This is a genomic window from Spiroplasma endosymbiont of Nebria brevicollis (assembly GCF_964030895.1).
Classification (GTDB): Bacteria; Bacillota_I; Bacilli_A; order Mycoplasmatales; family VBWQ01; genus Spiroplasma_E.
This window is the reverse complement of the sequence record NZ_OZ034986.1, coordinates 461371-576713: the sequence shown is the minus strand read 5'-3', so window position 1 is coordinate 576713 and position 115343 is coordinate 461371. Positions and strand designations below refer to the sequence as shown.

The 115343-nt window shown below is 27.7% G+C and carries 141 protein-coding genes, 1 rRNA gene and 1 riboswitch (2 of these 143 only partly in view); of the genes, 40 read left to right on the top strand and 102 right to left on the bottom strand.

The window, feature by feature from the left end; all coding sequences use genetic code 4:
• The 6 genes from AAHM98_RS03360 to AAHM98_RS03335 all read right to left on the bottom strand — a co-directional run.
• Positions 1–1358 (bottom strand): 16S ribosomal RNA (locus AAHM98_RS03360); it reaches 167 nt to the left of the window's first position.
• Positions 1359–1657: 299 nt separating this feature from the next.
• Positions 1658–4681: a DEAD/DEAH box helicase family protein gene (locus AAHM98_RS03355; RefSeq protein WP_342277066.1), complete on the bottom strand. Its 3024-nt coding sequence runs from the start codon at positions 4679–4681 to the stop codon at positions 1658–1660.
• A gap of 224 nt (positions 4682–4905) precedes the next feature.
• Positions 4906–5118, bottom strand: a complete 213-nt coding sequence (gene rpmF, locus AAHM98_RS03350) for a 50S ribosomal protein L32 (protein ID WP_342277065.1) — start codon at positions 5116–5118, stop codon at positions 4906–4908.
• 342 nt (positions 5119–5460) lie between these two features.
• A complete protein-coding gene (locus AAHM98_RS03345) occupies positions 5461–6045 on the bottom strand; it encodes a hypothetical protein (protein ID WP_342277064.1) in 585 nt (194 codons plus the stop codon).
• A gap of 616 nt (positions 6046–6661) precedes the next feature.
• The gene (locus AAHM98_RS03340) at positions 6662–7117 is read right to left on the bottom strand and encodes a Pr6Pr family membrane protein (RefSeq protein ID WP_342277063.1); all 456 of its coding nucleotides are present in this window, start codon (positions 7115–7117) and stop codon (positions 6662–6664) included.
• A 437-nt stretch (positions 7118–7554) separates the two neighbouring features.
• Positions 7555–8019 (bottom strand): hypothetical protein, encoded by a 465-nt coding sequence (locus AAHM98_RS03335; protein WP_342277062.1) that lies wholly within the window; start codon positions 8017–8019, stop codon positions 7555–7557.
• Between the two features lie 166 nt (positions 8020–8185).
• Between AAHM98_RS03335 and AAHM98_RS03330 the strand changes: the two genes are divergently transcribed.
• A complete protein-coding gene (locus AAHM98_RS03330) occupies positions 8186–8755 on the top strand; it encodes an IS1595 family transposase (RefSeq protein WP_342277061.1) in 570 nt (189 codons plus the stop codon).
• 66 nt (positions 8756–8821) lie between these two features.
• Here AAHM98_RS03330 and AAHM98_RS03325 read toward each other — a convergent pair whose 3' ends face one another.
• The 5 genes from AAHM98_RS03325 to AAHM98_RS03305 form a co-directional block, all read right to left on the bottom strand.
• The gene (locus AAHM98_RS03325) at positions 8822–9433 is read right to left on the bottom strand and encodes a hypothetical protein (RefSeq protein ID WP_342277060.1); all 612 of its coding nucleotides are present in this window, start codon (positions 9431–9433) and stop codon (positions 8822–8824) included.
• A gap of 675 nt (positions 9434–10108) precedes the next feature.
• Positions 10109–11461, bottom strand: coding sequence for a flavin monoamine oxidase family protein (locus AAHM98_RS03320; RefSeq protein ID WP_342277059.1), 1353 nt, complete (start codon positions 11459–11461; stop codon positions 10109–10111).
• 48 nt (positions 11462–11509) lie between these two features.
• Positions 11510–12178 carry a deoxyribose-phosphate aldolase gene (deoC, locus tag AAHM98_RS03315; RefSeq protein WP_425289604.1) on the bottom strand — a complete coding sequence of 223 codons (669 nt, stop codon included), beginning with the start codon at positions 12176–12178 and terminating at the stop codon, positions 11510–11512.
• 11 nt (positions 12179–12189) lie between these two features.
• Positions 12190–13164, bottom strand: coding sequence for a Gfo/Idh/MocA family oxidoreductase (locus AAHM98_RS03310; protein WP_342277057.1), 975 nt, complete (start codon positions 13162–13164; stop codon positions 12190–12192).
• A complete protein-coding gene (locus AAHM98_RS03305; RefSeq protein ID WP_342277056.1) occupies positions 13157–13897 on the bottom strand; it encodes an RsmE family RNA methyltransferase in 741 nt (246 codons plus the stop codon). The genes AAHM98_RS03310 and AAHM98_RS03305 overlap by 8 nt, the downstream gene beginning before the upstream one ends.
• A gap of 294 nt (positions 13898–14191) precedes the next feature.
• Between AAHM98_RS03305 and AAHM98_RS03300 the strand changes: the two genes are divergently transcribed.
• The gene (locus AAHM98_RS03300) at positions 14192–15016 is read left to right on the top strand and encodes a lipoprotein (RefSeq protein ID WP_342277055.1); all 825 of its coding nucleotides are present in this window, start codon (positions 14192–14194) and stop codon (positions 15014–15016) included.
• A 146-nt stretch (positions 15017–15162) separates the two neighbouring features.
• Positions 15163–15798 (top strand): hypothetical protein, encoded by a 636-nt coding sequence (locus AAHM98_RS03295; protein WP_342277054.1) that lies wholly within the window; start codon positions 15163–15165, stop codon positions 15796–15798.
• A gap of 183 nt (positions 15799–15981) precedes the next feature.
• On the opposite strand, the gene AAHM98_RS03290 is transcribed toward AAHM98_RS03295, so the two are convergent.
• From AAHM98_RS03290 to ftsY, 23 genes are all read right to left on the bottom strand, one after another.
• Complete coding sequence (locus AAHM98_RS03290; RefSeq protein ID WP_342277053.1) at positions 15982–16293, bottom strand: hypothetical protein; 312 nt, start codon at positions 16291–16293, stop codon at positions 15982–15984.
• Positions 16294–16325: 32 nt separating this feature from the next.
• Complete coding sequence (locus AAHM98_RS03285; RefSeq protein ID WP_342277052.1) at positions 16326–16574, bottom strand: 2-oxo acid dehydrogenase subunit E2; 249 nt, start codon at positions 16572–16574, stop codon at positions 16326–16328.
• A gap of 242 nt (positions 16575–16816) precedes the next feature.
• A complete protein-coding gene (locus AAHM98_RS03280; protein ID WP_342277051.1) occupies positions 16817–17458 on the bottom strand; it encodes a BspA family leucine-rich repeat surface protein in 642 nt (213 codons plus the stop codon).
• Between the two features lie 434 nt (positions 17459–17892).
• A complete protein-coding gene (gene lpdA / locus AAHM98_RS03275; protein ID WP_342277050.1) occupies positions 17893–19389 on the bottom strand; it encodes a dihydrolipoyl dehydrogenase in 1497 nt (498 codons plus the stop codon).
• Positions 19390–19404: 15 nt separating this feature from the next.
• Positions 19405–20703, bottom strand: a complete 1299-nt coding sequence (locus AAHM98_RS03270; protein WP_342277049.1) for a dihydrolipoamide acetyltransferase family protein — start codon at positions 20701–20703, stop codon at positions 19405–19407.
• Positions 20704–20725: 22 nt separating this feature from the next.
• Positions 20726–21766: an alpha-ketoacid dehydrogenase subunit beta gene (locus tag AAHM98_RS03265; RefSeq protein WP_342277048.1), complete on the bottom strand. Its 1041-nt coding sequence runs from the start codon at positions 21764–21766 to the stop codon at positions 20726–20728.
• Between the two features lie 2 nt (positions 21767–21768).
• Positions 21769–22926: a thiamine pyrophosphate-dependent enzyme gene (locus tag AAHM98_RS03260; protein ID WP_342277047.1), complete on the bottom strand. Its 1158-nt coding sequence runs from the start codon at positions 22924–22926 to the stop codon at positions 21769–21771.
• An 82-nt stretch (positions 22927–23008) separates the two neighbouring features.
• Positions 23009–24001, bottom strand: coding sequence for a lipoate--protein ligase (locus tag AAHM98_RS03255; RefSeq protein WP_342277046.1), 993 nt, complete (start codon positions 23999–24001; stop codon positions 23009–23011).
• On the bottom strand, positions 24001–25137 hold the full coding sequence (locus AAHM98_RS03250) for an alpha/beta hydrolase (RefSeq protein ID WP_342277045.1): 1137 nt from the start codon (positions 25135–25137) through the stop codon (positions 24001–24003). Before AAHM98_RS03250 ends, AAHM98_RS03255 begins: the two co-directional genes overlap by 1 nt.
• Before the next feature lie 78 nt (positions 25138–25215).
• Positions 25216–26718: an FAD-dependent oxidoreductase gene (locus AAHM98_RS03245; RefSeq protein ID WP_342277044.1), complete on the bottom strand. Its 1503-nt coding sequence runs from the start codon at positions 26716–26718 to the stop codon at positions 25216–25218.
• 78 nt (positions 26719–26796) lie between these two features.
• Positions 26797–28050: an acetate kinase gene (locus AAHM98_RS03240; RefSeq protein ID WP_342277043.1), complete on the bottom strand. Its 1254-nt coding sequence runs from the start codon at positions 28048–28050 to the stop codon at positions 26797–26799.
• Between the two features lie 13 nt (positions 28051–28063).
• Positions 28064–29056, bottom strand: a complete 993-nt coding sequence (gene pta, locus AAHM98_RS03235) for a phosphate acetyltransferase (RefSeq protein ID WP_342277042.1) — start codon at positions 29054–29056, stop codon at positions 28064–28066.
• A 24-nt stretch (positions 29057–29080) separates the two neighbouring features.
• Positions 29081–29806: a UMP kinase gene (gene pyrH / locus AAHM98_RS03230; protein ID WP_342277041.1), complete on the bottom strand. Its 726-nt coding sequence runs from the start codon at positions 29804–29806 to the stop codon at positions 29081–29083.
• 74 nt (positions 29807–29880) lie between these two features.
• On the bottom strand, positions 29881–30459 hold the full coding sequence (locus AAHM98_RS03225) for a hypothetical protein (protein WP_342277040.1): 579 nt from the start codon (positions 30457–30459) through the stop codon (positions 29881–29883).
• 15 nt (positions 30460–30474) lie between these two features.
• Positions 30475–31338, bottom strand: coding sequence for a translation elongation factor Ts (gene tsf / locus AAHM98_RS03220; protein WP_342277039.1), 864 nt, complete (start codon positions 31336–31338; stop codon positions 30475–30477).
• A gap of 23 nt (positions 31339–31361) precedes the next feature.
• Positions 31362–32132, bottom strand: a complete 771-nt coding sequence (gene rpsB / locus AAHM98_RS03215; RefSeq protein ID WP_342277038.1) for a 30S ribosomal protein S2 — start codon at positions 32130–32132, stop codon at positions 31362–31364.
• Positions 32133–32462: 330 nt separating this feature from the next.
• Positions 32463–34868, bottom strand: coding sequence for a hypothetical protein (locus AAHM98_RS03210; protein ID WP_342277037.1), 2406 nt, complete (start codon positions 34866–34868; stop codon positions 32463–32465).
• Between the two features lie 222 nt (positions 34869–35090).
• Complete coding sequence (locus AAHM98_RS03205; RefSeq protein ID WP_342277036.1) at positions 35091–35765, bottom strand: copper homeostasis protein CutC; 675 nt, start codon at positions 35763–35765, stop codon at positions 35091–35093.
• Between the two features lie 22 nt (positions 35766–35787).
• On the bottom strand, positions 35788–36969 hold the full coding sequence (gene metK / locus AAHM98_RS03200; protein WP_342277035.1) for a methionine adenosyltransferase: 1182 nt from the start codon (positions 36967–36969) through the stop codon (positions 35788–35790).
• On the bottom strand, positions 36953–37969 hold the full coding sequence (locus tag AAHM98_RS03195) for an alpha/beta hydrolase (RefSeq protein ID WP_342277034.1): 1017 nt from the start codon (positions 37967–37969) through the stop codon (positions 36953–36955). Before AAHM98_RS03195 ends, metK begins: the two co-directional genes overlap by 17 nt.
• 25 nt (positions 37970–37994) lie before the next feature.
• Complete coding sequence (locus AAHM98_RS03190; RefSeq protein ID WP_342277033.1) at positions 37995–38822, bottom strand: TIGR00282 family metallophosphoesterase; 828 nt, start codon at positions 38820–38822, stop codon at positions 37995–37997.
• 19 nt (positions 38823–38841) lie between these two features.
• A complete protein-coding gene (gene ylxM / locus AAHM98_RS03185; protein WP_342277032.1) occupies positions 38842–39153 on the bottom strand; it encodes a YlxM family DNA-binding protein in 312 nt (103 codons plus the stop codon).
• Positions 39146–40129 (bottom strand): signal recognition particle-docking protein FtsY, encoded by a 984-nt coding sequence (gene ftsY, locus AAHM98_RS03180; RefSeq protein ID WP_342277031.1) that lies wholly within the window; start codon positions 40127–40129, stop codon positions 39146–39148. The genes ylxM and ftsY overlap by 8 nt, the downstream gene beginning before the upstream one ends.
• Before the next feature lie 418 nt (positions 40130–40547).
• On the opposite strand from ftsY, the gene AAHM98_RS03175 reads away from it, so the two are divergent.
• The 3 genes from AAHM98_RS03175 to AAHM98_RS03165 are packed head-to-tail and all read left to right on the top strand — an operon-like array spanning position 40548 to position 41361.
• Positions 40548–40808, top strand: a complete 261-nt coding sequence (locus AAHM98_RS03175) for a glycosyl hydrolase family 18 protein (protein ID WP_342277030.1) — start codon at positions 40548–40550, stop codon at positions 40806–40808.
• Between the two features lie 47 nt (positions 40809–40855).
• On the top strand, positions 40856–41077 hold the full coding sequence (locus AAHM98_RS03170; RefSeq protein ID WP_342277029.1) for a hypothetical protein: 222 nt from the start codon (positions 40856–40858) through the stop codon (positions 41075–41077).
• Complete coding sequence (locus tag AAHM98_RS03165) at positions 41047–41361, top strand: hypothetical protein (protein ID WP_342277028.1); 315 nt, start codon at positions 41047–41049, stop codon at positions 41359–41361. Before AAHM98_RS03170 ends, AAHM98_RS03165 begins: the two co-directional genes overlap by 31 nt.
• A 488-nt stretch (positions 41362–41849) precedes the next feature.
• On the opposite strand, the gene sepF is transcribed toward AAHM98_RS03165, so the two are convergent.
• From sepF to AAHM98_RS03120, 9 genes are all read right to left on the bottom strand, one after another.
• Entirely contained in the window at positions 41850–42122 is a 273-nt protein-coding gene (gene sepF, locus AAHM98_RS03160; protein WP_342277027.1) for a cell division protein SepF, read from the bottom strand.
• Between the two features lie 6 nt (positions 42123–42128).
• Positions 42129–43337: a cell division protein FtsZ gene (ftsZ, locus tag AAHM98_RS03155; protein WP_342277026.1), complete on the bottom strand. Its 1209-nt coding sequence runs from the start codon at positions 43335–43337 to the stop codon at positions 42129–42131.
• Between the two features lie 35 nt (positions 43338–43372).
• Positions 43373–44641 (bottom strand): hypothetical protein, encoded by a 1269-nt coding sequence (locus tag AAHM98_RS03150; RefSeq protein ID WP_342277025.1) that lies wholly within the window; start codon positions 44639–44641, stop codon positions 43373–43375.
• 27 nt (positions 44642–44668) lie between these two features.
• Complete coding sequence (gene rsmH, locus AAHM98_RS03145; protein WP_342277024.1) at positions 44669–45616, bottom strand: 16S rRNA (cytosine(1402)-N(4))-methyltransferase RsmH; 948 nt, start codon at positions 45614–45616, stop codon at positions 44669–44671.
• 4 nt (positions 45617–45620) lie between these two features.
• On the bottom strand, positions 45621–46085 hold the full coding sequence (gene mraZ, locus AAHM98_RS03140; RefSeq protein ID WP_342277023.1) for a division/cell wall cluster transcriptional repressor MraZ: 465 nt from the start codon (positions 46083–46085) through the stop codon (positions 45621–45623).
• 143 nt (positions 46086–46228) lie between these two features.
• Complete coding sequence (locus tag AAHM98_RS03135) at positions 46229–46381, bottom strand: hypothetical protein (protein ID WP_342277022.1); 153 nt, start codon at positions 46379–46381, stop codon at positions 46229–46231.
• Positions 46353–46922 carry a hypothetical protein gene (locus AAHM98_RS03130; protein WP_342277021.1) on the bottom strand — a complete coding sequence of 190 codons (570 nt, stop codon included), beginning with the start codon at positions 46920–46922 and terminating at the stop codon, positions 46353–46355. The genes AAHM98_RS03135 and AAHM98_RS03130 overlap by 29 nt, the downstream gene beginning before the upstream one ends.
• Entirely contained in the window at positions 46880–47023 is a 144-nt protein-coding gene (locus AAHM98_RS03125) for a hypothetical protein (protein WP_342277020.1), read from the bottom strand. The genes AAHM98_RS03130 and AAHM98_RS03125 overlap by 43 nt, the downstream gene beginning before the upstream one ends.
• Positions 47024–47193: 170 nt before the next feature.
• Positions 47194–49134, bottom strand: coding sequence for a hypothetical protein (locus AAHM98_RS03120; protein ID WP_342277019.1), 1941 nt, complete (start codon positions 49132–49134; stop codon positions 47194–47196).
• A gap of 222 nt (positions 49135–49356) precedes the next feature.
• Here AAHM98_RS03120 and AAHM98_RS03115 point away from each other — a divergent pair, with 222 nt between their 5' ends.
• Complete coding sequence (locus AAHM98_RS03115) at positions 49357–49821, top strand: Panacea domain-containing protein (protein ID WP_342277018.1); 465 nt, start codon at positions 49357–49359, stop codon at positions 49819–49821.
• A complete protein-coding gene (locus tag AAHM98_RS03110) occupies positions 49802–50023 on the top strand; it encodes a hypothetical protein (protein WP_342277017.1) in 222 nt (73 codons plus the stop codon). The genes AAHM98_RS03115 and AAHM98_RS03110 overlap by 20 nt, the downstream gene beginning before the upstream one ends.
• Before the next feature lie 135 nt (positions 50024–50158).
• Here AAHM98_RS03110 and AAHM98_RS03105 read toward each other — a convergent pair whose 3' ends face one another.
• The 14 genes from AAHM98_RS03105 to AAHM98_RS03040 all read right to left on the bottom strand — a co-directional run bounded on the left by AAHM98_RS03105 (position 50159) and on the right by AAHM98_RS03040 (position 56241).
• Positions 50159–50401, bottom strand: a complete 243-nt coding sequence (locus tag AAHM98_RS03105) for a hypothetical protein (RefSeq protein WP_342277016.1) — start codon at positions 50399–50401, stop codon at positions 50159–50161.
• Between the two features lie 118 nt (positions 50402–50519).
• Positions 50520–51188, bottom strand: a complete 669-nt coding sequence (locus AAHM98_RS03100) for a hypothetical protein (RefSeq protein WP_342277015.1) — start codon at positions 51186–51188, stop codon at positions 50520–50522.
• Between the two features lie 248 nt (positions 51189–51436).
• Positions 51437–52135 carry a hypothetical protein gene (locus AAHM98_RS03095; protein WP_342277014.1) on the bottom strand — a complete coding sequence of 233 codons (699 nt, stop codon included), beginning with the start codon at positions 52133–52135 and terminating at the stop codon, positions 51437–51439.
• A 20-nt stretch (positions 52136–52155) separates the two neighbouring features.
• Positions 52156–52341: a hypothetical protein gene (locus AAHM98_RS03090; protein WP_342277013.1), complete on the bottom strand. Its 186-nt coding sequence runs from the start codon at positions 52339–52341 to the stop codon at positions 52156–52158.
• A gap of 12 nt (positions 52342–52353) precedes the next feature.
• Positions 52354–53412 carry a hypothetical protein gene (locus AAHM98_RS03085; protein WP_342277012.1) on the bottom strand — a complete coding sequence of 353 codons (1059 nt, stop codon included), beginning with the start codon at positions 53410–53412 and terminating at the stop codon, positions 52354–52356.
• A gap of 2 nt (positions 53413–53414) precedes the next feature.
• A complete protein-coding gene (locus tag AAHM98_RS03080) occupies positions 53415–53606 on the bottom strand; it encodes a hypothetical protein (RefSeq protein ID WP_342277011.1) in 192 nt (63 codons plus the stop codon).
• 9 nt (positions 53607–53615) lie between these two features.
• Positions 53616–53816 carry a hypothetical protein gene (locus tag AAHM98_RS03075; protein ID WP_342277010.1) on the bottom strand — a complete coding sequence of 67 codons (201 nt, stop codon included), beginning with the start codon at positions 53814–53816 and terminating at the stop codon, positions 53616–53618.
• Between the two features lie 2 nt (positions 53817–53818).
• Entirely contained in the window at positions 53819–54373 is a 555-nt protein-coding gene (locus tag AAHM98_RS03070) for a hypothetical protein (protein WP_342277009.1), read from the bottom strand.
• 21 nt (positions 54374–54394) lie between these two features.
• Positions 54395–54601 carry a hypothetical protein gene (locus AAHM98_RS03065; RefSeq protein ID WP_174480862.1) on the bottom strand — a complete coding sequence of 69 codons (207 nt, stop codon included), beginning with the start codon at positions 54599–54601 and terminating at the stop codon, positions 54395–54397.
• 1 nt (position 54602) lies between these two features.
• Positions 54603–54836 carry a hypothetical protein gene (locus AAHM98_RS03060; RefSeq protein WP_342277008.1) on the bottom strand — a complete coding sequence of 78 codons (234 nt, stop codon included), beginning with the start codon at positions 54834–54836 and terminating at the stop codon, positions 54603–54605.
• Between the two features lie 12 nt (positions 54837–54848).
• Positions 54849–55151, bottom strand: a complete 303-nt coding sequence (locus AAHM98_RS03055; protein WP_342277007.1) for a hypothetical protein — start codon at positions 55149–55151, stop codon at positions 54849–54851.
• Positions 55130–55675: a hypothetical protein gene (locus AAHM98_RS03050; protein WP_342277006.1), complete on the bottom strand. Its 546-nt coding sequence runs from the start codon at positions 55673–55675 to the stop codon at positions 55130–55132. The genes AAHM98_RS03055 and AAHM98_RS03050 overlap by 22 nt, the downstream gene beginning before the upstream one ends.
• 103 nt (positions 55676–55778) lie before the next feature.
• Positions 55779–55973 carry a hypothetical protein gene (locus AAHM98_RS03045; protein ID WP_342277005.1) on the bottom strand — a complete coding sequence of 65 codons (195 nt, stop codon included), beginning with the start codon at positions 55971–55973 and terminating at the stop codon, positions 55779–55781.
• Positions 55960–56241: a hypothetical protein gene (locus AAHM98_RS03040; protein ID WP_342277004.1), complete on the bottom strand. Its 282-nt coding sequence runs from the start codon at positions 56239–56241 to the stop codon at positions 55960–55962. Before AAHM98_RS03040 ends, AAHM98_RS03045 begins: the two co-directional genes overlap by 14 nt.
• A gap of 301 nt (positions 56242–56542) precedes the next feature.
• Between AAHM98_RS03040 and AAHM98_RS03035 the strand changes: the two genes are divergently transcribed.
• The gene (locus tag AAHM98_RS03035; protein ID WP_342277003.1) at positions 56543–56713 is read left to right on the top strand and encodes a hypothetical protein; all 171 of its coding nucleotides are present in this window, start codon (positions 56543–56545) and stop codon (positions 56711–56713) included.
• Positions 56714–56793: 80 nt separating this feature from the next.
• Here the strand turns inward: AAHM98_RS03035 and AAHM98_RS03030 are convergent, their stop codons facing one another.
• Positions 56794–57741 (bottom strand): rolling circle replication-associated protein, encoded by a 948-nt coding sequence (locus AAHM98_RS03030; protein ID WP_342277002.1) that lies wholly within the window; start codon positions 57739–57741, stop codon positions 56794–56796.
• A 561-nt stretch (positions 57742–58302) separates the two neighbouring features.
• Between AAHM98_RS03030 and AAHM98_RS03025 the strand changes: the two genes are divergently transcribed.
• The 9 genes from AAHM98_RS03025 to AAHM98_RS02985 all read left to right on the top strand — a co-directional run bounded on the left by AAHM98_RS03025 (position 58303) and on the right by AAHM98_RS02985 (position 64956).
• Positions 58303–58461 (top strand): hypothetical protein, encoded by a 159-nt coding sequence (locus AAHM98_RS03025; protein WP_342277001.1) that lies wholly within the window; start codon positions 58303–58305, stop codon positions 58459–58461.
• Positions 58437–58577 (top strand): hypothetical protein, encoded by a 141-nt coding sequence (locus AAHM98_RS03020; RefSeq protein ID WP_342277000.1) that lies wholly within the window; start codon positions 58437–58439, stop codon positions 58575–58577. Before AAHM98_RS03025 ends, AAHM98_RS03020 begins: the two co-directional genes overlap by 25 nt.
• 104 nt (positions 58578–58681) lie before the next feature.
• The gene (locus tag AAHM98_RS03015; protein WP_342277250.1) at positions 58682–59719 is read left to right on the top strand and encodes an APC family permease; all 1038 of its coding nucleotides are present in this window, start codon (positions 58682–58684) and stop codon (positions 59717–59719) included.
• Positions 59720–59825: 106 nt separating this feature from the next.
• The gene (locus AAHM98_RS03010) at positions 59826–60026 is read left to right on the top strand and encodes a hypothetical protein (protein WP_342276999.1); all 201 of its coding nucleotides are present in this window, start codon (positions 59826–59828) and stop codon (positions 60024–60026) included.
• Between the two features lie 484 nt (positions 60027–60510).
• Positions 60511–61674 carry a hypothetical protein gene (locus AAHM98_RS03005; protein WP_342276998.1) on the top strand — a complete coding sequence of 388 codons (1164 nt, stop codon included), beginning with the start codon at positions 60511–60513 and terminating at the stop codon, positions 61672–61674.
• A gap of 148 nt (positions 61675–61822) precedes the next feature.
• Positions 61823–62008: riboswitch (cobalamin riboswitch) on the top strand.
• 103 nt (positions 62009–62111) lie between these two features.
• Positions 62112–62510, top strand: a complete 399-nt coding sequence (locus AAHM98_RS03000) for a hypothetical protein (protein WP_342276997.1) — start codon at positions 62112–62114, stop codon at positions 62508–62510.
• Positions 62511–62648: 138 nt separating this feature from the next.
• The gene (locus AAHM98_RS02995; protein ID WP_342276996.1) at positions 62649–63503 is read left to right on the top strand and encodes a DUF1295 domain-containing protein; all 855 of its coding nucleotides are present in this window, start codon (positions 62649–62651) and stop codon (positions 63501–63503) included.
• Positions 63493–63747 carry a hypothetical protein gene (locus tag AAHM98_RS02990; protein WP_342276995.1) on the top strand — a complete coding sequence of 85 codons (255 nt, stop codon included), beginning with the start codon at positions 63493–63495 and terminating at the stop codon, positions 63745–63747. The genes AAHM98_RS02995 and AAHM98_RS02990 overlap by 11 nt, the downstream gene beginning before the upstream one ends.
• Before the next feature lie 177 nt (positions 63748–63924).
• Complete coding sequence (locus AAHM98_RS02985; protein ID WP_342276994.1) at positions 63925–64956, top strand: hypothetical protein; 1032 nt, start codon at positions 63925–63927, stop codon at positions 64954–64956.
• 77 nt (positions 64957–65033) lie between these two features.
• Here the strand turns inward: AAHM98_RS02985 and AAHM98_RS02980 are convergent, their stop codons facing one another.
• From AAHM98_RS02980 to AAHM98_RS02930, 11 genes are all read right to left on the bottom strand, one after another.
• Positions 65034–66146, bottom strand: coding sequence for a DnaJ C-terminal domain-containing protein (locus AAHM98_RS02980; RefSeq protein ID WP_342276993.1), 1113 nt, complete (start codon positions 66144–66146; stop codon positions 65034–65036).
• A 20-nt stretch (positions 66147–66166) separates the two neighbouring features.
• Entirely contained in the window at positions 66167–68005 is a 1839-nt protein-coding gene (gene dnaK, locus AAHM98_RS02975; RefSeq protein WP_342276992.1) for a molecular chaperone DnaK, read from the bottom strand.
• Positions 68006–68019: 14 nt separating this feature from the next.
• Positions 68020–68631 (bottom strand): nucleotide exchange factor GrpE, encoded by a 612-nt coding sequence (grpE, locus tag AAHM98_RS02970; RefSeq protein WP_342276991.1) that lies wholly within the window; start codon positions 68629–68631, stop codon positions 68020–68022.
• Between the two features lie 14 nt (positions 68632–68645).
• Positions 68646–69656: a heat-inducible transcriptional repressor HrcA gene (gene hrcA, locus AAHM98_RS02965; protein WP_342276990.1), complete on the bottom strand. Its 1011-nt coding sequence runs from the start codon at positions 69654–69656 to the stop codon at positions 68646–68648.
• An 84-nt stretch (positions 69657–69740) separates the two neighbouring features.
• The gene (locus AAHM98_RS02960; RefSeq protein ID WP_342276989.1) at positions 69741–71882 is read right to left on the bottom strand and encodes an ATP-dependent Clp protease ATP-binding subunit; all 2142 of its coding nucleotides are present in this window, start codon (positions 71880–71882) and stop codon (positions 69741–69743) included.
• Positions 71883–72097: 215 nt separating this feature from the next.
• The gene (locus tag AAHM98_RS02955) at positions 72098–72286 is read right to left on the bottom strand and encodes a hypothetical protein (protein WP_342276988.1); all 189 of its coding nucleotides are present in this window, start codon (positions 72284–72286) and stop codon (positions 72098–72100) included.
• A 67-nt stretch (positions 72287–72353) separates the two neighbouring features.
• Positions 72354–72731, bottom strand: coding sequence for a hypothetical protein (locus AAHM98_RS02950; RefSeq protein WP_342276987.1), 378 nt, complete (start codon positions 72729–72731; stop codon positions 72354–72356).
• Positions 72732–74183: 1452 nt separating this feature from the next.
• A complete protein-coding gene (locus AAHM98_RS02945; RefSeq protein WP_342276986.1) occupies positions 74184–74537 on the bottom strand; it encodes a hypothetical protein in 354 nt (117 codons plus the stop codon).
• A 332-nt stretch (positions 74538–74869) separates the two neighbouring features.
• The gene (locus tag AAHM98_RS02940; RefSeq protein ID WP_342276985.1) at positions 74870–75367 is read right to left on the bottom strand and encodes a hypothetical protein; all 498 of its coding nucleotides are present in this window, start codon (positions 75365–75367) and stop codon (positions 74870–74872) included.
• 462 nt (positions 75368–75829) lie between these two features.
• Positions 75830–76435: a hypothetical protein gene (locus tag AAHM98_RS02935; protein WP_342276984.1), complete on the bottom strand. Its 606-nt coding sequence runs from the start codon at positions 76433–76435 to the stop codon at positions 75830–75832.
• 147 nt (positions 76436–76582) lie between these two features.
• Positions 76583–76735, bottom strand: coding sequence for a hypothetical protein (locus AAHM98_RS02930; protein ID WP_342276392.1), 153 nt, complete (start codon positions 76733–76735; stop codon positions 76583–76585).
• 76 nt (positions 76736–76811) lie between these two features.
• Here AAHM98_RS02930 and AAHM98_RS02925 point away from each other — a divergent pair, with 76 nt between their 5' ends.
• From AAHM98_RS02925 to AAHM98_RS02850, 16 genes are all read left to right on the top strand, one after another.
• Complete coding sequence (locus AAHM98_RS02925; RefSeq protein ID WP_342276983.1) at positions 76812–77879, top strand: hypothetical protein; 1068 nt, start codon at positions 76812–76814, stop codon at positions 77877–77879.
• A gap of 139 nt (positions 77880–78018) precedes the next feature.
• A complete protein-coding gene (locus AAHM98_RS02920; RefSeq protein WP_342276982.1) occupies positions 78019–78381 on the top strand; it encodes a hypothetical protein in 363 nt (120 codons plus the stop codon).
• Between the two features lie 288 nt (positions 78382–78669).
• Positions 78670–78882 (top strand): hypothetical protein, encoded by a 213-nt coding sequence (locus AAHM98_RS02915; RefSeq protein ID WP_342276981.1) that lies wholly within the window; start codon positions 78670–78672, stop codon positions 78880–78882.
• A gap of 440 nt (positions 78883–79322) precedes the next feature.
• Positions 79323–80255, top strand: coding sequence for a rolling circle replication-associated protein (locus tag AAHM98_RS02910; protein ID WP_342276980.1), 933 nt, complete (start codon positions 79323–79325; stop codon positions 80253–80255).
• 351 nt (positions 80256–80606) lie between these two features.
• On the top strand, positions 80607–80882 hold the full coding sequence (locus AAHM98_RS02905; RefSeq protein ID WP_342276979.1) for a hypothetical protein: 276 nt from the start codon (positions 80607–80609) through the stop codon (positions 80880–80882).
• Positions 80883–80992: 110 nt separating this feature from the next.
• Entirely contained in the window at positions 80993–81853 is an 861-nt protein-coding gene (locus AAHM98_RS02900) for a hypothetical protein (protein WP_342276978.1), read from the top strand.
• A 1-nt stretch (position 81854) separates the two neighbouring features.
• Positions 81855–82088, top strand: coding sequence for a hypothetical protein (locus AAHM98_RS02895; RefSeq protein ID WP_342276977.1), 234 nt, complete (start codon positions 81855–81857; stop codon positions 82086–82088).
• A gap of 1 nt (position 82089) precedes the next feature.
• A complete protein-coding gene (locus AAHM98_RS02890) occupies positions 82090–82296 on the top strand; it encodes a hypothetical protein (RefSeq protein WP_342276976.1) in 207 nt (68 codons plus the stop codon).
• 22 nt (positions 82297–82318) lie between these two features.
• On the top strand, positions 82319–82573 hold the full coding sequence (locus AAHM98_RS02885) for a hypothetical protein (protein ID WP_342276008.1): 255 nt from the start codon (positions 82319–82321) through the stop codon (positions 82571–82573).
• 11 nt (positions 82574–82584) lie between these two features.
• Positions 82585–82872, top strand: a complete 288-nt coding sequence (locus tag AAHM98_RS02880) for a hypothetical protein (protein ID WP_342276975.1) — start codon at positions 82585–82587, stop codon at positions 82870–82872.
• A gap of 2 nt (positions 82873–82874) precedes the next feature.
• Positions 82875–83072 carry a hypothetical protein gene (locus tag AAHM98_RS02875; RefSeq protein WP_342276974.1) on the top strand — a complete coding sequence of 66 codons (198 nt, stop codon included), beginning with the start codon at positions 82875–82877 and terminating at the stop codon, positions 83070–83072.
• Positions 83073–83080: 8 nt separating this feature from the next.
• Complete coding sequence (locus AAHM98_RS02870; protein ID WP_342276973.1) at positions 83081–83272, top strand: hypothetical protein; 192 nt, start codon at positions 83081–83083, stop codon at positions 83270–83272.
• 2 nt (positions 83273–83274) lie between these two features.
• The gene (locus tag AAHM98_RS02865) at positions 83275–84333 is read left to right on the top strand and encodes a hypothetical protein (protein WP_342276972.1); all 1059 of its coding nucleotides are present in this window, start codon (positions 83275–83277) and stop codon (positions 84331–84333) included.
• Positions 84334–84345: 12 nt separating this feature from the next.
• A complete protein-coding gene (locus AAHM98_RS02860; protein WP_342276971.1) occupies positions 84346–85248 on the top strand; it encodes a hypothetical protein in 903 nt (300 codons plus the stop codon).
• A 290-nt stretch (positions 85249–85538) separates the two neighbouring features.
• Positions 85539–85841 (top strand): Panacea domain-containing protein, encoded by a 303-nt coding sequence (locus AAHM98_RS02855; RefSeq protein ID WP_342276970.1) that lies wholly within the window; start codon positions 85539–85541, stop codon positions 85839–85841.
• 204 nt (positions 85842–86045) lie between these two features.
• Entirely contained in the window at positions 86046–86417 is a 372-nt protein-coding gene (locus AAHM98_RS02850) for a hypothetical protein (protein ID WP_342276969.1), read from the top strand.
• A 171-nt stretch (positions 86418–86588) separates the two neighbouring features.
• On the opposite strand, the gene AAHM98_RS02845 is transcribed toward AAHM98_RS02850, so the two are convergent.
• The 5 genes from AAHM98_RS02845 to AAHM98_RS02825 form a co-directional block, all read right to left on the bottom strand.
• On the bottom strand, positions 86589–86711 hold the full coding sequence (locus tag AAHM98_RS02845) for a hypothetical protein (protein ID WP_342276968.1): 123 nt from the start codon (positions 86709–86711) through the stop codon (positions 86589–86591).
• Positions 86712–86790: 79 nt separating this feature from the next.
• Complete coding sequence (locus tag AAHM98_RS02840) at positions 86791–87051, bottom strand: hypothetical protein (RefSeq protein ID WP_342276967.1); 261 nt, start codon at positions 87049–87051, stop codon at positions 86791–86793.
• Between the two features lie 16 nt (positions 87052–87067).
• Entirely contained in the window at positions 87068–87490 is a 423-nt protein-coding gene (locus AAHM98_RS02835; RefSeq protein WP_342276966.1) for a hypothetical protein, read from the bottom strand.
• Positions 87483–87617, bottom strand: a complete 135-nt coding sequence (locus tag AAHM98_RS02830; RefSeq protein WP_342276965.1) for a hypothetical protein — start codon at positions 87615–87617, stop codon at positions 87483–87485. Before AAHM98_RS02830 ends, AAHM98_RS02835 begins: the two co-directional genes overlap by 8 nt.
• Positions 87618–87853: 236 nt before the next feature.
• Positions 87854–88363 carry a hypothetical protein gene (locus AAHM98_RS02825; RefSeq protein WP_342276964.1) on the bottom strand — a complete coding sequence of 170 codons (510 nt, stop codon included), beginning with the start codon at positions 88361–88363 and terminating at the stop codon, positions 87854–87856.
• A 612-nt stretch (positions 88364–88975) separates the two neighbouring features.
• On the opposite strand from AAHM98_RS02825, the gene AAHM98_RS02820 reads away from it, so the two are divergent.
• From AAHM98_RS02820 to mnmA, 3 genes are all read left to right on the top strand, one after another.
• Positions 88976–89638, top strand: a complete 663-nt coding sequence (locus tag AAHM98_RS02820) for a hypothetical protein (RefSeq protein WP_342276963.1) — start codon at positions 88976–88978, stop codon at positions 89636–89638.
• Between the two features lie 192 nt (positions 89639–89830).
• Complete coding sequence (locus tag AAHM98_RS02815) at positions 89831–90472, top strand: hypothetical protein (protein ID WP_342276962.1); 642 nt, start codon at positions 89831–89833, stop codon at positions 90470–90472.
• Positions 90473–90670: 198 nt separating this feature from the next.
• Complete coding sequence (gene mnmA / locus AAHM98_RS02810; protein WP_425289603.1) at positions 90671–91801, top strand: tRNA 2-thiouridine(34) synthase MnmA; 1131 nt, start codon at positions 90671–90673, stop codon at positions 91799–91801.
• A 22-nt stretch (positions 91802–91823) separates the two neighbouring features.
• On the opposite strand, the gene AAHM98_RS02805 is transcribed toward mnmA, so the two are convergent.
• The 9 genes from AAHM98_RS02805 to AAHM98_RS02765 all read right to left on the bottom strand — a co-directional run bounded on the left by AAHM98_RS02805 (position 91824) and on the right by AAHM98_RS02765 (position 97714).
• Positions 91824–92060: a hypothetical protein gene (locus AAHM98_RS02805; RefSeq protein ID WP_342276961.1), complete on the bottom strand. Its 237-nt coding sequence runs from the start codon at positions 92058–92060 to the stop codon at positions 91824–91826.
• A 55-nt stretch (positions 92061–92115) separates the two neighbouring features.
• Entirely contained in the window at positions 92116–92271 is a 156-nt protein-coding gene (locus AAHM98_RS02800) for a hypothetical protein (RefSeq protein ID WP_342276960.1), read from the bottom strand.
• Between the two features lie 193 nt (positions 92272–92464).
• Positions 92465–92680, bottom strand: coding sequence for a hypothetical protein (locus tag AAHM98_RS02795; protein ID WP_342276959.1), 216 nt, complete (start codon positions 92678–92680; stop codon positions 92465–92467).
• Positions 92668–93069: a hypothetical protein gene (locus AAHM98_RS02790; RefSeq protein ID WP_342276958.1), complete on the bottom strand. Its 402-nt coding sequence runs from the start codon at positions 93067–93069 to the stop codon at positions 92668–92670. Before AAHM98_RS02790 ends, AAHM98_RS02795 begins: the two co-directional genes overlap by 13 nt.
• A complete protein-coding gene (locus AAHM98_RS02785; RefSeq protein ID WP_342276956.1) occupies positions 93062–93346 on the bottom strand; it encodes a hypothetical protein in 285 nt (94 codons plus the stop codon). The genes AAHM98_RS02790 and AAHM98_RS02785 overlap by 8 nt, the downstream gene beginning before the upstream one ends.
• A 259-nt stretch (positions 93347–93605) precedes the next feature.
• Positions 93606–94205 (bottom strand): hypothetical protein, encoded by a 600-nt coding sequence (locus AAHM98_RS02780; RefSeq protein WP_342276957.1) that lies wholly within the window; start codon positions 94203–94205, stop codon positions 93606–93608.
• On the bottom strand, positions 94198–94482 hold the full coding sequence (locus tag AAHM98_RS02775; protein WP_342276956.1) for a hypothetical protein: 285 nt from the start codon (positions 94480–94482) through the stop codon (positions 94198–94200). Before AAHM98_RS02775 ends, AAHM98_RS02780 begins: the two co-directional genes overlap by 8 nt.
• 259 nt (positions 94483–94741) lie before the next feature.
• The gene (locus tag AAHM98_RS02770) at positions 94742–95605 is read right to left on the bottom strand and encodes a hypothetical protein (protein ID WP_342276955.1); all 864 of its coding nucleotides are present in this window, start codon (positions 95603–95605) and stop codon (positions 94742–94744) included.
• Between the two features lie 360 nt (positions 95606–95965).
• Entirely contained in the window at positions 95966–97714 is a 1749-nt protein-coding gene (locus AAHM98_RS02765; protein WP_342276954.1) for an APC family permease, read from the bottom strand.
• A 280-nt stretch (positions 97715–97994) separates the two neighbouring features.
• On the opposite strand from AAHM98_RS02765, the gene AAHM98_RS02760 reads away from it, so the two are divergent.
• Positions 97995–99470, top strand: a complete 1476-nt coding sequence (locus AAHM98_RS02760; RefSeq protein WP_342276953.1) for a YfcC family protein — start codon at positions 97995–97997, stop codon at positions 99468–99470.
• A 113-nt stretch (positions 99471–99583) separates the two neighbouring features.
• On the opposite strand, the gene AAHM98_RS02755 is transcribed toward AAHM98_RS02760, so the two are convergent.
• From AAHM98_RS02755 to AAHM98_RS02730, 6 genes are all read right to left on the bottom strand, one after another.
• The gene (locus AAHM98_RS02755) at positions 99584–100165 is read right to left on the bottom strand and encodes a hypothetical protein (RefSeq protein WP_342276952.1); all 582 of its coding nucleotides are present in this window, start codon (positions 100163–100165) and stop codon (positions 99584–99586) included.
• A gap of 54 nt (positions 100166–100219) precedes the next feature.
• A complete protein-coding gene (locus tag AAHM98_RS02750; protein ID WP_342276951.1) occupies positions 100220–100363 on the bottom strand; it encodes a hypothetical protein in 144 nt (47 codons plus the stop codon).
• A 223-nt stretch (positions 100364–100586) separates the two neighbouring features.
• Entirely contained in the window at positions 100587–100961 is a 375-nt protein-coding gene (locus AAHM98_RS02745) for a GIY-YIG nuclease family protein (RefSeq protein WP_342276950.1), read from the bottom strand.
• A gap of 136 nt (positions 100962–101097) precedes the next feature.
• The gene (locus tag AAHM98_RS02740) at positions 101098–101718 is read right to left on the bottom strand and encodes a hypothetical protein (protein ID WP_342276949.1); all 621 of its coding nucleotides are present in this window, start codon (positions 101716–101718) and stop codon (positions 101098–101100) included.
• Positions 101719–102000: 282 nt separating this feature from the next.
• Positions 102001–102438, bottom strand: a complete 438-nt coding sequence (locus AAHM98_RS02735) for a TcdA/TcdB catalytic glycosyltransferase domain-containing protein (protein ID WP_342277248.1) — start codon at positions 102436–102438, stop codon at positions 102001–102003.
• A gap of 81 nt (positions 102439–102519) precedes the next feature.
• The gene (locus AAHM98_RS02730) at positions 102520–103236 is read right to left on the bottom strand and encodes a TcdA/TcdB catalytic glycosyltransferase domain-containing protein (protein WP_342276948.1); all 717 of its coding nucleotides are present in this window, start codon (positions 103234–103236) and stop codon (positions 102520–102522) included.
• 363 nt (positions 103237–103599) lie between these two features.
• Between AAHM98_RS02730 and AAHM98_RS02725 the strand changes: the two genes are divergently transcribed.
• Positions 103600–104151, top strand: coding sequence for a DJ-1 family glyoxalase III (locus AAHM98_RS02725; RefSeq protein ID WP_342276947.1), 552 nt, complete (start codon positions 103600–103602; stop codon positions 104149–104151).
• On the opposite strand, the gene AAHM98_RS02720 is transcribed toward AAHM98_RS02725, so the two are convergent.
• The 11 genes from AAHM98_RS02720 to rpsP all read right to left on the bottom strand — a co-directional run bounded on the left by AAHM98_RS02720 (position 104144) and on the right by rpsP (position 110867).
• Positions 104144–104755, bottom strand: a complete 612-nt coding sequence (locus AAHM98_RS02720) for a hypothetical protein (RefSeq protein WP_342277247.1) — start codon at positions 104753–104755, stop codon at positions 104144–104146. The genes AAHM98_RS02725 and AAHM98_RS02720 overlap by 8 nt on opposite strands.
• A gap of 13 nt (positions 104756–104768) precedes the next feature.
• Complete coding sequence (locus tag AAHM98_RS02715) at positions 104769–104864, bottom strand: DnaJ domain-containing protein (RefSeq protein ID WP_342276946.1); 96 nt, start codon at positions 104862–104864, stop codon at positions 104769–104771.
• Positions 104865–105022: 158 nt separating this feature from the next.
• On the bottom strand, positions 105023–105826 hold the full coding sequence (locus AAHM98_RS02710) for a hypothetical protein (RefSeq protein ID WP_342276945.1): 804 nt from the start codon (positions 105824–105826) through the stop codon (positions 105023–105025).
• 156 nt (positions 105827–105982) lie between these two features.
• A complete protein-coding gene (locus tag AAHM98_RS02705; RefSeq protein ID WP_342276944.1) occupies positions 105983–106600 on the bottom strand; it encodes a ribonuclease HII in 618 nt (205 codons plus the stop codon).
• Positions 106601–106609: 9 nt separating this feature from the next.
• Entirely contained in the window at positions 106610–107494 is an 885-nt protein-coding gene (gene ylqF / locus AAHM98_RS02700) for a ribosome biogenesis GTPase YlqF (protein WP_342276943.1), read from the bottom strand.
• A gap of 94 nt (positions 107495–107588) precedes the next feature.
• On the bottom strand, positions 107589–108521 hold the full coding sequence (locus AAHM98_RS02695) for an alpha/beta hydrolase (protein WP_342276942.1): 933 nt from the start codon (positions 108519–108521) through the stop codon (positions 107589–107591).
• A 64-nt stretch (positions 108522–108585) separates the two neighbouring features.
• Positions 108586–108966 (bottom strand): 50S ribosomal protein L19, encoded by a 381-nt coding sequence (gene rplS / locus AAHM98_RS02690; RefSeq protein ID WP_342276941.1) that lies wholly within the window; start codon positions 108964–108966, stop codon positions 108586–108588.
• 3 nt (positions 108967–108969) lie between these two features.
• Positions 108970–109731 (bottom strand): tRNA (guanosine(37)-N1)-methyltransferase TrmD, encoded by a 762-nt coding sequence (gene trmD, locus AAHM98_RS02685; protein WP_342276940.1) that lies wholly within the window; start codon positions 109729–109731, stop codon positions 108970–108972.
• On the bottom strand, positions 109724–110239 hold the full coding sequence (gene rimM / locus AAHM98_RS02680) for a ribosome maturation factor RimM (RefSeq protein WP_342276939.1): 516 nt from the start codon (positions 110237–110239) through the stop codon (positions 109724–109726). Before rimM ends, trmD begins: the two co-directional genes overlap by 8 nt.
• Positions 110227–110481: a hypothetical protein gene (locus AAHM98_RS02675; RefSeq protein WP_342276938.1), complete on the bottom strand. Its 255-nt coding sequence runs from the start codon at positions 110479–110481 to the stop codon at positions 110227–110229. Before AAHM98_RS02675 ends, rimM begins: the two co-directional genes overlap by 13 nt.
• Before the next feature lie 29 nt (positions 110482–110510).
• Positions 110511–110867 (bottom strand): 30S ribosomal protein S16, encoded by a 357-nt coding sequence (rpsP, locus tag AAHM98_RS02670; RefSeq protein WP_342276937.1) that lies wholly within the window; start codon positions 110865–110867, stop codon positions 110511–110513.
• Positions 110868–111984: 1117 nt separating this feature from the next.
• Here rpsP and AAHM98_RS02665 point away from each other — a divergent pair.
• Positions 111985–112965: a hypothetical protein gene (locus AAHM98_RS02665; protein ID WP_342276936.1), complete on the top strand. Its 981-nt coding sequence runs from the start codon at positions 111985–111987 to the stop codon at positions 112963–112965.
• 93 nt (positions 112966–113058) lie between these two features.
• Here the strand turns inward: AAHM98_RS02665 and aspS are convergent, their stop codons facing one another.
• Both aspS and hisS read right to left on the bottom strand, forming a co-directional pair.
• The gene (gene aspS, locus AAHM98_RS02660; protein WP_342276935.1) at positions 113059–114798 is read right to left on the bottom strand and encodes an aspartate--tRNA ligase; all 1740 of its coding nucleotides are present in this window, start codon (positions 114796–114798) and stop codon (positions 113059–113061) included.
• 4 nt (positions 114799–114802) lie between these two features.
• Positions 114803–115343: the 3' portion of a histidine--tRNA ligase gene (gene hisS, locus AAHM98_RS02655; protein WP_342276934.1), read on the bottom strand. The gene runs 728 nt beyond the window's last position; only the last 541 of its 1269 coding nucleotides appear in the window; the start codon falls outside the window, past its right edge — the gene reads right to left on this strand; its stop codon occupies positions 114803–114805.

Genomic DNA, 115343 nt, shown 5'->3' with positions numbered 1-115343 from the left:
TTCACCGCAACATTGCTGATTTGCGATTACTAGCGATTCCGACTTCATGAAGTCGAGTTGCAGACTTCAATCCGGACTGAGACTGACTTTTTGAGATTGGCTTAACCTCGCGGTTTTGCGACTCTTTGTATCAGCCATTGTAGCACGTGTGTAGCCCAGATCATAAGGGGCATGATGATTTGACGTCGTCCCCACCTTCCTCTAGCTTACACTAGCAGTCTCCTTAGAGTCCCCAACTTAATGCTGGCAACTAAGGACAAGGGTTGCGTTCGTTGCTGGACTTAACCAAACATCTCACGACACGAACTGACGACAACCATGCACCACCTGTATCCTTGTTAACCTCCACTATATCTCTATAGCTTTGCAAGGTATGTCAAGACCTGGTAAGGTTCTTCGCGTTGCTTCGAATTAAACCACATGCTCCACCGCTTGTGCGGGTCCCCGTCAATTCCTTTGAGTTTCACTCTTGCGAGCATACTACTCAGGCGGAGTACTTAATGCGTTAGCTACAGCACTGCCTCTTGGCAACACTTAGTACTCATCGTTTACGGCGTGGACTACTAGGGTATCTAATCCTATTTGCTCCCCACGCTTTCGTGCCACAACGTCAGTAATAGGCCAGTTAGCCGCCTTCGCCACTGGTGTTCCTTCATATATCTACGCATTCCACCGCTACACATGAAATTCCACTAACCTCTCCTATACTCTAGTAATGTAGTTTCCAAGGCGGTTAGGGGTTGAGCCCCTAAATTTAACCTCAGACTTGCATAACCGTCTACGCACGCTTTACGCCCAATAAATCCGGATAACGCTTGCCACCTATGTATTACCGCGGCTGCTGGCACATAGTTAGCCGTGGCTTTCTGGTAAGGTACCGTCGATCCTATAATCATTTCCTATTATAGTATTTCTTCCCTTACAACAGACCTTTACAATCCGAAGACCTTCATCAGTCACGCGGCATTGCTCCATCAGGCTTTCGCCCATTGTGAAAAATTCCCTACTGCTGCCTTCCGTAGAAGTTTGGGCCGTGTCTCAGTCCCAATGTGGCCGTTCGTCCTCTCAGACCGGCTACGCATCATTGCCTTGGTAAGCCATTACCCCTTACCAACTAGCTAATGCGCCGCATCCCCATCAATTAGCGAAGCATTGCTGCTCCTTTCATTATTAGTTTTTCATACTAATAACATATGCGGTATTAGCTGTCGTTTCCAACAGTTGTTCCCCACTAAATGGTAGGTTAGATACGTGTTACTCACCCGTTCGCCACTAAAGTATTGCTACTTCCGTTCGACTTGCATGTATTAGGCATGCCGCCAGCGTTAATCCTGAGCCAGGATCAAACTCTCAATAAAATTGTTTTTTGTTAAAAGAATGATGTCTGACTTATTTAATTTTTTAATAAAAATTGACGGATTAATTCTTGTTCTATTTAGTTTTCAAAGATCGTTTTTTCTGGTTTGCGACCACTTTGTTTTTGGTCACAATAGGAATATTACAGCAACCAATAACCAATGTCAACATAATTACAAGAAAAAAATAAATAATTTTTACTTAATTTTAAGTGCTTCTTTTTCAGTCATGATAAGCACTTCTAAGTTAAAAAAATATTCTATAATATAGCCTAATTTACTAAATTTACATTGGGCATTGATTAATTAATTTTAAATTTAAGTGTTATGTAATCACTTTCAATAATGTCTTGATATTGACCAAGACCAATAAAATCATAAAGTTTTAAATTTAAATTAGGAAATTTTTTATTAATAATATTGTTTAAAAATAATATTTTTTCAATATTTGGATTAATTAAATCGCAAACTAATTTTGAATTAATGGTTTTGCTTTCAGGGATTGACCAATAGTAAGTTTTGGTTTGGTGATTGTAACTAGTTAGTTTTCCATAGTTAGAACCATCGACATCAGCAAAGATAACAGATTTATTTTCATTGAACGTTAAATGTCCTGCTTGAAAAGCAATGATTTTAAGTGGTCCTAACTGTTTAATAAAGTTAACACGATTAATAGCACATAATGCTTGACGTACAGTAAACGTTGCTTGATATGATAATAGTGGGTAATTTGCAAGTTGGCGTTCATTAGTTAAGAGGGTTTGGGTTGCTAGCATGATTTGACAAATGATAATTAATTCTTTAACTATTAGCTGGTTAGTGTTCATAAAATGAGTAATTAAATCAGGAATTGTTTCATGCTTAGGAAAAATAGTTATGAAAACCATCATGCTTGTTACTTCATAGAGTAGTGAAGATATTAATAAGTTATCATAATGATAGTTAATTTGTGGTTTGGGTAGTTTATTGCTTAATCGTAAATAAAAATAGTTAATGATTTGGTAGTCATTGAGAAATAAAAATTGTTTTAAAATGTTTTGATTACGATTACTATCATTGGCATGTGGTTCATATATTTTAATATTTTTTCCGACACGCAAGTAAAAATCATTAAAATAATTATAAAATTCTTGAATTGTCAAGTCATAGTCTTGACAAATTTTACTAATACCATGGTCTTGATAACGTTCATAGTATTCTTTAATTACTAAATGAATACGGTTTCGTGATTGATATCATTGTTTTAAATTACTTAAAATAACTGCTTGTACTCGAGGTTCTAAAGTAATAGTGCAATTAGCAGGTAAATTAAAACTAGTGGTTAAATTATTAAAATTATTGTTAGTAAGATGGGAATTAGATAAATTTTTAATACCTAAGGTAATATCATATTTTTTATCAATATTAGCAATGAGGTCATAAACTTCTAAATTATTTTTATTTTCAATCTTACGTAAACCACGTCCTAACTGTTGTAAGTAAACTGTTTTTGAGTTGGTTGGTCTTAATAAGATAATAGTATCAATTTCGGGAATATCAATTCCTTCATTAAACATATTAACGACACATAAATAATTAATTTGTCGTTTTTTAAAACTATTAATTATCTTATTTCTGTTAGTATTAACTTTGCTTGTTAAGTAATCAGCTTTTAATCCTTTACTTTGTAAAAAAGTAGCAATGATTTGGGCATGAGTCATATTAATACAAAAGATAACGCAAACAGGAGTATTGTAAAATCCAATATAATCATTAATAACACTTAGTAATACTTGGTTTCTACTATCAGTATTTAGGTTTTTAAATAATTGTTGTTCGTTATTTAAATCAACTCCTGTTAAGTTACTACTAATGTCATCAATACAATAGTAGTCAAAAGGTGCTAATAGTTTTTCATTAATAGCATCTCATATTCGTAATTCATGGGCAAATTCATTGTCAAAGTACGTAAGGATGTTTTTATTATCTTCGCGTTCCGGGGTGGCTGTTAGACCAATTGTTTGTTGTGATTGGAAGTAATTAATAATGGTTTGAAAAGTTCTCGCACCTAAGTGATGAGCTTCATCAAAAATAATAATGTTAAATTGGTGGGGTTGAAATTTATGAAGATGACGATGAATGGTTTGCACGGTAGCAAATAAATATGGATAATCATAGTTTTTATCTTTACTATTTAATTTTTGTCCAAACGTTTTATCGTTTAAAACTTTGCGAAACGTTAAAAGTGCTTGGTCAACGATTTCTGTTTGGTGTCCAAGCAATAAAATCGATGGTTTGTGACCATTGTGTTCTTTGATTTGTGTTAAATAGTCAAACGCTGAAATAACAGTTTTACCAACACCTGTTGCCATAACTATTAAGTGGTTATTTTTATTTAGTTTTCTGCGTACAATTAATTTATTAATTAATTGTTCTTGAAAATCATAAAGGAAATAATTAGTTGGAAGAAATTCATTATCGGTTTTTGTAAGTAGACTACGGTTATACTCTATTTTAGCTAGTAATTCAATCCGTTGTTGCTCATCATTTAAATCTACTAATCTATCATTTCATAGTTTGTGATATTGTTGTAAAATGTTTTGGTAAAGGTTTTGATTATCAAATTCATTGATTTTAATGTTTCATTCTTTGCCAAGAATCATCCCTTTGGTCGTTAAATTAGATGAACCAACAATTGCTGATGAAAATCCTGATTTACGTTTAAAGATAGCAGCTTTAATATGAATACGTTCGCTACGTTTTTCTAAGTTATTTTCCACTCTAATTTTAATGTTGGGATATTGTTTAATTAACTTTACTAAAGTATAAAGGTTAACAAATAACGCCATCTCATCAAAGGTCGTAGTAATAAAATTAATAGGAATATTATGATTAGTAGCATATGTAAAAGCACTTCGAAGTTTGTTAATTAAGGAATTAGCAATAAAAGGATAAATAAAATACACTTCATCACAAGTTTTGATTTCTTTATTTAGTTGATTAATAAGTGCTTGTTGGTTATCATTGGTAAAAAGGTAATTGTCGCTTAAACGAATGTCATGATTAATAAAATCTTCGGTATTTTTATTGTTAACGTGTAATAAGATATTGTTACTAAACTCATGAGTTGTAAAACTACTTATCATTTTATTAAGAAAGATAATTTTATCAGTAGGTTGTTTAATAGTTTTCAATTGCTCAATGAGTAAACTAGATAATTGCTTAATAAGATAACTATCGATATCTTTAATGTTATGTTTTTCATTATTAATAGAAGAAATTTGATAGTTATCATTAATATTATCGCTTAGTTTTAATAGCAAATCATAGTATCCATTATTTTTCATTGTGATGTTCCCTCCCTCTTGCTTATTATGTTTAATTATGATATGTTGTCAATATAATTGCAATGGTTAATTAGATAAAGTTAAGATAGATTAAAGCCCAACATATTAGTAAATCTCTCATTTTTTATTACAGAGTTAAATAAAAAATAATTTAAAAATAAAAAACCTCTGCAATATTTTTTCAAATATATAGAGGGATATTTATTTAAAGTTTGTGTTAAAACTTATTTTTTGTTTTCAACTTGAACCACTGGTGCTTGTTTTAATGGGTTAGTAATTGGTACACCTTTATATGTCATACATTTCATACAGGCATGGTGTGGTTTAGTTACTGAACCACAATTTAAGCAGTTAGTTGTTGTTGTTACAGTTAGTCCATCGTGAGCACGACGAGTATTCTTACGCATTTTAGACGTTCTTCTTGCTGGTACAGCCATAATTGTTGCCTCCTTACTTTTGGGTCTTATAAATTATATATTGAAATGCAAGAAAAATCTATTTATTTTTGTAAGTTTTTAAAAAAATTTGTCATTATCTTATGATAATGTCTCAACCAAGAATCTTGTATAAAATTACATCAGTAATTATCATCGTTGGTTTATGATTATAAATTGAACTTGTGAAAATAGTTGATTAAACTGTTGAGTTTTAATTGATTGGATTCTACATAATCATTATTTTTAGTATCTTTAATAGTTTATGTTTGATGATGAAGGTTTTTAATGTGGTTATCATAATCTTTAACAGGTCGGATTCGGTTTACCTCGAACAATAATAAATTAACATTTTTTATTTTTTAATGTTAATTTCTTTTCCAAATTTTCAATTTTTTGTTCTAGAATAATTACCTTATCATTGGTGGTTTTTAAAAATAATTCTTTATCTTTTTGTCTGAGTTGTAATTGAAATTTAGTATTCAATAAATCCGTTTTAAGAACATTATTTTCTTGCTGTAAAACTTCAATTTTTTGATTTTGTCGTTCAATTAAATACTCACGCATAATACTATTAATGTTTTTCATAGATAAATACTTGCTAATGTTATTATCAATTTTATTATTAATATTTTTTACTAACTCCGGATTTACAGTACCAATTTTATTAACAAAGTTGTTTTTTCTTATGTGAATTAATAATTGATATGGCTTGATAATTGATTTTTTGATTAAGTATTGTTCTTGAAATATTATATCGCCTAAATTAGGCATATAACGTTTTTTATTAAAAGATGTTAACGGAATTCCATAAACAATGTTGTTGATGATATTAGTAATAATAAATGGTCTTAATAAAGTATTTTTATAAGGAACAGAATAATTTATAATCCAAATATCATTGATTAATAACTCTTGTTGTATTTTCATTTTTTCTCTCCTTTAATATAAAAATGCTCACTAAATTATTTTATAATGAGCAAGTTAAATATTGAATTTATTATCTGGATTGTGGATTTAAAAAAAGAGACAGTTTTACAACTATCTCAGACATCAACACTACATTTGAGCAATCACATTAAATGTGAAAGATGTAGACCTATATAAATTATAGTATAATTGAATGAAAAATCAATAATAGTCATACAAATTAATTTTAAAAAGTTGTCGTTATCTTATGATAATGTCTTACTAGTTATCTTTTGATTATGTCTCAAGGAGGTATCATATGGGAAAAGTATGTATCGTAGAAACATAAAATGTTTTGCAGCTATACAGTAGATGAGAGTAGACTTCTCGAAAGCAACTTAGTAAAAAATCTTATTATTTATTCATAAAAAATAAATCTGTTACTTTAATTATTCTTTGCATGATATCTTTCAATCAATCAATACCAAAAATTGTATAATCCTGTAGATACAACAATGATGACACAAATTAAAAATGAGGCAATAATTAATCATACTGTTCCAGGAAGACCTAAAATGTTTGGATTAGTAACTTGTAAAAAGAAATATTGATAGGCAATACTATAGTATGCATACCGCTATATTCACATAATAATCCTTTTGCAATTCCATAAAGTAAGATAGATAACAGGATAAATAAAAAATAATCCTAGTTTTTGTTTGTAAAACATTTTCGTTGGAATTAACTGAGAATGTTTGGCAAAAATAATAATATATACTACTGCTAAAATTGGCACAAAAGTATGCAAAATAAGTTGTGATAGCCACTGTCAACTAGTTAAACCCATACTATTACTATTATTTAATAATGCCATTGGCAATAATAAAAAATTATACACTAAACAAGTGACTGTAATATAAACTGTCACTGATAACGAAAAATATGATTGTAATAGTTTAATTTTTCCCTCTTGAAGATGTTTTATTATAGCAATAAAAAATCAAACTAAAACTAAAACATTGGTTTGAGTTGTAAAAAATGATAATCATGACAATGTATAGCCAATATAATTTCAATGGCTAATTCTTCCCATTTCATCATAAACTGCCCAAAGATAAATGTTTTTACCTGTTGCATCTGTAATTACTACTTTATTTAAATGTAAAACATTTCAAAGATAATCAGTTAATAATCCAAAGACACTTAAAATAACAATAATATAATTTTAAATCAAAATTTTCAATCCTGACAATAAAATTTAATAAATTTCTTCATTCAATTTTTCCTCTCATATTTAATTGGTATTATTGTATCAGACAGAATTGTTTGAAACTAGTTTTCATTATTCTTTAATAACATTAGCTAGTGTTTGATATTTTTCTTTTTCAAAATCTTTAGCGTAATGACCAAATTGTTTTGTATTTTTTGCTTTCAATAATTATTAATTTTAATATAATTTACCTTTTTAATGCAAGAACTGATCTTAATTTTGAACCTCGCAATTATTAAAATAAACTTAGTTTATAACTTTTAATCGTTAATAATAGATATAATTTGCTGTTTAGATAATTTTATTTCTTCTTTATTTTTAATTAATTTTATAGAAAAAGATAGGCTATCGAATTCTGCAAAACGTGGATTACCTTCTATAACTTGAGTATATTTATTTACATTAAATTTTGACTTTCAACCAACTAGTTCTTCAAAGTTATTAAATTTGATAGCTGGTTCAGTTCTTTTTTTACTTATTAATGGTACCTCTATTTTATTTTTCACCCAATCGTTTTTAGCAACATCATTTTTTATGCTACTTTTAAAATTTTCAATAGGACTTCCTGAATAAACAAATTCTTTATAACCTAATTTAATACGAGCACTAGCGCCAAAAATATTAAAGGAAATTATCCCCGCATGTACTTGTGGAGGAAAAAATGAAACTCAACGAGTTCAACAACAGTTTTCAAACAGAAAAAGATTGTTTAAAATATATCGCAAATTTGAAAACAATTAAATGTATCAAGTGTGACACCAAATGTCTAAATGTTTCTGATTTTAGAAGAATAAGATGTTTGAAATGTCATCAAACATTTAGCATCTTACATGGCACCATTTTTTATAAGTCACAAACCAAATTGACATTTTGATTTTATCTTATCTTTAGATGAATAAACACCAAGCATGGCATACCTCTGCAACAGTTCTTACAAAAGAATTAGGTGTGACTTATAAAACAACTTGAAGAATGGATCATGAAATCAGAAATAGAATTGCAAAACAAGAATCACAACTCATTATCAATGGCATTCCACAAATGGATGAAATGTATCTTTCACATATGGGTTCAAAAAAACAAGGGAGATCTTTGTTGAATAAAACATTGATTGTTGGCATTTATGAAAAAACAACCAATAATTTAATTGTGAAAGTTTTAAAAAAAGCAGACAAGAAAAACCTTTTGAAGTTTGCTTTGCAGCACATTTCTGTTAGCTGTCCATTGTTTACTGATTCTTGAAAAGGATATCAAAGTTTTAAAACTTCTTATCCTAAACATGAAACAGTAAATCATCAATTTGGTTATGTGTCATCAAATGGTGTCAACACAAACCAAATTGAGTCAGTGTGAAAACATTTGAGGAAGACTTTCAGAACTCATGTCAGGGTTTCAAAAGAAAAAATTCACTTATATGCCAAAGAATCTGCATATAAGTTTAATAAACTTCTAACTTTTTAAACACTTATATTGTGCTTAATATAAGTACATGCGGGGATAATTTCCTAGGTAGGCTTTTATTCTTGTTTATGTGATAAAATTTAAAAAAGTACATAAAGGGATAAAAGCCATATTAAATAAAGCATCAGTGTTAGTTTCTACTTTTACTTTATATTTATCACCTAAATTTGTACTATCATCTTCTTTAAAGAATTGTAAATTATATGCTCCATCATTTACAATAAGTTTTTCTTCATCATTTGGTTCTACAAATTTAGCAGCAAAAATTTTTATATTGGACAATTTATACTTAATTTTAACAACTTCTGCTACATCAAAAGTACCATCTTCAAATGTTGTTCCTGATTTTAATTTTTGTTGTAAAACAGATTTTAAAAAATCAAAACTTTCTTTATCCTTAGCTTTGGCTTCACCAGTAGTAGCATCGCCTTCTAATAATTTAGTAACTAAAATATCATTACTCTTAATTGCGGAATAAGGTTTATCATTATCTCAATTAAGCATAATAGCTTTCAAACCCTTTCCTGAGGCATCTGTTAAACCTAAATTTATTGATACTTTATCTAGTAATAACTTGCCTTCATCTTCTTCGTTACCACAATCTATAACAGTAACTACTGGAATTGCTGTTAAAGTAACGGCACCTAATAGTTTTAATAGTATTCTTATACTTTTCATATATTTTAACCCCCTTAAGTTAAATTTAAATTAGACGTGAGAAATTATTTTCAATACTTTTATGTACAACATATTAGTTTGAATAATTCACTAATGTTATTATAATGCATAAAATAATTTTTGTTATTTAAACTTTTAAGAGTTTATATTAATTCTATATGCCTATTATTGTAGTGCATAAACGGCATGTTTTCTGACTTTTTTCATTTTCTATGTTTCTAAAATTGTTAGTCTAATAATAACATAATATTCTCTGTTGGAGTTTGTTGAGTAAATAAGTTGGCCGTAAGCTATACTTGAAAACTAATTTTTAGTTATCCCATAATTTTATAATATAGTAAATCTTAATTAATAAACCTTCTATTACAATTAAGTTGTATAAAAAAATAAAAGAAAGTTTGCTAGTGAATATTACACCACCATCAACAACTTTTATATCAAAAAAAATAACAGAACTATTAAAATCTAAGCATCAAACTTGGAATTTTTGTGTTGCTGAAGAACTGTAAGTTGTAATTATTATGCAAATAAAACCTTGAGGTAAATGCGCATACTTTTCCATAATAAAAAGGTAGTTAGTAAGAATAAGTCCTTACTAACTACCTTTGTCAAGTGAAGAACAACAAAAACTTTATTTATTCCAAATTAATTTTAAAAAGTCATTGACATTTATTTTTATAAGTTTTTAATAACTTCATTTGCAACTCTTTGACCTGCTAAAATTGCTCCTTCAAGATAACCATAAAAATATGAACTTGTTTCAGTGCCAGCAAAGTGTAATAACCCTATTGGTTGTTTTCAATATTCACCATATTTAACTCAAGCACCTAGTTTTAAATTAGCAACAAAACAGCCACCTGTTCACGAATCTTCTATTCAATTAAATTCAATATATTCTTTTGCGGCTTTTGCTTTATCACCAAAAAAATTTGTTAATTCATTAATTAATAGTTCTTTTCGCTCATTTTCAGAAAAATTTAAAATTTTAGTTCTTTTTCCTCCATAAATAAATACTGTTAAAATTCCTTTTTTACTACCAGGAGTAGTATTATCAACAACTTCACTAATATAACCTTGACAACTATTAACAGTTCCTGATTTATTATCCTTTATCCAAAATGGTGAAGAATAAACAAAGTGAACTTTTAAAGCACCACCAGAATTATAACTAGCTAATAATGATTTGCATACTTTTGGTAATGATTGTTTAAACTTAATATTGTTAATAACAACTGGTGATAATGCTAAAACACAATGTTTTCCATAGTAATTTTTATTAGTATTAATTGTAATAATCACTTGGTTTTTAGCATCATCAATCATCGTAACTTCTTCATTTAAAATGATTTTAGTTTGTTTTAAACTATCAGCAATCTTTTGTGCAATTTGTCAAGTTCCTCCTAAAACTCGGTAATTTTGAGCACCTTTATTAGCACTAGTAGCAAAAGTAAAACCACCATTACTAGCAATATAAAATAAGGCTTGTAGTAAAGATACTTTATTAGAATCAATTGATACTAAGGCAGGAGCAATTAATTTTTCAATTAAAATTTTTACTCAACTATCACTTTTATAATTTTTCATAAACTTTTGAAATGTAATCTTATCTCATAGTTTTGCTTGTTGATGATTTCATGGCTGTTCTAAATTAATAGAGTTAGTTAGTTTATCAATTTCTTTGACAAGAGCATTAAACTCTGCACTTGGTAATTCTTGGATGGTATTATTGTAAAAATATAAATTTTTTCCTTTATTAAATGGCGGAGTAACATAAGTTTTTAAATTAAATTGTTTGATTAATTTTAGCATTTGTTCGTGTTTAGGACCAACTCATTGACCTCCTAATTCAATTAAAGTACCATCATCTAAATATTTAGAAAAACTACGGCCACCAATTCTATTGTCAGCTTCAATCATTAAGATTTTAAGATTTTTATTTTCTTGTTCTAGTTTTAAAGCTGCTGCTAAACCAGAAAAACCACTGCCAATAATAATAACATCATATTTAATATCATTATTTTCTATCATTTTAAATTGCTCCATTCAATTCTTTTTAATATTCTTAATAAACGTTAACTAATATCCTTCACTATCATTAGACTTATTATTAATAATTAATATACCATTACTAGTGCCAATTCTTGTTGCTCCAGCAGCAATCATCGCTAAAGCATCATCTTTAGTTTTAATTCCACCTGAGGCTTTAATAGCAACATTAGGCCCAATATTATCTTTCATTAATTTAATATCAGCCACTGTTGCCCCACCACCAGCAAAACCAGAAGAAGTTTTAATAAAATCAGCTTGGGCTTTGGTTACAAGTTGACAAGCAATAATTTTTTCTTCTTCATTTAATAATGAACATTCAATAATTACTTTTAAAATTATATTTTTAGGACATACAGCACGAACATCTTGTAAATCTTGTAAAACTACTGCTTGATTATTATCTTTTAAGGCACCAATATTAATAACCACATCAATTTCAGTAGCACCTGCTTTACTAGCAGTAACTGTTTCTTGCACTTTAGTACTAGTAGCATTAGCACCAAGCGGAAATCCGACAACTGTACAAACTTTAACATTACTATCTGCTAAAAAACTAGCAGCATGTTTAACATAAAATGGATTAATACAAACTGTTTTAAAATAAGCTTTTTTGGCTTCTTGACATAATTTTTTAATCATAGTCAAAGTAGCATCTGGTTTTAAAAGGGTATGATCTATATACTCATTTAAATTAATAATGTTTTTCATTATACTTCAACTCCGTTTTCATTTTCACTTTTAATAATTGCTGCAATAACTTGTAAATTCATTAGACTATGATTTAATCAATAGTCACGGCTTAAATAATCTTTGGTCATAATCATTTTTATGAAATCTCTTAATTCATAAATCATCAAGGTACTACTATTAGTGTCATCACTATATTCTTTAACACCATGCTTATTATAAACTTTGATTCCTCTTAAAGGATGAACTTTATCAATAGTCACGCTACTATCATGACCAATGAATTCACTAGGAGCATATGAGGTTACACCTTTACTACAAGTAATAGTAGTAATAGTCTTATTTTCATGGGTTAAAATAACATAGTTAGCTAAATTAACACCATTAGGTAGTTTGGTTGCTACTGCTTTAACAGAAGTTACTTTTCCTAATAAATATAATGCTAATTCTAAGGGATAAACTAAGCTATCATAGGTTGAACCTTTACCTAAATCTTTGTCAAAAACTGAATCATAGATACCTTTTTCGACCATTGGCATCCGAGATGAAACACGATTAAAATTAAGATTAACTACTTCTGGTTGTATTTCATGGACTAATTTTTTTAGTTTAGTAAAAATTGGTAAATGAACAGTAATAAATGCTTCTTGTAAAATTAAGTTATTTTTACGAGCTAAATCAATTAGCTCTTGTGCTTCTGTAACAGTAAATGTCATTGTTTTTTCTACTAGTACATGAATGTTATTACTTAAGAAAAATTTAGTTTGCTCAAAATGCAAACCATTTGGTGAAGCAATATAAACAGCATTAACATGTTTAACCATTGTTTTTAAATTATCTGTTGCATTGGGAATGTCATAGGTTTTAGCAAATTCTTGGGCCTTGCTTAAAGTTCGTGAATACATACAATTAATTTTAATTTTATTATTTTGTTTAGCTTGTTTTAAAAATCTTTGAACAATTTCACCTGTTCCAATAATACCCATCTTAATCATTGTTTACTCCTTTAAGTTTTAAATTTGTTTCATAATTAATAATTGATATTAAAAATAATGGTGCAGTTTCAGCTCGCAAAATTAGTTTTCCTAGACTAATACTACTAAAGCCAAGGTTGTGAAAATCAGTAATTTCTTCACGTGTAATACCACCTTCAGGGCCAATAACAATCGTTGTTGTTAACAACTTCTTATTAAAGCAAGCAATTCAAGTAGTATCATTGCCATTCTCATCAGCTACTAAGTTTAATTGTGACTTATATGGTGCTAAGTCTTTAATCATAAATACAGTAGGACTAATAATGGGAATAATATTACGGTTAGCTTGCTTAGCAGCAGCTTTAGCAATACTTTGTCATCTTGCTACTTTTTGTTCTGCCTTTTGCGTTGTTAATACACTAACACATCGTTTTAATTGCATTGGTACAATTTGATGAACGCCTAATTCAACGACTTTTTGAATAACATAATCAAATTTTTGTTCTTTTAATAATGCCATTACTAAAGTAATTTTACATGATAATTCAGCATTACTATTAGTTAATGGTTTAATAATTTCACATTGCACATTAGGTTTAGTAATAATGATTTTAGTTTGATATTTTTGTTGTTCATAAATGACGATAATTTCATCATTGATTTTATGTCGCATCACTTTAATTGCATGATTGCTATCATCAGTATCTAATATTAAAGTGTTGTCGGCTTTATCTTTGGTAAAATAACATTCCATAATCCACCTCTCTAAGTTGATTATAACATAAGGTTATAGAAACGAATAACAATTACTTAAAACAGAAAATAAATATCATTTATAATTTTTGTTACAAGGGATAGTTCACGTTCTTATTTACTCCTATTAGATAGATGAGTAGATAAAATTTTTAGTTTTAAATAAGTGTTAAAATATGCCCTTTAGAGCATAATTCACACTTTATTATATATATAATAAAGGATAGAATGTTTCACTAAATAAGTGAGTGGCACTTTCAATATAATACACAGAAAGAGGGTAACAAAACAATTTATGAGAAAACTACTATCTTTACTAACAGTGTTAACAGTAACAACACCAGTCTCACTAAATGTGATTGCCTGTGGCGGAACTAAAACACCACCTGAAACAGACCAAACTGACTATTTAACCCTAGCCCAAACAGCAAAAGAAAAAATTCAGAATGAATTTGCTAATTTGGTTAATGATGGACAAAATCTACGAAAAGTTGGTGATGTCACAAATGGTGGTGCCATTATGGAAAAATTAGAAACCACTTTTCAAACAGCAGATGTAAAAATTACTGAAGCTGATTTTCCAGAAACATTTGCTGGTTTCTTGGAAATCTTAAACCAACAAGTTGGTACTATTAGCAACAACTTAGCAAAAAACTACCCAGAATTAAAACCATTATTCAACGGCATCAATCCCAACGAGATTTTAAAAATAAATACCAGTAACTTAGATACATTATTAACCAGTAAAACATTTACATGAAAAAATAATACTTTTTGTATAACAGGTTTTGATGCAAAAGAAGATCCATATAACGTTACTGATTGATATTATCTTACTGCTGATTTAAAGTTAGATTTCACATGTTTAGGTGAAAATGGCAAAAGTAATACCAACACTGTTAATCAAACATACGACATGTACTTTGCCAATCAAGGTTCTGATTTAAGTAAAGTTGTTAAAGCTGTTAGCAATAATGTTGATAAAAGTTTAAAAGATTATTTAGATCCAATCATTGGAGCGCAAAAATTTGATTTAGATAAACCTGATAAAGATAATAAATTAATCAATACTGCCAAGACCACTCTAACTAACAAAATTGTTAATCCTCATGTACAATAACTAATGTTTCCATACCTCCTGTAAACTCCAACGGTGATGCTTGAACAACACCAACAAGAAGTTTAACTTATGCCAATTATGGTGGATCAAATTTTTCTTATGCCAATGATAAACCTTTAAGTAATACTACTGAATACATAACTAATTTGTATAATATTAAATATAATCTCCAAGCTGGTAAATTTACAGATGAGTTAAATGCTTGAAGTCATAAAAATTTAATTTCAAATGACGATTTAGATAAAGTTACCTTATTTGGTGATATTACGTTAACTAACTGAAAATATGATGATTTAAGGTTAATATCAAAACCACTTCCTTTCGCTGTCATTGAAAATGAAACAAGAACTACTAAACTAGCTGATACATTACAAAAATTCATTAGTATTGTTTTAGACAAAGGAATATTAATGAACAAGTTTTGAACAACAAACAATCCAGATACAATAAATTTAAAAATGAATAACAGTGATTTTGATAATTATAAGAATAAAACTTTTTATGATACTATTAATTATTTAGATTCAAACATAAAAACACTAGCATTAAATGAAAATGCTATTAAAACAAATGACTATTTTAACTTAAAAGGTTTAAATACAGAAACATTTGAACAAAAGATTTTAAATGAACATTTTACTAAAAATAAATATCAAATTAGTATTGATAAAAAGGCACATGATATTGTTTATCTGAATATCAATGGTATCAACTGTATTATACCACTATCAGGAAATACTTATAGTGTTGAACAAGGTGAAAATGATAATGTTTGATCATAAACTTAAAGTTTAATTTCTAATTTTTCAGTTGAAAAACTGTTAATACTTCCTATGACATATTTAAAACTAAATAATATAATAATAAAATAGAAAGTGTTTATTTATACTCTCTATTTTATTAATTTAACACCTCTCTTATTTATAACATAACAACTTTAATTATATTAGTTTTCATTTATTTATTTATTTTTTATTAACTTTATATCATTCTAGAACTAAATCTTGAGCAACATCCATCACAACTTCTGATAATGTCGGATGAGGATGACAAGCGTTAGCTAATTCAACAATCATTCCTTCAGTTTCCATAATATTAACAATTTCAGAAATCATATCAGTAGCTGTTGAACATAAAATATGGGCACCAAGAATTTCCCCATATTTTTTACCAATAATGATTTTAACAAACCCATCAGTTTCACTATCAGCTAATGCTTTAACATTGTTTTTGAATGGTAATTTCTTCACTAAGTAATCAATTTTTTGTTGTACCAATGGGGTTCCATCATAACTTTTTTTTACCTTCTTTAACGAAGTTGTATATTTAATATTGAGTTTAATAATTTAAACCGTTCTTCTTTTAAAGTTTTAGCAACAGTCTTCACAAAGAATGGCATAAATGTTAATTTTGCTGCTCCATCTGAGTCTTTTAAAATAGAGCGTAATTGAATTAGATGTTCAGCATCAATATTAATAATTAAACTAACATGGGGTGCTGTATAAACTGATAATGACATTTGGTTGACAACGACTTTTCGGATTCTAGATAATAGCATGTGTTCAACTTTTCCAAAACTTTCAATTTAGCAACGTTAATTCCTTGATTCATAACTGGTGTTGATGAACCAATGCCGAATGATATTACGATTGAAAATGTCTCCAAATCAGCCCTTACAGATTTGGAGAAACGAAAGTAAACTTATCTAACCACTATCCTTTTCTTATATAAAGAATAAAAAACCCAAAATTCAATAAAATCAAATTTTAGGTCGTGTTGATACCTCTTTTTATTTTTCCCCTACTTTTCTCCAAAATTAAAAGTAATTTGTATTATTAATAATGAATTGTGAAATTTTGGTAGTTTATAGTCTGGAATCGCTGAACCCACACTAAATGACTCCCAGTTTGTTACCTTATCTACTTTTCATTTTGATAAATCTTGATTAAAATATCAGGCATTATCAAACATATAACTCATATTTGTTACATTTGAAACATTTCATTTTGAAATATCTTGATTAAACTTGAAGGCATCACTAAACATATAACTCATATTTGTTACTTTTGAAGTATCTCATCCTGAAATATCTTGATTAAAACATCAGGTATTTTCAAACATTTGACTCAAAGATGTTATTTCTTCTGGCAATTGATTGGGTACTTTTCTAATCATTTTTGGCATTCGAACAACTTGAATTTCTCCATTTGCGTTTTGATAAAACCCAATTTGAATAATTTCAGTAGTTTCTAAGTTTCATAAATTTTCTAGATTAGTTGTTTGTTGTTTCCCATCTTTATCAATATAAATAGTATCTTGTTGTGTTTTATCAGTCCTAATTGAACTAGACACAATACTATTTTTTTGTGACGTTATATCTAATATATTCCCTGTAGTGGTTCCAATTGTTAAAGTACTTAATGCTATTAGTAAAAATTTCATAAAAAACTCCTTTTAATCTAAATATTTTAAAACGCTTATGCGTTTATTTGAATAATAACATATTTTAAATTTAAACACCGCTTACCGAAATTGTAAGAGTGAGTAAAATTGTTGTGAATCGTAGGATATAAAATAAAGGTAATTTTAAATTTAAAAATTCTTAATTAAAATTAGCAAACTTTCTATTACAATTAAACTGTAAAAAGAAAAAAAGACTTAGTAAAATTACTAAGTCTTTTAAACTTCTTAGTTTTAATATAAAACCAAGACATCTAGTTTCAATTAAGAACTAGTTTTACAGACTTCTAACTCTTTACAGAATTAGACACATCACTATTATGATGTATATATTATATACCATATACAACGATTATGTCAATATCTTTATCAACGGTTGGTTAAATAACCTATTTATTAGCAGTTTATATACTATTTTATTTTTTATTAACTTTATATCATTCTAGTTCTAAGTCTTGAGCAACATCCATCACAACTTCTGATAATGTCGGATGAGGATGACAAGCGTTAGCTAATTCAACAATCGTTCCTTCAGTTTCCATAATATTAACAATTTCAGAAATCATATCAGTAGCTGTTGAACATAAAATATGGGCACCAAGAATTTCCCCATATTTTTTACCAATAATGATTTTAACAAAACCATCAGTTTCACTATCAGCTAATGCTTTACCATTGTTTTTGAATGGTAATTTCTTCACTAAGTAATCAATTTTAGCGATTTTACATTCCTCTTCAGTTCAACCAACACTTGCTACTTCAGGGAAAGTATAAATACAACTAGGCATTTTATTGTAATCAATTTTTTGTTGCACTAATGGCGTTCCATCATAACTTTTTTTACCTTCTTTAACAAAGATGTTGTTAAGTGCCATTAACCCTTGTGCCGATGCTACGTGGGCTAACATTCGTTGACCATTAGCATCACCAATAACATAAATGTTATCTAACGGATTATTATTATCATCTAATGCTTCTAATTTTTCATTAACAGCAAATGAATGATTAGGTTTAATTTGAATTCCTAAGTTAGTGAAACCTTCAGTAATTGGTGTGCGTCCTGTACTTAATAAACAGTAATCACTAGTAACTGTCATCGGTTTTTTCTGCTCTTTATCACTAGCTGCATAATAAGTTAAAGTTTTACCATTTAATTCATTAACACTATGACCGGTAATAATTTTTACGCCACGATTCTCTAAAATAGTCGTTAATTCTTTACTTACATCGTAATCTAGTAATGCTAAAATCCGATCTAGATATTCAATAATTGTCACTTTTGTACCAAGGGCACTAAATAAGCAAGCAAATTCAATACCAATCACACCACCACCGATAACGGTTAGTGATTTAGGGATTTCACCAACTTTTAGAATCTCAGTTGAAGTTAATAATGCTTTATTTGTTTTTAAGTCGGCAGTACTTAAACCTTTAGGACCATTAGGATTATCAAACATTTTAACTTTTGAACCTGTCGCAATCATCGTATACTTAGTAGTATATTTTTTTTCTTTGCCATCAGCAAGTTTTACTAAAATAGTATGACTATCAACAGCACTTGCGCTACCAATAATGCTTTCAACTTTATTAGCTTTCATTAAGAATTGGACACCATTAGTTAAACCCTTAACAACAGTATTCTTGCGAGCTTGCATTTTTCCTCAGTTAATATTAACTGTTTTTTTATTACTAATTTCAACTCCATAAGTTTCACATTCATCAACATAGTGATAAACTTTCGCCCCTTTTAATAGAGTTTTAGTAGGAATACAACCAACATTTAAACAAACTCCACCTCAAGTTCCTTTTTCAACAATCGCAGTTTTTAAACCAAGTTTACCTGCACGTGCTGCTGTGACATAGCCACCAGGCCCTGCCCCAATAATAATTAATTCAAAATCATAACTAGACATTTTTTATATTTCTCCTTATGCTAATATTAATGTTGGATTTTCTAATAACTCTTTAAGTCGGTTTAGAAAATATCCAGCAGGGGCACCATCAATTACTCGGTGGTCAATTGAAAGTGATAATGGGAAGAATTTATGTTCAACGATTTTACCATCAACAATGACTAGTTTCTTTTGCATCATACCTAATCCTAAAATAGCAACTTCTGGATAGTTAATAACAGGTGTTCCAAACTCAATTCCTGCTGAGCCAAAGTTGGTAATCGTGAAGGTACCACCTTGCATATCATCACCTTTTAATAGTTCTTTACGAGCTTTATCACCTAAACTATTAACTTGTCGTGCTGTTTCAAATAATGAAATTTTGTCAGCATCTTTAATAACAGGTACTACTAATCCTTTATCAGTATCGGCAGCCATTCCAATGTTGTAATATTTCTTAACAAGGATTTCATTACCTGCCATATTTAATGTTGAGTTTAATAATTTAAAACGTTCTTCTTTTAAAGTTTTAGCAACTGCCTTCACAAAGAATGGCATAAATGTTAATTTGGCAGATCCATCTGGGTCTTTTTCTGCTGGTTCTTTTAAAGTAGCACGTAATTGAATTAGATGTTCAGCATCAATATTAATAATTAAACTAACATGGGGTGCTGTATAAACTGATAATGACATTTGGTTAGCAACAGCTTTACGGATTCCAGATAATGGCATGTGTTCAACTTTGCCAAAACTTTCAATTTTAGCAACGTTAATTCCTTGATTCATAACTGGAGCAGAAGGTATTGAAGGCATTACTGGTGCTTGAACAGGTGTTGGTGCAACAGATGCTGTCCCACTTTGTTTTCCATTTAATAAATCTGCTTTTAAGATTCTGCCACCAGGACCTGTTCCTTTAATAGTTCCCATATCAATTCCCATATCATGAGCCATACGTCGTGCTAATGGGGTTGCTAATACTTTACCAGTTTGGATAACTGGTTTTGCCAGAATTCCACTAACAGTTGGTGTTTCATGATTTGTTTTAACTTCTGGTTTATCAGCAACAGGTTTTTCAACTTCTTTAGCAGGTGCTTGCGTAGCACTTGGTTGACCACCAAATTCCATCACCACTTTACCAGTAGTAATGCTGTCACCTTCTTTAACATTAATTTTTGAAACTTTACCGTCAGCTTCGGCTTTGATGGTATCAGATGCCTTATCAGCTTCAATATCAACTAAGTCATCACCTTTTTTCACGTCTTGTCCAACTTTGACACGAATTTGAGTTACCGTAACTTCGTCAATTCCATCCATATCCTTAAATTTTAATTCCATATTTTCACTTCCCTTTCTCTAGTTAAACTGGATAGTTCATCATTATTTTGACTTTGTCCATAATTTTATCGGGACTAATGATAAATCATTTTTCACCTTTTGATAATGGTACTGTAATATCATAACCTGTTAGTCGTGTTGGTGGACATTCTAAATATTCAAAACATTTTTCATTAACAACGGTAATGATTTCCGATGCTACAGAGAATGAACGAACAGCTTCTGAAACAACTAGTAATCTTCCGGTTTTTTTAACTGAACTAACTACTGTTGCTTCATCTCATGGTTGTAATGTTTGCAAGTCAATTAATTCAATTTTTAAATTATCTTTTGCTTCTAATAACGCAACGGCTTTTTCACAATCATAAACTTTTGAACCGTAAGTAACAATTGTTAAATCAGGTTTATCAGCAGCAACATATGATTTTATTACTTTAGCTTTTCCTAAAACAGCAACTTCATAATCATCACTAACTTCTTCACGAACATCATAAGTATAATCATGACTAGTATAACTATTGAAATAAGTTCCTAAACATTCTAAAACAATTACTGGGTCTGGACTTTCAATCGCCGCTAATAATAATTTTTTAGTATCATTGGGTTTTGAAGTCATAACTACTTTTAAACCTGGAATGTGACAGAACAAAGCTTCAATCGCTTCTGAATGGTGTTCTAAGGCACCATTATAACCATTATTTCAGTCATAAGAAGGCATACGAACAACTAATGGACAAGTGAAGCGACCACGACTTCTGTTACGCATACGTGCAGCATGACAAAGTAATTGTTGGAAAGCCGGGAATGAAAAACCAGAAAATTGCATTTCAATAATGGGGTTTAAACCATTAATCGCCATTCCAATTGCACTACCAGCAATCACTGCTTCTGCAATTGGAGCATCAAAACAACGGTTAGCACCAAATTTGGCTTGGATACCTTTCGTAGCACGGAAGACACCACCAACGTTACCAGCATCTTCACCGTAAACAACAACGTTAGGATTCTTTTTCATGGCTAATTCTAATGCTAAAGTAATAGCTTGGACATTATTTCTTTTCATAATTATTTTTTCTCTCCTTCTTTGAAGAATGCTTTAGCTTGCGCTTTTTGCTCAACTAATTGTGGTGTTAATTTTTCAAATGTGTAATCAAAGATTTCATCAATCGTAACACTTTCATTTTTTTGTGCTCAAATAATAGCGTCATCAATTTGTTTGGTAATTTTTTTGTCTAAGGCTTCTTGTTTTTTATCATCTCATAGTTTAACAGATTTTAAATATTCTCTAATTCGATCAATCGGTTCTTTTTTTAATCACTCTTGTTCGATTTTGTAATCTTCAGCAGTGAAGTAATCTTTTTTAATATCAAAGGCTGAGTGGGCATTTTGACGGTAAGTAATTGCTTCAATTAAAGATGGTCCATCACCTTTTTTAGCTCTTTCGATCGCTTGTTGTGTGACATAGTAAACAGCAAAAAAGTCGTTACCATCAACACGGATATTGGGAACACCACAAGCTGAACCTTTTTGGGCAAAAGTTGGACTCATTGTCGCTTTTGATGTTGGAGTATCTAATGATCATTGGTTATTTTCGACAAAGAAAACACAAGGTAATTTTTGAATGGCAGCAAAGTTAATGGCTTCGAAAAATTCACCTTCCGAAGTTCCACCATCACCGATAGTTGTTAACACAACACCTTTTCCTTTTTTATACTTTTCAGCAAAAGCTAATCCTGTCGCATGAGAATATTGAGTAGCAATCGGAATGTTAACTGGTAAGATATTAATACCTTTGGGCATTTGACTTCCCATTTCGTTTCCTAATCAATATTGAATTACTTTTTCAATGGGGTAACCAGCAGTAATTCATGCTGCGTTGTTACGATAAGCAGGAACAAATCAGTCGATACCTTTACGTAAGCAACTAGCATAAGCAACTTCGACACCTTCTTGACCACGTGATGATAAAAAGTTAATAACTTTTCCAATCACTTTTGGTAAACCATTTTTTAAACCAACTTTACCTTGGTCATCTTTTTCATAGTTTAGTTCCATTTGCATTTGTTCTTGTGTGCGTGATAGACACATGTTTTCATATGCTGTTAATAATATTTTAGTATCAAATTTATTTAAATATGCAATAAAATCGGGATTTATTACTCCCTTTTCATTTAATATTTGAAAAATTTCTTGTTGTGGATTATCGAATTTCTCAACTCACATTTATTTTTTCCTCCTAGATATTTTAGTTAATTGCAAGCATACACTTTAATTATACTATTTTTTAAAATAATGCCTAGACATTCTATTTTATTATACTACTAATGATCTCTTCTTCAGTAAAATTTTGACCAAAAATTGCAGTAATATTAGTGTTTTTAATAATATTGGTAATTGTTGGAACATTATATTTTTGCTGCGTTAAATTTTGTTCTAATGAAGTAGTACCTGCTGACCCTAAGAAATCGCCATAAATTTTAATATTGTTAATAATTCCTGCTTGCACATTAAGTCAAACATGGATAGTACCTTTATTAGGGACTAAAGTTTTATGTTTTAAATCAAAGTTTGGTGATTTACCATAGATTCAATCTCAAGTACGATATTTTTGATTGGCTAATGCTGCAATGTCTGTAATCATTGCTGATGTTAACTTCAAAACTTTAGTATTTTTAGTATGTTGTAATTTTTCAACAATTAATTGTTGAAATTGGTCAATAGTTAGTGGAGTTTTTAATAAGGGTAAAATATTAGTAACACGAGCTTGTACTGATTTTATCCCTTTTGATTGCAATTTCTCTAAATCAGGTTTTAGTACTTTTGGTAACATTTGCATATCGACATTAAATAAGATAGTGCCATGATGTAAAATGCGATTATTAAATGTGTATTGGGCGTTACCTGAGATTTTTTTGTCATCAATAATAATATCATTTTTGCCACTATTCTGGGCATTTAATCCCAAACTTTGTAAAACCTCAATAATGGGTTTAGTAAACAGTGCATAGTTACGAGCATTATCTTGATTTTTATTAAAAATAAAAGTGAAGTTTAAATTACCTAAGTCTTGATAAACAGCACCACCACCTGATAATCTTCGGACAACATTAACTTGTTTTTCACGTACGTATTCATTATTAATTTCTTCAATGGTATTTTGATTACGACCAATGACAATCGTGTTATTGTTTTGTCATAGTAATAAGATTTCATCAGTAATATTAGGATTACTAATTAAATATTCTTCAGTTGCTAAGTTGAAATATGGGTCTTTACTATTATTAATATAATATATCATTATTTTGTTTCTCCTTGGTCAGTAGTAGTTCATTTATGAACGAACTTTAATGTACTATTACAATAAATATTGTAATCAGTAGTAATTGCTCGCACATGTTTAGCTTTTGGTATGATTAATAGTTCACTAATTTCTGGGGTTTGTTCATAACTAATTTTTTTAGTAAATAAATGTTCAGTCATAGTTACTGGCACAGTTTCATCATCGTTACCATGAATAAATAAAACAGGAATATTAGCACAATATTTTAACTTATTAATAGTATTAATACTTTTGATTTTAAATTTATCTTGATGTTTAAAATAAAATTGTAACCCAAAATAAACTCAAAACCATGTCGTTTTAAAATACTTTTGAGCAAGAATTTTCAAAATATGGGCAAAACTATCATAGCCACAATCAAAAATACCGCACTTAACACCTAAGGTGACAATTTCAAAACGACACATAGTTTCTAAAATAGTAGTGGCACCCATACTATTACCAATTAAACTAATACTAATTGGTTGATTAAAATCTTGATTTTCAATAAAACCATTAAGATATCTAATAACTGCGTATAAATCATCAGCTTCTTTAGCACCAAAAGTAACACTATCTTTAATATTATTACTGCCATGACCTCGTGCATCATAAGTTAGAATATTATAACCTTGTTCATAAAAATGTTTTACTAAATATAAAATACTATAACGATTTTGTTGTCAACCATGGACAGCAATTATTCATTTATGATTATTATTGGAACGTTGATTAGCAATTACAAAGGCTGATAATTGAATGTTATCAAAAGTAGTAATAGTAACATCTTGGGGTTCCATCATAGTTCAACTAGCTTCATCAATTGTTAATTGGGGTGCTTGTTGTAATTCCATATCACGATTATAAAAATTCAAACTATTAAGGTCAATTTTTTCAAAATTAGGATTTTCAATGCGTCCTGTTCGTTGAAATTTTTGCATAGTATTACGCATAATTTTTCCGAAAATGGCATTAGTAAACAAAAAAGGAATAAGTCATAATGGAAAAGTTAATAACAAAATTATTTTTAATCATCAAGCAATTTTATACTTAACCTCTTTTATATTCAAGGTCATAGTAGCACGTTGTTTTAAATATATTGTATCTTTTGCCATTACTATTTATTCCTTTCCAAGACCAAAAATTTATATTTTATACAAATAATATGTATAAATTAAAATTTACTAAGATAATTATTTTTTCTTACCTGGCGTATATGGATCTGGATAAGTAACATCTTCTTTTGTTAATACTCCTGTTGCTAATAAAGCAGCAGCAGTTACGAAGTTATATGGTTTGTTAAAGTGTGGTAGGAAATACATATCAATTAATGGTATTTCATCAATTGTTACTTGTTTTAAAATAGCTAATGAGAACATAGAAATAGTTTCGCTATGATCATGAGTTGAGCCAATTTCAGCACCAATAATACGTCGAGAACTTTTTTCTCATATAATTTTGATTTTAACTTCATGGTTTTCTGCCATAAACGGAGGAAAAACAGTATCTTTGTAAAAGTAAGCTTCAATTTTATCTTTACCAAGAATGGCACCTGCAGAAAGTTCTGACAATCCAGTAGCACACAGTTTTCAACCAAAGACAGAAATCGCATTAGTTCCTTGCACACCTGGGAAAACAAGTCTTTCTTTGGGATTAGTTTTTGTAACATTAATTCCAGCAACTAAACCAGTACGAACAGCGTTAGTAGCTAGGGCAATATTAACATTTCTATTTCAAGCATTAGAGCGAATGTTAATACAGTCGCCAATGGCATAAATATTAGGGTCTGAAGTTTGGAAATATTGGTCAACTTCAATGGCACCACGAGCATCTAAAGTAATTTGTGGTTTTCCTGATTCATCTTTCACAACAGTAGTATTTGGTAAGAACCCAACTGCCATAATAACTAAGTCAGCATCATAAGTTCCTTTATTAGTTTTTACTTGTAAGACTTTATCGTTTTTAGTAATGAATTCTAGTAAAGTTTCACCTAATTGCAGAGCTATACCTGCTTTTTTCATAGTTGTTTCAACATCAGTTGTGAATTCTTCATCATAGTAACGTGGCATAATACGGTTTTCAAAGTCAATCAAAGTAACTTGTTTTTTGTCTTTGTAGAAAGCTTCTACTAATTCAATACCAATATATCCAGCACCAATCACAACTACTTTTTTAACTTCAGGTTTACTTAAATGAGCAATAATTGCTTGAGCATGTTGGTATAGTTTTGATAAGTGAATACCGTTCGTTAATTTAACACCATTTAATTCATCTTTAACAATCACACCATCTTTATGAGCAATTAAACCTGGGATTTCTTTACCACCTGGATTTAAGATTGGTCATGAACCAATACCTAAGATTAATTTATCATAAGTTTCAGTGATGATTTCATTCGTTTTCATGTTTTTAATTTTGATGGTTTTGGCTTTACCATTATAACTAATCATTTCATGATTTAAGTTAACTTTAACGCCAAGTTTAGTTAGTTTTTCTTTATCAGCATAGAATAAACCTTTCGAGTCATTAAATTCTCTTCCTACTCATAGGGCAATACCACATCCTAAGAAAGAAATATTATCATTACGATCATATGCTACAACATGAGCATTAGGGTTAGTTTTCATAATTGCTTTTAAAGCAGTTGTTCCGGCATGATTAACACCAATTACAACAATTTTTGGATTTTTTTCCATTTTAAATTTCCTTCCTTATTTCTATTTTCTTAAGTACTAAATACTTAGGAAATATATATTTAATTTTAACACTTTATTTTAAATACTTATTAGTAAATTGTATGTATCTTGACAAATTATAATTTCTTCATTAGTTTTAATTTTATAAATGGGAAATTGTGATTGTTTATCACTAATTAGTAAGAAATCATCGTATTTATCTCTGTTTTTACTGTCTACTAGTTTCAATGTTAATATTTTAATCTCATTAATTATTAAATCACGAATGATAAATGAGTTCTCACCAATTCCTGCGGTAAATACTAATGCATCAATATTGTTTTGCAGATCATTGGCATATTGAACAATGTAATTAGCAATTCTTTGGACAAACATTTTAATTGCTAATTGCGATTGAATATATTTAGGGTGATTCTTATCTTCACTTGCAGCAATGACATCACGTAAATCAGATGAGTGTTGACTAATTCCTAATAAACCCGATGCTTTATTTAAATCATTCGTAACACTAGCAATGGTTGCATCTTTTTTAACATCACACATATAATTATGAATTGATGGGTCAATAATCCCACTACGTGATCCCATAATTAATCCATCAAGTGGTGTTAATCCCATACTAGTGTTATAACTTTTACCATCTTTGATGGCACAAATACTAGCACCATTACCTAAGTGACAAACAATAGCATTCACTTTAGTTTGTGGTTTGTTCATAACAATCGCTAATTTTTCTAAGATATAACGATAACTAATACCATGGAAACCATATCTTCTTACTTCGTGGTCAGTATATCATTCATAAGGCACTGAGTATAAAAACTTTTCTTGCGGAATAGTTGTATGGAATGATGTGTCAAAAACTGCAACATGGTGAGCATGGGGAATTAATTTTTGAAAGGCAGACAAACCTTTTAAAGCTGGTGGATTGTGTAACGGTGCTAATGGAATACACGAGTCAATGCCACTGACAACAGTTTTATCAATAACCATCGAACTATTGAATTTTTGTCCGCCATGAACCATACGGTGGCCAATGCGAGTAATATCATCAAAGTTAGCAATTACTTGGTATTTAATTAAACCAGCAATTACAGCTTGTGCTCCTGCGACATGGTCTTTAATATCTTGGACAACTTCATGTTTTGTAAAATCATTACCATTAGCAACTTCAATAATAAAGTTACTATCTTTAATACCAATTCTTTCCACTAATCCCTTTCCTAGAATTGTAAAAGTTGGTTGATGTTTTGTTTCATCAATTCTAAAAACTTGAAATTTAATAGAACTACTTCCAGCATTAATAACTAAAATTTTATTATGATTTAACATTTTTTTCTCCTTATTATTCTTTAATTAAAGTTTGAATCGCTGTAATGAGCGCTGTATAATAAATATCATCAACACTAGCACCACGTGATAAATCATTAACTGGTTGGTTTAAACCTAACACAATCGGACCAATAGCTTTATAGCCACCCAGACGTTGGGCAATTTTATAACCAATATTAGCAGCATTTAAATCAGGAAAAATAAAGGCATTACAACTTCCGGCAATTTTAACACTTGGAAATTTCTTGGCACGTACTTCCTGGTCTCAAGCAGCATCAAATTGAATTGGTCCTGCTACTAATACATTTTTTAATTTAGAAGTTTTTACTAATTCAGTAGCATTATGAACTTTAGCAACACTTTCGCCACTACCACTTTTATCAGTTGAGTATGATAATAGCGCTAGTTTAATGGGATTGAATTGTAAAAGTTGGGCAAAGTGAATTGTTGATTTAGCAATATCTGCTAATTGTTCAGAATTAGGGTTTAAGTTAATTGAACCATCACTGAATAAAAAGATATCTTCATCTTTATTCATAATAAAGGTACTTGAAACAGTTTTTATTCCTGATTTTGCACCCACAACTTGTAAAGCTGCACGGAGAATATCAGCAGTAGTAAAGGTAATACCACCAACAAAGCCATCAACAATATTACTTCTTAATAACATCATACCATAATAGTTACGCAAAGCAAGTTGTTTATCAGCTGCTTCTGGTGTTAAACCTTTGGCTTTTCTTAATTCTACTAATTTAGTAACAAACTCAGCTTTTTGCTTTGTTACAATAAACATTGTTTGAACATTACTGTTTTTAACAGCACTTGGGATCTCTTTTTCGTTAGTAAATAATAATACTGGAACAATAAAATTTTTTACTGGTGAATTACTATCAGTAATCTTTAATGCTACTGTTTGTACTTTATCGTTATCACCTTCGGGGAATAAGATTTTTATTGGTTTTTTACTAGTTTTTAAAATTGATAAAATAAAATCTAATAATTGCATATTTTTATTTGCCCTTTCAAAATGTTATTTTTTGCTAATAATTGTCGCGATAACTTTATTTTGAACCGCTTTAATAATATTATTTTCACCATTAATGTCGAAAACGATAATTTTTAAATTAGCTTCCATACACATTGTCGCTGCTGTTAAATCCATCACTTTTAATTGTTTGTTAGTAATATCTTCATAAGTTAGGTGGTCATAACGAACAGCATGCTTGTTAATTGTTGGATCTTTATCATAAACACCATCAACACCATTTTTGGCCATTAATAAAACATCAGCATCAATTTCTATAGCACGCAGTGCTGCTGCTGTATCAGTAGTAAAATATGGAGAACCAGTGCCACCAGCAAAGATACATACATAACCTTTTTCAAATCTACTTATGGCTTTTTTATAATAAAATGGTTCTGCTACTTGGTTAATTTCTAATGATGATTGGACAATAACTTTTAGTCCTAATGCCTTTAGTTTTGATTCTACTACTAAAGCATTCATAATGGTTGCTAACATTCCCATATAATCGGCATTAATCCGTTTTAATCCAACACTTTCACCTTGTTTGGCACCACGTCAGATATTACCACCACCAACTACGACACCAACTTGTACTTTATTTTTAACTAAAGTTTGAATTTGTTGACAAATATTATCAATGCTTTTGTTATTATATAAATCACTAACGTTACCACCTAAAGCTTCACCACTTATTTTTAATAAGACTCTTTTATATTTAAATTGTTCCATATTTATAATAACTCCCTCCTTACCCTTTTAATATTATAAAAAGCCACAGATTATTTTGTGGCTTTTTATAATATTTATTCATTGCTTGCGCTTGGTTTTGAATCTTTAGTATTATCAACAACATCTAATTTAACGTTATCAACAATTTTTTGAACTAAATGTTCTTTTACAAATAATTGAGATTGTGGCGTAATAATAGTTAAACGTTTTTTCATTTTTTTAATACCTTGTTCATAAACAATTTTTAAACCATGTTTTTTTTGGTCTAAAGCAATAATTTTATTTGTACTTACACTTTGTCCAAAGAAATAAATGTTAATTTCATCAACAGCAATTCCAAAATCAAAACTAAAAACATAAGCTAATATTAAAAGTGCAGTTAAGAATATATATTCGATAATTAAAATGCTTAAGAAAGCAGGATCATTTTTAACAAATACAGTATCATATGATCATACTTTCATGCCAATAGGCACAATTGATAAAATTAAACCAATTACTCCGATTGTTAAAGTTGGTACTAATAATTTTATATTTAAAAATCTATTATTAGTTTTTGGTTTAATGAAACTAAATCATCCTCACCCAAGAATGGCTAGTAACAATACAAACATCACTAATCCAATATAATATATAATTTTAAAGTCCAACATTTTGTTACCTCCTAATTATTTTGTGGAATTATCAATTTTTTCTCCTAATTGATAACGTACCATCGTTATAATTGTAGCATGATTTTTAGTTAAGTAATCTTTAACTTTAATTGTTAGGTCTTTACTATAGTCTTGATCAACAATAGTTAACGATGCAAAAAACTTTTGTAAACGGCCTTCAATCATTTTTTCAATAATAGCAGCAGGTTTTTTCTCATCTTTAGCTTGTTCTTGGAGAATTTCTAATTCGTTATCACGAGTTGTTTTTGGGATGCTATTAAGGTCAATGAATTTAGGATTTCCTGAAACAATTTGCATTGCAATGTTGTGAGGTACATCACTTTTGTTGTCCACACCTTTAATTACAACTAATGAAGTAAATTTACCGCCACCATGAACATATGAACCAAAAACTTCATCTTTATTTTTAGTTACAATTTCAAAACGTGTTAGAACAATATTTTCACCTAATTTTGCAATTGCAAGTTTCAATTCATCACCAAGGTTATCAGCACTAGAATTTGATTTTAATTTTAAAGCCTCAACAACTGTTTTTGGTGAATGTTTTAAAATCGTAGTTGCAATTTTATTAAATAAATTATTATATTCTTGAAGGGCAGCAACTTGTTCAGTTTGACAGTTTAATTCAGCAATTACAGCTTTATCACCATCAATTAAAACTTTAGTAATACCATCAGCTGCCGTATTAACACTTTTTTTCTCAGCTTTAGCAAGTCCTTTCACTTTTAAAATTCTATGGGCTTCTTCTAAATTATTATTACTTTCAATTAATGCTTCCATACAATCTTTCATTGGTAAATCAGTGCTTATTCGTAATTCTTTTACTAATTTGATATTAGCTTTTACTACATCTGGCATATAAATTTTACTCCTTTAATTTATTACTTATCTTCAGTTTTAACTACTTTATCAGCATCCATGCTTTCAATTATAGTTTCGGTAGTTTCTTCTTTTTTATCAACTACAGGTTTAATGCTTTGACCTTCTAAAATAGCAGCAGCAATTTTACTTGTAATTAAAGTAATTGATTTAGTAGCGTCATCATTACCAGGAATAATATAATCGATACCATCTGGATCTGAGTTACTATCACAAATGGCAATAACTTTAATTCTTAATACTTTAGCTTCTTGGACAGCAATGTTGTTAGCAATAGTATCTGTAATAAAAATAGCTTCTGGAATTTTGTACATATTTCTAATACCACCAAGGTTACGTTCTAAACGGTCTTTTTCTTTGGCAACAAGAATTTGTTCTTTTTTAGTTAAAAGTTTGATTTCTCCACTTTTTTCTTTATTTTCAATATCAATTAAAGATTTGATACTTGTTTTAATAGTTTTAAAGTTAGTTAATAAACCACCTAATCAACGTTCTGTTACATATGGTGAGTTACAACTAATAGCAAGGTCTTTAACTGCATCTTTAGCTTGTTTTTTAGTACCAACAAATAAAACTTTCCCACCAGTTTCACTGATTTCTTTTACAAATTTGTATGCTTCATCTAATTTACGCATTGATTTTTGTAAATCAATAATGTGGATGGCATTTCTTTGACCAAAAATATATTTGCGCATTTTTGGGTTTCATCTTTTAGTTTGGTGGCCAAACTGAACTCCTGCTTCAAGTAGTTGTTCACGTGTTACAATTGACATAATGTCTCCTTTAATTTGTTTTTCTTCCATTAGTTTCTAACATTAACCACTTTTAAATTAAAAGCACTAGGTAATGAATTCACAAATGTGATGCTTATTTTTATTCTAAATTAAGCGTGTATATTGTAGCATATTTTTGATAATTTAGAAAAATATTTTTACAAAAGAAAAACATAAGCAAGTTTATAACACCTGCTTATGTTTTAAAATCAATATGATTTTAATAAATAAAGTTCTTGCATAACTAAGTTTAGCTAATTTCTAAATTATGAAATGCAGTAATCAAATTAAATCTATATTCAAATTTTCTAAGGATTTTTATGTCATGATTTAGCAAGCGGACATTGCTTTATTCAGTTGGGGAACACTTTCTGACTGAATATGTGCTTGTACTTCCGTATTTGCTTCAAGTGTTGAAAACGTATTAGTATTAGCATTACTTAATCTTTTAATTAAACCTGCAGAAGTTGAGGGTTGTTCTTCAATTCCTTGTGATTTTTGTAATTGGTCAATTTTTGTCACAACTTCATTCAACTCTTTTTGTCTTTTTTCTATCTTTCTATCTAATCTTGCGTTTCGATCAAAAATACCACAAGTAAAATTTTTTCAAAAATTATTTCAACCTTCGCTCAGTTTTTTAACTTTTAGTTTTTCTATTTCATTTACTATATCATTTTTTTTGCTATGGCATTGGTCCAATGTTCAATTAGCTGCAAATCCTGTAACTCTATCTCTAGTCTCCTGAACAATTCCTGTAACTCTATTCTTAATCCCTTTAGCAAATTTTCCAATTGGTGCAAAGTATTTAGTAGCCTTATTATTATCAAGAAACTTAAATCCTATTCCTGATTTTGCTGAAGTTGAATTTGCTTCACCAGAGTTTAAATTTGAAATATTATTTATTGCGTCTTTTATGAGTTTTAAACAATGGTCAATTGAATTTATTTTACCTTTTAATTGGTTTTTAAATTCTGCCATTTTAGTTGCTTTTTTTGCTTCTTTTTCAGTTACTTTATCATTTATTTGCTGATTTATTTGATTTATTTTATCTGGTATTTGAGACACTATTTCTTTAGTGTTTTGCATTAATATTGCTATTTCTTCTGCTTTTTTAACTTTCAGTTCTTTAACTTGTTGCATTAATGTTGCTATTTTAGGTTCTATTTCAATTATTATTTGATTTAATGCTGTCGTTTTAACTGCTATTTCATTTACTTTCTCAACTTCTAGTTTTGCTAATTGTTGATTTAATTTTTCTTGTTTATCCTTTATTTCAATTATTATTTGATTTAATGCTGCTACTTCAGTTTCTTCTTCAACTTCTAGGGTTCCTAATTGTTGATTTAATGCTGCTATTTCATTTACTTTCTCATTGATTTCTTGATTTAACTTTGCTTTTTTATGAGCTGATTCATTTGCTTTTTCTTCTAATTTTTGTCTTAATTCTAATATTTTATTTTCCATTTTATCTGCTTGTTCAGTTGTTATTCCATTTATTAATTGATTTAATTTTTCTTTTTCAGGTGTTTTTTCAGTATTTATTTCAATTATTATTTGATTTAATGCTGTCGTTTTAACTGCTATTTCATTTACTTTCTCAACTTCTAGTTTTGCTAATTGTTGATTTAATTTTTCTTGTTTATCCTTTATTTCAATTATTATTTGATTTTCTTCTTTACTATGCGCTGTTTTTATACTTTCTTCTTTACCTTGTTTTTTATTATTTATTTCAGTTAATTCTTCTATTTTATATGATCGTTTCTTCTTTAATGCTACTATTTTAGTTTCTGTTTCAATGGCTAGTTCTTTTATTTTTTTATCAAATATTATGTTTTTAAGTTGTTTTTTAATTAGTAACTCTTCTAATTTTTGATAATATTCTACTATTTTAGTTATTTTTTCATCTGCTTTTTTAACTTTCAGTTCTTTAACTTGTTGACTGATTTCTACTATTTTAGTTATTTTTTCAGGTGATCATTGCGTTAATGGTAACATTTTAGAATCTATTTCTTCTGCTACTTTAACTGCAATAATTTTACTTATTTTTTGCTTTAATTCGTTTATCTTAGTCGTTTCCTCATTTTTTAACTCTTCTAATTTTTGCTTTAATTCCTCTTTTTTCGTATCTAGTTCTGCTAATTGTTTATTAATTTTTATTATTCCATTTACTTTTTCATCTTGTTGTTTTTCTAATTTTTGATTTAATGCTGTCGTTTTAACTGCTATTTTAGTTATTTTTTCAGTTTGTTGTTTGTTTAATGTTGCTATTTTAGTTATTTTTTCAGTGTCTCATTCTTTTATTTTTTTTTCAAATTCTGCTATTTCAACTATAATTTTATTTATTTGTTGATGCAATTCGTTTATTTTAGATATTTCATTTTGTAGGTTTGTTATTTGTTGATTTAATATTGCTATTTCTTCTGAATTTTTATTTTTCTTTATTTTTTTTCCTAATTTTTTATTCAATTCTTTAATTACTTTTTCTTTTTCTTTTTTTAGATTTAATAGTTCTTTATTAAATTTTTCTATTTTAGAAGTTAGTTGTTTTGATACTATCATTTTCTTTTTTATTTCATTTACTTTCTCAACTTCTAGGGTTTCTAATTGTAGATTTAATGCTGCTATTTCACTTGTTTTTTCAGTTGCTATTTCAATTATTTGTTTATAAAGCATTGATATTTCATTTGGTATTTTGGCTAATAACTTTTCTTGATCTTTACTTATTGCTCTTATCATTGGTTATCTTCCTTTCAAAATAAAAAAATCAATTATCTTTTAAAAAAAATAATGGATTGAAAACTATCTTTAGTTTCTCATATAGATTGTATATAAATCTATTAATTTTGCAGAATATATGCATAATGTTCTAAAAAAGAGTTAAACATAAGTAAGTAAATAGATACCAACCTAGATACTCATCTCTCACAAAATAAAAGGTGTATTATATAAATACACCTTTTATTTACTATCCATTTGTTTAATTCTATTAATTAAAATCGGGTCAATGGGATTATCAAAACTATTATTTTTATGAACACACTTACCAACATGAATATCAGTAATCCCGTTTTCTAAAAATAATGGTAAATTTTCCATACTAATACCACCACCAGCAAGGATTCTAATTGGTAAATTTAGTTTTTTCAAAACTTTGAAATTAGCAATATTATTAGTGATTTTATCTGTTCCACCACTTGTTAACACAGTAGTTATCCCTAAAGCAACTAGTTCTTGTAAAACCTTTGCTTGATTATTTAATCCATCAAAAGCACGATGAAAAGTTACATGTAATGGTTCTGCTAATTTAATAATTTTTTTCATTTTGTCAATATCAACACTATTATTTTTTGTTAAAACACCACAGACAATACCAGCAGCATTTGTCGTTTTAATAAAATCAATATCCTTTTTAAATTGTTTAAATGCCCTATCATCAACTTCAAAGTTATCATTATTGTGTCGTACCATAACCATTACTGGTACTTTAGCAAGACTACATGCTTGGGCAATTAAATCATATCGTGGCGTATAACCACCAAATTCCATATTTGCACAAAGTTCAATTTGATCAGCTTGTGTTTTATTAATATTTTCGATATCTTGTAATGATGTCGCAATAACTTCTAAAAACATTTTTAACTAATTTTCCTCCGATTTATTTTTTTGGTAAATATTTTTGTAATTGTTCAACTTTGTCTAATTGTTCTCAAGATAATTGTAAATCATTTCTCCCAAAATGCCCATAAGTTGCTAGTTGTTGATAATTTTGTTTAGTTAAATTTAAACTATTAATCATATTTTTCAAACTACAATCAAAGGTTTTAACAACAATAGTAGTTAATTGGGCTTCTGTTAAACCAGCAACAATTGTTTGATGCGTATTAATATATATCGCAATGGGGTCAGGAGTACCAATAGCATATGCTAGTTGCACTTCACATACTTGTGCTAACTTTGCTGCAACAATATTTTTAGCAATGTAACGAGCATAATAAGCACCTGTCCGATCAACTTTAGTAGGATCTTTACCAGAAAAGGCACCACCACCATGACTTGCAGCACCACCATAAGCATCAACCATTAATTTTCTTCCTGTTAGACCCGTATCGCCAGCAGGACCACCAATGACAAATTTACCTGTGGGATTAATTAAGAATTTAAAATCATCATTTAAATTATATTTTTTAGCAATAAATTGCATAATATCTTCATGAATAAATTTTTTAAATTTAGTTTCATCATAGTTAGCTTGGTGTTGAATACTCATTAAAATAGTATGTATTATTAACTGTTCAGGATTATTTTGATCGATAGTAACTTGCGCTTTCATATCATGTAATGCTCAAGGAAATTTGTTTTGTTTTTTTAAAGTATTAGCGCGTAACAATAACGCATGAGATAAAACAATCGCTAAAGGCATATATTCAGGTGTCTGACGACATGCATAACCAAACATAATTCCTTGGTCGCCAGCGCCAATTTGGTGATTTTTTAAATCAACACCACGTAAAATATCGGGTGATTGTTGATGAATTAAAATTTTAACTTGGCATGTGTGACCATTAAAACCAATTTCATCATTAACATAACCAATATCAACAATGACTTTACGAGCAATGTTTTCATAATCAACAACGGCATGACTATGAACTTCACCACCAATTAAGACAAAATCAGTAGTAATAAAAACTTCACATGCTACTTTAGCATGAGGGTCTTGTTGCAAAAAAGCATCTAAGATGGCATCAGAAATTTGGTCACAAATTTTATCAGGGTGACCTGGCGCAACTGATTCACTAGTAAAAAGATGATGAGTAATATTAGGGATTGATTTCATTATTAGTAGGACCTTTCTGGATGTTAATATTTTTTGCCATTCACGGCATAATTTCTTTGTCAAATAATGCTTTGATACTAGGCTCATTAATTAAAGCATGTTTACCCTCAAAAAGAAAGACATAATTGTGTTGGGATTTTCAATATTTATGATTAATTTTTAACTGGTGGAAATCACTAAAGACATCATCAGCGCTTTGTAAAATTAGAGTTTGTTGTTTTAAATTGCTAATGATATTTATACTATTTTTATTAATTTTTTTAAATTGTAAAAAGAAACGTAGTGATCAGTTTTGACGAACATTATATCTTTGATTCATGTTCGTAATATGAGCTTTGCTACTAGAAATATCTTGATTATCAATAAAAATGGGCATTTCAATTTTACTATTAAACAAAAAAGCAAAACCATAACGGAAAACAAATGATAATGAATATTGAGCTAAATTACGTTTAGTAACTAAGTTACTAATAATTAATGCTTCAACTTGGGGATTATTTTTAACAGCATAACTGGCAATCGCAGCGCCTAAAGATTCACCAAAGACAACAATTTTTTGGTTAGGGTACTTAGTTTTAACAACATTAATAACATCTTTTAAATCATTAATATCTGTTCCTAATGATTTAAATTTGGAAAAGCAAGCATTTTTGCCAATACCACGACGATCATATGAAATTAATGATAGTTGTGATTTTTTACAAAAAGCACTTAATAATTTAAAGTCTTCTTTTTGACCTTGTAAACCATGAACACCGATAATGATAACCTTACTTTTATCAACCATTTGTTTAAATATTTTTACTTCGTATAAATCACGTAAAATAATAAGCTTATCACGATCACGTAATTCTGCAGCTTGTTGACAAACCACACTATCTTTAATTTTACTAATGGTTATCTTTCGTCATACTATCAATACTAAAAGTATCACTATCCCAATGATAATTGAGTATAATCCATTATCTTTTATAAAGAAGTTAAGAAAATTTCATGGCATTTGTAATTAAGTTCCTTTCTATAATTTATTCATTAATTTTTAAATCAGGTGCTTGGGGATGAATAAAGATTCGTTCTAATTTTTCTGCTCTATTCGTTTCATTATTAATAGTTAATAAAACAGCTGAAAATTGACCTTCACCATCAGCTGGTTTAAGATAGGCAGGCATAGTTTTTTTATCACGATAAATCACTTCTTTCGGGTTAGCACCAATAATCGAATAAAATGGACCTGTCATTCCAACATCACTAATAAATGCTGTTCCTTTTGGTAATAAACGGTTATCAGCTGTTTGAACATGAGTATGGGTTCCAACAACACATGTTAGTTGACCATCAAAGTTTCAAGCAAATGCTAACTTTTCAGCAGTTGCTTCAGCATGAAAATCAATAATATGAATGTCACTAATTTCATTAGAATTTTTTTCTGTTGTTTTAATTAATTGTTCAACAGCATAATAAGGATTATCAGCTTTATCCATAAAGGTACGACCGATAATATTAGTAACACGAACTTTTTTAGTTCCTACTTCAACAACAATCGTGCCATTACCGGGATGATAAGGATTATAGTTTAACGGTCTTAATAAATCAGGACTTTTATCAATATATTTAACTACATCAGGGTGAGCAAAAATATGATTACCAGTTGTAATAACATCAATTCCTGCATCTTTTAATTCATGATAATGTCTTTCATTTAATGATTTACCATGGGTAGTATTTTCGCCGTTGGCAATTACTAAATCAATTTTAAATTCACTTTCATATTTCTTTTTAATTTTAGCAATCCATGTTTTAACCATCACGCGGCCGATATTACTATAAATATCGCCAATAATAAGGACTTTCATTGTTTTACACCTGCTTCATCTATATTTTATCAATTAATTGTAATTGTTTAACAAAATCATATTTTTCTGTATATTTTTCATAAATTTTTTGTCGCTTTTTATACCTTTCATAAAGTTGCAATTTACTTTCATAATTATTTAACAAGGCAATAACTTTTTGTAAACTATCATGAACAGCATTCCGTGATACGTTTTGTAAAGTTGCAATTTCTTGTAATGATAAATTATCAATAAAATAATTAGTAAAATATTTGATTTGCTTATTTGTTAATAGCGATTGATAAAAAGCAAATAAACTATAGTATAAAACTTGCTTTTCTAAACTATTCATCATTATACTCCGTAAATAAATCACTTGTTAAACTAAAAATATATTTATCTAAATCAAACTCTTCTAAATCAGTAACTTTTTCGCCAAACCCCATTAATTTAACAGGAATGTCTAAATATTCTTTAATAGCAAGAATAATACCACCTTTGGCCGTGCCGTCCATCTTAGTTAAAACAATACCTGTTAATGGCACAATTTTCATAAATTCTTGCGCTTGATTAATTCCATTCTGACCAGTAGTCCCATCAATTACTAATAATGTTTCATTAGCATCATGACCTAATTGTTTATTAATGATTTTATTAATTTTATTTAATTCGTTCATTAAATTAACTTTATTTTCTAATCTCCCTGCTGTATCAACAATAATAACATCACAATTAGCAACAATAGCACCATCAATTCCAGCGAAGACAACACTGGCTGGATCTTGTTTTGGTTGTCCTAAATAACAAGGTACGTCAACTCTTTGTGCTCATACTTGTAATTGTTCAACAGCACCAACACGAAACGTATCAGCAGCAATTAACATTGGCTTTTTACCCATACTTTTTAACTTAGCTGCTAATTTAGCAGTGGTTGTAGTTTTACCATTACCATTAACACCAACCATTAAAAAGAGCGTGGGTTTGTTTGTTGCAAAATTTAATCTGGTAGAAACAATTTCACCATCAGTATAAATCACAAACATTTTATCAATAATAATATCATTGATATCCTTAGGCTTGGTTAATTTCTGGACTTTAGCTTCATGACGGATTTCATCAGTAATGGTCTGTGCCATTTTGTAGCCAACATCAGCAAGAATTAAAGTTTCTTCTAATTCTTCAAAGTATTCTTCATTTAAGGTTTGATAACGTGCTGCTAATGATTTAATTTTAGAAGCAAATAATGTTCGTGACTTTTTTAGTCCTTGTTCATATTTTGTTGTTTTTTGGCCAAATAATTTACTTTTTAAGTTTTTGAAAAATGCCATAATATCACCTACATCGTTTATTATACCAATAAATTAGTAGTTCTACTCAGGAATTTATTACTAGTTTTAATTCCTGAGTAGAAAAATTAGGAAAATTTTTAATCCATTTGTATTGCATATGATGGTAAAAATCAATATTAAAATTAAATAAGTGTACACTAAAAAAATAAAACTTAACAAGGAAATATTTACCCATGAAAAATGAAAAAAATGATTTATTATCTTCAGCACTTAGTGCTACAACAACAGTAAATGATAACGTCTTAGTTGGCTATTGACATAACTGAGATTATGCTGATGGTTATCAAGGCGGAATTGCTCGTTACATGGATTTAACAGCAGTACCGACAATTTATAATGTGGTTAATGTTAGTTTCTATCAGATACTGCAGGACAAATACCTGATTTTAAACCAACAATGCCTAATCATCCTGAATGAACACAAGACCAAAAAGACCAAGCATTTACTAGTCAAGTTAATATCCTACATAGTCAAAATCGAAAAGTTATTTTATCTTTAGGAGGCACTTTAACAAATATTGAACTTAAAAATAGTCAGATAACTGAGTTTACTAATAAAATTAAAGAATTAGTAGCAAAATATCATTTTGATGGTATTGATACTGATTTAGAAAATGATTCAGTATTAGCTGGTGATAATGTTAATGTTATTACTTAGTCTTAAAAATATTAAAGACGAAAATAAAGATTTTTATATTACTTACTATGGCACCCGAATTTCCTAATTTAAAAGTTGCAACTCATGAAAGTTTCGTCCCATATCTTAAAAGTTTAAAAGACTATTACAATTTTATTAATCCTCAATTCTATAATCAACTTGGTGATGGTGTTAGCCAAACCTCAGATGATAAAGATTATTTTTTAAACACAAATATGGAATTGATACAGGTTGATGATTGCCTCAAACTCAATCTAACCCGCAATTAAAAAGTGTTTTCTTAGCTTTAATTACTAAATATATTACTACAGGTGAAACTGTTAATGGTTTTGAAATGATACCTGCTGATAAACTAGTGTTAGGTTTACCAGCCAATATAGATGCAGCAGCAAATGGGATAGTTACAGCAGAACAGTTAGCACAAGCATTAATTTATTTAAAAGAACTTAATTCAGCAATTAAAATTAAAGGTTTAATGACATGATCTGTTAATTGAGACGCAAATACTGATTTTGGATTTATGAAAATGTATCAAAAATTATTTTCAAATTAATAACTTGCGAAATATTAAAAACAATAAGACTTGGGATTACCAAGTCTTATTTAATAATTAGGATTTTTACTTTTATTGCAATAACTTACATTACCATTTATAAATGAATACCCTGTTTGGCATGCATTAGATAATAGAGTGGACCACTATACATAAAAAATACCCTAAGATAACTTTAGTTGTTAATGACATTATCATAACGACATGATAACAAAATTTAAACAGTATTTAGTGTTTTTAATTTTACAACTCAGACACTAACAGGTAATAAGGACAACTCTTTACTATAATAGTAAAGGAATAATTCCCACAGTAAATATTTGAAATTTACCTGGGAATTTTTAATTAACAATCTCTAAAATCTCTCGTTAATTAATAATTTTACATTATAGTTTAACCATTGTGCACAGTTAGACTACCTATAAATATTATCATGAATAATTTACTTTGCAAACAATATATAAACTTTAAGTTGTATTTTATTAATTTTAATTTTTAAATTCATAAATATTAGTACTAGTTTTATCAACAGTAAATCCCACAACATAACAAATCCCACAAAGAAAATCAATAATTCTTCTTCGGTCACTAACAACAGTATCTGTTAAATCAATTTTAATTGGTTTTTGTAAAATCATAGCATTAGCCATGGGTTCAATTTCTTGATAACTTTTAGGAGCAAATTCTTGAACTGCTTCTTTAAAATTCTTGTTGATAGAAGTAGTATCATTATTAACTACTGATTTTTTTCTTCATCCCATAATATTCTACCCTCCTCGGTTTCTTCTTCTTAAAAATGTTGGTAAATCATCATCAATTTCCATTATTGCGTCTTGAATTATTGCTTGTTGTTCTTCTTCTTTTTTCTTAGTTTGAACTTGTATTTCATTACTTATGTATTGCGTTTTAGTGGTGTTGTTAACAAAATCACGGTTATCAATTTTAGAAATTGAACCAAAATTAGTTGTTGATGTTAATTTTTCGTCAAAACCAGTAGCAATCACAGTGACAATCATTTCATCATTTAAATGTTCGTTAACAGCAACACCGAAAATAATGTTAACATCGCTACCAGCAGCATCACGTACTAAATCCACAGCAATATTAGCATCAGTTAAAGTCATTGTGGCACCACCAGTGACGTTAACAATCGCATTTTTAGCACCTTTAATGGCAACATCATCTAGTAATGGTGATGAAATGGCTTTAGTAGCTGCTTGCTTGGCTTTATGTTCACCTTTTGATATCCCAATTCCAAATAAAGCATTACCTTTATTTTGAATAATGGTTCTTACATCGGCAAAATCCAGATTAATTAATGCTGGAACAGCAATTAAATCAGTAATAGTTTGCACACCTTGACGTAAAATATTATCCGCTTCTTTAAATGAGTCTTTCACAGGAATATTACCAATGACTTGTAATAACTTATCATTAGAAATAATAATAATAGCATCAACTTGTTTTTTTAAGTTTTCAATTCCAACAGCAGCATGAGCGTTTCGATTACGTCCTTCAAATTTAAATGGTTTAGTAACAATGGCAATCGTTAGTGCACCACATTCTTTAGCAACTCTTGCCACAATCGGAGCTGCACCAGTTCCAGTTCCACCACCCATTCCTGCAGCAATGAAAACCATATCAGCACCACCAAGGGCACGTTTAATTTCAACTTCACTTTCAATAGCAGCTTGTTTACCAATTTCAGGGTTGGCACCAGCGCCTAAACCTTTAGATAATTCTTTTCCTAAGATAATTTTATTTGCTGCTAATGAAGCGTTAATAACTTGTTGGTCAGTATTAGCAACATAGAAGTAAACACCTTCCACTTTCGCTTCAATCATGCGATTTACAGCATTGTTGCCAGCACCACCCACACCAATTACACGAATAGAGGCTAATTTATTTTCTTCATCTACATCATTTTTAATAATAGCGGCTAACTGTTCAAATTGACTAGTGTTGTCATTTTCCATTTTCTCACTCCTTAATACTTTTCTTAAAATTCATTCTATTTACTATTACCATTATACTGATAACTTGGGAAATTGGGTGAATTATATTTTTTTGTTTCATTATTTTGTGGTAAACGATGATGATTAGTTTTTGGTAATATTGATAAAGCATTTACCGATGAAATCATATTGTTATTAAAAACATTAACCAAATGTTGATAGTGGGTAACACCAATTAAACTAGTTCAATTATAACTGTAGGCACCAAGATTTTGGTTTAACATATATTTAATAATTGATAGTTTACTATGGTTTTTGAAATAGTTAGCAAAACCAGCTAATCCCACAGTAATACCTGTGCAAATAACTTCCATTTCACTACTATTGTTATTACTTACTTCGTCTAGGAAGTATTCAATACAAGTAATAATTTCATTAATTTGGTTTTGCACTGTCGTTTGTAAATCAGATTTAGTTAAACAAATTTCTTGATTATGTTCGTTAAGATATTTATCAACCACAATATCACACAAATAATTACTATTAATGTTAATGATTTTTTGTAAATATTTTTTAGCTTTATCGTAATCACAACTCATTTGTTTCATTAATGCTTGAATAATTTGATTTCAACCAATTTTAATTTTAGTAGTAGCATATAAAACAGAATTGTTAAACACGCTAATCTTAGTACTATTTAAGTTTCAATCAATTAATACAATATTATTATTATTATTAATGTTACATGCTAAAGCAAACTGATCTAGTGTAACTGTTAATAGATCAACTTGGGCATTTTTTAATACTTCTAATTGTGAAGAATATAAAGTTTTAGGCAATGAATAAACTAACGCATCAACATTCAACACTTGTCCTTTTAATCCAATCGGTAATTGTTCACTGCTCTTTTCATTATTAAACTTAAAACTGTAAGGTTTAGTCAAACATACAACCTCACTACTATCGATAATAATATTTTTGGCCATGTCAATCACTTTACTACAATCAGCATTAGTAATAATGTGGTTGTCATCTTTAAAATCCATCATAGCTTGTGATTGGTAAATTTTTAAATTGTTTGATGGTAAACTTAGAACAATTCTTTGAACATTGATATTTAAAGTTTTATTAATTTTATCAATCATATTGCGTAAGCTATTACCTGTGGTAATAGTATTGATGATAACACCATTTTCAGCAAACTGTTCATTCTCTATTCTTTCTTTGTATAGAACTTGAATTTGATTATTAACATAATTGTTAACCATTAATTTTAAACTGAAATCTTCAATTTGACAAACAACATATAGTTCTTGGTAATTCATAAGTTCACCTCCAAACAATTTTAAGAGTTAAAGGAAAGCAATAACTCGTAACTTAGCACTGCGTGCTCGTGGGTTTAAATTAATTTCTTTGGTAGTTGGTACTAAAGCTCGTTTTGTAATTAACTGATATTTGGTAGTTCACTTACTAGCAATTGGTAACTTGGCATAGAGTTGTGCTAGGGGGTCAGTTAATACCCTGTTGAATGTTTGTTTTACAATTCTATCTTCTAAAGAATGAAAACTAATAACCACTATCCTGCCTTGGGGGTTTAATAAAGTTAAAGCTTGATTTAACGAATCTTGTAAACTATCTAATTCGTTATTAACGGCAATCCGTAAGGCCTGAAAGGTTTTTTTAGCGGGATGATGTTGTTTATTTAATACTTTGGTTGGTAATGTTTTTTTAATAATTGCTACTAACTCGAAAGTAGTATTAATCGGTTGCAAGATTCTTGCTTTAATGATATTGTTAGCAATCTTACTAGCAAATGGCTCATCGCCATAATTTCTAATAATCATTGCTAGTTGTTGATGGTCATAGTTGTTAACAATGTCTCAAGCACTTAGTGTTTGTGATTGATCCATTCTCATATCAAGTTTAGCATCTTTCATATAACTAAAACCTCTAACGTCTTCGTAAACTTGTGGTGATGAGATACCTAAGTCATATAAGATTCCATCAACTTTAGTAATGGCTCTTTGTAACAATTCTGCTTGAAGATGAACAAAGTTGCTTTTAATGATTTCATACTTACCAGAGAAGGATTGTAGGATGTCATTACTTTTGGCAATGGCTTGTTCATCTTGATCAAAGGCATATAGTTTACCAGAGGTAAGTTTATTTAAGATAGCTTTACTATGGCCAGCACGGCCTAAGGTACAGTCAACATAAATCCCGTCAGGTTTAATATTTAAGAAATCGATCGCTTCTGTTAACATAACAGAAACATGTGCTAGTAGATTGGTATTATTCATATCGTTAAATCTCATCTAGAGTAGCTGCTGCTAACTCAAATTTATCGTTGGTATCTTGGTTAAAGCGATTTCAGTTAGTTTCTGATCAAATTTCAATTTTGTTGGACAGTCCAATCATAATTACTTTTTGTTTAATATCAGCTAATACCAATAATGAGTGGGGAATATTAATGCGACCTTTACCATCTAGTTTTAGTTCTTCTGAGTTGGCAAATACTTGTCGCGCTAGAATTCGTGCTTCTTTCTGTCCTTCTGATTGATTTAGGATTTTGTTTTGTCATTTAATGAATTCAGGTTCGTTTCGAATAACGAGACATCCTTCGAAACCTTTGGAAACAACAACTGTTTCATTTTCATGAAAGTAACCCCTAAATTTGGCTGGAATTATCATCCGTTTTTTTTCATCAATAGTTGATATGGCTTGGCCTAGTAGCATTAACATCACCCACACTTTCCCACTATTACCCATATTATCTCATCTTTATGAAATAATTGCAATAAATAAGGATAAAAGGGAAGATTATGATAGTAAATAGGTATAGTAAAAAGTAGTAAGTATCATAAGATACTTACTACTTAAAGAAATGAAAGGATGGAGATTTTAGTACTATTTTACATTTTTAAGTGTGGAGTAGTAACCTGTTGTGATAAATTATCAGGGTTAGTACCACCATTTATTTCTTCTAAATCAAATTTAGAAAATGTTTCTTTTTTACCAATTTGATTTAAAACAAAATTAATTACTCCTACAGCACCATCAACCATACACGTACTTGGAGCTAGTACAGGTGAAGCAAAGACCTGGTATATCAAATAAAAGTCCAGCACCACCAACAGCAGCAGGACAAACAGAATCCAATGGTTTTTGAATATTTTCTAAACCTTTATTTGCTGTTGAACCATCAGTTGTACATAATACCTTAGTAAGACCAACAACACCACTTAAAATTCCTGCTACAGCAGAAGATACAAAGATTATTAAAGCTGCTAAGTTTGGAAACTCATCTATATCATAATTAGAATTATCGCTGAATATAGTGTGTAACTTATTAACATCTAATGTTGTAATAACATATGAACCGTTGCATACTATTTTTCAAATTTCTGATAATACTTTATGAAGAAATGATGGTTTAGACAATTCAAAAATTGGACCAAATATACCTCGACAAAGGGCATTTATTAAATTTCATGTCTGTGATACTTTACGATTATTATGTAAAAGAATAGTAGTTGCACCAGCACCGCATGCTCCGACAAATGCTAATGCAGCACTGCCATAGTTTCATATAAATTTGGTTTTCAATTTGGTGGATTCTGAGAAATTAATAATGGTTGAAGCTCATCATCATTATTATTAATAGAATTACTTGTTAATGGTGGTTGATTATTAGTAAAACATGGCATTTTTATTATCTTCTTTCTCTTTTAATTAAGTTAACTTTAAACACAAAAAACCTATTTAGTATAGTTTACCAAACAGGCTTAAAAAATAAATTAAGCAAATATTTTATTATGTGTTTAGATTGATTATAAAACTAATAATAGTAAAATACAATACGATAAAACTATATTTTTTAACATTTTTCAATTTGATGAAATAAAGTTAATTTAAAATCTTTAGTATTAATAAAGTCATTATTAGTAAAAGAAATTTGATAACAATTACCATTTAATTTGTTTAACAATTGATAACTTAATACAGCACTAGTTATTCCATCATCATCTTCATATTTATTCATTTTCACATCACTAACAATAAAATAAGTAGTATTACTCATATCAAAATATTTAGTATATTTATCTTGATATAATGTTTCTTGTTCTGTAATCACATTATCAATAATTCCTGGATGGTCTTTATCACCTTGGATAATCCCTAGTAATTGATTAATACTACTGTTTGGTGTATTAAGTCATGCGCTTAAACTATCAAAAACACTACCAACTTTAAAAGTAGTTTCACCATTAAACTGGACACCCAATATTGCTAACACTTCTTTTATACTATGAGTACTACTACTGGGATTATCAATGATATCTTCTATATCAATAAGGGCAGAAGTAAATTCTGTTTTACCAACTGTTAAATCTAAATATTTAGATAAATCTTGCAAATCAATGACAGGGTTAGTTGTTAAATATTTATTAGTAAAATCAAGAATTTTATTAATATAATCATCAATGGGAATTGATTTTAAAATAGAAGATAAACTATCAGCAATTTTAGTTGCAATGTCATGAATACTAATAATAAATGAAAATTTAGAAAAAATTTCAGGTAAAGTTCAATAAGAAGTTACTGGTCAACCTGTAGGTTTAATCACAATATCCTCACCAAATGGTCCACCTAATAAATCAGATATTAATGAGATTAACTCATCGTGACCTGCTGGTGATAATAAATGTTGTAATTCAAGTAATACTGTTTTTATAGCAACAGCTTTATTAGCATTACCATCATTTCAAGTAACACTATTAATGCCTAAAGTAGGATTTTCCATTTTTAATACTTTTTCTTTTAGAACCGGAACTATTGTTTTAATTAAATATGGTAATGCAGCAGGTGTAGTAACGATTTTACTAATAGCATCAGTAAATGTCTTAAGAAAACCATCACTATTAAAACCTGATGGTACACCAAGTGTAGTTGTAATATTATCAGCTATCATATCACCAATATATTTTCCTGAAATTAATTTAAAAATATAATTAAAATTAACACCAGCTATGTATTCATAAAACTGTGTTCAGTTTCATTCACCAGCTCTTGTTTCAACATAATGTCAATTATCAAAATCATTAAGTTTTTGTCATGCTTGAGCATACGTACCATTTTTTGACATATAATCTTTCATTTTTGCTAATAAATTATCACCACTAAAATCCTGTGGTTGATCTCAGTCACTTAACAATTCTTTAACAGCACTTGTTGCCATCGGTAAATAAGTACTGTAAGATAAATAATTATCAATATCAGGGATTAGTCCTTTAACAAGTTTTAAAGCAGTACCTACTAAATTAACAGTACTATCTTGCGATAAAAAACTATTATTTAAATAACTTTTAACCATCGGTAAATAAGTAACATATTTTTGGTAACTACTAATATTTTTTGTGATTTTATTAATACTATCTTGGTTATTACCATGACGTTGGAACAATGGTTGGATTGTGTTAATACTGTTACCATCTAAATTGGTTGTTCAATTTTTAATAAAATCATTACCAGAATTAGTACCTGTTAAATTATTAATATCATTGCTTTGGTTTTGACCATACATATTATTTAAAAGGTCATTAGTATTAAAATCTTGATTTTGACCAATTAACAATGATTTACCAACAATTGATGTTTCATTAGCATATTTAACAGCAATTTGATTATCAATGTTACCACTAGTAGGGTAAATAGTTTGATTTTTAATTTCATTAGGATTAATAACAAAAGCCAAGGCACTAAGGCTAGAACTTATTAATAGACTAGTTGCAAAAAATAAATTAAATTTTCTTTTCATAAAGTACTCCGATGATATAGATTTTAATATATTATATCCTATTATTTTTTGCTTTGCTACTAGTTTAGAATTAGGGGATTGAATAATTTTTTCAATTTATTTTTTTTACCTATACTGGATGTTATTTCTTTTTTATAATATCTGGTACACCATTTAAAAGTATGTTAGGCTTATTAAGGTAGATAGATTTTACTAAAATTATTGATTCTGGATGTGATTAAAATGGAACAAATTAAAGGATTATGTAAAGAAATTATAAAATTTTATGATAAAGAACAAAATAATGAAAATATACCAAAAGAAATGAAAGAAAATATTAGTAATTTAAGATTACAAAAAATATTATTTTTCTTATATGGTTATTATTGAAAAGAAAAAAAAGAAGAAATAGTAAATATTAATTTTGAAGCTTGACCATATGGACCAGTTAATAAAGAAATTTATCATTTTGTAAAAGATTGTGGAAATAATGAAATAGATATTAAACGATTTAAAGAATATGAAACTCCTAATTATGATAAAAAAATATTTAATAAAATATTAAATCATTTAAGTCAATTTTCTACAATAAGATTAGTTAATGCTTCTCATGACACAGATCCTTGATTAAAAACTCCTGATGGTACTGAAATTAATAATAAATTAATTAAAAAATGATTTGAACAAGATGTCCCAGAAATTAACTAATACTCCGCCTTTAAATAAATGGGAAAACGAAAATCTACTATTTAATTTTAAATTTACTTTAATTTCAAAAGATTTAGATGCTATACATTATAAAAAAGTATTTCAAAAAATTATTATTTTTTATTCAAGTATGACTATAAAACAATTTAGTAATAATAATGGAATGAGAGCATATGGAGTATTAAAATTAACAAGTAATTAAATTTGGGGAGGATTTAATACAATAAGGAATATAGTATGATATAATTTCACCTAAATTTAAACTAATTTCATGAATTATAATTAGTTTGTGTAAAAAAAATAGAAAGAGTGACACTGGTATTACAATTTAGGGTTACTAAAAATAACTGGGTAATTTTTTAGTGAAAAAATCATTTAATAATTGTCAATTTCAAGTACGGTCATTCTTAGGTGTATCTAATCATTGATCAAATGCTTCAGCAAAAAAATCATCTTTTCTACCACTACCCTTTAATCAAAAAGAACGTCCATAATTGCTACGAACAACAATTAATGGAAAAAATTTTCGTTTTATTGAATCATTACCAACTTGAGCTTCATCGTTTAAATAGTCACACAAGAAATCAGTACAGTCATTGATTTTTTTTGTAATCCTTTATTATAGAGTTTATAAGGTTTAAAAGGAAATAATACAGTATTGAAATCTTGTCTGAGTATATCAAAATTCAGAAACCTACTTACAGCATGACCATATTCGTGAACAACAGTTGAAATAAGATCATCAGTGGCGCCAGCTCCATTATTATAATTTTTTGATCAGCAAATATGGACCCTAGACCCATATATTGTTGAATAACTAAGCGTTTTTGATCAAAACCAGGTTGTATATAACCAAATAATCCAGTTGCACTATTATCCATTTTTGCGTATTGCAATAGTTTAAGAATATTACCTTTTCCATAAAGATTAGCAATAATATTATAAAAGTGGAATAGTTTGTTTTCTCCTTGTTTAATTGTTTCATCATTTAAGTGCACTTGTTTAAATAAATCAGTTCAATCTAAATCAAGAGTAACTTCTTTACTTAAGTCTGTGGCTGTTAAATCATGTTTCAAAGAAGAATAATTGTTTCATCCTGTAGTGGCGTCATCTTTAGAGTACAAATTATCAAAAACTTGTTTAGATTGCTCACTAGCAGGTTTTTTGATTTCTTCTTCATAATGTTCAACAAAACTATAATATTGTTTATCATGTGTAATTTTTACATAATTACCATTTAACATACTGACATAATAATCTCGATTGTGTAAACTGCGATTATTATCATTATCAAAAGTAATAACTAATACTCCTATAATAGTTATAACAGTGATTATGCTAATAGTCGCACTTCCTAATATTATCATTAGCTTTTTCTTTTCCAAAATTTTTCTTAATAATAGACTTGATATAAATTAAATTCCAAAGCAAATCTTTTTCTATGATTTCTGTGTTTTTCAGTAATAATTTTAACTTTTTATACAAGTTATAGGGGCTTTGCCCCTTCGGTGCTACGCACCTTACACCCCACTCACTTTTGAAAAGTGAGACAAATGGCGTAAACGCCCTAGCCAACCAACCAAGGTTCTGGTTAGCACTGACCTTAATATACGTTTTACTTCTTAGCAAACTTTTTATTTTTATCATAACTACGTTTACCACGAACCTTAACAACATCTTTTTTTTCATCTTGTAAAATATTATCTAACTTATCTAAACCAACTGCTTTAATATCATCAACAGTAAAATCTAAACCTTGTGACTGTTCATAATCCTTAACACTACTTAATTCACTCTTTAAATCATGAATATAATGCAAAGCACGACTATTATATTTTTGTAAATAAGACCTAGGAAATCACAAACTAAAAGTCATAGTCTCACCACTATAACTTGGTGGAAAACCACCCTTTTTAATTATTTTCTTAGTTTGTCTTTTAGATAAAACAATTTTATTATAATCATCAACATTAGTATAAATATTAAGTTTAAACTTAACTAAAAATAATAAAATACGCATTCTTTTAACTTGAACTATATACTCTACTTTTTCACGTGCTTGTTTCGGTATTCTATAGGGGTGTTGTTCAATCATATACATAATTTCATTAAAATTATGACCTATTAATTTACAAAACATACCTAAACTTTCCTGTGTTTCTTTAAATTCCGGTGCTAAATCATTACTATTAATCTTTAAACCTAATTCATCTAAAACAACCATATCATTCTCATTAAAAGCATAATTAGTATTTAATTGATTAAATTTAAAAACATCATCATAAGAACAACGATAACTAAACTCATTACGCACTTTAATAGGAATAGGACTAACTATACCCTACCTTTATGTCTTTGTGCTAAACAACAAGCAAGTGCTGACTTACCAGTACGTGGTGGCGCTGAAATAATATAACTACCTACACGTTGCAATATCTTTATATTTTTTCTAGTTATTAAAAACGGATAAAGAATTATAACTAACAAAATTCCTAAAATTAAATATCCATACCAAGGCATTATATTTCACTCCTAACCAATTAAAAACCCTACTGCTTTTAAAAATACTCATAAAGTTAATACTTGTTCTAAACCACTAGTAAAATCAACATTTAAAACTGAACTAATAGTATCATCAAAAATATGTCTCAATAAACCGTCAATCTTAGCAAAAAATTCTCTTAATGGTTCTACTGGTAAAAGTTTACCAACAACACCAAATAATAATCATCTAAAAGCATTACGTAACTGACCAAAAACATCATATCAACTAACTCGTTCATACTCAGGGTTAAAAGGACTAATCGGTGGTACTGGTGTTATATTTTCAATTGAAAAAATATTAATTTGACCAAAATTTAACCGTGGAGAATAACCTTGTCTAATTGTTTCACCATGAATATCAAAAAATACTGTTAAATGTCTTAAATTAGGAACACGAATAGGCAAAGTAACAAAATTATATAAATCTTGACTATATACATTATTATCCACTTTACCTTTAAAAACATACCTAGTATTACCAATATTATCTAAAAAACTAAAAGTAAAATTAGCTGTAAAAGTTTTAAAATCTTGGTATTGAAAATAAAACATAAAACCTTGAATATAAAAACTTAATGGTTTATCAATTTCAAAATTTAACTGTGTTTGAAAATTAACAAGTTGATTACCAGTATTAAAAAATTGAATATGATTATTAGAACCATTAGAAACAAAATTATGATTAAACATAATACGTGAAATATCATCTAATTGACTTGTATTAAATTCATAAACACCAGTACCCATACTTATATTTTGTGATGCAACACCGGTAGTATCACTATAATAAGCACATCAATAATTACCTTCACCATTACTAACAAAATCACCAGAAACTAATTTTAAATCCGGTTGGTCAACATCAAAATAAGCAGAATTTCATGGAATTGTTGCTCAATCATCAAAACTATGATATTTAACATGCTTAACCATTTCTTTTGTAATATCATAATTAACAATATTAGGGTCATTTGAAACAATCAAAGAAGTTGGTGCTTGTACAGAAGTATTTACAATTAAAAATAATTTAGCAAACTTAAATCACATAATTATTTACCAAATAAACACTTTAAAATTCACCATGAACCATAAAATAAAACAAATCCAATAAAAAACTGTGTACCATAAACTACTAAATCTCATAAAATAGCAGTAAAGTTATCAACCGGACTACCCAAAAACATAGTTCAATAATCAACTATACATTGATGTATTTGATTGTAAATATCTCAAACACTCATAAATACCACCTACCCAAATAACGACCTAAAAACAAATTTAATACTACGATAAATAAAATTAAAAAATACTCCTAACACAAGTCAAAAAGTAAAATTAAACAAAATATAAACTTCATTATTAACATCAACCGTTTGATTTAAAAACATAGAAATATCTTTATTAGAAAATATAAAAATAAAATGCAAAATACTAACAACAAAATCAGACATAACTAATCACCTATATTAATTCCACTAACATCTTGTGTTTGCTTATGACCCTTAGCAATTGCTTTACCAACTCAAACAGAAGCCTTACCAATTTTCTTAACACCATAACCTAATCCTAATGTTGGTAACATTAATTCAGGTAAAATAACCCTAAATGCAAATTTAAGCAAAATTAAAAATACCATTAATGTACCTAAATTAAAACCTAAGTCACCAATAGGAAAACTAAAAAACTTCATAAATATTTGACTAAATAATTTCATTACTGTTGTAATAAAAGGTATAAACATAATTGCACTTCCTAAATGTCTTGTAAATCTAAATAATCATAAAATTAAATAAAAAACAAAACTAACATTTATTAAAGCAAGAATTGGCAAAGGCAAAGTATACAAACTATCATAAAAGAACGACTTAATAAAAAGTGTCACAGTATGTAAACCAGTAAAGGAACTTAGATACTGCATATAAATAGTTTGCACTAATGTATTAACAGTCGGTAAAAGTTTACCTAACAAAGGTAAAACAAAAACTAAACTAAAAAATAACTTTACCATTACTTAAATCCTTTCTAATTACTAATGAGTTCCATGAATAATATGACCCACAAATTGTTTAATAAACACTAATACCATAAATACAATTGAAATTAGCACTGGTCAATTTGTAAGTGTTCCGCCATCACCAGTTGTAAATACTCAACCAAAAATATAAGTAAAAGCATTTAATAATTGTTGTCCAACACCACCTATCATGGTTAATAAGGCACTTAATCCTGCTGGCATATTAATCACCCCCTTTCTCTAATTCTTTTTGTTGTTTTTCCATTTCCAATCTACGTTTTTTCTTTTCAAAATCTTTACGACAATATGAACAATCAGGGTCACTATCATTCTCCTTTACATGTTTTTTATGTTTCAATTTTTGAATACCTTCACGTATTCAATTACGAGAAAATCAAAGAATAAGACCAAAACCACCCATATATACTAAATATTTAACTATCTCTTTCATATCCATTTTAAACATCTCCTATAATCTATAATAACTGTCATCAAATTCTAACCTTGCATTAATATTAAGTTCACTTCCATCAAAACTATAATTACTAATACTATCATTAGTACTTTGATAATCATTAACACTAGAATTAATTAACCCTATTCTTTCATCAGTAAGCACTTCTTGTAACTCAGTATTATTATGAGTACTTCCCAATGGTAACAATAAAGTATTAATTATTTCACTTGTTCCGGCAATAATAGTAGGAATAGCATAAGCATTATTAATACCCATTGCTACACCACTACTAATTAAACCCCCACCAGTTGCCATATAAAAATCTTTCTTATACTCTCAAAACGATTAGGAATTAATTCACTTAAACCACTAACAACATTCGCTATACCAAAACTATTTAAAGATATATAAGTATCTCAATCTACAAAAGGCACATCAATTATTGGTTTAACAGTTGTAAATGGTGGATACGTAGGTCTTGGTGGTTCAGTAGGACAAGGTGGTCAAAAACACGGTTCATCTTTTATTAAAGACACAGACTTATCTACATATTGAACAAATTTAGCATAATTTATTAAACCAATTGTACCTAAACCCAAAAATATTTTTTTATAACTATTAATAACTTTATTTCTAGTAGTTGGTCTTTGATTAATATTCCATATATCAATTCCTAATTTCTTACTAAATAATAAAGAATTAATACTGCCTAATATTGGGTCTTTTAAATATTGACCATAATAAGCACTAACTCCAACCATAGCACTTAATGGACTTAATCCCGTTCTTAATATTTTAGTTAAAGTATAATTACTAGTTTGTTCTAATTCATTAGGCATAAATAAAACTCCTTACTTTATTAATAAGGAGCATATTTATACTAATTAGAGTAAGGGGCAAAAATACACTAAAAAGTATATATATGCCCCTTATTTAATTTTTTTAATTTTCTCTTTGTTGTAATTGTCCTTTTTGTTTAACCAAAGCAATACTTAAAATACAATTTGGACAATAATATTGTTTAGTATATAAATTTTGTAAAACTTTCTTAGGACAAATAACTTGGTCACAAAGTTTACACATATACATTGCTAAATGAAAAGGTTGTTCACAAGTACAATTATTAATTTTTGACATACATAATTTTTGCTTCTCATGTTATTTCAACATCATAATAAGAACCAAGACTTAAATTCATTTTAGCAAGTTTAGTAAATAATTCACTATCATGTAAAACTCATTTATCCTTAGATTTTTCACCAGTTGATATTTTAATACCTTTATCAGTAGTAACATAAAACGGCGAAAAATTAAGTACATCATAATTTTTGGACTTACCACTTTTTTCATCTTTAATTACTTCATTAGTTCGAATTTTTGTCAATTGACATAAAAAACTTTGCATAAAACTTAACTCCTCGCAGAAAACTATATTTTATTATAGTTTGAATTAAGTAAGACAGGGTAAAATTCTTACTTATAATAAGTTTAACAAAAAAAATAAAAAATGTAAACTATAATTATAAATTCTGCGAGAAATTTAAAACATAGTTTACATTAACCATTATATATATATACATACATACATACAAGTGGTTTATCTAAAAAAATAAAAAAAATTTATAAATTAATTAAAAAATACTTAGATAACTTTTTTTATAATATTATCTATGTTATATTTTAATTAAAGAAAGGGGGCGAATATTATGTTAATAAATGAATTAATAGTTGAATTAGAAGAAGAATTTAAAAAACTTTTTTTATTAAAATCACAAATACCAAATAGTGCAATAGTTGTAGGACAGAATAGTGAAGAAATAGAAAAACAAACAATAAAAATTAAGGATATTATTAAAAAATATCAAAGTAAATTATAAACATGAAGTTACCAATTAAGGTAACTTTTTTAAATTTTACATTAATTATATATAAATTACATCAATAAAAAAATATAAAATTAATGTAAAATTCTTTTTTTATTTTCAACAAACATTTTTTCAACTTTATTACCAAAAACTTTATCTAAAAAATTTAACATTTTTTCTCTTTCAAATATCCATGGTTCAAATTGCTTAACCACATTTCTAAAACGAATACTATCAATTGAAACATATTCATCATAATCTTTAAAATTATCGCCAAAAACAGTACTATCAAAACTACCACCAAAAAGCATAGTACGACCTAAATTATCAATTTTCTTTTTAAAAAATTGTGTATGTAAAGCATTAACAGAAGCATCAATTAAACGTTGATATAACATTATTTTTTGACCTTTAACTACTTTTGGATTAGAACAATTATGAGAAAAAGCATAAGCACAAATACCTAAATCATATTGATTTTGAGATTTTATATCATTTTGAACTTTTACTACATATTTACTTAAATACTTAACTATATTTTCATTAGTACCTTTTTTAACAACAATTAATTTAATACCCGATTTTTGAGAATATGGTCATCACTGAAATATCATACTATAAGGTATTTTACGATTAAAAACTATATGAAAATGTACTGCTCCACGCTTTTGATACTCATAAACATACATATATTTTAATTCACCTAAATATTTAGAACGTTTAGGGTCATTTCATCAACGCTTTAAGCGTTTAAAGAATATAGCAATATCATGTTTTGCTTTATTAATATCTTGCATGTTATCAGCATAAGTTAAAGTAACAAAACTTAAAACTTTTGAATTATAAAAATTATGAAATGCTTTATGTATTAACTTTGTTTTAGTACGAATTGCATTATTACGTAACTTCTTATTATTAATACCTAAATTTTTAATACCAATGTCATTACGTTTATTATTTAATATAGCACTCATAGGTAAAATTATATTTTTTACATAAGAACCATAATATATTTTTTTAATATAAAAATTTTCTTCCATATATAAAACACTCGCAGACAATCATAAGATTTTATTTTTATATATTTTATTAACAAAATAATCATAGCACAAAAAACAAAATAATTAATAAATTATCTTACGGTGAATTGTGTTACTTAATAAATTATCTTACGGTGAATTGTGTTACTCAATTGAATTGTGTTACTTAATTAAATTATCTTACGGTGAATTGTGTTACTTAATTGAATTGTGTTACTTAATAGATTTTTTATTAAGAGTAAATAAAGTTTTGAGTGTTTTTAACTAAAACTTTATTCTGACTAAAAAAGAAACTAATTTGCAAAAAAATAGAATAGCTGATATTATAAATATCAGCTATTTTGAGATGTTTAATAACAAATTATAGTTATTAAAACTTTAGAGAATTCATAATAATCAATCCTTTTACTTTATTATCTTATTTTTAACACTGATTTATGATTCACCAAAACTTCACTTATTCAGAATTATCATGCATCTAAACTATTGCTTTATTTAGGTTTTGAGTCTAATATTACTAAGTATTATTATTTTAAAATTTTAAAGGAGAAACAACGTTCAATGTTAACAAGAAAATATGGTTTATTAACCATAACTATGATGGCCATTAGTGCTACTTTAGGTTCATCAATCTTAATCGCCTTTGGCCAAGTAGCATACCAAGCCCAATATAATCCCATTTTAATGTTATTAGCATGAATTATTGGTGATATACTCTAATCATTCCCGGACTACTATTATTTGCCGAAACAACTAGTAGTTATCCTAAAAATGGAACTGCTTATACATGATTAAAAAAGGCTAAATTTCAAGCAACAGCTTTTTGATTTGGTTAAATCTTAGTATTATTAGCAGCAGCAACTGCGATTGCTAGCGCTACGATTGCATTTGGTAATTTAATTGCTAGTCTAACAGAAATTACTAATCCAAGACTTGTAAAATTAATCGGAATTGGTGTTTTAATAGCAATGGCTTTAACTCATATTTATACAAAAAAATAGTAGGAATTTCACAAACTATCTTTACAATTTTAAAATTCATTCCCATTTTATTGGTAATGATATTAGCTATTGTTTATGGTAGCCTTGCTAATTTTGAAAAACCAGAAGTTACTAAAAATTTACATCAATTATTTTTAACTTCTTATATGTTGTTACCAACCATGGCGATGACCATGTTTGCCTATTCGGGAATTGAAGCTGTTACGTATGTAGCAGGTGAAATTAAAGAACCACGCAAAAATATTATTCGTGCTAAAATTATTGCTATTTTAGTAGTAGTAGGTGTTTATGTAATTTTAGCTGTTGCGATTATAACCATTAATATTAGTAACAATTTAAATGCTTTCTCAAACAATTTATGGAATGAGGCTATTTTAAGTAGTAACACAATTCCTCATGGTTTTGCTTTAGCGTTTAATATTTTATCAATTGTTATTTTCTTAGGTTCGCTAAATGCCTTCTTACTTTACCATTCACGGATGGTTCATAAGTTAGCTGAGGAGCATGATTTATTTAATATCTTTAGCAAAACTAGTAGTAGTACTAACTCACCTTATTTAGCCATTATTTTATTGATATTGTTATCATCAGTTTATGTATTATGAGACCAATTGTATAGTGTTGTTACTTATTTCATTATTGCCACAACTGTTTTACAATTTATTGCTTTTAGTGTAGCATTAAAATTACGTTATCAAGACCCAACATATAAACGTATGTTTAATAATTTTTGATATTGACTTTTATTTTTATCAACTATTATTGGTAATATTTTATGTTTAATTGGCGCGATTATTTCTATGTATGTCTTTGCTCGCGACAGTCATGATTGATGAATCTTATATAAATGCTTCATTGTTTGTGGAGTATTAGCAGCAGGGTTTCCTATTTATTACATTAAAGAATTTATTAAAAAACGCATGATAATTAAAAAACAAAAGCAAGAAACTTTAAAAATACAAACTTTAGAACAATAAAAATATGGGGTAAATTACAAATTATTAAGTTAAGCGTGATTATTATACTAATGTTATTAACATTATTTTAAAGGTAAAAAATAAGTTATAATTGGATGGTGTTATTATGATAAAAAAGAACAAAAAACTTAATAATAAAATTAACTTAAAATCAAGATTAAATTCTCTAATAAGTACAGCAATAATTACAACCACAACTGCTGTTAGTTCTGATGAAATAACAAAAGAAATACCATCAGAAAATAATAATGATGAAAATGAAAATAAATCAAGAAAGAAAAAAATGACATTAAAAAAACTGATTTAGGCGAAATTAAAAGAGAACAAAACTCTAAACCAATTAATCATGTCATTAAAGATATTATTTTAGATCAAAATCCAGAACTAAAGTCCGAAATTTTTCAAGTTGTTAATATCAAAAAAACTACAGCAACCATAATTTTCAGTGATGACCCATCTAACCAAATCGATATTATCTTTAATATTATTACAAATGATAAAAAGACAAACAATGAATTTATAACAAACATAAATACTAACCTTAATGAAATTAGAGTATTTGATGAATTAGCACCTAATGAAATAATGCTTAAAGCTGCTATTTTGAAAAAAATCCAGAACTTAATATTGAAAACTATCAAATTATTAATATTGCTGCTACCAATGCTACTATTGAAGATAAAAACACTAAACAAATATTTACTTTTACTTTTAGTATCTCACGTGATATTGAAAACACGATCATTAAAAATGATGAATCAACAAAAAGTGAAAGCAAATTACAAGCAAGAATGACAGAATATAATCTTGGCATTATTAATTCTTTTGGTAAAGAAACACCAAATAAATTTATTATAAGAATGATTTTTTTTAATAAAAATCCTAAATTTGATCTATATCCAGATCATTTGTTGATTACAAATATTACCGCTACCAATGCTACTATTATTGGCAAGATTCCCAAATACCAAGGTGAAGTTAAAGTTAATTTTATAACTGAGAAAAGAATTAACTTAAAAACTATTAGTCATCTAACACTACCAGCACCAATATCCATATCAAAAAATGAAAAATATTTTGCTTTAAATGAAAAAGTTATTAAAGCTTCTGAATTTAGTAACAAACCACTAGCACCTGGTTATCAAATTCAATACTTTGATTCAATCAATAATGAAATTACTAATCATAACCAAAGAGCTGGCGAATTTTATGTTGTCATTACTGCTAATGAAGGAGATCAAGTTTGAAAAGATAAAACGCAAAAAATAAAACTTAATCTTAATTTTAAATTAATCAGTGAAATTAACGGGCAAATTAATAAAATAGTTACTGATAACAATGATAATATTTATCTTGCTGGTAGTGATGGCAATATTTATCATTGCTTAGCAAATGAAAGCAATTTTACGATAATACCAGGAACAATTGATGGTAGAAATCGTGGTAAAAACGGTCATCAAATTTATAGTTTAACAACTGATAGTAAAGGTAATATCTACGCTAGTAGTGAATGATGTGATATTTATAAGTGCAAAGTTAGTGAAAACAAATTTAAAATTATAAGGTATGGTAACGGTGGTGGAGCAATTACTGCGTTAACTATTGATGAAAAAACTAATGATATTTTTGCTGCCCGCTTACACTATATTTTTAAAATCCCTAACAATGATACAGTTAACGCTCCTATAAGTCAACAAAGTGGGCCACTACCTGGTCTTACTAGAGTTGTTGCTTTAAAATCAGACAAAAAAGGTAATATTTATGCTACAGCTACTTGATTAATTTGGGAGTTTGGAATTGGAGATCATACTTATTTAGGACATCAATCAGAAGTTTGAAAAATTACTTTTGATAAAAAAATAGAAAATAAAGTATCGTTTAAAAAAAATTATTACAAAATATTAATGATCAAATTGTATTTGCAATTAATACCAATAATAGTAAACCAGCATTAACTGGAATTAATTTTAAATTTTCTAATAAAGTAGTTGCTGCTATTAGAAAACATGCCATATTTATAAAATATAAACATAAAAGTTTTATTATATAGTAATAAATTATTTTATACATTAATAAAAAATCATTTATAATTAAATAGCAACTAAATAAAATTATTAAGTAGATGAACAATATGTTTGTAAAAGGGAATTAAGTAAAATTCTTAAGCTGCCCCAGCAACTGTAATGCTAATGAAAGTTATATAACCATTGAAGGATCTGAAATACTTTGAGAAGGATAACGAGTAAAGTGAAGATAAGCCAGTAGACCTATCTAATTAATATCTTAAAACTAATGCGCGAGTGTCGCTAATAGTTATCATTTTTCATTTAATATTGAAGTAGTGACGTTTTTATTAGCATTTGCAGCACTAGTGTTTCCTTTATATATGGCAATGAGCATTCCTCTTATTTTTGGACTATTAGAAGTTATGTTATATTTTAGTGCATGACCAATCTTAGTATTAATTATTTGCATGTTTCGTGGTATTATTAAAAAATATTGATGAACTTTTATCATTATTACTAGTTTATGGGGATTTTGTTTTGGAACATTGGATTCTTTCTTACATTTATTAATGTTTGGAAAGGCTAGTTTTTATTTTTATTGAATCGCTGGATTACCATTCGATGCAGTGCATGGGGTTGGTAATTTTATGTTTAGCGTCTTTTTATACAAACCAGTTATGGCCATATGAACTAGTCATTTACAACATTATTTCCTTATTGATAATCAACTTGTTATCTTACAACCAAAACCAATAGTTACTAAAGAACAATTGATTGATAATTAAAAATCTTACTACTTAAAGTAATAAGATTTCTCTAACAATAGTTTTTTTATTAGATAATTATTTGTTTTAAACGTTTTTATTATTAGTTGTATAATTAAAAGTATTAAACATTAGTTATTGTTAGGAGCGTTATTGATTGTGGATTTTTATATTATTTTATGGGTATTATTGATATCATTAGGTATTAACTTAACATTCTTTATACTAGCGTTTATTTTTAAAACTGATATTTTGACTGATATTACTTACTGTTTAAGTTTTATTATTTTAAGCGTTGTAATTGTTACATGAAAACAAAACTTTAGTCCTGTTCAAATTTGTTTATTTATTCTTTATAATTTATGGGCATTACGACTTGGTAGTTATTTACTAATGCGAATTATTACTACTAAAATTGACCATCGCTTTGATAAAATGCGTAATAGGTTTTGAAAATTCGGAATGTTTTGAGTTTTACAAGGATTATCAGTATTTTTGATTAGCATTCCTACGATTTTTGCTTTAAGCATTGATGCGAATTATTTTAATAGTAACTTTAGTTATTATTCAATTATTTTTATTGCATTAGCTGTTTTATTTTTATTAATTGAAACCATTGCTGACTGACAAAAATTTCGTTTTTATAAGAAGAAAAGAAAAATTGATTTTTTCATTAACTATGGTTTATGAAAAGATTGTCGCCATCCTAATTATTTAGGTGAGATTGGATTTTGATATATGATGACAGGTTTATTGCTGTGCGATTTATTTATCAAAAATCTTAACAACAAAAATTTAGATTATTTAATCCATTTATTATGATTATTAAGCCCAATGTATATTAATATTTTACTAATTAAAGTTAGTGGTGTTCCCTTATTAGAAATTAACCAATGACAGAAATTACATGATAATATGAAATATCAAGAATATTTAAAAACTACTAGTTGTGTCTTATTTTATATTGGGAAAAAAGGTCCCATTAACAAAGTTAGTAAATTAATTGTTGTTTAAATTAATTAACACCTGCTATGTTACAATTAATAGATATAAAAATCAAAGGAAAATCAAACTATGAAATACCAAATGCAAAAATGTTTTAGATTTTGTTAATGCAGTTGAACCTGAAGGTTTTCAAGTTGTTGCTATCGATCAAACAAGAAAAATCTTTGGTGCCCTACAAGCTGCTGATGCTGTTATTTATTGAGGATCAAAAAATCCTCTGTCTCAAAATCTAGATTCAGAAACAAAATATTAAACTTAACTAACCAATCTCTTTAACTCTTTTTTAGAACATGATATATCATGTAAAATTAATTAGATGTATGTATAATATAATTGAAAAACTAAATACAGTTTTTAACTCATTTACTTTATTTTTTAAAGTAAATGAGTTTTTATTTTGAAACTAAAAGAAAAGAGATAATTAAATATTATGCCAAATTCAGCAAAAACAGAAGACAGACTACCATTAAATGATGATAGTGAGGAAAAGGATACTTCCAACAATGAAATTGTAACGACACAAACACAACAAACAAATAGTACTACAATATATGATAAGTTAGAAGCTTTGACCAATGTAATATTTTTTACTGAAAGTGCAACGGCGGCAATAGGTAATGGTTTATTATTGTATAGCAATAAGGTTTTTGAATCAGCAGTACCTGCTGCTGTATGCTTTATCACTGATGGAGTTCTTGGTGCAGTTACATCATTAGCACGAGTAATGATGTATAATCTTGAATATCAAAATAAAACTCTTAATAACATACTAAGGGCAATAAATCTTGTACAACCTTTATTATTAGATATTGCAGTAATCGAACTTAATCCACTACCACTTAATCCAAAATTAAAAGATGTATGGGGGCGTTTTATCCCTGCAGCTATTATTGGAACGCTAAACAGTACTTTAGCAATTGCCAATTTATGTTATAATAAAAATAATAATGACCAACAACAACTTCCTAAGTGAAAGCAAATATATAATAAAGCATCTAATATATTGACTAATATACTATCAATTATTGGGGTAAATTTAGCACTTGATGGTGTTATTAATATGTCTCAACTTTGGTTAAATGAACATCAAAATGATAAGAATATAAATAATGTCAAAACAGCTTTTGATGTTACAATTGCTGGGATTGGAATAGTTAGTGGGGCAGTGTTACTAAACAATGCAATACAATTAATTAAAGCTTGAGTTAAAAATAGTACCGAAAATAGGGAACCATTATTAAATGGTGACATCGAGGCAATTAACAACCGTGAAAATGATTTTGACACTAATAATAAAGCTTCATTTCTTCAAACATCTTCAAGTAATGATGCACCAGATAATGAATCATTAGACACTGAACGCATAAATTCAGAAGAATGCCTAGTTGCATCTCATTATGATAGTGACTGACACCGATCACTATGTTCCGTTTATAACAAAGTTATCCTCATAACTATTTAAAAAAGAAACTTTAACCTTAAATATTTAAATATAAAAAAGGAAGTTGCAATTGCAACTTCCTTTTCTCTTTGATTTGATTAAATTCTTTTAATAGCGCTATTAGCAAAGTCTTCATTAGGGTCGAACTTAGTTTCATTATTAACACTTCATAATTTTTCTTGTTCTGACTTACTACATTTCATAGGAAACTGAACATCAAGAATAATATGTAAATCACCACGTCTAGTACTATTTGGGTAAAAGAAACCTTTCCCTTTTAACGTAATCTTATCACCATATTGTAATCCTAAAGGTAATTTTTCTTTAATTAAACCTTCAAACGTAGGTATCATAATAATATTTCCTAAAATAATATCTAAGTATGATACTGGTAATTTTAGATACATATCACTACCTTGGCGGTCTAAAAACGGATGACGTTTAATATTAATACCAATAAATAAATCACCTTGCGCACCACCATTATGCCCAATTTTGCCTTTCCCTTTAATTCTAATTTGTTGACCATCAACAATACTACGGGGAATATCAAATTCTAATTTTTGGTTTTCAATATAGTAACGGTGTCCTTTACATTTAGTACATTTTTGACGAATGATTTGACCAAGACCTTGACAACTGTTACATACGCCTTGTTGACGAAACATTCCTAAAGGGGTTTGTTGAACATATTGGATAGTACCCTGACCTTTACATTTATCACAAGTAACAACATCATGAGGAGTTTTCGCACCTGTTTGTTTACAATCATCACAAGCGACATCAATGTTAATGCTAATGGTCATCTTTTTACCAAAGAAAACATCACGAAAATTAATTTCTACTTTCGTTAAAATATTGTCACCAGCAGTTTTACCATTGTAACGTTGTTGTGTTCGTCGTCCACCACCAAACAAGTCACCGAATAAATCACCAAAGGCAGAACCAAAATCACCAAAATCATTAAATCCAGAAGTTCCACCACCTGGAGCATCATGACCAAATTGATCGTAAGCAGTACGTTTTTGGGGGTCTGATAAAGTTTGGTATGCTTCGCTTATTTCTTTAAAGCGTGCTTCGTTTCCACCACCTGGAGCATCAGGATGATGCTCTTTTGCAAGCGCACGAAACGCTTTTTTAATTTGCTCAGGTGAAGCACTACGAGCAACATCAAGAACTTCATAATAATCACGTTTAGTTTTACTTGCCATACTATTCTCCAATCGTTAATTTATTTTTGTGTTGCTTCAACATCAATGGTGTCGTTTTTATTATCTTCATGAATTTCAGGATTCCCATCTTGACCTTGTTGATTCATGAATTGTTGTGCTGCAGCAAATGCTTGTTTTAATTGTTCTAATTTTTCTTTTAGTTCATCATATTTTTTATCATCTAATGATTTTTGTAAATCATCACGTAGTTTTTTCAATTCTGCTAATTGTGGGTTTGAAGATTCACCATCTTTTTGGGATTTAGTAGCTTCCTCTGTCATTTTGTCAATGTCATAGATGTAAGCTTGCGCTTGGTTAGTTAATTCAATTTCTTCTTTATGTTTTAAGTCAGCTTCGTGATTCTTCTCGGCATCTTTAACCATTTTTTCGATTTCATCTTTGCTTAATGTTCCACTATTTGAAATCGTAATTTTTTGTTCTTTATTAGATTTTAAATCTTTGGCACTAACTGAAACAATTCCATTAACATCAATTTCAAAAGTAACTTCAATTTGTGGAACACCTCTTGGCGCTGCATCAATTCCACTTAATTGGAAACGACCTAATGAATGGTTATCTTTAGCTAGTGGGCGTTCACCTTGTAACACACTAATGTCAACAGCAGGTTGATTATCTTCAGCAGTTGAGAATACTTGTGATTTTTGGGTAGGAACAGTCGTATTACGAGGAATTAATGGTGTCATTACTCCTCCTAAAGTTTCAATGCCCAATGATAAAGGTGTAACATCTAATAATAACACATCAGTTACATCACCTGATAACACACCACCTTGAATAGCAGCACCTAGAGCTACCACTTCGTCAGGGTTAACAGTACGGTTTGGTTCTTTCCCAATTTCTGCTTTAATAACATCTTGCACAGCAGGAATTCTTGTTGAACCACCAACTAAAATTACTTCATCAATATCAGCTTTTGTTAGTTTAGCTTCTTTTAAAGCATCACGAACTGGAGCAATCGTTCTTTTAACTAGAACAGCTGTTAATTCGTTAAATTGCGCACGAGTTAATTTTTCATCTAAGTGTAATGGTCCTGAAGCATTCATTGAAATAAAAGGTAATGAGATATTAGTTTGCATGACACCTGATAAATCTTTTTTTGCTTTTTCAGCAGCATCTTTTAAACGTTGCATTGCCATTTTGTCTTTTGATAAGTCCACACCTGATGATACTTTGAAATTTTTTACTAAATGTTTTACGATTAAGTCATCAAAGTCATCTCCCCCAAGTTCTTTATCACCACTAGTTGATAATACTTCGAAAGTTCCGTTATCTAAATCCAGAATCGAAACGTCAAATGTTCCACCACCTAAGTCAAATACTAAGATTTTGTGTTCTTTATCTTGTTTATCTAAACCATAAGCAATAGCAGCAGCAGTTGGTTCATTAATAATACGAACAACTTCTAGTCCCGCAATCGTTCCAGCATTTTTCGTTGCTTCACGTTCTTCGTTGTTGAAATAAGCAGGAACAGTAATAACTGCTTTACTAATTTTTTTACCTAATTTTGCTTCAGCAAAAACTTTAATCGCACGTAATACTTCAGCAGATACTTCTTCTGGTTTTCGGGTTTTACCAGCAGATTTAACTGTTTGTTTGGTTCCCATAATTCTTTTTACTGATGATACTGTGTTGTCAGGGTCAGTAATTGCTTGACGTTTCGCAACGTCTCCTACCATGATTTGTCCATCTTTATATGCGACAACTGATGGTGTAGTTCTTGCACCTTCAGCGTTTTCAATAACTTTTGGTTTAGCACCTTCCATTACTGCCACACATGAGTTAGTTGTTCCTAAGTCGATTCCTAGAATAATTTCTTTATTAGTTTTAGTTGTTGCCATGTTTTATCTCTCCTTTAATTTTTCTTAATTGCATCTTTAGTTTCAGTTTGAAATACTTTAACCTTAATTGTGCTAATAACACGGTTGTGTAATTCATAACCTTTAGCAATTACTTCAATGATAGTATTATTTTTAGTATTTTTGAAAGTGTTAGTACCATCATCTTTAATAATTTCGACAGCATCATGTTTATGAGAGTTAAATTCTTCACCAACTTGTGCTGTAATTTCTTTTAGCCCTTCATGTTCTAATGAGGCGATTAGTTCATCATAGATAAATTTGAATCCTACTAAGAAATTTTGGACTTCTTTATTTTCGGTTTTAAAGTTCAGTGCACGTTGGAAATTTAATAATGCATGAACTAAATTTTTAATGATTTTTTGGTTAGCATATTTAGTATGCTCTTTATTTTGAATTTCTAGTTCATTAATGGTGTTTAGTTTGGTTGCTAACATTAATTGTTTTTCATTAGCTTTGATTTTGGTAATTTGGTCTTGTAAATCTTTAATCGTTGTTTCAAAGTTGATTCTATCACTTAATGAAACTTCAGGCGTACTTTCTTCGGCCATGATTGGCGTTTCGGTCACTTGTTGATCAAGATTGGGGTTTTTATCTTTTGATGACATTTTATCTTCCTTTTCTATTTAAAATTTTTCATTAGAGTTTGATTAATCCAATTAAGGATTTCTGCTAGTTTTTCATATTCTAAACGCTTAGGCCCGACAATGGCGATTTGTCCTTGTTCACCATCATGAACTTTAAAGGTTGTAGTAATCATCGCCATGTCATTATTTTCATTTCCTAATTCTTCACCAATTTTAATTTGGACTGCAGTATTATTTAATTGGTCGAAATACATTCATGGTGATTGTGATTCAATAAATCGAATGATGGTTTTAATTTTGTTAATATCGTTAAATTCGGGATTTTCTAACATATATTGCACCCCGTGGGTTGTTGATAATGGACGGGAGAAATTAATTAAAGTGTTAATAAAACCTTGAATAATAAACTCTGATTTTTGGACTTGTTGTTCAAGAATCGGTTTTAACAGATTAACTTTTTCACTAATTTCATTGATTTTTGTTCCTATCAGTCTGGTATTAAAAATATCAATGGCAATTGTTAAATCAGTTAGTGGTGTTTCTTGGATATTAAACATCTTGTTTTGGATATGACCATTACTAGTAATACAAATTGCAAGCGCATTATCATTGCTAATAGGTACTAGTTCAATCTTTTTTAATGTATCTTCATTGAGGTTAGGCCCAATGACAACGCTAATTAAATTAGTCATTTCGCTCAGAATATTGCTAGTTTTATTTAGTACTTCGGTAATTACTAAATTACGGTTTTCAAATACTTCAGCAATTTTGCGTTTTAATTCTAGTAGAGTATGGTCTTCACTGCTATTCATTAAGTTATCAACATAGTAACGATAACCTTTTGTGGACGGAATGCGGCCACTAGAACTATGAGTTTTTTCTAATAAGCCTAGTGTTTCTAATTCGACACATTCATTACGAACAGTCGCACTAGAACAAGTAACATTATTGTTTTCTAATATCGTTTTACTACCAACTGGTAATGCTGTTTTAATATATTGTTCAACAATAATTTTTAAAATTTGTGATTGTCTTTTCGATAACACGTTTCACCACCTTATTTTAGCATTCACTAACGATGAATGCTAAGACTTATATAATTATAACTAAGAACACAATAATAGCAAGTATTAATTGAATTTTAATTTGGAACTAAGGATAAATTCTTGGTTTTTATCAAGGGTAATAAGAAAGCGTTTATGGGGAATTAGTTCCTCTTTAATAATTGCTTGCGCTAACATTGTTTCAATATGATGTTGGAGATAACGTTTAATTGGGCGTGCTCCAAATGCTTCATCATAGGCATCTTTTAAGATTTTATCGATGATTTGTGGGTCATAGAATAGTTGTAAATTTTTTTCTTGTTTTAACCGTAGTAAGAGATTATCTAATTCTTTGGTAATAATTTCTTTGACTACTTGTTTGCTTAATGCATTGAAAACAATAATTTCATCAATTCTGTTAATAAATTCAGGACGTAATGATTGTTTTAAAATCGCTAAAGCCTGTTCTTGACGATTATCTTTACCACTAAGCAGAGGTTGGGAACCAAGATTAGAGGTCATAATGATAATGGTATTTTTAAAGTCAACTAAGAAACCTTGACTATCAGTAATCCGACCTTCATCTAAGATTTGTAATAAGATATTTAAAACATCAGGGTGAGCTTTTTCTACTTCATCAAATAAAACAATACTGTAAGGATTTCTTCTAACTTTTTCTGTTAATTGGCCACCATTTTCAAACCCAATGTAACCCGGAGGTGAACCTAATAGTTTACTTACGGCATGTTTTTCCATAAACTCGGACATATCAATGCGAACCATGTTTTTTTCACTATCAAATAGTGTATCAGCTAATGTTCTTGCAACTTCGGTTTTACCAACACCAGTTGGTCCTAAGAAAATAAATGAACCAATCGGACGGTTAGGGTCTTTAATGCCTGCTCGGGCACGAATTAAGGCATCACTTACTAATTTTAAAGCATTACTTTGTCCTTTAACTCTTGCATTAAGAATATAAGGTAAGTTTAATAGTTTATCTTTTTCACTCTCTAATAATCGAGCAACAGGAATACCAGTTCACTTGGCAACTACCATTGCAATATCATCATTAGTTACGTCTTCACGTAATAAAGGATTATCTTTTTTAATGTCATCATTATCTTTTAAAACCTTTTCCAGATTAGGAATAATACTATATTGTAACTCACCAGCTTTAGCAAAATTACCTGCTAGTTGGTAAATTTCTAATTGTGATTTAGCATTTTCTAACTGATTTTTTAAACTTGTAATGTGGTCTAATGCAGCTTTTTCTGTACTTCATTTACTTTCTAGTTGTGTTAATTTTATTTTCTTAATAATTAATTCTTTGTTAATTTCTTGTAAACGAGTTTGGGAATTTTCATCTTTTTCTTTGGTTAATGCAGCTTTTTCAATTTCTAGTTGTAAAACTTTTCTCCGTAATTCATCTAAAGTACTAGGAACGGAAGCAATTTCAGTTTTAATACTAGCACAAGCTTCATCAATTAAGTCAATTGCCTTGTCAGGGAGATAGCGATTGTTAATATATTTATTAGATAAGAAAACAGCTTCACGTAAGGCACTATCATGGATTTTGACACCATGGTAAGCTTCGTAACGTTCTTTTAAACCACGTAAGATCGCAATCGTATCTTCTGTTGATGGTTCTTTAATTGTCATTTTGCGGAAGCGACGTTCTAAAGCAGCATCTTTTTCAATGTATTGACGGTATTCATCTAAGGTGGTAGCACCAATACAACGTAATTCACCACGCGCTAACATGGGTTTTAATAAATTAGAAGCATCCATGGCTCCTTGGGTACGTCCAGCACCAACAATTAAATGTAACTCGTCAATAAAAAGAATGATTTGTCCATCAGAGTTTTTAACTTTGTTAATAACTGCTTTTAAACGTTCTTCAAATTCACCTTGGAATTTAGCACCAGCGATTAAGGCACCCATGTCTAGTTCATAAATGATTTTATCTTTTAAGTTACTAGGAACATCACCACGAACTATGCGTTGAGCAAGACCTTCAATAATAGCAGTTTTACCAATTCCTGGTAAACCAATTAGCACTGGGTTATTTTTGGTTTTACGAGAGAGGATTTCTTCTACTTTACGAATGTCTTCATCGCGACCGATAATTGGATCCATTTTTCCGATTTTAGCTTGGGCAATAAGATTGCGAGCAAATTTATCAAGAATTTGGGGGTCATTGTTGTAATTAGGGATTTCATTTAGTTGCATAATATCACTCCTTACTTAGCACTGTTGTTAGGTGATTGCTAAATCAAATAATATAATAACAAAAAAAATTAGCAATTTCAAGTAGTAACTGCTATTTTTTTTGTTTAATGTGTTATATTTTGATTTAAGTAAGAACTTTTTGAATAATTTGAGGATTGGTACTAATCCCTTCACTATTAACTATGGAGTTAATCTTAATTAGTAATTTTGTAAAACTAAGTTAGACAGATTACTGAATAGTCTCCTTGTGTTGATGGAATTTCTTGATTATTTTCAATATAGCGCAAATATTCATCAACTTTTTCAACATTTAAAAATTCTAATGAACCAATAATCGTTTCTGGACTATCAGTTTCAGTAATAACTGTATCTGATGTTTGACCAATTTCTTGTAAATATTTCATAATGTCATCACCACCTGTGACATCTCCAACTATTCATAGATTTAATTCGTCATTAAGTAAATTCTGTTTATGCTGTTTTTTGTGAATTTATTTCAATTACTTGTTGCGTTACTAATTGTCAGTTTTCTTCAACAATTCCAAAAAATTGATTTTGTGCTTGCTCTTGGGTGTTGGTTGGAGTTGTAGAACTCTGATATTCGTTGACTGATGGGGAATGTGTTCATTGATTTTCTTGATTATTTTCACGATAGTGAAAATAATCATCAAGTTCTTGAAAATTTATAGGTGGAGATGATGAATTACTTGTGCTTGGCACATCAGGTGATAATAATTCATGACCTGTTAGTAGTAGACTTTGATTTATAATTCCGGCAGTTTGTGCTGAATTAGTTGTTTTTAATACTTCTATTTGGTCTTTTTTTTGCTTGATAACGTGTTTGATCATATGCTTTTTTTCTTTCTTTTTTTGCTTTTGTCATTCTTCATATACTTATGGATTAGTTTGATTTTGTGTTCTAGGCATTCTTTCTCCATTCTAATTATTGAAAACACCCTAATTTAATAACAATAGAAAAATATTGCCATTCCAATTACTTATAATTTTTATTTATAAGATAATAATAACCATATTTTCTATAATTATTCAATGGATGAAAGCACACTATTTAGAACTTTAATGTTAAGTGCGAATATACTGCACCCCCAACTGCTAACAAGGGAATAACCAAAAACCTGTTTTACTTGACAAGTTCATAAAACAGGTTTTATTAGTTTTTCTTAAAATTGATAAATAACGTGTTTTCAGGGTCATTAGAGTGATAAAACATTTTTTAATACAAAAACTTTTGTAAGTGATATTCTATCAATATAGTAATGAGAATTAACCATTATGATTTTGTAGTATGCTTTCCCAACTTTTACACTTTTTAGAACATTAGGATGAACAGTATACTCCTCAACTTCTCGAATATAACCTTTTTTACTAGTTTTATCTTTATTATCAAAACTCTTAATAATTTTTGGTCTTAACTCATTATCCCCCTAAAGCAAGATTTTGAATTGTTTGTTGAATTAAAATAGATCAATTATAAATTTCTTTTTTCAATATTTTTTAACTCTTTTTCTAAACTACTTATCTATTTATATTACTAGGATAATTTTTTTGCATAGATAGATACACCTCTTATTCCTACTTTACTTGACAAGTTCAGTTTTAAGGGATTTATTTTCTTGTGCTACTTCAATAAACTTATTCCTTAAAATATGATTATTCTCAATGGTATCGTATTTAAGTTTAATTTATGTTTTGAACTGATTTTGTAAATTTTTCTTTTCCTTAGTAAGATTATATAAATCTTTTTTAGTTTTTTGAGTTCTTGATTTTTAAGATCTAATTCTGTTTGTAATCTTTTTTATATCTTCAGCAACTTTAAAATGTTCTTTCCAAACATTTAGTTCTGTTTGCAAATCTTCTTTTTCACTAACCTATGAATATATTATTATCATCAAGTTGATTTTTGTCGTTTATAACTTTTTGATAATCGTTTTTTAAAAGACTATTGACTGATTGTAAACTGTACCATGTTTTTTAAAATTGAATCTAAACTATAGTTTAGATTCGTAACTTCATTAGATAATCTTTCTATTTCAAGGTCTGGTCTGCTTCAACTGCTGGATTTAAAGAATAAAACTTATTTAATACTTAGTCCATTTAGAAGTGTTCGGAACTTGGGTTGCATTTTTTCTTTTCTCTTGCTATTCATGTTCAGCTTTATTTGCAGCATTACGTATTTCTTTATCTTCCATTTCTTGAGCAATCATTTCATTTCTTTCTGCTAACTTTTTTTGAAAATGTTTTTTGTCATCTTCATTCATTTTTAATGATACCTCCTTGAAATTAAATTCTCATATTTTTAGTTGGTGATTTTTTTCTAAGATCTAGTTTAGTTTTATCATTTTCTGTTGGTTCTTGTCATAATTTACTTATATCTTCTAGCATCTCTCCTTGTTTAAATCTTTCTCATGGTTCTTTAAGCTGATAAAAAAGTTCATCACACATCATAATAGAGTTATTGTTTTCAGATTGTTTAAAGATTTCTTTTATTTCTTCTATATTTTCAGATTTTAAAGATTTTGTAAACTCAATTATTTCATTTCAATTTGCATTTCCATGGTCAATTTTTTCTTTATAAGTTTTTGCAAAATTTTGTTTTTGCAAAATTTTCTTATTTTCTGTAAATTTTTCGCTCAATTCTGTTCATAAATTTTCAAAATCTTTATTTTTATTTCTTTCTAAAATTTGTTGAAAACTAATTAAAATTCGTTCTTGTTTGGCTTCAGGGGTTAAAGTTAAACAAATTTCTCTTATTAATTCATTATATTTTTGATTTTGTTTTACCTTTTCATTTTCTAACCTTTCTATCTTTTCTTCATATGATGTTTTCCTTTTTTTGAATACTCAATCTACTATTCTATTTCTTATATTATTTCATGGAATAGCAATAAAACCTAAAACAATTGAAACACCAATAGCTATTGGTTTAATAGCAACAATACCTAAAATTATAGCAGTAGGGACTAATCCTAATGTTGTACTAAAATGTCAATCGTTAATTTTAGTTTTTCTTGTTTTATATTAATATTTTCTATAAAATCTGATAATGGTGTCTTAATAAGGGTTACATTGTTAGTTTCTTCTGTTTTAATTCATTGTTCTTTATTTTTAACCATTTGCAAAAATTCATCATAACTCAAACGGCTAATTTGTTGTACTACATTGTCTTTTTCAAGAAAAATTATAAGTTTTAAAATTTCTCTTTTTTCATCATTATGAAGTCCTAATACTAAAACAGGTTTGTCATTAATTTTTATTATTTCCTCATAAATAAAATCATCTTTTTCTATAATAGTAATAACTGTTTTATATTGATAATATCTTATATCTTCTAAATCATTTTCATATTTAAAGGTTTTACCATTATGAAAATTTTCTTCATGTTCTATTAATTTTTTAGCAAATTCTTCTGGATTAGAAATACTTAATTCTTCTTCTAATATAGTATTGGTTTTTGAAAAATTCATTTTTTTACCTCCTTGAAATTATATTATTAACAAATATTAAGAATTTTATAATGTATAACTAGTGGAACCATATGAGAGGCAATCCTCTTCTCTCTCATTAGAAACATACTTGACTTTATCATCAAAATCTTTTTTATTATTTCCTAGTATAATTCATCTCCAATCAGAAAAAGTCTATGACAAATACTAACACCTGTCATAGACTTTTAAGTAATTTATTTTATTTTTTACACATATAACTATAAAATATGTATGGGAACATAACTATGTTGTCGATTATCATTCATTAATTGTCTTAAAATTATAAAGTTAGACGAGAATAATTGAGACTAAGTTATGTAATTGTATATTAATCTTAGCACTCAGAAAATATAAGTCAACAATAATACTTACTTTTACAAATCAAAAATTCTTATTAAAGTTTCCTTTCATAAGTTTTATGTTATTTTTTGATTTTTTAATTTATAATAACTGTATTTCCGTATTTATTTTATAACATTTAAAATTAACCATTTTTGTATACATATCAATATTATAGGTTCTGCTACCAATCATGTGTTTTAATATTTGTTTAATATTAGTTTCGGTAAAACAACCGATATTTTCAACTAATGCTTGATTAAATACTCCTTCTTTTGCATTAATAAAATAACCAACTTTTAATTTTTTATATTTTAAAGTTAATGATTGTAAAAAAACAATTAATTCATCATATTGACCTTTTGCAAATAAATTTTGTGCATATTCATAATGAAATTTAGCAATTTTATCTTTTCTTCTTCCAACCATAATTCCAAGATATAAAACGTGAAAAGCATGAAATTTATCTAAAATAAATTTAGCATTTAAAATGTTAGCTGTTTTTCTAATTCATTGTGCACTGTCTCCACATACAATTAAATTTGCTTGGTCAAAATTTTCATAAAATAAATTACCATATTTTTTAATTAATTGTGCAGTTTTATCTGCACCAATTTTTGTTTTTGTTAATCTGATTTTACAAGTAGCTCTTTTATTAATTAATTTTCCATTTTTCTTTTTACCAGTACAAAATACTAGTAATCTCATAGAACATTTTTTACAATTTTTACTATTATGTTTATCATTAAACTTAAATTTTCGATGTCCATCATCAATATTTATATATAAAGTTTTTTTGATTCTAATGGTATTTTAGGAATATTAATTTTTGGTAATTAAAATTTTTGAAATTTTCTACAAACAAGTACTATTACTTATTAAATCTTCTATAAAAGTATCACAAATATCACGATATCTTTTACCATCAGTAAAATATTTTAAAATTTGTTTAATCACATCAGGTGCAAGTTTACTATACTTTTTAACACCAAGATAGAAATCTAACAATGGGACGAATTAACTTTTAGTTCAGTTAATGATAGAGCAGTAGCAAGTGGTCAAAATACGCTTGATTATGTACAATATGCAAGTCCAGGTAGTGGTTATGCTTTCCCCTACTATTCAAAATAGTTTAGTAACGTTAAATCGTACTTTAATGCGTGATATTGGAGTTAGATATAGTCATAGACAATCTTATGGTTTAGAATTATTATCTAGTTGTTATTATTATGGTAGACCTATAATACAAGGTCAAGCACCTAATCAAATTAATAATAATGAAATATTTGAACAAAAAGTATTTGCTTCAAGAATATTATTTATTGCTGGTAATAATGACCATTCAAATACATCAGTTAAAAATAATGGTGGTTTATTAGCAGGTATTAATGATAAAATAACTACTAATAGTCATCCAGAAACTACATTTTATAATTTAATGGATGCAAAACCTACTGGATATCTTAATTTTAAAAATTGAAAAGAATGATTATCAACTAGTTTAAATTTACAAGCAAATTTATTTGTTACAAAAGATTTTAAAGGTATGTTAGCATTTGATAAAACAAAAGCAACTAATAGTAATGGTACAGCAATTGGAGAAGCTAAATTCTTTTGAGATAGTGAATGAAATATTAATAATATCTCTGGTAATTATAATGTAGATATGTCTAGTAATTTTAAATATAAAGACCCAGATACTAATTTAATTATTGGTTCACCAACTGTAGATTATTCAAAAATAAGTCAAAAATATATGAGTGCTATATTAAATTTTAATTCAGTAGTATTTAGTAGTTTAATACAAATGCCTTATGATAGTGTACAATGATTACCTTTTGCTTCAAGTGATATACCATTAATTGGTAAATTATTAAATGTTTTAAGTTTAGGTATTCCAATTGGTTTTATTATTAATCAAAATAATCAACAATATAAAAAAATGTTATATTTTAATGGTTTTATGTCAGCATTTTTTACAAATAATTTAGAAAATATTATTGGTAATGGTGGTTTAATTCCATTAAATGCTTTTGCTAATGAAAATGCTTTTGCTATTGGTAAATTATTAGGTGCTAATGTTTCTACAACTGCTATGACTATGAAATTAACTGATAGAATATCAGTATACAGTATATCCATGAGACCCTAAAACTGGTCATAAATTAAAAACAAAAGAACAAATAAGTACAGTTGATTTATCACAAAAGAAAAATAATAAAGTTTATATTTTAGCAGAAGATACTGAATTTTTAGATATAGCAAGTCCATTAACTAACTTAGACACAGAAATGCAATGAAATCCAACAAGTAATGGTGTTAGTGATAGTTCTAATTATGCATACATTATTGATACAATTGTAACTCAATCATTACATCAAGGTGAAGAAAGACATACATTTTATAGTGATAATCCATTTACTTATCAAGGTGATTATAATGAACTTTCAATAGCACAATTTAGATATAAAAATAAAGGAGCATTAACTAGTAATGCTTTTAATTGAACTACTTTATATAAATTAAATCATGATGAATATAAAGAAACTGAAGAAACTACATTTAGTTATCCAGCAAATATCTTACCACCAAGTCCACAAAATATAGCAAAACAAATAGTTATTATTCCAAGTAATCCTACATACAGTACTTAATTACCAGTAGAAAATTTATTTAGTATAGGTAATGATAATAAGTTACAATATTCACCTTATAATTGAAATAGTTATGTAGCACCAAAAATTAAACCCTTAGAAATTGATTTAGATATTCAATCTAAATTAGACCCTACATTATTAATAAAGAATTTTGAAGACTTACAAAGATATTACAAAAGTATTGATATTTATATTTCTTGAAATTATAAAACAAATGAATATAAAAGTAAAAAAGCAGACTTTTTAAATACAACAGAAAAATTTATTTTAAAGAATAATACAGAAATGTTTTCATATAGTTTAAAAGAATTACAGTATTATAGTGAGAATAAAACATTTGATATTAAAATAAGTAATATAATACATCCTTATCAAGCAGGAAATTATGAAGAATATTTTGGATTAGCAACTATTAGTAAAAAGGTTAATAATACTAATCAATTAAATTTAATAAAAAAAATAAAAAATGAATTTCTATTATTTACAAAAAAGGATTAAAACATAAAAAATTTAATATATTGATAAATGAATTAAATTTTGATTTAATAAAAAATCCAGATAAAAGTTTAGGTTATTTTTTTCTTAAAAGTAAAAAAATTAAACAAAATTGAATAAGAATAAAGTTAGAAAATAATAATTTATTATTTGAAATAGATCCTAAATTTGATATTACCCCTTTATTTTCGTCATTAACAAAAAAAATTACCATAAATTATGATAACTTTTTTAACACGATTAATAAAATTAAAAAGTTATAACCCCACAATCTTAAATATTAATGTATAATATAATTAATCTATTAAGTATCATTTTTGTTACTATCATTAATTTTTATTAATGATATTTTTTTATTTTTTTATGATAAGATATATAAAGATTTGTATTAGTTTATAAATCATTCAATTTTATTAAAAATTCTCACAACGGATGTTTTATAAATGAATATTTCATATAATTTTTATGTTAAAAAGATTTTTTATGCTTGTTATGTTAAAAATGTTGTTTTACCAATTGATGTTTTGAATAATGAAAGAAATAGATTAGGTATTAAGAATGTTGGTAATAATAGTAAGTTAAGACATAATAATGTTCGTACTAAATCTAAATTAATTCAAAAAGCATTACATAATTTTTATGATGCTAAGGTTTTAAGTTTTTTAACTTTGACTTATCAGCAAAATGAAACTGATATTAGAAAAGCAAAAAAAGATATTCGTTTGTTTTTTATTTTATTAAAGCGTTGATGAAATGACCCTATTCGTGCTAAATATATGGGTGAATTAAAGCATTTTTATGTTTATGAATATCAAAAGCGTGGAGCAGTACATTTTCATGTAGTTTTTAATCGCAAAATACCTTATAGTATGATATTTCAGTGATGACCGTATGCTCAAAAATCGGGTATTAAATTAATTGTTGTTAAAAAAGGTACTAATGAATTTGTTGTTAAGTATTTAAGTAAGTATGTAACAAAGGTGCAAGAGAATATTAAGTCTTTAAATCAAAAAGATGTTGGTGTTCAAGCGTATGCTTTTAGTCGTAATTGTAAAAACCCAATTGTAGTTCGTGGTGTTAAAACTTTACTGTTACAAGATTTAGTTAAAGCGTGTGAAAAAGCAAAAGAATTTTATTTATTTAAAACTAAGAAAAATGAACAAGGTGTCACTTATTTAATTGGTGGAAGTTATGATTATAATGTTGTTGATGATTATTTTAAAGATTTTCAGCAATATGTAAGTTTAGAAAGTTTACGGTTTAGGTATTGGTTGAAAAATGAATTTAATAGAAATGAAATTTTAGATTTTTTATATAAAGTTTTTGATAAAAGTAAAATTGAAAAAGTATTTTTGCAAAAAAGAATTTTACATTAGTATTTTTGTGGTAAATATTTTTTATATTTGTATTATTTTTCGTTTTTGGTATAATTTCACTGTGTAAGTACTATTATTTTTGTTGTGAGGAGTAATAGTGCTTACTATTTTTAATTAAGTTTTTAATTGCTTTTTTAAAAAGATATGGTAATATTAAATCATAAATTTATATTATTCTTAGTTAGTTTTTAAGGTGATATTTGATTTATTTGAATTGGTTAACAATTCCTCACAACGGATAGTTAAATATTAATATTAAGAGCTTTTTTTATTTATAATTTAATTACTTAATTGTTTGCCAATTCTTTTATTATTTTTTATTAAAATTTATAGAAAGGATTGGCAATTTTTATGTTTAAAACACAGTTAGTTAATATTGAAAAAGATAAGATTATACCTGATAAAAATAATCAAGGTAAGACTTTAAATTTTGATGTTTTGACTTTTTTAGAAATAAATAAACAAACTAATTTTCCTACTGGTAAAGTAAGAGATAAGTGGTATAACCCATTAGTTGTTAATGATTTTTCAAAATATTTACATAAATTAACTTTAAAAGTTGGTAATTATTATAATTTAGTTTTGGATTTATCTGGCACTATTGTAGATATTACTGAATGAAAATAATTAAAATAAAAATTGAATAGGGGGCATATACATACTTTTTTGTGTATTTTGCCCCCATATATGCAAATTAGTATTTACATGCCTCCTATAAAAATATGGAGGTTTTATTTATGCCTAATGAATTAGAGCAAACTAGTAATTATACTTTAACTAAGATTTTAAGAACGGGATTAAGTCCATTAAGTGCAATGCTTGGAGTTGGTGCTTATTATGGTCAATATTTAAAAGACCCAATATTAGGCAGTATTAATTCTTTATTATTTAGTAAGAAATTAGGAATTGATATATGGAATATTAATCAAAGACCTACTACTAGAAATAAAGTTATTAATAGTTATAAAAAAATATTTTTGGGTTTGGGAACAATTGGTTTAATAAATTATGCTAAGTTTGTTCAATATGTAGATAAGTTTGTGTCTTTATTAAAAGATGAACCTTGTTTTTGACCACCTTGCCCTACTGAACCACCTAAACCAACGTATCCACCATTTACAACTGTTAAACCTATTATTGATGTACCTTTTGTAGATTGAGATACTTATATATCTTTAAATAGTTTTGGTATAGCAAATGTTATTAGTGGTTTAACTGAGTTAATTCCTAATCGTTTTGAGAGTATAAGAAAGATTTGCAATATGGCAACTGGTGGGTGTTTGATTAGTAGTGGTGTGGCTATGGGTATTAATAATGATTTTAGTAATTATTTTGTTATTCCTACTATTATTGCTGGTGCAAGTGAGATTGTTAATACTTTATTATTGCCGTTAGGAAATACACATAATAATACAGAGTTACAAGAAGTCTTTACTGATGAAAGAGCAAGGTTAATTAATTCTAGTGTTAATGATTATCAAAGTGTAGATGATGATATGGTGGAAGTTGATTTAAACTATAGTATGTCGGAGATTAATTTAGATAGAGCAAGTTTAAATTGGGATTATTCTTATGCTTATACTTTAGGTGGTGTTTAAAATGGATATGAAAGAGATAGTTAAATATTTAGCGTATATGGGTGGTTTTGGTCTTATTCTTTGATTTTCTCGTAATTGAATACGTGAGGGTATTCAAAAATTGAAACATAAAAAACATGTAAAGGAAAATGATAGTGACCCTGATTGTTTATATTGTCGTAAAGATTTTGAAAAGAAAAAACGTAGATTGGAAATGGAAAAACAACAAAAAGAATTAGAGAAAGGGGGTGATTAATATGCCAAAAGGACTTGATGCACTACTAACAATGATTGGTGGTGTAGGACAACAATTATTAGATGCTTTTACTTATATTTTTGGTTGAGTATTTACTGTTGATGCAGGTGGAACTCTTGCAAATTGACCGGTATTAATTTCAATTATATTTATGGTTCTTGTGTTTATTAAACAATTTGTGGGTCATATTATTCATGGTACTCATTAATAATTAGAAAGGAATTAAGCAAATGGTAAAGTTATTTTTTAGTTTAGTTTTTGTTTTACCTTTGTTAGGTAAACTTTTACCAACTGTTAATACATTAGTGCAAACTATTTATATGCAGTATCTAAGTTCTTTTACTGGTTTACATACTGTGACACTTTTTATTAAGTCGTTCTTTTATGATAGTTTGTATACTTTGCCTTTGCCAATCCTTGCTTTAATAAATGTTAGTTTTGTTTTTTATTTAATTTTAGGATTATTTAGATTTACGAGACATTAGGAAGTGGAATTATGTTTATACCTTTTATTTCAACAGTAATGAAATTATTTAGTCAAATATTTATGAAGTTTTTTAGTTTTCCAATTGGTGACTTAGGTTTTAATTTAGGTACGTTAATGGTGTTTTTAATTTTGCTTAGATTTGCATTTAGAGTGATTTTACCTGAATTAATGTTACCAACATTACGCTTAGGTTATGGTGTTAAGAGAATTGGTAAGGCTTCTGTTTCAGTTGGTAAAGCAATTGCTAAGGGTCATAAGCAAACACAAGATGTTAGTGGAATTAATATAGGTGATTAGTTATGTCTGATTTTGTTGTTAGTATTTTGCATTTTATTTTTATATTTTCTAGTAATGATATTGCTGTATTTTTAAATCAAGTAAATGTTACTGATGAAGTATATATTTTGTTTAATTTAACTTTTTGGTTAGTATTAGGTGTATTTTTTAATTTTATTTATCGTAGTATTAAATTTGTTTTTAGATTATTGTTTGGGTAGGTGTTAGTATGAGTGTTTGAGATATTTACAATCAAATACATCAATGTATAGTTGATTATTGAACTATGTTTATAGGTAGTCCGGTTGATGATTTTACTACTATTTTATGGAATTTAGTAGTTTATGGTACACAGTTTTTTATTGGATTTGTTTTATTTTATGGTTCATGGTGAATTTTAAAGTGTTTATTTGGTAAATAATTATGTGATTTAAGTTTGCTAAATTATTTTTAATTGTAAATACTTCTGTTCAAGCACCTACTTCTTTGATTGTTTCAAATGACCCTAATGTTGTTAATTACGATATTACAAAAGAAATGGTTAAGCATGTTAAATATCATAGTTTTGATGATTGAGCAACAATCCCATGAAATTCTGCTTATTTTGATGTTGACCAACCAGATTTAAAATTAGTTTCTGGTGATTTTGTGGGTAATGGTGAAGGTAATTATTGGTGTGATTATTATAGTGATACTGTTGGTGTTGCATCACAAAGTATAAGTATGGGTACTGGTGTTTATGAATTTAATACAAGTCAATTAGATGATATTTCACGTATTATGTTTAATCATAATTTTGTTTCTAATGGTTCTAATAATGATATGCAATTTTTTAATAATGGTAGTCAACTTGTTAATTTTCAAACACAGTTAAATTTTGAAATTGATAAACCATTAAGTTTTTATATTCAAGGTTTTATGTTTTATTTTCAATACCAAGATTTTAGAACTTTTACAGCTAATTTTACTTTTAGTTTTTTAGATAATATTGGTAATACTAAGTATGTTTTTAAAGGTAAAGTAGATAATGATGTGTATAGTCAAGATTTATATAATTTTGTTACTTTGCCTATTCGCGTTCCTAATTTAAGACATTTAACAGTATTTTTTGATATTCATGGTGAAACAATTAGACAAGGTTTTTCTCCACAATTACATTTTGGTCAAATTAATATTTTTTCAAGTGAAAATATAACACCAGTACCACCAATTAGTCCATTTAACCCTGAGTATGAACGTGTTAGTTGATATGATGTTTTTGGTCATTTACGTAATGCTTTTAGATGATTATTATTTGGTGTTGTTGGTAAACTTTTACCAGTAGAACCATTAAGAGAGTTTTTTGCTAAGATTGATGGTTTATTAAGACATATTTTTGATGATACTATTAGTTCTGTTTTAAATGTTGATTTTACTAGTGGTTTAGAACAAGTATTAACTTTATGAGTATTTTTAAAAGCAGTTGGGTTTTTAATTGGTTAGGAGTGAAAGATAATGCCTTGGTATGGATATTTAATTTTAGGAATTTTGTTAGTTATAATTCTTTATCCGTTTTTAATAACGAGAAAAAATATAAAGATATTGCAACGTGTAGGTAGTTATATTATTTCAGCACCACCACGTACAGGTAAGTCAGCACTTGCTTGTTGTTTGGCACAAAGACATAAAGGTAGGGTAGTTAGTCCTATTCCTATTAAAGTGCGTAATGAGTTTAGTTATCGTTGTTCTTATGATGATGTTTTTAAATTTAATCAATTAAATAGTAATTATGCTTTTAAAGAGAATGATATGCTTGTTTTTGATGAGTTAGGTTTAAAAATTAATAGTAATGATTTGTCACCTGAATTTAAAGAAACACAGGAAAGTTTGGGTATGTTTTGTAAATTAATTGGTCATAATTTTAATGGAATTATGTATATGATTGAACAACATCCTGATAGAATACCAAAACAAGCACGTGAAAAAGTAGAGTATATTGTTCAAGTCAAGAGAATGCGTATTTTATTATTTTTAGTTAAGTTTAAACTGAATATTTATACTAATGTTGATGATTATAATAAGATTGTTTTATCTAAAAGACAAACTAAGAAAATAATTAAAAAGGGTGGTTTTCCACCAAGTTATAGTGGTGAGACTATTACTTTTAGTTTGTGATTTCCTAGGTCTTATTTACAAAAATATAATAGTCGTGCTTTGCATTATATTCATGATTTAAAAAGTGAGTTGAGTAGTGTTAAAAATTATGAACAGTCACAAGGTTTAGATTTTACCGTTGATGATATTAGAGCAGTTGGTTTAGATAAGTTAGATAATATTTTACAAGATGAAAAAAAAGATGTTGTTAAGGTTCGTGGTAAGCGTGGTTATAATAAAACTAAAAATTTTGATAAAAAGTAAAATGTATATTAAGGTGCGTGCCAACCAAGAACCTTTGGTTTGGTTGGCCAGGGCGTTTACGCCATTTGTCCAACTTTTTAAAAGTTGGTGGGGTGTAAGGTGCGTAGCACCGAAGGGGCAAAGCCCCTATTACTTGATTTTTTCTTAGTAGTTTTGATAGATTAAATTTAAGGTTAAAAAGTTACCATTTCTGGTAACTTTTTTTATATATTTATATAATTTATTAAAAATATGTTAATATGTAAATGTTAAAGTAGATTTTGTTAAATTATTGTTCGGATGTGATAAAAATGAAAAATAAAGAAATAAATGTTAATGATTTTTTTGCATTTCTTTTAAAAACTAATGAAGAAATGCAAAATAGAGTTAATATTGATGAAAAAGACATGGAAGGTCTTTCAAATTTAAAAATTCAAAAATTATTATATTTTATAGAAGCAAATTTTTTGAAAAAATATAATACACAATTATTTTCTAATGACTATTATGTATGAGAATATGGTCCAGTAATTCCAGAATTATATAAACAATTAAAAAAATTTGGGAAAAATCCTATATTTTATGAAGAATTTAAAAAAAAATGGAAATTATAAAAGTATAATTGATAATTTTAATAGCGAAGAATTAGAATATATAGAAAATAGTTTTATTAATTAAAATAAATTAAGTCCTTATGAATTAGTTTCGTTATCACATGTATTAGGACCATGAAAAGAAGTAAGTATAAATGATGTAATAACTAAAAAAGATATGTTAAATTTTTTCTCAAAAAAAATTAATAATTAGAAAGTAATATTATGGAAAATGATTATTTAGGTAAGCATTTAGTATTTCACTTTCAATTTTTAGAAAAAGTAAAATTAGTAAATAATGAGATATTAAATGAATTAAAACAAATTTCAAGGTTTACAATTAATCAATTAAGATTGAGTAGTAAACAACAAGGTGGATTTGGATTTGGAGTAATTGATACTAAAGGAATAAATATCATAAATACAGTTAATGATGATTTTATAAAATATATAATGTTAAATCATAGTATTGAAATTACAAATCCTATAAAAAAATATGATTATATAAGAGTAGGAAGAAAAGAAAGAATTTATGGAAAATTATATGAAGGTATTTTTTATACTTTAGTTTATGATAAGGATAAGAAAAAACAATAAAATCCCTTAATTGGGATTTTTTAATATAAAAAAAGAGAAGTTAAACTCGTTCCTAATTATAACTTCTCTTTTTTTATATTATATTTTCTATACTAAATATAGATAATTTAGTCATTATTTACTCCTTATTTTTATAATATTCTTTTATTTCTTTTACTTTATTATTAAAATCTAATTGATTTTTTTACACATTTTAAAAAATTGAACAGAAGTATTTTCTAAATCTGTAGATTGTAATTTAATTAATACTTTATTATTACAATCTTTACAAATACATTTTAATTTAGTTTTCATTTTTTTTTTCCTTTAGTCTAATTTTTCTCAATTTCTAGGGTTTCTACATTCACAATTTATATAGTCAATTTCACATTCATTACATCAATATACTGTCATGTTTTTCACTCTCCTTTTTTATAAATTGTATTAACTTTAAACTATCTATATATAATCAACCTGTATCAGTTTCATAACTATTTTTATTTATTCAATTATATAATTTATTTATTTCTATCATTCCATCTTTATTTTTTTCAAAAATATGTTGACAAAAACCATTTATATCTTTCATATCAGGACTTTTAATAAATCCACATATTTCACAATAACAATCTCCTGCGCTACATACACAACTCATTATTTCACTTCCTTATTTAAATAAATCAACCAATTAATAAACTTTCTGCTTGGTCATGGTCTTTAATTTTAATATTTCAATTATGGTTCTTAATCATGAATTGAGAAAGTTCAATTGATAATTCTTTAGTTAATAATTTATTAAATTGTCCAGCAATAAAACCACGTAAATGGTCTAATGTTTCTTTACCTTTACCAAATTTTGGATTAAATATCCCACGTTCAATTACTAAATATAAACTATAATCTGTTTTATCATCAATTAAACCTAAATTATTAGTTTGACATTGTAGAAAAACTATATTAATAAAATCAGTAAAATAATGATAATCTTTTTTAGAAAAATTAAGACTAGTTATTAATATTGGTATTTTATTTTCTCATAATGTAAACCCAGTACTTTTCATACTTGGATCTATTGAAAGTAAATAATTATTCATTATCAAATTCACCATTTTTAATTTTTTCTAATAAGATATTTAATTCATCAAATAATGATGTATAAGCACAATTCAAATTTTCATCAATAATTTCTTTTAATAATTTAAGTATTTTTTCTTTATTCATTCTTCTCTAACTCATTTCTAAAACAAACATCATGTCATAAATATTGTCTATCATTTTCTCAACTAACTACATAAGTTTCTTTTCTATAAAATATAAATTTTTCACATCCACTACATCTTTACTTTTTTAATATCTGCTGTACTAATCATTATTCAAATTCTCCTTGCTCTAATTCTATACACATACAACCATAATCACGTTGACAATAACATTTATTCATTATTAAAATGATTTTTTTAATTAACATAAAATGTATTTTTACTATGAGCATTAATATCTTTATATGGAGTAATTAAATAATTAGTTGGTAAATCATTATGATTGTATTCAATAATCTTGTATGCTTTATTATTTTCAACTCATTTAACATTATATTTAAAACATGGATTAATAATGTTTGTTTTTGGGTCTTTTATTTCTCCAATAAATCACCCATTATGTTCTTCATAAAATGTAAGTTCTTCTAATTTAATTTTATTAATATAATGTTCTTTTTTTGCAGGAGGTTTATTAATAGTTATTTTTTGACTATTAATATATGGTTTTAATAATTCTTTTAATTCCATACCAGTTAATTCTTTTTTAATATTTTCTAAATTAAAAACTCAATATATAAATTTATCATCAACAATAAAACTATTATTTTTAATCATTCAATTTGGAACAGATAATTTATATTCGCCATAATTAATCATAATAGAATTTGATTTTTCAGTAATTTGTTCTTTTTGAAATTCTATTTGCATTTTAACAATTTATTTACGAGCCCAAAAAAATGAAAAAAATAAAACAGCAACTGCTCACTGAAAGTGGCAGTGCTGTTAAATAAAAAACTAATTACAGTATGTCTCCCAAAACGGGTCTATATAAACTAGTTGCCAATCCGCTCCCACCCCAAGGATTACCATTATTAATGGTTAGTATATTTTGTTAGGTATCACTCCACTTTTTATTTCAACATGCAAGTCCACATGCTAGCCACTATTTTTAACAACTGTGTTATGGTTCACTATTTTATGTCCCTAACACGTGTTGATAATAGTGATAAAGACGGTTATAAAATTTGCAAATTTTACAATTACAAAAAAAAGACGATACTTATTTCTCGTCTTTTTGTGAATTTTGATATAGATTGTAATGAGGGTTAGCAAGGAATCTATTTATAAAAATGATGAGTTATCGACATCTTTGCCACGCTCCCATATGTATTTAATACATATATACCATATTTTTAAAAAAATGTTATAATATTCAGAAATAATTATTATTTTTATTAAGTCATCCTCCTCTTATAACTAAGAATGATTAAATAAAGCCAATAATTAAAACTTATTTTTAATTACAAGGATACTAGTACTATGAAACAACTTAAACAGAAACTATCTCTATTGCTAACTACTAGTAGTCTTTTAGGCACTTCATTTTTAAGTACTAATACCATTAATACTAAAATTAACGGTTTTCATATTACCGTTAAAGTCTTAAATATTAATTTAGTAAATAGTATTAACCATTGAAACAATGATTCAAACTATTTAATTGAAAATATTGTATCTAACCCTTTAAATATAAATTTTGCTAGTTATGACCAAATTATTAATAATGATTGGAATCTTGCAACTAATCCTAATAATACCATTAATGAACAAGGTTATTTGCAAACCCAACAACGTATTACCAATAATATTAGTAATTTTAAAAATGCTGCTGGTTTTGCAAATAGTGATCTTACTGCATTTGGGCATACTTTCAATAGTAAAAATCAAAGTGTCATTATTCCTTATCATGAAGCTATCAAGGAAAGTATTAACCAAGGATTATTTGAAATTATTAATGAGAAAAGTAATCTTAATACATTAATGGAAGTGCCATATGATTTAAATCCGACTACTAATTTCCAAAATAATGATATTAATATGCGTGCTAAAACATTCCCAATTGGCCCTGTAAATAATGGTGAAGATCCTATTAGTAACCAATTATTTGTTTTTTTATGTCCACACTCCTTTTCCAAAAGATAATAAAGGGTTAAATATTACCGTTGTTGGTCAACCTAGTGTTGCTATTAAAACTAATACTAGTAATACTTTTAGCTACGCTATTTTAAATCAACAATACGATGCTAACAATACACCAACTAACTATGATATTATGATATTCAATGAAAAGATAATGATAATAGTACTATCTTACAAGAAGAAAAAGTTGAGATTATGAGTAGCACCCCAACTGTTAATATTGGCAATAACAATGAAGATACTAATAATTCATCATTAATCCATCAGTATTTTGTTAAAAATAATAGCAGTGATATTGCTGTTACAGCCCTTAGTCAAATTAAAAACCAAACTTCAATTTCCTTTCGTAAAGATGAACATTGAACATACCAAGTAGTAAATGATAGTTTAACACCAGTAGGAAAAACTAATATTCTTAACAATAATAGGATTTTAAAGCCACGTGATGGCGCAGACCATGCTATTTATTTATTACAACGTACTACTAGCAATAAAAAAATTGATCCTGAATCACAGCAATATTTAAATGTTTATACAATTAACCCACTAGTATTAACAATTAATGATTACTCTGACTTTGCTACTAGTAATTTAGGTTACGCATTTGCTCAATACTTAAGAGAAGCGACTAATGTTGATGAGACAATTAATAAGTTAAATGTTGGACAACTACGCTACTGATTATTATTTTATGCTCATGATTTAACTAATCATCTTTATGCTAATATCAATAATGATAATAAAAATTTACAAGAATGTAAAAAGCAAGCATCACAAACAAAGGATAATCCCTGGTCTTTAAAAACAACAACCTTTAACTTTAATAACAATTATTAATAATTGAAATGCTATCATTATTAGTGGGGTAATTTTATTGGTTATTGTGATTGTTCCAATCATTGGGTTAATTACTAGAAAAAAGAAAATTTAATAAAAAGGTTCAAACGAATCTTCTTTAACTTAGTTATTATTAACTTGACAATTACTTTAGTATTTAATGAATATTTGCTACAATTAATAAGCACTTAATTAGTTATCAAGGAGAAAGTAATGAAAAACAAAAAACGGATTATTGTTGGCATGAGTGGTGGTGTTGATTCATCAGTTACTGCTGCCATATTATTAGAACAAGGCCATAACGTAGTTGGTCTTTTCATGCGTAATTGAGATTCACTGCTAAATAATGATTTAGAAGGTAATAGTAACCAAAATATTTGTCCACAAGAACAAGATTATTTAGATGCGCTAGCAGTTTGTAAAAAACTAAATATTCCTTTAGAACGAATTGATTTCATTAAAGAATACTGAGATGATGTCTTTACTTATTTTTTAGACGAATTTAAAAAGAGTCGTACCCCTAATCCTGATATTTTATGTAATAAATATATTAAATTTAATGCCTTTTTAAAATATGCTCGTAACAAACTACAAGCAGATTACATTTCTATGGGACATTATGCACGTATCATTTTTAACAAAGATACTAAACAATATCAACTATTAAAAGGAATAGATGATAGTAAAGACCAAAGTTATTTCTTATGTCAACTAAATCAGGACCAATTACAATATAGTATGTTTCCCTTAGGCAACAAAACTAAAGTTGAAGTACGCCAATTAGCACTTACTTATGACTTACCAACTGCCAAGAAAAAAGATTCAACAGGAATTTGTTTCATTGGTAACCGTAATTTTCAAACTTTTCTTGCTAATTATTTACCTGCAAAAACAGGGAATATTGTTGATATTAACACTAAAAAAACTATTGGTAGTCACCATGGTGTTTATTATTATACTATTGGTCAACGACGAGGTATTAATTTGTCAGGTATGAAAATACCATACTTTGTTGTAGAAAAAGATGTTGCTAATAATATTCTTTATGTAGCAAATGATAATGAAACTAAGTGATTAATGGCTAATAGTTGTACTGTTAGTGATATTAATTGAATTAGTAAAGATAAGATTGGTAAAAGCATTAACTGTTTTGCTAAATTTCGTTATCGTCAACCTGATGTTGCTGTCATTATTGATGTTGCTAATGATAGTGAATTTAAAGTTACTTTCTCACAACCGATGCGTGCTGTGACACCTGGACAATCAGCAGTCTTTTATGATGGTGATATTTGTCTTGGTGGTGGTGTTATTAATGAAGTGTTTCGTTAGTAGCACTTTTTTATTAAATTTATTAATTTAATATTCGTGGTTTACTATTCAAGGTTTTGCTAATGCTATTATTACTACTGATAGTACTATCTATGTGGTTATTAATAATCGGTTTTAAACGTTTATCAAACAAGGCAATTAATGCTAGTTCTTCTGAAGTTAAAGCTAAGTCTTGATTGGATAATAGACTAATAATTTTGATAATATCATAGTCACTTTCATAATACATGGTAAAATCTTCGCACTGAAAACTTTTCATAAGCGTAAAGAAAACGTCGGTGGCGCTAGTTTCTAGTTGTTCTAATGGGATGGTTTTAAATATTCTGGGTTGAAGGTCATCACCAGAGTTTGTGACTTTGTAATACTTTTAAATCATTATCAATTTTATATTTTTCAACTTTACAATCTTTTAATTTGTTAGGTTTTTGATAGTTATTATTTAGATAATCATTTTGTTTTTTTGGTTTCATATTATATTACCACCTTTCTAAGAATAGGATTAAAATTCATTATATTAATTTACTAAGTAATTTTACAATTATTTTAGAAAAAAAAGAAAGAAAATTATTTTTATTCAAAGTAGGATGTTCTGATATTAAGAAAAATAAAAAATGATACAGTGCAACTGTATCATTTAGAGGTTATTAGATTTTAAAAAGTTTATTATACTAATTTTAAAGTATATTTAGTTGCAAATGTAATAGTAACAATTATGATTTTTACTGTTAAAGTAGCACCAAGAATAAAATCACGAATATCATTTGATAGTACCTCAGTAACTTTAACTGTTAATTTACCTTGTTTAATAAATTCAACGATACTTTTTATGCCTTTACCTGGAGCAGCATTAACTTTAAAATAACTTGTTAAATTGACCAACTGGAATTCCTTCTATAGGGACTATTAACAGCAAATTCAGTAATTGGATTAAAATTAGATAAAGTAATACCACTAGTAACAGGTAAAATAGATTGAATTATTCCAACAGGTGGTTGTGCTGAAATAGTTAATGAATAATCTGTACCTAATTGTGCTGTTCCTTTTTTGAATTGCACTACTACTGTTCCACCATTAACAGCATAATCATCAGTTCCTTTTTTAGCAATAGTAGGTGATCAAGTTTTAACTGTCATAACAATAAGTGCTGCCTCAGAACGTGTGAATGTTCTATCTGCTCCTGTTCCAGCAACTACTTGTAACTTAAATACATTAACTAAAAAATCTCCAGCACCAACAGAAACTGCTTTAGGAGTAGCTTCACTACCCACTTGCTAATAGTTTCGCTGCTGTAATATTACTTAATTGAGGTGAAGTTCATGATGCAACGTGTAAAGTGGTAGAAACTGTTACTACAACTTTTGAAACACTAGTATTAGTAGCATCTACAAATCCAAAAGCTGCAACAACTTTTGGTTCCATTGTTATTATTGGATAGTTGTTATTTTTACCTACACAACAAGCAACATCTGAAGTAGCCATAACTGTAGTTAAAATTTCTATGCCTAATAATCTTAATAACGTTTTCATACTCGCCATACTTTTCATATACCTATACCCCGTTATATGATTTTAGAATTAACTTACAATGAGCATTGTTTAAACTTTATATAGATAAACAGAATATTGTAAGTAATCCATAAGTAATATTATATCAACATATTCAAAGTATTTTAATAAACGTGAATAAAGGATTCTAGTTGTTCTAATGGTATGGGTATACGTTAGTTAAGTTGGAATATTAAGAAAATAAAAAATGATACAGTTATCTGTATCATTTAGAGTTATTATAAATTTAAATTGATTATTATGCTGTTACTTCAATACTTTCAATATTTCTTAAGATTTCTATAGTTCCTATTTTAATTGAAACTAATGCTTTATCTCTTTCTACCAATGGATAAGTAGCATCAGTTGTATCTTTATCTTTAATACCAGTAATAGTAGCAGTTAAATCACCCTGTTTTAAAAGTTTTTTTAAAGAAATTAAAGTTTTTGAATTATCTGTTGTCTCTTTTAGAATAACAACTTTTGTTAAATCAGAATATAATGTAGCTTTAACAAAATTAGTAGGCATAATCATATCATCAGCAGCTAACGTTGCCTTATCTGCAACTATTCCAAGATTTGGTTGTGCTAAAATATCTAATGTATAATCAACACCTAATTGTGCTGTTCCTTTTTTGAATTGCACTACTACTGTTCCACCATTAACAGCATAATCATCAGTTCCTTTTTTAGCAATAGTAGGTGATCAAGTTTTAACTGTCATAACAATAAGTGCTGCCTCAGAACGTGTGAATGTTCTATCTGCTCCTGTTCCAGCAACTACTTGTAACTTAAATACATTAACTAAAAAATCTCCAGCACCAACAGAAACTGCTTTAGGAGTAGCTTCACTACCCACTTGCTAATAGTTTCGCTGCTGTAATATTACTTAATTGAGGTGAAGTTCATGATGCAACGTGTAAAGTGGTAGAAACTGTTACTACAACTTTTGAAACACTAGTATTAGTAGCATCTACAAATCCAAAAGCTGCAACAACTTTTGGTTCCATTGTTATTATTGGATAGTTGTTATTTTTACCTACACAACAAGCAACATCTGAAGTAGCCATAACTGTAGTTAAAATTTCTATGCCTAATAATCTTAATAACGTTTTCATACTCGCCATACTTTTCATATACCTATACCCCGTTATATGATTTTAGAATTAACTTACAATGAGCATTGTTTAAACTTTATATAGATAAACAGAATATTGTAAGTAATCCATAAGTAATATTATATCAACATATTCAAAGTATTTTAATAAACGTGAATAAAGGATTCTAGTTGTTCTAATGGTATGGGTATACGTTAGTTAAGTTGGAATATTAAGAAAATAAAAAATGATACAGTTATCTGTATCATTTAGAGTTATTATAAATTTAAATTGATTATTATGCTGTTACTTCAATACTTTCAATATTTCTTAAGATTTCTATAGTTCCTATTTTAATTGAAACTAATGCTTTATCTCTTTCTACCAATGGATAAGTAGCATCAGTTGTATCTTTATCTTTAATACCAGTAATAGTAGCAGTTAAATCACCCTGTTTTAAAAGTTTTTTTAAAGAAATTAAAGTTTTTGAATTATCTGTTGTCTCTTTTAGAATAACAACTTTTGTTAAATCAGAATATAATGTAGCTTTAACAAAATTAGTAGGCATAATCATATCATCAGCAGCTAACGTTGCCTTATCTGCAACTATTCCAAGATTTGGTTGTGCTAAAATATCTAATGTATAATCAACACCTAATTGTGCTGTTCCTTTTTTGAATTGCACTACTACTGTTCCACCATTAACAGCATAATCATCAGTTCCTTTTTTAGCAATAGTAGGTGATCAAGTTTTAACTGTCATAACAATAAGTGCTGCCTCAGAACGTGTGAATGTTCTATCTGCTCCTGTTCCAGCAACTACTTGTAACTTAAATACATTAACTAAAAAATCTCCAGCACCAACAGAAACTGCTTTAGGAGTAGCTTCACTACCACTTGCTAATAGTTTCGCTGCTGTAATATTACTTAATTGAGGTGAAGTTCATGATGCTGTTTTTTCAGTATTAATACTAATTTCAACTTTAACTGTACTCTTACCAGCAGTATCTATAAATCCAAAATTTTCAGATACTTTTGCATCCATAGCTGTTCCGGGAGTGTTAGGCTCCCCACAAGCAACAACTGAAGTTGCCGCAACTGTAGTTAAAACTCCTGCACCTAATAATCTTAATAATGTTTTCATACTCGCCATACTTTTCATATATGTATACCTCCGTTATATGATTTTGAATTAACTTACAATGACCATTGTTTAAACTTTATATAGATAAACAGAATATTGTAATTAACTCATTAACAATATTATATCATCATATTTTCTCATTATCTAAATAAAACTAAAAAAATTCTTTTAGTTTTACGTACTGATCATTTTGTTCATCCTCTGAAAGTATTAACAATGAATACATCATAAATAATTCACTAATAGTAATTATACACTTTCTCAAATAAGAATTAATTTTTATAAAAAGTGAGCATTAAAATGGGTATCGGTTTGTTAAATGGAATATTTTTTTAACTAAAAAGTGCTAGTTTTTAAACTAACACTTTTATTTTTTTATTATTCTTCATCTTCACGTCATTCGCCTTCTGATGCCAGTAATTCATTACGGACATTTTTAGCAAAAACATAATTAGAATTTTCTTTATTACCATTAATAAGGACATTACGTTTTAAGTAATTTTCAATTTCACTTTGCATATTTTTAGCAACAAAAGCTCAGTCATCTTTAACTCTAAAGTCTTCATCTAATACTGCTTGCGTTTTGTTTACTAAGCGAACTTTCAATTTAGGAGCATAATAAACGAAATATCAAACAATAGCAAAAACTACAACAACAAGTAAATAAACAATTTGTAAGATATTTGATGTTAATTGTGTAATACCACCAGCACTAATTGTTGCACTAGTACTACTAATATCATTAATTGATTTTATAAATCCTTCAATTAAACCAATAAATCACATTACTAACTGTCAACCTAAGAAAACAAATGCTAAAATTCAAATTGTAAATTCAAACTTATTATGACGCATTTTCTTTTGTCAAGATAATCGTAAAGCAATACTAATAACAAACATATAAATTAAAATCATAATTAGTGATGCCTCACCAGTAATTGTACCATAGTCAATAACAGCACTTGGTGATGTTATTCCTTTGCTCGTATCACTAATAGCTTGGATTAAATCTGGAATAATTAGCCACACAAAGGCAAAGACAAACGTAGCAATTAAATTTAAAATAGAAGCACGGAAAGGAATGTTATCCTTATTTAATTGTTTATATTTAGCAGGTATATATCCTTCTATTGATAGCGGTTCTAAAATACCACCACTATATAAAGCATTTTGCATTCCTGCATTAGCTTTTAGGGAAATAGTACAAATTAACATAATTAAGATACCAATAACTCCTAATCATGGAGCATTAGCTTTTACACCTAATTGATGAAAAATTTGTAAGTTAGGGTTAACACCAAAAATACCCGTAATTCCACCAATCATTAAAACAGTAACTAATACATAAAATAATGTTGATAAAGCCATAACAATAACAATAGAAAGACTAATATTCTTTTGTGGATTACGAACATTCTTTCCAATTGTCGAGTATGTTTCAAAACCTAAAAAGAAGAAGAAACAAGTAGTAAAGGCATTAGAGAAAGAACTAGCTGTTAAACTTTGATGGTTAATAACTTCTTTGAAATTACTCGTTCCAGCAATAATAAATAAAATAATAACAGCTACCATTAATAAAGCAGTTGTTCCTCACTTTAAATAAGCAGAAATGTTAACAAACTTTTTAAATGCCCTCATTCCTAAGAATAGAACACAAGAAGCAAAACCATAAATAACAATTCCAATTAAGTCTAGACCAAAGTTACTTCATGCACCTCAGTTAGCAAATAAAAATGAACTTTGATCTGTAAAGTTAATTCTAATCATCGAAATAATTTGTGAAGTAACAATTACAGGCAGTGTTGAATACTGAATAAACGCTATTAGTCAACCTCAGAAACGACCATAACTACTACGTACATAGATATAAGCAGCCCCATTATTACCAGGATGAACTCGTGATAGACGAGCAAATGCTCAAGCACATGTACCAGCAATTAAACCTTCAACTAAGAAAATTCAAATCATATGCGTTCCCAAAGTAGCTCCTACTTTATTACTATATAACAAAGCAGCAAAAACAGCAGTAAATGTCACACCGACTGTATAGTTAAAACCAAATCAAACTAATTCAGGTAAACTTAACTTTTCATTAGGTCCTTCTTTTTTCTTGAATAATTTCAACATAAATTTTCTCCTTTCGATTTTATCTTATATTTCATTTGTATATCTTTAAAATTGAGTTTATAATTTTAATAAAATCAACCTATTAATAAAATAATATGACAAACTAGATATGGTATTTATAATACCCAATTTTATGAAAAAATACTACTATTATTGAGTTTATTTCAAAAAAAAATGAAAAATAAGCTCCAAACCCTTTTAATTAGGATAACAGATAGTGTATTATGTAAGGTAATATTCTAAATATATATATTTTAAAAAAGGAGGTATTAAATCTATTATGGGAAATATTAAAAAGAAAAAATTTCGTTTATTCCCTTTTAAAATGCCCACTGCTATTACCATTTTATTTTTAATTACAGCATTAATTATTGTAATTTCTTGAATTCCTGGTACAACAGATCGGTGGGGTGGAACTACTGGCCATGATAATCCAGGCGGACCGTTAGGGGTATTTGATTTATTCCTTGCTCCGATTCAAGGCTTCTTACGTAGTGCTAGTATCATTGTCTTTGTATTAGTAATTGGCGGATACATCGGTATTGTTATGAAATCTGGAGCTTTAGATGCTGGAATTGGTCGTTTAGTTAAACGTTTAAACGGTAAAGAAATTTGAATTATTCCTTCAATTATGACTATCCTTTCTATTGGTGGTACCGTAGAAGGAATGTGTGAAGAAACTATCCCTTACTATCTTATTATTATTCCGGCCATGTTAGCTGCTGGCTTCGATGTTGTTACTGCTGTATTAATGATTTTATTAGGCGCTGGAGTCGGAGTTATGTTCTCAACACTTAATCCGTTTGCTATTGCGACAGCTTCTGCTGCTAGTGATATTAGTCCTGGTAGTGGAATTATCTGACGTTTACTTGGTTGAGTATTAGCAACGATCGGAACTATTTGTTTTGTGATGTGATATGCGATTAAAGTTAAACGTCATCCCGAAAAATCAGTTGTTTTTGATTTACAAGGTGAACACCATGCTGAATTTATTAGTACTGAAGAAATACCAGAGTTTACTAGAAAACGCAAAGTAATTCTTACTCTCTTCGGTCTTACATTCTTAATTATGATATTATGTATCATTCCTTGGGATAGTATCACTGGTACTACTACTTTTGCTGATTTAAGTACTAATATTACTAAACATTTCCCTTACTTTACAAGCCAAATTGGTCAATTTGGGGGATGAGATGTCATGACATTAGCTTTCTTATTTTTCTTTGCTTCGATTGTGATTGCGATTATTGATCGAAGAGGTGAAGAACAATATGTTCGTAGCTTTGTTAGTGGTTCTTCAGAATTACTAGGAGTTGCTTTAATTATTGCTGTTGCTTCTGGAATTGGTTGAGCTATTGAAACTTCAGGAATGCAAAAAGTAGTTGTTAATGCTCTTACAAGTAAAATTACTACTTTACCAAAATTATTAGTAGTTGTTATTGGTTTCTTTGCTTTTATTGTGATTGCTTTCTTTATTCCTTCAACTTCAGGATTTGCTTCTGCTGTCTTTCCAGTAGTTGCACCACTTGTTAAAACAATCGGTTTATCATCAGGGATGATTACTGCCTTTGTTATGGCTAGTGGTTGGGTTAACTTATTTGCCCCAAGCGCTGGAGTAATGATGGCTGGATTGTCAATTGCTAAAGTGCCATTGGGTCGATTCTATAAAGTAATGTGACCTTATACTGTCGGTATTACTGCCTTTGCTGTTATGATGTTAGCAGTAGGAGCATTATTACCTGCAACAATATTCTAATTAAATATGAAGTAAAATCCCTAGTTCTTTGAACTAGGGATTTTAATATATAAGATTTCTATTAACTTAATAACTGATGTGTTTATTCTTATAGTAGTAAGATCAACTTTTTATTAAAAGAAAAATGTAGTTGCAATATTTATTGCTTCACCAACTATACCATAGCCTATTTTATTAATAATTTCAGCACCTACTCAAGTACTGCCAGCAAATAGTTTATCAACTACTTTTTCAACTATTGAATTATTAATAGAGTTGTTATTGTATGAAATGTCAATTATTGGGTCAATATCTTTTTCACATAATTCGTAACTTCTTTCTATTTGCATAATTTCATCAGGTTCTAATTCTTGCCCATTAAATTTACGAGCACCATGTTCTATTAAACACTCTATTAAAGCCCTATTATTAAGACACATTGCATAATCTAATGTACTATCACCAGCAGATTCTGAGTCAATTTTAATACCTTTATAATTACATAATAAATAAATAATTTCTTCATATTTTTTAATATTTTCTTCGTTCTTTTCTTTATAACCTTTTCATAACTCTATCATTGCGCAAATAATGGGTGTAAACTGCTCATTTTTTTCTTTTACTGGTAAAGGTTTATTAATATCATTTTCCAATAAAAAAGATTCAAGTTCTATTGCCTTATTTTCGTTAATTAAATCTATAACTTGATCTTCCAATTTTTTTTCATTTACATATTCAAAATCATCTTCGATATTATTAAGAATTTCTTTCTATCTATCAATTTGTAATTCTAATTTTCGAATGCTTTCAAGCAATTCTGGTTTTTGAAGTATTTTAAACAACGGTAAGTTGGCAGAATGAAATTTTTCTACTTGTTCTTTAAATTTTAATAAAGTATTTTCTAATTGTTTCATATCTGTAGCATTTTACTAACGTGAAATGGTTGAAAATTTTGATTTAATTGTTCTGTTAATGTTTGTAAAGACATTTTTCTTTCTCCTTAAGTAAATAAAATCATTAAGCTTAAGAACAAAAAAATACTTGCCATTTATAAACATAAATAGTTAAGTATTTCAAATACAGTTCTTAAGTTTAATAATATTATAAACTAATTATTAACATATATTAAAGTTATTTTTATATATTACCATTAGTTGAATTATATCCCCGTTCAAAAGCTACATATTCATCAATATATCTTTTTTCTAAACTATCTAATTCATCTTTAGTCTCACAAAAATGATATTTATAACAAAAATAATCACCATTATATCAATCTTTAGCAAAAATAATATTTTTAACATCACCATTTTTAAAATGTTGTAATAATCTTCTACTCATATTTTTAGATTGCCCCACATAGTGTTTATCTTTAGTTTTATTTCAAATAATATACACTCCTTTTTTATTGGTGACATTTGGATAAGAAAGAATAGAAACATTTTTTAAATCAATCCATCCTTCATGTGAAGAATTAATAACTTTAATTTCTTTATTTTTAACTTTATTCATTTTATTATTGAGAATTGTAATTTTATCTGTAAATACTTTATTAAACTTTTCAATATCACATAAAATCTCAGTATTTTTTTGATTAATAACAATTTTATGTTGGGCATTTATTTTCTTATTTTTACTTGTAATTTAATTACTTACGTAGAAATCGTTCCATTACATTATTAACTGTTGGAGGTAGATATTGAGCAGAATCATTAACTTGTTGCCATAAAGAATGGTTCACCTCTAAGTTGAACATTTCATGGGCATGTTTTATCGAACTTTCATTGGTGTTCTTATTAGTTTCTGATTCTTTATTTAAAGATTTTGATAGTTCTTCTCATTGATATTTTTCTGAATAAACAGAAGTAGAAGAAACATTTGATTCAATAGTATCTGTAAATGAAATATCTTCATATCTTAATCTTGTTAAAAGGTTTAAGTTTGCTGCACTATTTCATATGATCATTGTTAAACCTTTTGATACATCATTATTTAAATATTTATGAATATAAATTGGTTTTCAACTCAATTTTTTTAATTCTCTTACTACGACATTAGGACCAGTATAATTGATAGTTGCCATAATATCAAAAACAATATTATCTAAACGATAGCAACTTAAATTATTATTAATTTCATTATGTTTTACTTTTAAATGTTGGTTCTTAATTAAAGTATGATTTGAACTAATTTGATTAATAGTATCTTTTAGTTTAATATTTTGACTTTTAGAAATTATTATGTTATTCCCATACTTAAACCTTGTCACTGCCGGCATTTCACAATATTTTATATTTAATTGATTTTTTTTCAATAGTTACTTTAGATAAAATGTTTTCATATTTACAATACAAAAAAAATTAGTAACTAATTGACTAAATCCATTAAATGGCATATTAGGTTTTAGTCTTTCAAATGAATTAATACCATCTTCTTTTATTTTTTCTGCGGCATTTTTTATTATAGAAATAAAAAATTGAAAATCAGAAAAATAAGCGGGTAATTTATAGTCATAACTTTTCTTGGGATGTAAGAATGAATTTATTAAAAGTTATGAAAATATTGCTTTTAAAGTTTCAAATTTTTTTTCAAATTTAAAGTCGGTCTTATTTCATAAATCTTTATTTAAATGTCATATTGCAGTTATAATATTTTCATAAACATTTCTGTTATATTTTTCATCCAAACTTTCAGATAAATCTTGAGCAATTAGTTTTGCAAAAAATAATGGTGTTTTAACATTTTTTGGAATTAAATGCTCTGTTGCTTTTTCAATGTAAGGTATTATTTCAGGGTTAATTCTTGGCAAAATATCGCAATCAAAATAATAACCTCCTTGCTTAAATAAAATCTCATAACGCAATATATTACTAGCAGCGGGAAAATTTTGTCGTAAAAGCAATTCTTGTAAATATATTTTGTGTCGTTGTTTTTGATTTAGAAGGAAAATATCTTTATTTTCAACAAATTCATTTTCACTTACTTTAATTTTAATTATATTTTTAAATTAATTTCAGGAAAATATATTGGTGATATGATAGCTGATAATATTACAACTACACTTGGTGTACTATCAGGTTTTAAAGATTTTTTCATGAATTATACTTGCCTCTTCAATAATTTTATCGATTTCTTTTTCTACCATTCATTTATTTTGTAAAATAAATTCTTTAATATTTTGATCAATACTTTTTTGATAATCATAGTTTGTAAAAAAATCATCTTGAAAATTAATAATCTTCTCTATTTGTTCTCTAATGGGGGTTACTATATCTCAAGAACTTTTTTCTTTAATTAGTTCATTTAAGGTTTTTATTAAATAACCTTCAGGTTCATAATAAAAATTTATCTTTCATTTTTCATTTGTTTTAGAACAAATTTTTAAATAATCACTGACATTTTCAGATATTACTCCAATTCAAATAAAATGAATTATATTTTCTTCATCGTTTATTTTTATTGGATTTTTATCAAGGAAAGTTTTAATTTTTTCAAAAAATTCTTCTTCTGTAAAAGTCAAATTAGGGTTCTCAGAAGATTTAAAGAGAATGATTTCCTTTAAAATATTGTAATTTAGATAATACAATTCATTTTTTTCTAAATCAGTTAGAAGTTCTCAATTTTGAAGTTTTCAATATTGTTTTAAATTTTTAATTTCTCTTTTAACCATATTAAGAGTATCAATATTCGGCTTTTTTCTAGTTATCATTTTTAAAATTAATGTTTCAAATTCTAATATATAGTTTTTAGTTATATCTATATCAATTATAGACAGACTGTTGCTCATGTTATATTCCTTTCAAAAATGCAAGTTCATTAACTTGTTGCCACATACTTACATTATTTTTCTCATTGTTAAGAACGTTAGAATATATTTAGCGCCTTTTTCTTTTAAAAATTGCGTCATTTCGTCATCTTTCATTTTTTGTTCCTTAAATAGAATTCCAATAAAATTCTTAATTTAAGAACAAAAAAATACTTGCCATTTATAAACATAAATAGTTAAGTATTTCAAATACATTTCTTAAACTAAGAATATTATAAACTATTTTTTAAATACTTTTAAATTAATTTTTAGTAATAAGTCTTTTCTTTTTAAACTTTATTGTTTACAATTACGTTAATAGTTTTATCAAGGAGGACATCAAATATGAAAATAGCATTATTTATCGCAACCGGATATGAAGAAGGAGAAGTAATAATTACTGGTGATTTATTACGTCGTGCTGGAATTATCGTTGATTTAATTACTATTAATGACCAACAATTAGTTACTAGTTCTAATAACTTTGTGTTAAAAACAGATATTACTTTTACTAGTGCTAAATATGAAGACTACAACGCCTTTATTTTACCTGGTGGCATGACAGGTGTTAATAATTTAAAAGCATCATCAAAATTAAAACAATGATTATTACAAGCACACAAAGAACAAAAAACCATTGCTGCAGTTTGTGCTGCACCAATTATCTTAGCTGAATTTGGAATCCTAACAAAAAAGACAGCATATGCTGTCTATCCTTCATGTGAAGAATTAATTACGGTTGGTACTCTTAATACTAACTTAGCTGTTGTCATTGATAAACATATTGTTAGTGCACCATCTTTAGGATGTATTTTTGATTTTGCTTTAGCATTAGTAGAAATATTGCATAGTAAGGCGCGTGCTACGGAAATGAAACGTAATTTATTATTTAAATAGTTATGTCTACCATATTAGGAGAACTACTAGTCTTTGTTGATGTATTTTCCTGTAAATTATCTAGATAATTTACTTCTTTAATATCAAATGCTGTTAATTGTTTTATATCAAGGTTAAAAAAATTAATAAAAACATCTAATTTTTCTACAACTTCGCGAATGTCTAAAAGTTGATGATATACTTCTAAAAATTTTTGACCTTTTTTAATCACTATCTTAGCGTTTCTAATATTTTCAGTAGGATTATTTGGTGTAAATTGTTGCAACAATATTTTAGCCAAGGCACCAGCAGTGGTTAGATTTTCATTTAAATGTTCAAAACTAGCAGTAAGACCCTTATATTTTTCTGCTAGTTTTTTCATATTTATCATCCAATTATACAAATTCCATTCTTTAGTTGGTGGTAAAAACTCTTCTAAAACTTTTAGATAAATATTACGTTTTTCTGGAGTTAATGTAATAACTTGTTCAGGAGGTGGTGTTGCTTGTACTGTTTTATTAAATTCATTGTTTATATCATAATGTGTTCGTGTTTCAGGATCTTTTAATGTTTTATACGCCTTATTTAATAACTTCATATATTCATCTGAACTTCCATCTTTAATTTTATCGGGGTGATTACCTTAATGCTAACTTTTTATAGATACATACAATTTCTTTTTTTGATGCTTCAGGTTCAACACCTAATATTTCATAATAATTTTTATCTATCATAAAATTGCTCCTTCTATAAATAAAACCAACATATTTTTTATAAATATGTTGGTTTCCATTTTTTCTGTTATGACTAGTAACACTAGTATGAACATAATGATAACATATTAACACTTAAAAAATATTTTTTAATCTTATATTCTACTCAGGGTTTCTTTCTAAGTACTAACATTATTGAGTTGCATGCAAGAAATTTTTAATAGTTGAAATTGTTCATGAACAGCAGCTTCAAATTCTAATACCACACCAACATTGAATTTAGCAAATGATTCATCAATAAACTTTTTGTTATTTAAAATTAATGAAGCAAATTGATCAAAAGCATAATATAAAATTTGTTCAGAATTAGGTTCTAATGCTAAAAAACAAAATACTTGTTCATTACGCAAATAATCACTAATTCCCAAAACATTATTTAATTTACTCATTTCTTTTCACAACTTTGATGTTAAAATAATTTTTGTAACACCTTTATCACTATAACTAGTACCATATTGTTCATAAGATAAACCATTATTAAAAATAATAGTATTCATTCCCATTTCACGATTATTAACACTATACTGGGCTGCTTTTACAGCACTAAAACTATTATTATTACCTACTCAATCGACTTCAACATTTAAATTTTTTGTTACTGTGATAATTAAACCATACTTAATGGTTTTAACTCATTTTAAAAATAAATTTCATTGTTCAATAAAAACAAAAGCAATTTCTTCTGTTAAATTAATAGGAATAGTTAAAATTTCTCCTGCAACTGAGATTTTAGCAACAGTATTACTATTTAACAAGTTAGAAATAGCACGTACTTGATCACTTTTTTCACACTTACGATATTTTCCATAAATTTTAACAATCTTTTTACAAGTATTTTTTGTTATAACTAGTTTGGCAGCACCTCTATGCTGCACTGGGAAATATACAAATGTTAGTAAATTATAACCAAATTCTTTTGCCATAATAATTGCCCCTTATCTACACTAGTGAACTCATTATTTTTTAAGATTAAACTAATTATCTTTATTATAACAGAACAAGAAAAAGGAATTTTATTTTAACAATTTAAATTAGATTTTTTTATAAAATCTTTTAGTTGTAATACCATTTTTAAAATTTTACATTAAAATTTTTTGCGGGTATTTTTGTACGGGTACACAACTTTTACGATGGTATTGACATGCACCATGTTTTTCTAAAGTTAAAGCATGGTTTTTCGTGTAATAACCTTTATGGGTTTTAAAACCATAGTGAGGATATTGTTGGTCATACTTAATCATTATTTGTTCTTGTACTACTTTAGCAATAATCGAAGCTGCAGCAATATTAAGTGATTTTTGGTCACCCTTAACAATACCTTCCACAATTCCAGAAAAATTAGGAAACTGTGGTTCTTCAAAATCAACTAAACAAACTTCTGGAATAATTGATAATTTAGTAAATGCTTCGTTCATTCCTAAAATACTACTTTGTTTGGGATTATGGATATCAACAAAATCATGAGATTTAATACTAACAGCAACAGCATTTTCACGAATGATTTTGGACATCATAATCCGTTGTTTAGAATTTAATTGTTTGGAATCTTTAATTAAATGATGACTAAATCCTGATTTTAAAATCACACATGCAACCACTACAGGTCCAGCAATTGCACCACGTCCTACTTCATCAAAACCAGCAATTAATTGGTGATTCGGATAGTTTTCTAATTCATATTGTAAAATATTACTCATAGACATTACCTACTTAGGAGCAATTTCAAATGAAATTAATCCTAATTTTCCTGATTGTAAATCATTAATAAAAAAATTCATGGCACGATGCGTATTATCACCAACATTAGCAACTTTTAAATGATACTTTTGGGCTAGTAAAGTAAAATATTGTAATAAAGTTGTTTCATTAATATCATTAACTTCAAAACTGATTTCATAATATTTCATTAATCTTTCATAATAGTTGGTTAATAAAAATATTAAAGCAAAATTAGCCATTTGTTCTAAAAACAAATGTTTAACAGGAATCGCTTTAATTAAAACTAAAATCATGGTCACACGATTGTCATCCATTTTCGGTGGTAAAATGCCTGGACTATCTAATAAATCAATCATGGGATTTAATTTTACTCATTGTTGACCACGTGTGACACCAGGGGTATTAGCAGTTTGCGTTACTTTTCGCTGTAATAAATTATTAATAAATGTTGATTTACCAGTATTTGGTAATCCCATAATTAAAACTTTAATCTTCGGATTAACAATACCTTTGGTACGTTGTTTTGCTACTTGTTCTTCCATCAAACTAGTAATAAGCGCTAGTAGTTGCGGTTTCATTTTGCTCGTTAAACTACGTGCTAAAAGCACAGCACAACCACGGTTTTCAAAATAAGTAACTCAATCTTTTGTAATATTACTATCAGCTAAGTCAACTTTATTCAGAACAACAATCCGAACTTTTTTTTCTAACAATCGGTCTAGTAAAGTACTTCGCGTTGCTAAAGGGGCACGGGCATCTAAGATTTCAATGGCCACATCGATGATCGGTAATTTAGTTTCAATGGCTTTAATAGCTTTCATCATGTGACCAGGGAATCAATGGATTTGATTATGGGTATTATCATTTGACATTTTATAGCGTCTCCTTGGCGGTAGTATGGATATGAGCAAACATTAATGTTGCTTGAATTAATGTTTGATAGTGAATATGGGTAGTTTTGGTATGTTACACTTGGTCTAATAATAACAGTTGACTAAGGGGTTGGGTTTCATATTTAATTTTAGTTTCATAAATATGTTTTCTCATTTCATGAATAATAAAATCATCACTTGTACTATGGATTACTAATAATGGTAAATGCCTAATAGAATCTAAATTAGCAATCGGCTGACACTTAGCAGGTCAAAATCCATAGCATAATTTAGCAAATATTAGCATTCCATAAATTCCCATAATCGCAAAACAATGATATTTGCGTTTGACCATTCATTGGTATTGTTGGGTTAAAGTAGTAAATATACCATCAACAATCATAAAATTAATGTTAGTAGGTTGGTAATGTTTAGCATATTCAATAATCGTAGCTGCCCCCATACTATGACCCATTAAACCTAAAGTTGTTGGTTGATAGTCATTAGTAATATAATTAACAATCGCATGTAAATCATGTTTTTCATTAATACCAATTGTTGTAACACTAACAGTACTATTACCATGACTTCGTGCATCATATGTACAAACATTATAACCATTCGCGCGTCAATATCAAGCAATGTTTAAAACTTGATAACAATTTTCAGTTCACCCGTGGGCAATAATCATTCATTTTGTTGATGGGGTTGTTGAGCTTAACAATAAACCATGTAATTTGATGCTACCATTATTAATGGTAAAGGTTTTGATTAGAGCATCATGAAACTGTTGATTAGTAATATTTAAATGGTGAAATGATTTAACATTATCTTCACGATATTTTTGTAATTGCTGATTGTGAGTTTCATTATTGCATTGATAACGATAATGTTTAGTTTTGATTTGTGTTCAAATGGAAAAATGAATTCCAATTACAATATTACTAATGATAATAACTGCTAAACTAAGTGGTAATAAAATAATTATGATGATATTGACTCATCATGGTGTACTAATTAGTGACATTATTGAAATTATTCCTTTACTATAAAAACCACCATCAGGTTAATAATGGTGGTAGTAATATTATTTAAGCTATTGCTTGTTGTTTAACAGGTCTTGCTGTTTTTATTTCTTTAATTCTAGCTGCTTTACCGCTTAATTTACGTAAGTAGAAAATACGAGCTCTTCTAACTTTACCTTTACGGACAATAGCAATTTTAGTAATTAATGGTGAGTGTAAAGCAAAAGTTTTTTCTACGCCTTTACCATTGACAATTTTACGAACGATAACGTTTTTCGTAATTCCTGAACCTTTACGGACAATTACTACTCCTTCAAACATTTGGATACGTTCTTTTTTGTCTTCTTTAATTTTGCAGTAAACTTGGATTGTGTCTCCTGCTTTAAAATTAGGAAGATCATGATTTAATTGGTCTTTGCTAACTAATTCGATAATTGCATTTTGCATGGGTTATTGCTCCTTTCGTCGTGATTTTTTAATTGATAATTTATATTCTTCAATAATTTGTTTATCTTTAACAGATAATGGGTATTTTTTTAATAAATCTTTACGTTTTTTGTAAGTGTTAAGTAAAGCTTGTTGGTGACGGTATTGTGCTATCTTTTCATGATGACCACTAGTTAGAATTGCTGGTACTTTCATACCAAGCACTACTTCAGGGCGGGTATATGTGGGATAATCCAATAACGAATTGTTAAACGAATCATTAAGATGAGAATCGGTAACAATAACACCAGGAATAAGTCGTGTTATGGAATCTATTATTACCATTGCTGGCAATTCACCACCCGTTAGGACATAGTCACCAATTGAGACTTCAGCATCAATATAGGGCATAATGCGCTCATCAATGCCTTCATAATGACCACAAACTAAGATATAATTAATATCTTTTTGACTATATGAGTAGGCTAATTGATGATTTCATTGTTGACCTTGGGGACTTAGTAAGATGACTTGGGCTGTCGGATGAGCAGTTTTAATACTATTAATAGTTTTAATAACTGGTAAGGCTTGTAATACCATACCAGATCCACCACCATAGGGTGCATCATCAATTTGTTGATGATTATTATCAGCAAAAGTTCTAATGTCGACAATATCAATATTGATTTGCTTTTTACTAATAGCACGTTTGACAATTGATGTTTGCATAAAATCGTTAAAAGCATTGGGAAATAAAGTTACAATGGTAAATTGATTTTTAGTCATGTTGGATTAAACCTTCAATCATATTAAAATAAACTTTTTTTGCTGTCTTATCAACTTTACTAATAAAGGTTTTATTGTTAGGAATGAAAAAGGTATTACCATCAATCATTTCAATTTCTCATAATCCTTGATGATTATTATCAACGAAGTCAATGACTTGTCCTAATGATATATTATTACTAGCATCAAATGCTTGGTAATTCATAATATCATCATAAGTTCAAGGTAAAGAATCAAGATTAATTTCATCAGTATCAATTACTATGTCTTTGGTTTTCATCATTTCTACTAATTCAATTTTGTCATGCTTGGCAAATGTTAACAGTAAAAATTGTTTATGTTGTCGGACATTGGTAATAGTTAAGACTTGATATTCATTATTGGTATGTAAGTAAATTGTTGATTTTGGTTGTCATGGAAAGTTATTGCCATAATAATTACATAAAACTCTTACTTCACCTTTTAAGCCATGGGTATTAACTATAGTTCCTAATTTTAAATATTTCATAAATATAACTCACTAATTACTAAACTAATAGTATTATTTTCTAGATGAGCCTTACTTTCAATAATTGTTGTAAGTGCATTTTTGGTAGTATTTTTTTTACCAATTAAGATTGGTAAAAATGATTTTGGTGCCATAATCATTAATTCATAATGTTGTTTTTCTGATAATTCACGAATTTCAATTTCACTAATTTTTTCAAACAATATTGGTTCTATTAATTGTGTTAAAAGCGTTATATACATATTTTAATCATTTCGAACTCTGAGATTTATTAAGCAGCAGGTGCTTCTTTTACTGTTTTCAATGTTTTGTTTTTAACTACTGACGTTTTAGGTGTTGTTTTTTTAACTGTAGTAGCCTTTTTAGTTTGTTTTAATTTATGAAACTTAGTCATGATACCTAGTGTTGATAAAAGACTACGAACAGTATCAGTTGGTTGAGCACCAGTTGATAAGAAGTAGATTGCTTTTTCTTCGTTGATTGTTGCTTTTGCATCTGTCTTACTTGGATTGTAAGTACCTAAGATATCAATATAACGACCATTAAGTTTAGATCTTGCGTCGATAGCAACAATTCTATAACTTGGTTGTGCTGATTTTCCTGTTGGTATTAATCGTAATTTAACCATTAAATTACCTCCTTCTACAAAGTTTGTGGTAAGTAAACCTTCATAATAATAACATAAATATTGACTATGTCAAGTTTTTTTACTTGACAGATAGAGTATTTTTTTGGTGTGTATCGTTAACTTATGATAATGTCTTACTAGTTATCTTTTGATTATGTCTCAACCTAAGGTTAAAATAATACCTTAGGAGGTATCATAAAACAATATGAAATTCTTGATAAAGTTATTAGACAAAGAATTAAAGTTGCAAAGATAACAAGAACAAAACCAAATAAAGTTTAAACGTTGTTACTAGCAACATTTTTTTATTAATGAGGCATAAGTTAGTTACGTTTACTAGCAATTTTCTATTTAAAAACTAGCCATGAATAAAATCTAAATATCATATTACATTAATCTAATAATAATTTCAAAAAACCATACTTTCAAATATTATGTGTTAGAATAAATGTAACAAGATTTATTTTTATCATATCTTGTTCGCAAAATATTTACATTTTATAACAAAAGTAGTTATATATTATAAAGTGTTAGTTATTTTAATAATTGACATTAAAATTTAATTAATCAATAAAAATTAACTTAAATTCACTCTATATAATAGCATGATGGAAAAACTAGTCCATCACTACTTTTTTGCTAAAATTAAAGCAAAATATTGAACTAACTTTTAATCTTAAGAGTTAGTATTTAAAAACTAAGAAAAATAATTAGACAAGTTTATAAAAGTTACTATTACCACAACTATTTCTTTAAAATATTGGTTGCTTATATTATTCAAAAAGAAAGTGTAAGCAAAATAAAATAGTTATTGATGATAATCTAAGCTACTAAATGAACATTATAATTACTTTAAAAAATAAAAATCATTTAACCTGTTGTTAAAAATTATTTTTAACAACTAACATAATGAATTTTTAATTTTACTCTTAAAAAAATTTATTTAAAAAACGATTTTATATTATAAATACAAAAAGTCATTTATAATATAATAAGAAAAATATTTTATTTGTTTAACCTTAGTACACTTTAAATTTTTATTTTATAAGATTAACTACTACTGACTATGCAATGAAAAAACCAAAAATAAATATTTAGAAAGATAGGTGCCAAAATAATGTTAATTAACAAAACTGCTGATGAGTGCATTATTGAAACCGGTGGTGCTCTATTCCGATGTTTCGTTGACAAAAATTTAACTGTTGAACAAAAAAAAATGTGTATCAATTGAATCATTTTATTTTTAAATTATCAAGATTCTGTAATACATCAAGATGAAAATAAAATAATTAATTTACAAAAAGAATTAGAAAAAACTTTTACCACTCCTTACTACAAAAAAGCATTACAAGAATTTAATAATGCTAATATTATTTACAACGAAAAAACTACACTTGCTGATTTTAATAACATTTGTTTAACAACCTCTTCTCAAGAAGTTATTAATACAATTACTCAATTTAATGAAACTTTTATTAAAAGTTTCATTAAACATAAATCATCATTAAACTATATTGATTTAAATACTATTTCAGAAAACTTCTTACTTTTATTCTTTGTTGTTCATTATCACCTTGGCTATAAATTTAAACAAGAATTACTTCCCATTGTCAGAACATTTACCGACGTTATTAAAACTCCAATTTATATTGAGCGTAATGATAGCCATGTGAAAATGTTATTAATTAAGAAAATTTTAAATGATAACGAATCATTCTTTGATGATATTGAACCAATTCATCTTCGTAATTTTATTTATAGTTTAGATGATATTTTCTCTGATGCGCTTAATATTAGTAATAAGATTGAAAGATTAATCTTTAATAAACCTCATCGTATTAAATATTCAATGAATATGCTTTTAAAAAAACATGGTGTTAAATTAAAAGATGCATTATGAAAAAATGCTGAAGAAACTAATCCAATTAATGGCAATATGATTATGCATTTATTTGCTTATGAAACCTATTATGTTCAAAGAAATCATCATTATGAAATCTATGAACAATTGGTTTTAAATACCGTTTTAATTGACCCATTATACCAACAAATATTTGCTGATTACAAAAAAAGTAACAGAATTAATAAAGCTATTTAGGCTTACTCTAAATAGCTTTTTACATATTAAAATGGTATTAGTTTCTTTTTCTTATTTGTTTGACATTCTCATGCTTAACGATTAAAATTATTATTATTTCAAACTTAATCCTAACTCGACTAGCTGGTCACTATCAACCAAACTAGGACTATTCATTAATAAACAAATACCGCGATTATTCTTAGGAAAGACAATTGTATCACGAATTGATTGACTATTAGTTAAAAGCATTACCAATCTATCAATTCCAAAGGCAATTCCTCCATGTGGTGGTGTTCCATAATTAAAAGCTGATAAGAAAAAACCAAACTTACTATCAATTTGTTCTTTGGTTAATTTTAATAAAACAAAAATTTGTTTTTGCAATTCATAATCATGAATTCTGATGCTGCCACCAGCAATCTCAAAACCATTTAATACTAAATCATAAGCATCAGCTTTTAATTGTGATAAGTCATTGTCTTTAATATTCTTTAAATCATTGGGATTTTGTGGACTAGTAAACGGATGATGACAAGCATGTCATTGTCCATTTTCTTCTTCAAACATTGGTCAATCAACAACTCAGACAAACTCATAATTATTAATATTAGTTAAAAAGTCTTGGTGATGTTTTTGTTTTAATTCATCATTAATATAATGTGTTCTAATGGCACCCATAATTTTATTGGCGATGCCTGTTGGTTCATAGACAAAAATTAATGTATTAAAATCATTACTTTTAATCTTACTTAATGTTTCTAAATCTTCATTGTTAAAAACAATATTACTATTATTGTGAAATACTTTTTGTTTTGTTAAATCATAAATTATTAAAGTTTTCCCACCATGTTGAATGCTGATTTCCGTTAATTTTTTAATTGTTACTTCATTAAATTTATCTTTTACTAAAAACCCTTTAAATTTTTTTTGGTTAATACTATTTGTTAAGTTTAAATTTAATAGTTGACACGTGCAACGTAAATCTGGTTTATCACTTCCATATTTATCCATAACTTGGTTATAGCTAATTTTAATAAAATTATTAGGAATGTCTCCTAATTTTAAAGTTGTAAAAAGATTAGTTATCATTTTTTCTATCGTTAGCATTACTTCTTTATTTGTAATAAATGCCATTTCAATATCTAACTGTTGAAATTCAGGTTGGCGATCAGCACGAAAATCTTCATCACGAAAACATTTAGCAACTTGAAAATATTTATCAAATCCAGCAATCATTAACAATTGCTTATAAATTTGTGGTGATTGGGGCAAAGCATAAAAATGCTGTTTTTGAATTCGTGAAGGTACTAAAAAGTCACGAGCACCTTCCGGTGTAGATTTAGTTAAACATGGTGTATCAATTTCTAAGAAATCATCATTGTTTAAAAAAGTACGTAAACAATTAATAATTTGGTGTTTAAATTTTATCTTAGCATTCATTAGTGGACGTCGTAAATCTAAATAACGATATTGTAAACGTAATTCTTCACGTGCCATAATTTTGTCATTTTTAATATCGAATGGTAAATCTTTAGCCATACTTAAGTTAACAACTTCAGTTGCTACTACTTCAATCATATCATTAGGTGAACTAGCATTTTTATTGTTTCTACTTACTACTGTCCCAATAATTTTTACTACTGATTCTGTTTTTAAAGTTTTAGTAGTTTCATAACAAAGATTATCGTTTTTAACGATGACTTGTGTTAGACCATACATATCACGTAAATCAAGAAAAATTCCAAATTTATTAATACGAATCGATTGTGCTCAACCACTAATGGTAACTATTTTATTAATGTCTTTAATAGATAAATTACCGCAAGTGTGGGTTCTAAAAGTTTTATCCATGACTTTATTGCTCCTTTAATCGGTTTATTATTTGTTGTAATAAGTCATTATTACCTTTGAATTGAATAGGAATCATAACTTTTTTATCATATGAATAGATTGTGGCAGCGGTTTCATCTTTTAAAAATAATAAGTTATATGCTTTTGTCCGGTCAATAATTTGTGATTTATGTTTATCTTGAAAGCGATGATATTCACCATCAACTTGATAATTTTTATTACGTAATTGTTGTAACAATCATGACATCATATTTAAAGCATTATCACTTAAAGCAATAATTTGTAATTGCATAATTGGTTTGCGATTTACTTGTTTATTATTAGATAGCAATAACATCAATCGTTCAATACCTATGGCAAATCCAATAGCTGGAATTGCTAATGGTGATCCTAGTTGTTGTAATAAATTATCATAACGACCACCACCAATTAATGCATTTTGAGTTTCACCAATTCGAGGGTTAGAACTTGTAATTTCAAAAATAATACCAGTATAATAATCTAATCCACGGACTAAATATTCATCAATTTTAAAACTAATATTA